Consider the following 115,343-nt stretch of genomic DNA (forward strand, 5'->3'; position numbering starts at 1 on the left):
TCATAGGCGCGACCAAGGGTGCCATGGTGATGACTAAGGTGACGAAAGACATTGCACGGGCAAAGTCTTCACGGTCAAACATGTCACGCACGACAGCTTGGATAATGACCGCCGCTGCCGCGCCAGCAAAACCTTGTGCTGTTCGCACATAAGTCAATGCATCGATGCCGTTTGTGGTCGCACTCACTACCGCCGCTAATCCAAAGAAAAGCACACCCAAAATCAGTACAGGTCTACGGCCAAAACTATCGGCAAGCGGCCCATGAATTAACTGGCCAATCGCAAAACCTGCCGTATAAGCCGTCAACGTAATCTGAACCGCGCCAGGCGCAACACCCAAATCTTTCGCGATGGTTGGCATTGCAGGCAAATACATGTCGATCGCCAAAGGCGTCAAAGCACCAATCGCTCCTAATACAAGAAACAATAGAAAACTGATTTGGGATTGCGGAGCGCTTTGCGCTTTTTCTGTCATTCTTTTACCTCTTGTTGGAGCCCTTTCGTCAATACTTTCAGAGCAAAGTGAACGTAACGGACGGTTCTCATATCGTTGAATCTAGAAGCCAAAGGCCTGCTCTATCAACGTTCGAGAATCATAAGGGCAAATATGTACCAAGGTGTGACCTTGACGAACTCGACATAGAAAAGCGTGTGAAAGCGAAGTGTGTTTATGAGAAATAGACACAATGCAATGGAATTGATTCCACCATTTACTCACCACAGCCGAAGGCTTTGCAATAAGAGTATGCATGGCTCAGCTAAATGCAAAGGCATATCACTCAGATGAGTAAACACACCGGAATTGTCTAGGCACTAATTTTGGTAGGAAAATTAATTTTGAGCCAATTCCTACCAAAAAACTAGTTCCAATTGGGAACTAAAGAATTTCCCATGCCGATAATTAATTCCAAATAGAATCAATTTCTTCCTGCGTGAGGTAGCGATAATCACCAGGTTCTAGTGCCTCATCGAGTTCAATCGAACCAATACGCTCACGATGTAAGTACTCAACTTTATTTCCTAACGCCGCAAACATGCGTTTCACTTGGTGATACTTACCTTCCACAATAGTTAACAATACTTCATTCTCTGCCTCGTTCACGATCTCCAAACGAGCAGGCAATGTTGCTTCTGATTCATTGCGCAAAATGATGCCTTGTTCGAGCTTTTCCGCGTAATCTGGCTGAATCGCATCGACGAGCCAAACACGGTACGTTTTCTCACACTTATGCTTAGGTGAGGTAATACGATGAGACCACTTACCATCATCCGTAATCAATACTAAACCAGTTGTGTCGACATCTAATCGGCCCGCAAAGTGAAGGTTTTCAATTTTAGGCTCATCAAGCAATGCGAATGCAGTTTGGTTGTAGCCATCTTCATGTGAACAAACAAAGTCAGCAGGCTTATACAACATAATGTAACGAGGACCAGGAGCACCAATAACACGGTCTTCCCACATCACTTCCGCACCTTCAGGTACTTTAAATGCACCACTTTTTTGAACCTCACCGTCAACGGTGATGTCTCCACTTTTGATGATCTTTGTTGCCTGTTTGCGTGTTGCACCCAGAGCGTCACACAAATATTTATCTAAACGCATGAATACCTCATTGAATTATACCCAAGTGATCTCTAAATCTCGGTTTAAAGGTCACTTGGGTATAAAAGTCAGGTATTATAGCGTTCCTCGTTCGAATAGTTGAGCAATTTCACATATTTTCATGTACACACTTCGTCCTTATCAAGCCGACTCGGTTAAAGCCGTTATTCATTACTTTCGTAAACACTCGACACCAGCAGTGATCGTGCTGCCAACCGGTGCAGGAAAAAGCTTGGTGATCGCAGAACTTGCTCGCCTTGCTAAAGGACGAGTGTTAGTCCTCGCTCACGTAAAAGAACTGGTCGAGCAAAACCACGCGAAGTATGAAGGTTATGGTTTAAAAGGTTCCATCTTCTCAGCAGGATTGGGACGAAAAGAAACTGACCAGCAAGTCGTGTTTGCTTCGGTTCAATCGGTCGTACGTAACTTAGATTCGTTCAAAAACCAGTTTTCTCTGCTCGTTATTGATGAGTGCCATCGTGTGCCAGATGACAAAAACAGCAGCTACCAAAAAGTTATTACTCACTTACGAGAACTGAACCCTGGCATTAAGGTGCTAGGACTAACTGCAACGCCCTATCGTTTAGGAATGGGTTGGATTTATCAGTATCACACCCGAGGTCAAGTGCGAACCGAAGAGCCTCGATTCTTCCGCGATTGTATTTTCGAACTGCCGATCCGTTATTTGCTCGACGAAAACTTCCTCACTCCAGCCCGCATGATGGATGCGCCCGTTTTGTCTTACGACTTCTCACAGCTGAAGCCCGCTAACACCGGACGCTACAAAGAAGCAGAAATGGACATGGTGATCGATAAAGCCAAACGTGCGACTCCACAAATTGTTGAGCAAATCATGCAATATGCGAAAGAGCGCCAAGGGGTCATGATCTTCGCTGCAACTGTTCGACACGCACAGGAGATCCACAGTTTATTGCCAGAAGGCGAAACTGAAATCGTCATTGGTGATACACCTACGCCGGAGCGCGATGCGATCATCCAAGCGTTCAAGAATCGTCAAATAAAATACTTGGTCAATGTTTCGGTACTGACAACCGGTTTTGATGCGCCGCATGTCGATTTAATCGCGATTTTGCGACCAACAGAGTCAGTCAGTCTGTACCAACAGATAGTAGGACGAGGATTACGCTTATCAGACGGAAAATCAGAATGTTTAGTGCTTGATTACGCAGGCAACAGCTACGATTTATACCAACCTGAAGTCGGTGATCCCAAACCAGACTCTGACAGTGAAATTATCACGATTCCCTGCCCGGCTTGCGGATTCAATAACAACTTCTGGGGTAAATTGGATAGTAACGGTTTCTTGGTTGAACACTTTGGCAGACGTTGCCAAGGTTACTTTGAAGATGAAGACACAGGCGAACGTGAACACTGTGGATACCGTTTTCGTGCCAAATACTGTGGTGAATGTGGTGCCGACAACGATATCGCTGCGCGCATTTGTCATGAGTGTGACGCAACGCTTGTTGATCCAGATAAAAAATTAAAAGAAGCCCTTAATCTGAAAGATGCATTGATATTTGAATGCACAGAAATGGACCTGTCAGTATTCAAGTCCAGTGATGGTAAATCTCAACTCAAGGTGACGTATTCTGGTGAACCATACCAAGGCGAAGGCAATGCGTTAGTTCATGAGTTTTGGTCATTGAGTACCAAAAAACAAAAACAAACGTTTAAAGACCAATTTGTGCGCCCTCACTTGGCAGACAAGCATCGCCCTTTTGAAGAGGCTTCACCGACACGTGTTGTTGCCAATCAACACCGTTTCCGTTTACCTCAGTTTGTTATTGCAAGGAAATCCGGTCGCTTTTGGAAATTGCGAGACAAAATTTTTGAAGACGAGTTGAAATAACGTCCGCAACATTTAGTAAAACTGAACTCGATCATTCACTCTCTGTTCATCTATATCCGATATACTGCGGCTAACGTTCTAGAAAAGGTTTGACTATGTATAAAGCAACGACTTCTCAACATTCTGCGTTACTTTTCGGCCTTATCACGACATTGATGTGTGCACCAAGTTTCGCCAAGCATGACGACTACTATGCCTCACAAAATGGTCACGCCATCGTGCAAGATGTCGAAAAGCCTGGAACACGTATTGAATTCGATGAAGATCAAGATGAGGTCTATCGCGCGGTTCAACAAGGATATATACGACCATTTTCGGACCTTTACGCCGCAGTAGAAAACGACCTATACGGCCGTATCATCAAGGTCGAGCTTGAAGAAGATGATGATGCTTGGGTGTATGAATTGAAAATTCTGTACAACAATAGCGTCCTGAAAGTTGAGTACGACGCCGCTACGCTGGAAATGCTTGAGATCAAAGGTCGCAGCTTTAACAAAGCGTTAAAGCCACAAAACAACTAAACTGGTCTAATGCGTAATCCCGACGCAATGCGTAACTTACTTCGATAACACTCCAAACATAATAAGAATCACCAATATGAAAATACTTGTCGTTGAAGATGATCCTCGTTTAGGCGAGCAAATCATCGAAACATTAGAAAGTACCGGCTGGGTACCAGAATTATCTCAAGATGGCATAGACGCTCTGTATCGCGCGACATCGGAAGAATGGGACGCTATTGTTCTTGATCTAGGACTGCCGAAATTGGATGGCCTTACCGTGCTAAAAGGCATTCGAGATGAAAACATCAATACCCCTGTCGTTATCCTGAGTGCTCGCGATACCCTAACGCAGCGAGTTGAAGGTCTAAACGCAGGTGCAGACGATTACCTAACTAAGCCGTTTGAAATGGTTGAGCTTATCGCTCGTATTCGCGCGCAACTGCGAAGAGCATCAGGTAACGCCTCTCCTGTGATGCAAATTGGCGACTTGAGCTTGGATACGCGCACTTCTAAAGTAATGTGGCAAGGGCAAGCAGTAAGCTTAACGGCGCTGGAGTATAAAGTGGTCGCTTACTTTATGCATAACCCAGAAAAAGTAATTTCTCGCACCGAACTCGTCGAGCACATTTACAAACAAGACTTTGATCGTGACTCCAACACAATCGAAGTTTTTATCGGCCGAATTCGCAAAAAAATCGCGCCAAAGATCATCAAAACTGTCCGAGGGTTGGGATACCAATTAAATGCCGAATAAGAACAGGCTACCGTTGAACGCAATAAAACGACTGAGTATCAAAAGTCGCCTCGTTTTAGCGGCGATCGTTTGGTTGACGGCAATGATCCTCGCAGCTGGTGTGACGATACCGACCCAAGTGTACAACTATATGGTTGACGACACTCGCTCACAGCTGAGCATTTTTATGGATGAAATCGCCGCTCAGTTAGAAGTCGATGAGACTGGGCACCTCTCACTCGCTGCTCTGCTCTCAGACCCTCGATTTAACCGACCTTACAGTGGTTTATATTGGAGTGCCTCTACTGAGACGAGTCTCGAGCGTTCTCGTTCTTTGTGGGACAAAAAAATCGAATACAAAGGTCTGGATAACGATGCTTACGGCGCGAGAGGCGAAAGGCTGATTACCATCGAAAAAGTTCTGTACTTACCAGATTACGATGGGCCTATCCATATCATTATTGGTATTGACGAAGAGCCTATCAAAAGCACCCTGCAAACGCTAATCGGGCAACTCTGGCTTATTTTAGGCTTATTATTCGCAGGGGTTCTTGCCGTCATTTTACTGCAAATTGCATGGTCATTGAGTCCGCTTACAAAGTTACAAAAAGAGTTGGCCGAGCTGAAGTCTGGTAACAAAAAGAGTCTAGAAGAAACCTATCCGAAAGAGATTTCTCCTCTTATCTTCGACCTCAACGCTCTGCTTTTTCATTATCAGGAATTGTTAGAACGAGCTAGGAATCATGCAGGCAATCTTTCACACGCGCTAAAAACCCCCCTTTCTGTCCTAAAAAATGAAGTACAGACGTTAGAACCTGATACGCAATCCCGTCTGCGTACTCCGATCAATCAAATACAAGATCATATCGATTACCATCTGGGCCGTGCTCGCATGGCGGGGTCGATGAATATTTTATCAGTGAAATCGAACCCAGCAGAGCGTGTGGATGCTATCTCAATGGCGTTTGATAAAGTGTATGCGAGCCGAGATATCTCCTTAATTAATGAACTTGATTCAGAGCTGAATGTAGCGGTAGAGCAAACCGATCTCGACGAAATGCTGGGTAACTTGCTTGAAAATGCCTATAAGTGGGCCAACAACATGATTCGTGTGCACTCCTCTCAGGATAAAGACAATATACACATCATCATTGAAGATGACGGACCAGGTATCCCTAAAGAGAAACTGAGTCAAGTAATCAAGAGAGGTGTTAGATTGGATGAAGCAACCCCTGGTTCAGGTCTTGGTCTAAATATAGTCAGTGAAATGGCACACAGTTACCGAGGTCAATTAACACTGGAAGCGAGCGCTTTAGGTGGCTTAAAAGCATCTTTAGTCTTACATCTCAGCCGAACATAAAGCATATAACGCATAAACTTTGTTCTTCGGACCATGATTAGTAAACCGATGAAAATGAAGCCGATGTGAACAAAATCCAAGCAAAGCGTTAAAAGGGATAGCCTTACACCCAGATAAATCATACCTTTTTGTTGATTTGGGTACGATTTGGGTTGCCCATTTATAAGTGGAATGATAGTATCCGCGCTCGCTTGAACAGTTCCTGTTTCAAGCTTTACCACGAACAACAAGGTCGCATTGTTGATTGTGAACATTTGATTTTTACTAATTTGAGAGTAAATACTATGAAATTCGAAGCAGTAGTACGTACTGAACTAGGTAAAGGTGCGAGCCGCCGCCTACGTCACGCTGGCAAATTCCCTGCAGTTGTATACGGCGGTGAAGAAGCAGCAGTAGCTATCGTTCTTAACCACGACGACATCGTAAACCAAATGGACAAGCCTGAATTCTACGAAGGCCTAGTTCTAGTTATCGATGGCAAAGAAGTTAAAGTTAAGCCACAAGACGTTCAACGTCACGCGTTCAAGCCAAAAGTTGAACACATGGACTTCATCCGTATCTAATTCCCTACCAAGGAATTAATCGGATTAAATCCAAACCTTTTGCATTAAAGATAATCGGACTTACCAACCGAGACATCTAAAAAATTTCAAAACCCCGGAGTCTTACCACCTCCGGGGTTTTACTATATGTGGCATATAACAATTGATTTACGAACGGGCAATGTACTTCACTAAAGTGAGATCCGTCAGCGTCATACGGTCAATGATTTCCGCCTCTTCCTCTCCAGTACGCACAAAACCACACTTCTTGTAAAAGTTAAGCCCCTGTTTATTGGTATCCAGTGCTTTCAAGCTTATCTGCATAACGGGCGTAGAGAGTAGACGCGTTTCTAGTTCATCTAACAATGCACTCCCTGCCCCTTGCCCATAATGCAAAGGAGAGACATAGCAACATGTTACCCACGCCGTTTTATCTTCACAGGTGTGGTTAGGTAGTTCGTAACTTAAAAAGCCGACGATTTCCCCTTGTCTCTCAACGACGATCAATTGGGCCAGTTGCTCAGTCATGACTCGCGTCCACATCCTTTCTCGGCGCTCAATCGTAAACTGATCGATGTAGCTCTGTGGCATTAACCCTTTGTATGCTACCTGCCACGAATCAACATGTATCTTGGCGATTTGAGTTGCTTCCTCTCTGACTGCGTTCCTTACTGTGTATCTCATTACTATCCTTTCTTAAAATTCACCACTTACAAATTCTTTCAACCCTACTCTTTAAATCGAAGCTCAAAGCGAGCAGCCACAGATGCAACGCTTTACATTACTCCATTTCATTTTCATTAATTCAATGATAGTGCACATCGTAATATCCGAAGAAAACGCCTCGTTATTTACGTTTCACTTTCGCTCATTAGATTGAATCTATTTGTTTTAACATCCGGGTATCGAAAGCGGGATAAACACGGTAAGGTATCGAATAAGAATAAATAAACGATATCTAAGGCATAAGATTTCTAAACGGTCGCAATTATAGTACAGAGAGAAATACCCTTTCTGGTGGTATTAAACAGAGTAAGCCAAGATCAAACGAGTTTGGGTTTTACAGTGATCATTTTATATACAAAACATTTCCCTCATCATCAGAGCGAAAATTTATAACGATTTGTGTCATAGCTGCTAAGAAAAACATGAACTTGGCAAAATAATCACCAAAATCAGCGCTATACTTCGCAAAAATGCGCATTGATTCACACAAACCACATTCATTCAATTGGCCACTTCACAAAATAACCCCCTCCCTCTAATTTCAATATACTAAAAACTATTTCTGTTTAATTGGAGACGTAGTTTGCAGGCTTATTAATTCATTTCTCCGATAGAAGTATAAATAAGAGATAGATCACTAAAGTTTCACATTAATTCCGTATATTTCACGCCGTAACAATAACAAAATCACAAAGAAAGGATCCCTTATGAAGTTTTCCAAATCTCTTTTGGTAATGGCAGTGGGCGCTGCGCTAGCAGGATGCGGCTCAGACAGCGATAATTCTCCAGTAACCTGCGAGACTGCAGATTCTTGTACTAAGTTCACCGTTCTCCACACTAACGATAACCACGGTCGCTTTTGGCATAACAGCGACGGCGAATATGGCATGGCTGCGCGTCACACTTTAATCGAATCTATTCGCGCAGAAGTCGAAGCAAAAGGCGGTGAAACCATTTTGCTATCTGGCGGTGATATTAATACCGGCGTACCAGAATCAGACATGCAAGATGCGGTTCCAGACTTCGTAGGGATGAACCTACTTGGTTACGATGCAATGGCTGTCGGTAACCACGAATTTGATAACTCACTAGATATTCTCGACATGCAAGCTGAGCTAGCTGACTTCCCTATGCTGGCTGCGAATATCTATAAGAAAGATACCAATGAGCGTTACTTCGACCCTTACAAAGTATTTACTATCAACGGCCTTAAGATCGCTGTTATTGGTCTAACCACCCAGGACACGGCGAAGCTAGTTAATCCAGACAACGTATCAAACATCCACTTCGAAGACCCTCAAGTTGAAATAAAAAAAGTACTTAAGGAAATCGAAGAAAACGAAAAAGTAGACCTAGTATTTGCAACGACGCACATGGGTCACTACCAAGATGGTAATAATGGTAGTGAAGCACCAGGGGACGTGAAGCTCGCTCGTTCTCTTGAAGAGGGACAACTAGACGCTATCATCGGTGGTCACTCACAAAATCCAGTGTGTATGGAGCCAGGTACCAATGAGTATGCTGATTTCAAACCTGGTGATGATTGCGCGCCAGACCAACAAAAAGGCACTTGGATTATGCAAGCGCATGAGTGGGGTAAATATGTGGGTCGTGCGGACTTTGAATATTACGACGGCAAGCTTCACTTAGCGAATTACGCACTGATTCCTGTAAACCTTTTGGACGACAACGATGAAGTGATCGGTGAACGCATTCAACAAGATGCGACGGTAAAAGCGTTACTACTGCCATACCAACAGCAAGGTCAAGAGTTATTAGATGAGAAGATTTCTAATACAACGGGTAAGTTAGAAGGTGATCGTAACGTAGTTCGCTCTCAACAAACTAACCTAGGTCATCTACTGGGCGAGGCATACCGTACTTACAAAACGGTAGGTGCTGACTTTGGTGTGATGAACTCTGGCGGTGTGCGTGATTCAATCCAAGATGGTGATATCACTTACCGTGATGTACTAACCGTTCAGCCATTTGGTAACTTCGTGACTAAAGCAACTATGACAGGTAAAGAAGTTAAAGAATACCTAGATGTGGTTGCGACGAAATCTGCAGGCTCTGGTGCTTACGCTCAACTAGATAACATCACTTTAGATGTAAATTGTGATGCTGGCTCAGTAACCATTACCGACATTAACAATAAAGGCTTCGATCTAGACGCAACGTACACATTCTCTGTAATCAGCTTCAGTGCTGCTGGTGGCGATAACTACCCAATCATCGATGTTCAATCTACCCAGTTAACCGATGCATACGTTTTACGTGAGTTCTTCGTAAATAATCCACAGATCTCTGCGGATAGCTACAACAAGAACTTAGAAAACATCAAGTACTTCAGTAACGGTCAAGCTGTGAAAGGTTGCCCAGCAACTAATAGCTAAAAACACCTTACACTCTGACGTGAAGAGCTTTTAGAAGTTGTTCCGTCAGAGCCTCCCTAAAAACCGAAGCGTSACGCTTCGGTTTTTTTATTTTCGTTAAAGTGCTGAAAATTATCGTCCTTCATAAAGTGTTCAAAAATTATTCATTTGTGTTGTTGACGCCCATGTGCTGGGCTTCTATGTTTGATAAGGTCTTTCGAAAATACAGATTCATCAACTAACTTTTCGCTATGAAGTTTCGTAGCTTAGTGGATGATTCTAGGAAAGATGTGAATGGCGTTACAAACACTGCTCTCAAACAATTTGTCTTTTTGACCTAAAACGAAGGTGATTCGCCGCCAAGCGTTCACCAATGAGCAGCGATCTGGACGTCAATATGTTCAAACTGCTGCCATCGAGTTCAGGAGGTCAAAAATGAAACGAGCCAGCAATAGCTACAGACTTCAAATGATCAAAGAAGTGGTTACCCGTAGAGAGCGCGAAGCTTGCACGGATCCTATGGCGAGATACATTCATCAGCTGATGGATGAACGCCCGACAAGTAAATTAGATGTTGAATTCAATCATCGATTTTCAGGAAGCCACTTTGACGAACATGCTGGGGGATGGGTCAGTGACCGTTGGTCAATGAAGTAGCGCTAATTTAACGAGTTTGCCTTACACGCACCGCATAGTAAGAGCTAATACAGTCCCGGCTCATCATTGATTATTGCCGAGCCGGGATAATTCGAAATTTAAAAGAGATTTTGCTGTGGTGATAATTCTTCTTGAGACTCTTCTGCCTTTCCCTTCCCTGCCAATACCTTTCTTCTATAGCGCTGACGGCATAGCTTAATTACATGCAACTGTTGAGCAGGGGTATAAGTGAGCCAGTTAAATCGCTCTTCTCTTTTACGCATACATCCTTTGCAATACCCTTTCTCGTCAACACTACAAATACCAACGCAAGGGTTTGGGACGGTAAAAAACTCTAGTTGCTCCATGCTCTAACCGTTTTTTGCTCGCTGTGCTGTAATGATATTATAACGACTTCAATATACGCTCCCAACCGTGCTATACATCTTGCACCTCGAAGCCGTTTGAGTATATAAACTGGACTCTGTCACAGTAATACGAAACTATTACCTTATGCTGACAAAAACAGTGTTTTATTACCTATACTTACCACGTTTTCTAAAAACGGAGTCTATAAAATGAAGCTTAGCCTAAAAACGTTAGTTACAGCAATCTCTCTTCCTGTTCTTATGACTGCATGTGCTAGCAACGGTGACAATGTGAAAGAAATTACGGCTCAAGATTTACAGCACCATAATTGGGAGCTGGTTCAGATTGATGGTAAAAACATCGAATTAAAAGAACGTCAGCAAGCGCCTCGCTTAGAAATCGGAGAAAATCTGACTGCAAATGGTAACGCGGGGTGTAACAACTTCTTTGGTCAAGCTGAACTAAAAAACAATCAACTACGCATCGAAAAAATGGGAATGACCATGAAGATGTGTATGGATGACCAAATGAAAATTGAGCAAGCGATGTCTGAAACTCTTACTGAATGGAGTGATATAACGCTAACCAAAGAAGGGCTAATGCTTAAAAATGACGATCACGAACTAACGTTTCAGTTGCGTGATTGGGTAAACTAAGTCCCATTTCATATTCTAAGAGCAGCCATAAGATGGCTGCTTTTTTTATGCCTCCTAATCAATATCAAAGCAGGCTGGATGTCTGTTTCGCACGCTTCGATTAGCAAAATCGTTTAAAACGACAAACTCTTTCCCTCTTTACGCCCTCAACGCCATGTCTACGACGCGGGTTCAGTCTTCCAAATCAACATATCGAAGTTGCTTGAGGACAATAATTTTCAATTACTTGAAAGAATATCGTCAAACAAGCGGTCCGCTCTTGTATACCTAAAACGACACCAGAATTGTTCTTTCTTCGTTTTGCTTCACATTGAGAATAATTCTTTGAATCAATGAGTGATTCCGTTTGGGATTGGCATTGATAATAGAGAGAGATGGATTACTATCCTTGTAACAAAGCGGAGCGACTTGTTTAGACGTCAATAACGCCGGAAACGAGAATAAAAAGACATAACACGGAATAGATATGAAAAAGCTACTCAGTACCGTTGGCATTTTAGCCACCACTTTCGCGACATCTTCTTTTGCCAACTCATCGGTTGCTAGTGAATGGCAAAAAATCGAACAACAAGCCGACGGACAATCCGTCTACTTTCATGCTTGGGGCGGAAGCCAAGAAATTAATCGCTACATCCAGTGGGCGAGTAGAGAGCTAAAATCGCGTTATAACGTGACGCTAAACCACGTTAAAGTCACCGATATTTCTGAGACCACCACTCGACTTATCGCAGAAAAAGCCGCAGGTAAAAACAGCGGTGGCAGTGTTGATATGGTTTGGATCAATGGCGAAAACTTCAAATCAATGAAGGATAACCAATTGCTGTTTGGTCCTTTTATTGAAGGGTTGCCAAGCTGGCAGTACGTTGATAAATCATTGCCAATTGATGTGGATTTTTCAGAGCCGACTGAAGGTCTGGAAGCACCTTGGGGTGTGGGGCAATTAGTGTTTATTCACGATGAGCAAACCCTGCATAACCCTCCTCGATCTTTTGCTGAAATGCTGAGTTACGCAAAAGCGTTTCCAAATCGCCTAACTTACCCTCGCCCACCAGAGTTTCATGGCACAAGCTTTATTAAAGCATTACTCATTGAACTGTCTAACAACGCCCCTGCTCTGCAACAACCAGTTACCGATGACACGTTTGAACAAGTTACTCAACCGCTATGGGCTTACCTAGATGAGTTCCATAAAGTCGCTTGGCGCGGTGGTAAACAGTTTCCAGGCGGTACAGCAGAAACCCTTCAACTACTGGATGATGGTCAGACTGACCTGGCAATTACCTTTAACCCGAACGCGGTTTTCTCTGCGCAGTCGAGCGGTAATCTTGCAGAAAGCACCAAAGCGTATGCGATGGACGCAGGTGCACTCTCAAACATTCACTTCTTAGCGATTCCTTGGAACGCAAATGCCAGTGCTGGTGCGCAAGTTGCGATAAACTTTTTATTGAGCCCTGAAGCACAATCTCGCAAAGGTAACCTTAACATCTGGGGCGATCCTTCAGTGCTAAGCAGCCAATACCTAACAGGTTCGGCTAAACATACTCAACAATTCAAATCTATCGCTGAGCCGCATCCAAGTTGGCAATCTGCCTTAGAAAAAGAATGGTTGAAACGCTACGGGAATTAATAAGAGCCCATGTTAAGAGCGCTATATTTAGTCATTATCGCAGTTTGTATTTTGCCTACCATTCCGGGACTACTCGGAGTGGTGGTCTCTGCGCTCGGTTATGTGCCTCCTATCGGCTTGCACCACTTTTCTTTAGATGGCTTTAACGCTGTTTTTGATTGGGAGGGTGTTTGGACATCCATCGGGCTGACTTTCTACTCTGCCATTTTCAGTAGCTACTTGGCTTGCTTGATCACATTTGCGATTTTGCAAGCATCGTGGGGCAGCAAGTTTTGGCGAAAAATTGAAGTAAGCCTCTCGCCACTTCTTGCCATGCCGCACGTAGCGTTTGCGATTGGCTTTGCGTTCTTGTTTGCCCCAACTGGTATGGGCGTTAGGGTTCTCAACCAACTGTTTGGTTACGATCCCAATGCGCAAACGGTGAATGACTTAGCATTGCTGATTAAAGATCCGCATGCACTCGGTTTGATCATCATGCTTGCGATTAAAGAAGTGCCGTTTTTATTGTTGATGAGTATTCCAATTCTTCAGCAATTGAAAGTCGATAAGATTGAAAAAGTCAGTCACTCAATGGGCTACAGTTCGGCGCAAGCGTGGTGGAAATGCTTGTTCCCACAGTGGATAGCAAAACTGCGCTTTCCAATGCTGGCGGTATTGGCTTACAGCTTGTCGGTTGTCGATGTTGCATTGATTATTGGCCCTACCAACCCACCAACATTTGCGGTTTTAGTGTGGCAGTGGTTTAACGACCCTGATTTATCGCTACTACCAAGAGCTGCCGCAGGCGCGGTAGTGTTGTTTGCGATCGCTAGCCTTGTGATTGGATTTGCACGCTTAATGGAATGGTGTATTACCAAAGGCTTCAAACACTGGCAGTACTCTGGTCGAAACGGGTTTCGTTTACCCGGTAAAACCCTATTTTCACTGATCGCGCTACTTGCACTTCTAATGATTCCACTCATGGTGGTGTGGAGCTTTGCTCAACGCTGGCGCTTTCCAGATTTACTACCGAGCCGCTATAGCCTACGTTTTTGGGAATACGAGTGGCACAGCATTCTTGGCACACTGGAGCAGAGCATGCTGATTGCCGTTATCAGCGCGACCGTCGCTCTAGCCCTTGCCTTGATCGCACATGAGTATCGACTTCGTTATCGCTGGCAGGTGCCCGGTTACATCATCGCCATCCCAATGCTGATTCCTCAGCTATCGGTGCTATTCGGTATGCAAGTAGTGACACTGTATTTTAACAGTAACGCGTATTTCTTTTGGGTATGCTGGGCGCATGTGTTCTTCGCATTCCCATTTATTTACCTCTCGCTAGACGGCCCGTGGCGCAGCTTCGACAATGGGTTAACTCGAGTCGCACTCAGCTTGGGTAAATCACCGATGCAAGCTTGGTTAAAAGTGAAACTGCCAATCCTCCTACCTGCAATTACATTCGCATGGGCGGTCGGTATTAGCGTAAGTCTGGCGCAATACCTACCGACACTGGTGCTAGGGGCTGGGCGCATTAGCACCATCACCACCGAAGCCGTTGCGCTATCCAGTGGTTTTGACCGACGTGTCACCGCGATTTATGCCATTTGGCAAGCACTCTTGCCGTTCTTGTTCTTCTCTTTTGCGATACTACTAAGCCGCTTACACGTGAAGTATCGCCGCTTGTCTATAAAAGGTTTACTACTGAATGAGTCTTTGTCTCGAAAACCTCGCCATCCGTAAAACCAATGGCGACACGCTTTTCTCAGCGTTCAACATGACCGTAGAGAAAGGTGAAATTGTTACTCTGATGGGACCAAGCGGTTGTGGTAAATCCACTTTGTTGGATGCCATTGCTGGACACCTCTCCGCCGAGTTCAACTACTCTGGCTCCATTACGCTTGATAACGAACAGTTGGATGCCCTCCCTGCACATAAGCGGCAGGTTGGTATTCTGTTCCAAGAAGATTTGCTCTTCCCTCACTTAACGGTGTGGGAGAACCTTGCATTCGCGCTACCAAACTCAATCAAAGGTGAGGAGCGTAAAGCACACGCCATGCAAGCACTGAAGAACATTGCATTGACCAAACTTGCCGAATCCTTCCCAGATCAAATCTCCGGAGGACAACGCGCCCGTATCTCATTGACTCGTATGCTGCTGGCAAAGCCGAAAGTTGCGCTACTTGATGAACCCTATAGCAAGTTGGATAAAGACCTGCGTGTACAATTTCGCAATTGGGTGGTCGAACAATTACAGCAAGCGAACATCCCTACTTTGATGGTAACGCACGATGAGGATGATATTCCTAATGGCAGCCGCTGCCTAAATTGGCCGTGGGAGACAAACCATGCTTGATAGCCTGAGTATAAAGCTCATCCGCAAACCGCTGGCCATCAGTGCGACATACCTCGATAAATGTGGCATCACCGCAAATCAGACGACAGTATTTGGTTTTGTGCTTGGCTGTTTTGCCCTACCGGCTTTGATTGCCGAACAGTACTTGTTGGCGTTGCTGTTTATTTTGCTGAACAGAATCTGTGATGGATTAGACGGTGCACTGGCGAGGATTCAAGGCATTACCGATGCCGGAGGCTTTCTCGATATCAGCTTAGATTTTCTGTTCTATTCCCTGATTCCTTTTGGTTTTGTGTTAGCAAACCCAGAACAAAATGCCATTGCAGGGGCATTTTTGATTTTTTCCTTTGTCGGAACGGGAAGCAGCTTTTTGGCTTTTGCCATCATGGCAGGGAAACAAGGCATCGATAATCCGGTGTATAAACACAAATCTCTCTACTACATGAGCGGTTTAACCGAAGGCACGGAAACCATCGGCTGTTTTGTGCTGTTTTGCCTGATGCCGCAGCACTTTTCGGTCATTGCTTACATTTTTGGTGCGGCATGTTGGTTTACCACAGTTACGCGAATTTACTCTGGGTTTCATACGCTAAAAGGCCGTTAACATCGCTCAGAAATGTACGTATTCTTGAGAAAGAACATCACTAAGCGGCTGTTTATTAACGCATCAAAGCACATGCTAAATTGAGGTATATACTCTTTGGATGGAGAGAAATCATTCGGAGGCTATATGAAAAAATACGTCAAGCTAGGTATGCTGCTCATCATGTCTTGTATTGTTATGCTTAGCGGCTGTACCTCACCTAACCCGTACGGAGATGCATACGGCTCTTCAGACACGCGCAAAGTTCAGCAGGTTTACTACGGAAAGATAGAGAAAGTTGAACCAGTAACCATTGATGCCTCTACCCAATCCAACGCCATAGGTACAATCGCTGGTGCCGCCGTGGGTGGTATATTAGGCTCAAAAGTCGGGGGCGGCTCTGGCTCGGATATCGCAGCTATTGGTGGTGGTCTGCTGGGTGGTTATGCCGGCAGTAAAGCCGCTGAAGCAACCGCGAAACGAAATGGTGTGAATCTGACTATTCGCTTAGAGGATGGAAAAATAATCTCTGTCGTTCAAGAAGCAAACCCAAACATGATTTTTCAGCCAGGACAAGCCGTTCAAATCAACATGTCTGGCAATGAAGCAAGGGTTGTTCCTCGCTAATTTGAACGCGGTAACTCCTTTCCATTGGTCTGCTGTTTTGGCTCAAAGAGCTTAATCCGCGCAAGCGTACGTTGCTTACTCATCGGCTTGCGCGACTCTATTTGTATCAAGTTTGATCGTCGTCAATGGAACATCAATCTCCCACACCTTTCGATGTTCAAATGACATCAAGTTGCTAGCATGAGCCCATTCTAGATAACTTTGGGCTTGTTATGACTCCGACTGTTGACCACGTACTCCTTAATATCGCGCTAAACCTCAGCTCTAATCGCTCTCACGAACAGCAATATCAAAACCTCATTGATGGGGTCGCGCAAGTATTCCCATGTGATGCGAGCTGCCTGTTTATCTTCGATGAGGATGGGTTTCTGACTCCTGTCGCGGTAAAAGGCTTATCCAGCTCGGTCTTAGGTCGTCGCTATTTCCCCAAAGCGCATCCACGCTTAGATGCCATTATTCATAGCCGCGAACCGGTGCGTTTCGATGCCGATTGTGCGCTTCCGGATCCTTTTGACGGCACACTATTAACCGAAGACCAGTGCATTGATGTACACGATTGTATGGGTTTTAGCTTGTATGTAGAAGGCCAACTTGTTGGCGCACTAACTATGGATGCCCTAACGGTGGGCGCGTTTGATGACATCGATCCTGTCGCTATCGAAACCTTGGCGGCTTTGACCGCTGCGACATTGCGTAACATTGCTCAATTAAAAGCGCTCAAAGCACAAAACCAAAAGCAGAAAAGCGTCACTCAAACCCTTATCCAACAAGCCCGTTCCCAACATGGCGAAATGGTAGGCTTGAGCCAGCAGATCAACCAGTTACGAAACAACATTGCGACCGTTGCTCAATCGGATTACGCGGTACTTATCACAGGAGAGACCGGTACTGGTAAAGAACTGGTCGCGCACTCGGTGCACGCGCAATCTCATCGTAGCGATAAGCCGATGATTTACGTCAACTGTGCAGCCCTGCCTGAAGGGTTGGCAGAGAGTGAACTGTTTGGTCATGTCAAAGGCGCATTCACTGGAGCCAATAGCCACCGCGCCGGTAAGTTTGAACTGGCAGACGGCGGAACTATCTTCCTCGATGAAGTGGGCGAACTGCCTTTGATTTTACAGGCAAAATTGCTGCGCGTAATTCAGCAAGGCGAGCTGCAACGAGTAGGTAGCGATCAGCATTTGATGGTCAATGTGCGCATCATCGCCGCGACCAATCGACAGCTGGAAAAAGAAGTCGAAGCTGGCGCATTTCGAGCAGACCTTTTCCACCGTTTAAACGTATTCCCAATCCAAGTTCCCCCACTTCGTGCCCGTGACGGTGATATTCCCGTTTTAGCCGGATATCTGTTAGAAAAGGTACGCCAACAATTTAATGCGCCCAATCTGCACGTTCACCCTAAAGTGTTGACTCAACTGGAGTCTTTACCTTGGTACGGAAACGTACGCGAGCTCGAACATACGTTAACTCGCGCGGCTTTACACGCCATTCAACAAGGTGCGAGCACGATCATGCTTAACCATTTCGACACCTCATTGGCTCTCGATGATGTAAAAAACACATCGCATTATCTGCCTAAAGAAAGCCAGCCAATGCGAGAGCTAATAGAAAGCTATCAACGTGATTTAATTGAACATGCTTTGAGCCAAACTGGTGGCGTTTGGGCAAAAGCAGCGGAGTTTTTACAAATGGATCGCGGGAACTTATATCGGATGGGTAAAAAGCTCGGGATCAATAAATAAACAACCACAAGAAGCCGATGTAATTAAGACATCAACTGCGTTGTCTTAATTACATCAACCACTCATCTAAAAACGATAAAATTAAATACAAATCAATAAGATAACAATTGGCACGCATTCTGCTCTCTAGTGGTCAACATCACGACTATTAAAACAATCACTGGAGAACCCAATATGTTCTGTATTCAATGTGAACAGACAATTCAAACCCCTGCTGTTAAAGGTTGTTCTTTTGCACAAGGCATGTGTGGCAAAACTTCTGAAGTATCAGACCTACAAGACGTGTTGGTTTACACATTGCAAGGGGTTTCTTTTTGGGCATCAAAAGCACTTGAATTCAACATCATTAACGATGAAATCAACCAATGGGCACCCAAGGCATTTTTCTCTACATTGACGAACGTTAACTTCGACCCTGAACGTATCCTGGAGTTAACTTCTCAAGCTGCAACGTACAAAGCACTGCTCAAAGAGCAAGTAATGTCTGCTGCGACTTTGTCAAACACCAACCTTACTGACATTCCTGCCGTTGCCAACTTCGAGCTACCAAACAGCGCAGAAGCGATCTTAGCTTTTACTCCTCAAGTCGCGGTTAACCGTGGTAAGGACCAAGTACATGAAGATGTTATTGGCCTACGCCTACTTTGCCTATACGGCCTTAAGGGTGCCGCAGCATACATGGAGCACGCACGCGTTCTTGAGCAAACCAACAACGATATCTATGCCGAATACCATGAAATCATGGCGTGGTTGGGCACCGATCCTGAAGATCTCGGCGAGCTACTTGATTGCTCAATGCGCATTGGCCTGATGAACTACAAAGTGATGGAAATGCTCGACCAAGGCGAAACAACGACCTTCGGCCATCCAGAACCAACCACGGTGAACGTCAAGCCAGTAAAAGGCAAATGTATCCTTGTCTCTGGCCATGATTTGCATGACCTAGAAAAAATCCTGCAACAGACCGAAGGCAAAGGCATTAACGTTTACACCAACGGTGAAATGCTGCCTGCACACGGCTACCCTGAGCTGAAGAAATACTCTCATCTTGTCGGTAACTACGGCAGCGCATGGCAAAACCAGCAGAAAGAATTCGCCAACTTCCCTGGTGCAATCGTAATGACGTCAAACTGCTTGTTGAATCCAAATGTGGGTCAATACGCAGACCGTTTATTCACTCGTAGTATTGTTGGCTGGCCTGGTGTGACTCACATCGAAGGCGATGATTTTAGCCAAGTGATTGAATGTGCTTTAGCGCAAGACGGTTTCCAACACGATGAAATCGAACACCACATCACGGTTGGTTTTGGTCGCAATGCACTGATGAACGCCGCCCCTGCGGTTATCGACCAAGTGAAGCAAGGCAACATCAAACACTTCTTCCTAGTCGGCGGTTGTGATGGTGATAAAGCGGAACGCAGCTACTACACCGATTTTACGGCTGAAGCGCCAGAAGACACGCTAATCCTGACCTTGGCGTGTGGTAAGTTCCGCTTCAACAAGAATACGTTCGGCGATATCAACGGCATCCCTCGCCTATTGGATGTGGGCCAATGTAACGATGCTTACTCTGCAATCCAGCTTGCACTTGCACTGGCGCAAGAGTTTGACTGTGACATCAATGAACTACCACTCACGCTTGTGCTTTCTTGGTTCGAGCAAAAAGCGATCGTTATCTTGCTAACGCTATTTGCATTGGGCGTGAAAGGCATTTACACAGGCCCTACTGCACCGGCATTTCTAACGCCAAACCTAATCGCCATCATCCAAGAGAAGTTCGATATGCGCAGTATTGGCAATGTTCAGGATGATCTAAAAGCCATCCTAGCAGCCTAATAAACCTACTTGTTACGCGCCTCCTTACGTGGAGGCGCTATCTATTTCGAACTAAAAATAGCCACAACCAAAGAGATTGTTATGTTTTTTGAATGGCAAGGTAACCAACCCGTCACGCTCCGTTGCATCGACAAATACTTCGAAACACACGACACCGTCAGCATCAAATTGGCCGAACTAACCGAATCACTTCTGTTTCAGTTTAAGCCAGGCCAGTTTATTAACTTGGGCGTCGAAATTGATGGAAAAATGGAGTTTCGTGCCTATTCAATCAGCTCTATCAATGAAGACGATCACCTTCAACTCACCATCAAACGAGTATCTGGCGGTAAAGTATCGAACTACATCGTTGACTCGCTGCTGCTCGGTGATACCGTTCAAGCATTACCACCAGCAGGCGAATTTAACTGCATCGACCATCCACCCGTGTTACGTGATAGCGAAACAAAAGCCTTGCTTATCAGTGCAGGTTGCGGCGTCACGCCCGTATTTTCGATGGCAAAACACTGGCTGAGCAATCAAGATGAAAACGACAACGATGTGGACATCGCATTTCTTCATATCGCGCGCAGCCCCGAAGAGACGATTTACTACGATCAGCTAGAAACGTTCGACGCTGTGTATCCAAACTTCCATTTAAAGTTGTTGCTGAAAAACCGCGAAGGAACATCGCATCCACAAGGTCGTTTGAATGCCGACTGGCTTAAAGAGCTTGTTCCTGATTTCAAGCAACGCACCGTTTACCTGTGTGGCCCAAGCCAGTTTATGCAAGATGTTCACGGCTATTTGAATGACCTTGGTTTTGACATGACGAACTTCTACCAAGAGAGTTTTACGCCAGCGACTGGCGCAGAAACATCGCTCTCCGAGGAAGTTGTTCGTGTTTCTGTTCCTGACTTTGCTCAAAGCATCGATGCGCAAAAAGGTCAGGTACTGGCCGATGTGCTCGAAGGCGCAGGTTTACCATTAATCGTCGCTTGTCGAAGCGGGATTTGTGGCTCGTGCAAATGCAAGGTTCGTAAAGGCAGCGTCTCTTCCACCAGCCTAGAAACACTAACGCCAGAAGAAATTGAACAAGGCTATGTGCTCGCCTGCTCATCAACCATCGAAGCGGATCTTGAAGTGCAGATCGGTTAATGCTGCTGGTATCGATCTTTTATTGTTTCCCGTCATTCCGACGAGCCTGGGCGAGATCAGGAATCTAATATCAGCGTGTTAGGAATAACTCTCTCTGAGAATAGACTCTGAATCACACTCCTGTCTCGCTATTCAGATTGACAGGGTATCGCGGAAATGCCAGCCGTACTCAAACGGCTGGTATTATAGATAGGTACAACTTTCGTCTCGTCGTCATTACTTCTCGCTAAATAACAGCACTTTCAATGCTGCTTCGCTGTCTACGTCCATAAACTCAGGTGGGTTATCCAGACGCTCACGGAATGTCAACTCTGGCGCTTCTTCTTTCATGCTTTCAATCAAGAAGTCGCTTGTCACAGATGGTGAGTTCACACATGCCATCACTTGACCACCGTCTGCCAACAAATCCGGCAACCGACGTAAAATCTTTTTGTAATCTTTAGTAAGCGCAAAGCTGCCTTTCTGGAATGAAGGCGGATCGATAATGATCAAGTCATACTGACCAGATTTCTTAATCTTACCCCACGATTTAAAGATATCGTGCCCCATAAAGCTTACCTGGTTGATGTTATGACTATTTAGCTTGTGGTTCTCACGACCTTTAGACAACGACGCTTTCGCCATGTCGACGTTAACCACTTTATCTGCGCCACCCGCAATGGCAGCGACAGAAAAGCCACAGGTGTAAGCAAACAAGTTGAGCACGTTTTTATGCTTCGCATTTTCCCGTACCCAATCACGACCGTAGCGCATGTCCAAAAACAGACCGAAATTTTGGTTGCGGCCAATATCCAATTGGTATTTCAAACCGCTTTCTTCAACGACAGGGCGAGCGTCTAATTCACCGACAAGCATTTCTGAAGGCGCACCATCGGCATAACGGTGCTGAAGAACCATAGTGCGACCTTGCTTATCTGCCCACAGTTGTGATTGTGCCACCGCATTGAGGCCGTTTTTCAGCTCAGCGAGAAACGCGTCGTCGACTTCTTTAAACAAGTTGATGATCAACTGACCTTGTAACCAGTCACAGGTAATTTGCTCTAGGCCCTCAAAACGGCGGCCACGACCATGAAACAGTCGACGAATTTCATTCGGAGCTTGCGCGAGCTCGGTTTCTAGATGCTGAAAAAACAGCGGAAGTTGTGATGCTTGCATCGAGTTCTCTTATTAGTTTTCTTTGTGACGATTATTTGATCGTAGGCCAGTTCAGTCCCCAAGGGGAAAGCCAAGTATCCAAACCCTGAGAGACGATTTCACTGTGCCATTTGTTACCAAGCATTTTGTGTTCTCGTGGGTCGCAAACAAAGCGATATTGCTCATCTCGGTATTGGAAGCAAAGTGAAAATGCATGCAGATAACCGCGATCAGCCTCATTGCCTGCATTGTAAATCGGGTCGCCAACAATACCTGAGCCAACCGATTTTAATGCCACGCGGATTTGATGCGTTTTACCAGTGTGTGGCTTACATAAAAATAGGCGCTCTCCGGGCTCTGCCGCAAGAGAGAAAAACTGGGTAACGGCTGGGTTATTTTTGCTGTTGACCAGCTTCCATGATGAACGGCGCGAACGCTCCATATCACCAACGACCAAACCTTGTTTCTTTTTCGGCTTTTTAGAGCCAATCGCCAGATAGAACTTTTCCACTTGGCGGTCAGCGAAGGCTTGCGATAACGCACTGGCCGCTTTGGCGTTGCGTCCGAGGAGCAGAATACCCGATGTCATTTTATCCAAGCGATGGATAAGATAAAGCTGCTCATCACCACTCTGCTTAGCCACTTCTTGCAGCAGCATTGTGTCGCCATCGTCTTTATGAACAGAGACGTTGGGATGCTTATTGATGATCAGAAAATCGGGATGGGTATGTAGAATATCGAACATAAAAAACTGGCTCCACGTTTGGAGCCAGCAGTATACATAAGTTATCGGACAAAGCTATCGAGGCTTGCCCCAAGGCCTGAGCTAGAGCTTTCTAGAGAAAATACCAGCAAGACCAATGATTGCGATACCCAGCAGCATGATTTCACCTTTGCCACTGTCAAAGCCAGACTTAATCCCCATGAAGGCAACAATAGCGATCGCAACAGGAATCAAGTATTTAACTAGGTTGTACCACAATCCAAATAGCGGGAAGGATACTTCGCCGTCATTAGTGATCTCTTTTTCTAGCTCAGCACGGCTTAGGCGCCATCCTGCAAAGATACAAACCAACATACCACCAACCGCTAAGAAGATTTTGTCCGTTAGCAAGTCGAAGATATCAAAGGCACCGGTACCGAACAGCGTTGGCCCCATTCCACCTAACGATAGTGACGCAAAAATACATAATGCCGCCATAACTGCACTTGCAGACAGAACCGCGTTAGAGCGCTTCATGCCTTTCTCATCGATTAGGTAAGACACGACAACTTCCAATAGTGAGACTGAAGAAGTTAATGCAGCCACCGTCAAGCCGATGAAAAATAGCAACGCGAATAGCAACCCAATCACACCGCCCATTTCAGCAAATAGTTGAGGAACGACAACGAATACAAGACCTGGGCCTGCCGCAGGTTCCATACCGAAGGCAAACATAGCTGGGAACATAGCAACGCCAGCAAGAATCGCGACACCTGTATCCATCGCAGTAACCATACCGGTTGTTTGAACTAGGTTCTCTTTCTTCTTCAGGTAAGAACCGTACGTCATCATACAACCCATACCTAAGCTAAGTGAGAAGAACGCCTGCCCTAGTGCAGCAAGAACCACGTTGCTGTCGACTTTAGAAAAGTCCGGCATGAATAAGAACTCAAGGCCAGCCATTGCACCTGGCAGCATCAAGCCTTTAACAGAAACAACGATTAGGATTAAGAACAGAAGCGGCATCAGAACCTTACCGGCTTTCTCAATACCACCCGAAATCCCTTTCATCACAATCATGACGTTAAGGAACAGGTAAACACCCATCCACATTAAAGGTTGAATCGGATCTGAGATGAAACCGCCAAAGCTGTCGCCAATTGCTTCTGGCGCGCTGAGTAGACCACCGCCCACTTTAAAGATGTAGGCCAATGCCCAACCACCAACCACTGGGTAGAAGCCCATGATCAAAAGACCACTGAAGACTCCCATAACGCCAGTGAACGTCCAGCGTCGGTCAGTTGTTTTGAATGCACCTACGGCAGAAAGACCTGTCTTACGACCAATAGCGAACTCTGTCAGCATCACGCTAAAGCCGATAAAAATAACAAAGATAAGGTAGATAGCAACGAATGCACCGCCGCCACTCTCACCCGCTGTGTAAGGGAATTTCCATATATTGCCTAAACCGACAGCGGAACCCGCTGCTGCCATTACGAAGCCTAGTTTAGACCCCCACGTATCACGTGGTGCTGCTGTATTAGTTGTAGCCACGCTTTTTCTCCAAAATTAGTTTGTTGTGTATGCATAGAGATAGGCGTCTAAAAAGTTTATGTAAAAATTATTGTACACTTATAAAATAAGCATTCGACGCACTATGTCTAGAAAGTAAAGCAGCTCCCCTTTAAAATTGGAACCCCAAAAAAGTACATTTATCGCACAAATGTCGAGTTACGCAGGTTAAATGCTGCTTTTTTGTTCAAAAGTTAAAGAATGGCCTTATTTTTCACATTAAAATAACAGAATCAGCTGTTATGAAATTCGTTCCTCATATAAGGTCAATCCCACGTCTAAATGGGAAATCTATTCCCCCAACCCACTTTTATGCTTAATATCCTAGAAGGGCATATTACTCTGAGCGTATATGGACAAGTTTTATCACTTTCTTACTTTAGCTGGCATCGGGCTATATTGGTTACTGGTCGCAGGTGTGACCATTCGTGTCGTTTTAAAGCGCCGTGCAGTGAGCGTGTCTTTAGCTTGGCTAATGATCATTTATATCCTTCCCGTTCTGGGTGTCGCGTGTTATTTCCTCTTCGGTGAACTGAACTTAGGCAGAAAACGGGCCGAACGCGCAAAAGAGATGTTTACACCATTCGAGAAATGGTTCAGTCAGTTGAACGACTGTAACGCGCACAACCCAGAAACAATGGGAAGGCACATCTACCGAATTGATGAACTTTGTAACAACCGCCTTGGTCTTCCCGCATTGAGCGGTAATACATTGTCGCTGCAACAGTCACCTAATGAGATTTTGCATTCCATTATTGAAGACATCGAAAATGCGCAGAGCAGTATTCGAATGGTATTCTACATTTGGCATCCAGGTGGTTTGGCTGACTCTGTCGCTTCTGCACTTATCCAAGCGGCTAAACGCGGCGTAGATGTCAAACTATTGCTCGATTCAGCAGGTAGTCCACGTTTTTTCAGAAGTCCTTGGTATCGAATGATGCAGGATGCTGGAATTGAAGTTATTCAAGCGCTAGAAGTGAAGATGTGGCGTATTTTCTTACGTCGTCTTGATCTTCGCCAACATCGCAAGATCATCGTAATTGATGATGAAATTGCTTATACAGGTTCAATGAACTTGGTTGACCCGGCTTACTTCAAACAAAACAGTGGCGTCGGGCATTGGGTGGACATCATGGTTCGCATTACGGGACCAACGGTAAACGTATTGAGTGCTATCCACTGTTGGGATTGGGAAGTCGAAACTGGCGAACGTCATTTACCGAGACTACCTGAATGTAAGATCGATGAGAGTGAATTCCAACACCCTATTCAGGTTGTGCCTTCTGGCCCTGGTATGCCGGAATATCTGATCTATCAAGTATTAACATTGGCAATCAACCAAGCCAATCGCTCAGTACGAATCACAACGCCATATTTCGTGCCCAATGCAGACTTACTTGAAACGTTAAAGATGACAGCACAACGAGGCATTGATGTTGAACTCATTATTCCACATAAAAATGACTCGATGATGGTGCAATGGGCGTCACGCGCGTTTTATAGTGAGCTTTTGTGTGCAGGAGTCAAAATCTATGAGTTTTATGGTGGTTTGCTGCATACGAAATCCGTCGTAATTGACGACCAATTCTGTTTAGTTGGCACCGTAAACATGGATATGCGCAGCTTGTGGCTAAACTTCGAAGTTACCCTCGCCGTTGATGACGAAGAGTTCACCAAGCAAATGTCTTGGTTACAAGATAGCTATATTAAGCAATCTCACACTGTTGTATTGGAAGAATGGGAGAAAAGAAGCCTATTTTCTCGGTTCTTAGAGCGAGTATTCTATCTCTTCAATCCACTCCTCTAATACCTCAAATACACCCACTAAAAAAACCTCCAGTGCTTCAAACATCTTGCTGGAGGTTTGTTCTACTTACGTTTTTCACCTTAGCGATACGTTCTAAGCCTGCAACTCAACCTTTCAGCTTTGACGCCTTCACTCGATAATCTCGGCTATTATTGGGTGATAGTTGACTTTTCCCTTGCAAACGTTATGTCGTCCATGTTTTAAATAATCAAAATCGTAATATTTAAGACAGGGAACTTTTATGTCAGAGGGCAAAAAAACCAAGCTCATTACCGCTGGCCGCGATAAAAAGTGGACAAACGGTGTTGTAAACCCACCCGTTCAACGCGCTTCAACCGTGGTATTCAACACGGTTGCAGAGAAGAACCAAGCCACCATGAACCGCACCAATAAAACATTATTTTATGGTCGCCGTGGCACCAACACGCACTTCGCTTTTCAAGATGCAATGGTTGAGATTGAAGGTGGAGCAGGTTGTGCTCTTTACCCTTGTGGGACGGCAGCAATTTCAAACGCCATCCTCTCTTTCGTTGAAACTGGCGATCACATTCTAATGGTGGACACTTGTTACGAACCAACTCGTGACTTTTGTAACACCATCATGAAGAAGATGGGCATCGAAACTACCTATTATGACCCAATGATCGGTGAAGGTATCCGAGACTTAATTCAGCCGAATACCAAAGTCCTTTTCCTAGAATCTCCGGGGTCAGTCACAATGGAGGTGCAGGACGTACCAACATTGGCGCGCATTGCTCACGAGCACGATATTATTGTGATGCTTGACAACACATGGGGAGCTGGCGTGAACTTCTCACCATTTGAACATGGTGTCGATATTTCCATTCAAGCCGCCACCAAATACATAGTTGGTCACTCTGATGTAATGTTAGGTACAGCCGTAGCTTCCGAAAAATACTGGCCCCAACTGCGTGAACAAAGCTACTTGATGGGTCAGTGCGTTTCTCCTGACGACGCATACCTAGGCCTTCGTGGTATTCGCACGCTGGATGTTCGCCTAAGACAACACGCAGAAAGTAGCTTGAAAGTCGCCAAGTGGCTAGCTTCTCGTCCGGAAGTTGATCATGTCCGCCACCCAGCATTGGAATCGTGCCCTGGCCATGAGTTTTTCAAACGTGACTTCACTGGTGGAAACGGCTTGTTTTCATTTGTTCTCAAAACGTCTTATCCAAAAGCGACGACGGCTCTGCTTGACGGTATGAAACACTTCAGTATGGGTTATTCTTGGGGCGGGTATGAAAGCCTCATTCTAGCTAACGAACCAAAGAGCTTTAACAGCTTGAGAACCGTAGCGCACCCACACTTTGAGGGCACTTTAGTTCGTATTCATATTGGCTTAGAAGACGTGGATGACTTGATCGCCGATCTAGAGGCTGGTTTTGCACGCTATAACGCGTTAATTTTAGAAAAAGAAGTCTCTCTAAAATAGTAATTGAATCGCCCTGCTTCGCGGGGCGTCTTTATAACTCGCTGACTTAATTAGAATTACCTAACATTCCCACCACCCATTCGTTAATGTTAATCATTTGTGTTGTTTTTCAATTGAGCAGTCACAGAATGAAATAATGCGCCACAAATAGGCTTTCCAAATTTAGAGTTTCTCTCCTACTTTTTATCATTCATAAGAGGTCATACCACAAGGAGGTAGTTTTGAAACTCAAATTCATAGCACTAATGCTTTTTACCTTAATTACCGTCCCAATAACCTCCGTACACGCCGCAACGGGTTATACCCAAACCAAGTATCCGATTGTTCTGGTTCATGGATTATTTGGTTTTGATACCCTCGCAGGCGTAGATTACTTTTTCGGAATACCACATTCCTTAACGAAAGACGGCGCTAAAGTTTATGTAGCGCAGGTATCCGCGACCAACAGCAGCGAAGTTAGAGGGGAGCAACTGCTTGCTCAAGTAGAAACCTTACTAGCAGCAACAGGCGCAGAGAAAGTCAATCTCATTGGTCACAGTCATGGTGGTCCAACAACGCGCTATGTTGCCTCTGTCCGTCCTGACCTAGTCGCATCAGTTACGAGTATCGGTGGCGTTAATAAAGGGTCTAAAGTGGCAGATTTAGTTCGTGGCACCGTATCTGAGGGTTCTGGTAGTGAGCTGCTCGCGGTAAAACTGGCGCAAGGCTTAACCACTCTTATTAATCTTCTATCAGGCGGTTCTGATCTCGACCAAGACCCTTTGGCCTCATTAGCAGCCTTGACCACGGAAGGATCATTGGCGTTTAACCAGCACTACCCAGAGGGAGTGCCTACTAGCGAATGTGGTAATGGCGACTTACTAGCTTCAAATGGCGTTTATTACTACTCATGGACCGGATCATCCACTTTTACAAACGTTTTCGATCCGACTGACGCTGCCATGATGGTACTTGGCTTAGCCTTTGATGGGCCAAATGATGGATTAGTTGGTGCATGCAGCACACATTTAGGCAAAGTCATACGTGATGATTATCAAATGAACCATTTGGATGAAATTAACGGTCTACTCGGTATTCATCATCTTTTTGAAACCGATCCAGTCACGCTTTATCGCCAACATGCAAATCGTCTCAAACTTCAAGGTTTATAAGAGGTCATCACAATGAAGAAAGTCGCTCTCACCACTTTTATCCTGCTCTCGATATTTGGCGTGGGAGCGCTTTCTCTGTTGCAAAGCGACAAACAACAAGAGATAGCCTCTAACCATTCGCAATCTCAGCAAGATATAGCCGCCGATGTCTCTTCCCCAAAAGACTTCTTCGAATATTCTCTTAGCCGGCTGGGCGAAGAAGATCTCGATACGATCAAAGCGGAAGTCAATGATGACACTTTAGCAAAGCAAACACTGAATATTGATGCTCAACTTTTTCAGACCTACCTTTCCTACAAGCAAGCACTCTCTGCATTAGAGCCTTTTGAGCACAACCACCTAACGCTTGAACAGTTAACCATGCTGAATGAAGCAATACTGAACTTACAGCTTCAATACTTTAGCGAGGTCCAGATAGCTCAATTGTTTGACGAAGAAAACCGACTTCGCCAACTTGCATTGGAAAAGCTGACGATTAAAAAACAGGCATCGGATATCGAGAGTCAAACACACCTTCTCAATCAAGCGCTATCAGAACAACCAGATTATATCCGAGAAAGTGAACGCAATAACGCATTAGCGGAGCAACTCGAGCAAGCTTCTCAGCTTGATTCACAAGATAAGTACATCGCCCGTGTTGCACTGGTGGGAGACGCTGGAGCGCAAAGGCTGCAAAAGCTTGATGAGCAAAGAGCATCATTTGAGACTCAACTCGCCACTTACTTAAAACAGCGTCAAGAGATTCTGAATAGGGATTTTCTAGGGCAAGACGAAAAACAGGCAGAAATCATTGCTTTAAGAAAGCAAAGCTTCGATGCCACTCAATGGCGTCGAATCGAAGCTTTGGAACGTATTCATGATAGCCAGAACTAACAACATAAACTTAATAAGCCAAACGTTACTTATTCTGCTTTTTAGGACATCCAACGATATGGTCATCCACCATGCCGACGGCTTGCATGAAAGCATAACAGATGGTTTCACCGACAAACTTGAAGCCTTTCTTTTTTAGGAACTTACTCATGGCTTTGGATTGCTCTGTCGAAGCTGGTACGTCACTCATATGCTGCCATTGATTGACGATTGGTTCGCCGTCCACGAACTGCCACAACGCGTCTGATAAACTTCCGTATTCAGCAATTAACGCTTTGGCCGCTTTGGCATTACTGAAAACCGAGTTAATCTTTCCGCGATGCCTTACAACATCGAAGTTTTCCACGATGTATTCAGCGCGTTCTTCATTTCTTTGTTCCAACGCATCTAGGTCGTAGTTCTCGAACGCTTCTCTATACCCTTCGCGCTTTTTAAGAATGGTAATCCAACTAAGCCCAGCTTGCGCACCTTCCAACGTAATAAATTCAAACAGGGTTTGGTCGTCATATACTGGCACGCCCCACTCGGAATCATGATATTCGCGCTCCAATGTGTGATTCATCGCCCACGCACACGTTTTTTGTTCTGTCATTATTCTTCCTTAAAAAGCGCCTCTAACTGATGAGCTAGAGGCGCGATACTTTTCATCGTTATATCAGTAGCACTAAGCCTGTTTCGGTACTGCCACTTTATGGAATAAACGATACAACACTGGCACGACAATCAGTGTCAGGACTGTCGCAAAGCCCAAACCAAACATAATCGTAACCGCCATTGGTTTGAAGAAAATATCTGGTAATAGTGGGATCATACCAAGGATCGTCGTGATTGCAGCCATACACACAGGACGAACACGGCTTACCGCAGCATCAACGACCGCATCATAAGCCTCTTTACCCGATTTCATTTCTATTTCAATTTGGTCCAGTAATACGATGCCATTTTTGAGCACCATTCCCGATAAGCTTAAGAAGCCGAGCAATGCCATAAAACCAAACGGCGTGTTGAGTGCCAACAAACCAGTGGTGACACCAATTAACGCCAGCGGCACGGTAAGCCAAACAATGAGTGGCTCTTTGATAGAGTTAAATAGGAATACAGTGATCAAGAACATGAACAAGTACCCCATTGGCATGGTAGTAAACAGCGACTCTTGAGCATCACCTGAAGATTCGTATTCACCACCCCACTCTAGTGAATAGCCAGGAGGCATTTGAATCGCTTCGATTTGGGGCTGTAAACGTTTTTGCAACGTCGATGCGGTTTCTTCACCTAGAAGATCAGGGTCTGCCATCACAGTGAGCATACGCTTACGGTTCTTACGTACGATGATAGGATCCTCCCAACGCATGTCGTAACCCATTGTGACTTGTTGAAGTGGGATAAACTCACTCTGTGCTGGACTCCATATTTTCATGCCTTCAATGTTACGAATATCAATGCGTTCATCTTCAGGTAAACGAGCCACGATAGGCATGAGCGTCGTGCCGTCTCGGTAAAGGCCTATCGTCATTCCAGAGAATGACATGGACAAGAAGTCATCGACATCTGATTTTGTAATGCCATAGCGACGTGCCTGACTCTCATTAAACTGAGGTTCAAGAACTTGGGTTCGTTCACGCCAATCATGCCTGATATTTGTTGCCTGAGGGTCGGCGTACATGATGTCCTTGACCTGAGCGGCTATCGTACGAAGGACGGTTGGATCAGAGCCAATAATGCGCGCTTCAATTTTTGCACCACCACCAGGGCCTAACTCAATCTGTTTGAGCTTGTAATTGATTTCTGGGTAGTTAGCTTTTAAATACTCTCGAAACTTCGCCATTAATGGTTTTAACGCTTCGTAATTTTCCATACGAGTGGTTATCTCACCATAAGCCGCATAACTTTTCTCTGGCGCGTACGTTAGCATAAAGCGCTGTAAGCCTTTACCTGCAGTCGTCGTGATATGGTCGACATGCTCTTGCTTAGCTAACCAACTTTCTAGCTCTTTAAGCGTTGTGTTGGTGGCACGAATATCAGTTCCTTCCGGCATCCATACATCTAACTGAAAAATAGGCGTTGTCGACGATGGGAAAAACGCTTGCTTCACAAAGGTGAACCCATAAACACTTGCCGCTAATCCCGCAATCAGCACCACAACGGTAAACCAAGCACGACGCATACAAAACTGAAGAAACTTTTTATAAATAACGAAAATAACCCCGTTATATGGATCATTTTCTTCCCCTTCACCTTGTTTAATCTTCTGGCCTTTAAAGAAGATGTCAGCAAAGAATGGTGTCAACGAGATAGCGGTAAACCAACTCAACATCAATGAGATCAGAAGAACCGTAAACAAAGTGCCACAGTATTCACCCGTCGAGTCTTCAGACAGTCCAATGGGCGCAAATGCAGTTACCGCGATCACAGTTGCCCCAAGTAATGGCCACTTGGTTTGGGTAACAATGTCAGTCGCTGCTTGGAGTCGAGTTCGTCCTTTTTGAGTACCAATCAAAATCCCTTCAACCACGACGATTGCATTGTCCACCAACATACCTAACGCGATAACCAAGGCACCTAATGAAATCCGCTGCAAATCTATCGCGAGATACTTCATGAAAATGAACGTACCCAACACCGTCAGCAGTAAAATTAAACCGATAAGCAGACCTGAACGTAGCCCCATAAAGAACAGAAGTACGATAATGACGATACCGACAGCTTGAGCCAAGCTGACAACAAAACCGCTAACCGATTTATCCACTTCTTTAGGCTGACTGTAAATTTCCGAGATTTCGATACCAACAGGTTGTTGGTACTTTAGCTCTGCAAGGCGATGATCAAACGCTTTTCCGACTTCAACGACATTGACGCCTTCAGCAAAAGAAACACCCACGTTCAGTGCGAGGCTGCCGTTAAAATTAATAATATTATTCGGGACTTCTACATAACCACGTTTTATTTCCGCTACATCTTTCAAGAAGATGAGCCCCTGAGCACCCGACTCAGTAATCAACAAATCGCCTAGCTCATCCACACTCTGGAATTCGCCAGTCGGCTGAATTCTGATGTACTCGTCACCAATTCTGATCGCCCCTGCGTCAGAAACCACGTTTTGCGTCGAGAGAAGATTAAAGACCGTATCGGGAGAAAGTCCTATACTGCTCAGCTTTTTCATCGATACTTCGATGAAAACTTGTTCTTGCTGTTGCCCGGATACCGAAACTTTACTCACGCCATCAACCAGTTCGAGCTCTCGGCGTAAGTAATCGACGTAATCCAGTAGCTCTTTATAGCTATAACCGTCGCCAGTCACCGCTAACAAAATCCCGTAAACATCACCAAAATCATCGATCACTTGAGGTTCATTCACACCCGGAGGCAACGTCCCTTTAAGGTCATTCACTTTACGGCGTAACTCATCCCAGATTTGTGGCAGATCATCAGGGCCATAATTGTTCTTCATCGTGACCGTGATTTGCGATAATCCTCGGCTGGAAATCGAATTCACTTCATCAACATAAGTAAGCTGCTGAATCGCTTTTTCGATCGGATAAGTCACTTCTTCTTCGACTTGTTGCGGCGTCGCACCAGGATAAGAGGTCACCACCATGGCATCTTTGATGGTAAAAGCAGGGTCTTCAAGACGCCCTAACCCAAAGAATGCAGCGATACCACCAATCAAAAAGATCAGTGCGACCATCCAGCTGATGACACGATTTCGGATGAAGTACGCAGCAATACCGGTCACATCATCATCACTTTGAGGCACTGATTTATTAAGATCGCTCATAGACCGGCCTCCTGCGTAGCCATTTCCTGTATCACTTCCACTTTCATGCCATCCCTTAACCGAGAAACACCGGCAATCACAACTTTGTCTTTCAGCATGAGACCATCAAGGATTTGAATGGATGTTTTAGATGCTTTACCTGCTCGAACCTGTCTGCGCGATACCGTATTGTCATCATTCAGTACCCAAACAAATTTGTTTTCCCGCCCCAGCTCGTCACCGTCCGCATTGAAAATGGCTTCAATAGGAACATTAATTCCTAAATTGAGATCCAAGCCAACGTTCTTATCTTTGGAGGTCACCTCAACTGCCATCCCATCTAGGATGTATTCTTCTTCCGGCATAGGAAGCGATAATGTGACGGTAAACGTGCCTGTGGTTGGGTCTGGCTCAGTCGTAAATTCTTTCACGGTCGCGTTGTACTCGTTACCACTAGGGACGCGCACCAATGCTTTTATCGCGGTAAGTCTTTCTTCCGTTGGCGGTTGGTTCACATAGAGCCGGTCTGGAAGTTGAATCAGCACCTCTACTCGCTCCAAACTATGAATATTGACGATATGCTGTCCGACTTGGACATTTTCGAATTGCTCGATATTAACTCGCGAAATGATCCCATCCACAGGCGCTTTTAAGGTAGTAAATGATAAACGGAGTTTCGCTAACTTAAGCTCAGCCAGAGCGATTTGTCGTTGTGCTGCAATTTCATCAAACTGAGACTTAGCTAATAGGCCTTTATCAACCAAAGGACGTGAACGGCGATACTGACTGTCAACAACAGAAAAACGCGCACTCGCATTATCTACATCCAACTCATAGTCCGTAGGGTCCAACGTTGCGATAACATCACCCTTCGTGACTTTATCGCCCTCTTTTACCATGATGCGGCTGACTTCTCCTGCCACTCTGAAACTCAAATGAGAGCGATCCGCTGCATTCGCAACCGCAGGGAAATATAAGTTGTCATCCACCCGATTTCCCGCTAATGAGGTAACTCTTACACGCGGTGTCTCAAGAGCTTTTTCTGGTGCCTTATCGCCACAACCAACTAGAAGAAACGTTGAAAATAATGCCGCTAGAGAGATGATTCCTTTCATATTACAACCCTCTTTCCTTAATCCAGGCTCTTACCTGAATTCCGGGTTCAATTACACTAACACCAGAGATAATGATTTGATCGCCATCGTTAAGCCCAGCTAACACTTGGTTTTTGTCATTCATCTCAATAGCGGCTTTGGACACAATGCCTTGCTCATCAACACGCCAAACGTATGTTTTGCCGTTCTCTTCTAGCAGCGCGGAATTAGGAATTTTTGTTGCACCAGCATTTTTAGATAGGAGGTAAGCATTGCCAGACATGCCCGGTAAAAGGCCTATTTCTGCTGGTCGCTCCATAACCATAGTGACTTTGTAACTACCGGTTTTAGGATCGGCTTCTGTATCGATTTCTTGAAAGGTCAAGTCAAATGACTGCTCGGGGAAAGCGTCAAAGACCATTCTGGCAGAGACATCGCTACCCTGGGTGTAACGATTTAGCAGATAGTCAGGGACTTGGAATATCACCTTAAGCAGTTGGTTGGATTGAATATTCATCACGCCTTCTTTTGCGGCGACATACTCATGGTTTTCTGCTGGAATATACGAAATCGTACCATCATATGGCGCGACAAGTTTGGTATACCTTAAATTTGCCTTTGCTTGATTCCACTGAGCTTTGGCTGAATTGTGATTCGCTTTTGCCTCATCAAAGTCTTGTTCGGACACCACTTGGTCTTTACGTAACTTTTGGTATCGCTTGTACTGCACGTCTGCGAGCGCGAAATTTGCCCGAGCTTGCTGTTCAAGCAGAGAATACTCATCAGGATTTAATGAAGCCAATACATCGCCTTTGCTGACGACTTGACCTTCATTCACCTCAATCGTTTGAAGAAGTCCAGGAACTCGAAACGTCAGTACCGCTTTATCACCAGCTTCCGTCGTGGCAGGAAAGTGTCGTTCAAATTGGGCATTGCCAACAGATACTGTAAATAGCTTTGCGGGGCGGGATTCAGGTTCTGGAACAGGGGGAAGTTCTTTACCACACCCCGACAACACAGCCGAGATGGCGACAGGAATGAGCAATCTTCTCATTACATTCATCCATAAAAATTAAGGGATTATTTTTAAAGTAGATGAATTCTGGGCGAACTTCCAGAGTTGAAAAGATTAATAGTGCTTTAAAATTAGTAATTTGTGACAAAAAAGCAGGCTTTGCACCTGCTTCGTTTAAATCTTCTTTGGATGCGGAGTGTTTAGAGCTTACTGAACTCCCGATTAACCCTATATGTATCAGACGTAACATACGCTTCCATGTTACGGATTTTGCCATCAAGACGGTCAAAATCGCGTTCCAACACACTGAGCAATTGGTCCGGACTTTGTCCTTTCTGCCAAGGCTTACTTTTAAGTGTGTGCTCTTGTTGCGCTCGGATATTTTCAGAATACGTCACTGGTTGCTTTTCTAACATAAACGCCATCGCGACGTATGCTAACAACACCAAAAACGTACCGCCCAACAGAGCTGCAGAAATCACTACAATACGAATCAACCAAACCTCTGCACCAAAGTAGTTGGCAATTCCGGCGCAAACACCGGAGATTTTGCCATTTACTGGGTCACGATACAGCTCTCGATTAGTCATACTTGCGTCTCCATGTTGGTGACTCAGCATCCAAGATGCGCTCCAATGTATCAACTCGGGACTGCATCGCTTCCGCTTTTTCAGATAGTACCTGAAGGCGCTCTAAATCTTGGCTCGACAGTGCACTATCCGTTTTGCGTTTACTGCGATAGTGTAAGAAGAGCCATAGAGGAGCGACAAAGATCAGAAAGACAATTGCTGGTCCTGCAAATAAAAATGTCGACATAAATGGCTCCTTTATTATTTATCTTTCGATGACATCTGTTCTTTCAGTTTTGCCAACTCTTTTTCGATTTCGTCTTGAGCTTGAAGCTCTGCAAACTCTTGCTCTAGCGATTTTGCATTACCAGTTTGTGCGTACAAATCTGCTTCTGCTTCCATTTCATCCACTTTACGCGAGTACTGCTCAAACTTCGCCATCGCTTCATTAGTACGGCTAGTGTGCAGGTGTTTTTGCACATCACGACGGTTAGAGGCGGTTTGGTTACGAATTGCTAGTGCTTGCTGTTTTGCACGCGTTTCTGCAATTTTGCTTTCTAACTTACCGATCTCGCCTGTAAGCTTGTCGATCGTTTCTTCTACTAACGTCTGCTCAGTGTGAAGACCTTTAATCACTTGCTCAAGCTTTTGCTTTTCAATTAACGCTGCACGAGCCAAATCTTCACGCTGTTTTACCAACGCTAGGCTCGCTTTTTGGCTCCATTCGCCAATTTGCTCTTCTAACGTTTCAACTTTACGAGCCAACTCTTTTTTGTCTGCAATCGCTTTAGCCGAGTTAGTACGCACTTCAACAAGTGTGTCTTCCATTTCTTGAATGATAAGACGGATCATTTTTTCAGGATCTTCCGCCTTGTCCAGTAATGCACTGATGTTTGAGTTAACGATATCTGCAAATCGAGAAAAAATACCCATAACGGAACTCCTCTTTTTTCCTATTAAAACTCGACAAGGTGGTGATTGACCTTGCGTCTCCCTGAATACATTACAAGTAGCATGCCAACTTAAAATTACATTTAAAATCAGCAATTTATGCATTTTGTTGTCGTTATGCACTATTATGCTATGATGTTTTTCACCAACTGTTGGTGAAATTCACCAACTCCATATGTAAATCATGGCTTGGCTGTTAAATAAGAAGGACTTTATGAAGCAAAACCTGATTGGTGAATCACCTGCTTTTCTCGCCGTACTAGATAAAGTATCACAACTTGCGCCTATTGAGCGTCCAGTCCTCATTATCGGTGAACGAGGAACGGGTAAAGAACTCATCGCTCAGCGTTTGCATTATTTATCAAGACGTTGGGATAAGCCACTACTATCACTCAACTGTGCGACCTTAAGCGAAGGACTAATAGATTCAGAGCTATTTGGTCATGAATCCGGTTCTTTTACAGGTTCTAAGGGCAAGCATAAAGGGCGTTTCGAACGCGCCGAAGGCGGCACTTTGTTTCTTGACGAATTGGCCACCGCACCACTTTTAGTTCAAGAAAAGCTGTTGCGTGTCATCGAATATGGTGAATATGAACGAGTTGGCGGTCATACCGCTCTCAATGCGGATGTTCGACTTGTTTGTGCAACCAATGCCGACCTACCAAAGTTGGCAGAGCAAGGTGATTTCCGTGCCGACTTACTCGATCGTTTAGCGTTTGATGTCATCATGCTGCCTCCTCTTCGTGAACGAAAAGAAGACATCCTCTCTTTAGCAGAGCACTACGCGATGAAGATGTGTCGTGAACTTCAACTGGAATATTTTGTCGGTTTTACCTCAAAAGCACAGCATTCGCTTCTTGAATATGAATGGCCAGGTAATGTCCGTGAACTAAAAAACGTGATTGAACGTGCTATTTACCAACATGGTCTCAATGCCGATCCAATTGATGAACTGATTTTCAATCCTTTTGAAACAGTTTGGAATAACACGCTTGGTCATAATGCCGAGCAAGCCGAACTGCAGCAAGAAGAGGAAGCACCAAGCAGCGCAGTTCAATTCCCTCTAGACTATAAACAGTGGCAAGAAGAGCAAGACATCCACTTACTCAATCGCGCATTGGAAGAAGCCAAGTTTAATCAACGACAAGCAGCCGAGCTACTTGGTTTGAGCTACCACCAATTACGAGGGATGGTTAGAAAATATGGTTTAGTCGGGCAAAGCTAGCTAGGTCGAAGGTGCTTGATCGGTTAGCGAGCGAGTGACAGCGCTCTAATTTGTATGTCTTTCAAGCATAACACCTTACAGTGTATGGATTTTATGTTTGGAGCGAGTTCACAAAGGTGATAAATTAGCGAGATCATTTTCGCTTGTTAGCTCTGAAAGAGTAAGATCAAATGAAACAAGCAAGATCCAATGAACATTTCATATTATGAATGCTTTTATAAGATTATCGCTGAGCCTTATTGGGATTAGCCTACTGACCGCTTGTGGTGATGAAATTGACCACAATGACATTCGCAAAGCTGGCTTTGTGTTTTGCGGACAAGGTAAGCCAACTACGTTTAACCCTCAGCTTATTGATAGCGGTATTACCGCAGAGGCACTGAGCCCGCAGTTGTACGATACGCTGCTCACGCTCGATCCTAAATCACATCAGCCAGTAGCAAATATCGCTGAGAGTTGGTCTGTGAATGAGTCAGGAACGGAATACACGTTTAAGCTTAAACGTAATGTTCAATTCCAAACCACGTCCTGGTTCACTCCCACTCGCCCATTGAATGCAAAGGATGTGGTATTTAGCTTCAAGCGAATCATTGATGTAGACCATCCTTTTCACCAAGTAGGTGGTGGTTTTTATCCATGGTTTGCAGGGTTAGATTTTCAAAACCTGCTGCAAGACGTGACTGCGATTGACGAGCATACGGTAAGGTTTACCTTATCTCAGCCAAATTTTTCCTTCTTGGCAAATATTGCCACCAGCCATGCTGTCATATTGTCTGCGGAGTACGGACAGCAACTGGCAGCAAAAGATCATAAAGAAGAAATCGACCAACTTCCTATCGGTACCGGCCCATATCAACTAAAAGAGTACCAAGTGAACGACTTGATTCGTTTGGAACGTCACTCTAACTACTGGAAGTCACCCGCGAAAATGGAACAAGTGGTGTTCGATATCTCTCACAGAGGCACTGGTACCTTGGCGAAACTTTTAAGAAACGAGTGTGATGTGCTCTCTTCGCCTATTTCAAGCCAAATACCCGTTATTCAAGAAAATGACAATCTTGAGCTAACTGCTACGCCAGCCAACAACGTATCCTTTATTGCGATCAACACTGAAACGACTGCACTTAGTGATGCTCGCGTCCGCCAAGCACTTAACTTAGCGATTAACCGTCAGAACATTTTAGATTCGGTTTACTACGGAACTGGCTCGCAAGCTTATACATTGCTACCGCCTAATTCATGGGCCTATCAAAAGGACAGCGTAAAAATTCGTTATGACCGTAACTATGCATTAGCACTTCTCCGTGATGCTGGCTATGAAGACGGTCTAGAGCTGACCATGTGGGTACCACTTGAACCACGCGCCTTTAACCCAAGTCCTCGCAAGACCGCGGAGCTAATCCAAGCGAATTTTGCCGATATTGGGGTTGAGTTAACGTTGCTAACCGATGATAGATTCGAACGTGTGGATTTAGAGAACATCAACGACATCGATTTACTTTTAACTGGTTGGATTGGTGATACCGGGGACCCTGACAACTTTTTCCGCCCGTTATTATCTTGTGAGTCTGATCGCGTTGGCCTCAACGTATCGATGTGGTGTAACGATGATTTCGATTTCTTGCTCGATTTGGCATTGGAAACCCAAGAACCGCGTTACCGTCTGAACCTATATCGCCAAGCGCAGAACATTTTAAATCAAGAATTCCCGGTAATTCCTCTGGCACATGGTGTGCAATTCCGTGTTCACGACAAATCACTGACAGGCTTCAAATCAAGCCCTTTCAATGCCCAACCGTTTGATAGAGTTGAGAGAATTCACTGATGTTTTGGTATACCGTTCGACGCTTTAACCTATTTTTCATCACTTTGATGATCCTCACATTAGTGGGCTTTTCTCTGCTGCGCCTTGACCCTCTCTCGCACTGGGCAAACGTTGATTTTTGGTCTGGTTGGCAAACTTACTTAATCAACCTTTCTCAGCTTGATTTTGGCATAAGTAAAAACGGCAACGCGATTTATGACGAGCTCGCCGTCGTATTCCCTGCCACTTTGGAACTGTGCTTTTTTGCCTTTTTGGTGTCCCTTTTGATCGGCATTCCGCTTGGAACCGTGGCTGGGATGAAGCAAGGTAAATGGCTCGACACCAGCATTTCATTCATGTCGATGTCTGGTTATTCCGCTCCAATTTTTTGGGTGGCTTTGTTACTTATCATGGTTTTTTCATTGGAATACCAACTCTTTCCCGTGGCAGGACGGTATGACCTGCTTTACGAAATTGATCATGTAACCGGATTTGCCATTATCGATGCATTCATGGCGAAAGGTGAATACCGCGCTCACGCACTGCAAAGCGTCATTGAGCATATGGTGCTGCCATGTTTAGTGCTCGCTTTGGCTCCAACCACGCAGGTTGTCGGACTAATGCGTTCTTCGGTGGCGGAAGTGATGAGCCAAAACTACATTCGTGCAGCGAGAATCAAAGGTCTCTCTAACCGCGAGATCGTTACTCAACATGTGCTGCGTAATGCGATACCGCCTATCATCCCCAAAGTCGGTGTTCAGCTTTCCAGTATGATTACCTTGGCTATCATCACTGAATCTATTTTTAACTGGCCAGGTATTGGTCGTTGGTTGTTAGATGCATTGGCAAACCAAGATTATGCATCAATCCAAGCTGGCGTGATGGTACTTGCGACTTTGGTTCTCACCGCTAATATTCTCTCTGATTTGATTGGCGCGATGATTAACCCTCTAGTTCGAAAGGAATGGTATGCTAACAAATAACGTTTATCAGGAAGAACGCATTCCAACTCAGTTTGAGCGATTTTGGCGAAGTTACCGCGCCAACGGGCTAGCCATGTTTGGCCTATGGTGCTTGGTATTTATCGTCCTAATTACCATTTTTGCGCCACTGCTTGCGCCGTTTGATGCCCAAGCACAGTCAGGCGAATTGCTTGTGCCGCCATCATGGGCCCCAGCTGGAACGGTTGATTACTTTTTGGGAACCGATGACTTAGGCCGAGACATTCTGTCACGCTTGATCATGGGCTCTCAACTTACATTTGGTGCAGCCGTTGCCATCACTGCGATTGCCGCGGTCGTAGGTTGTTTGATTGGCGTATTAGCAGGTATGACGAAAGGCTTACTGTCGAGTACCCTCAATCACTTGCTCGATACCGTCATGTCGATCCCGTCGCTGTTATTAGCAATCATTTTTGTGGCATTTCTAGGTTTTGGTGGGTTCAATATTTTACTCGCGATCTGCTTGGCTTTGATTCCGCGTTTTATTCGCTCCGTTTATATCGCAGTCCACACCGAAGTTGAAAAAGACTACATAATGGCGGCACGCCTTGATGGCGCTAATGATTTCTACTTACTGTGGAGTTCAATTCTTCCCAACATATTGACGGTTATTGCTGCTGAAATCACGCTCGCGCTGTCTGCTGCGATTTTAGATATTACTGCGCTGGGCTTTCTTGGCTTAGGCGCACAAGCACCAAGTACTGAGTGGGGAGCGATATTAGGTGACTCTGTCGAGTTGATTTATATTGCACCTTGGACCGTAACCCTACCCGGCCTAACCATCATGTTTACCGTTATTACCCTAAACTTAGTAGGTGAAGGTGTACGTCAAGCGCTTAATGCGGGGATCGAATAATGCCGTTGTTAGATATTCGACATTTGACTATTGAGATTGAAACCCCTCAAGGGTTGGTCAAAGCCGTGGACCGAATGAGCCTAACTTTGAATGAAGGCGAAATTCGTGGTCTTGTAGGTGAGTCTGGTTCAGGGAAAAGCTTGGTTGCAAAAGCGATTGTTGGGGTAAGTAAAGATAACTGGCGCATTACCGCAGACCGTATGCGCCTTGGCAATATTGACTTGCTTCAGCTTACGCCAAAAGAACGTCGACGCGTCATTGCGCGTGATATTGCGATGATTTTCCAAGAGCCTTCAACTTGTCTTGACCCTTCAGAAGAAGTGGGACGTCAATTGATTGAGTCCATCCCATCTCGCGCGTTTGAAGGGAAATGGTGGGAGCGATTTAAATGGCGTAAAAAACAGGCCATTGCGCTTTTGCACAAAGTGGGGATTAAAGACCATAAACGCTTAATGGGTAGCTATCCTTATGAACTGACCGATGGTGAGTGTCAAAAAGTCATGATTGCCATGGCGATTGCGACCAAACCTAAATTGCTGATCGCAGATGAACCAACTAACGACTTAGACCCGATTACCCAGTCGCAAATATTGCGTTTATTGAGCCGTATGAACCAGCTCAATAACACGACCATTCTGCTTATCGGTCACGACTTAGCGACCATCACACAATGGGCGGGCCGCATTACGGTAATGTATTGTGGTCAGTCGGTAGAGTCTGCCGATACCAGTAAAATCATTGCGGCACCCAAGCACCCGTATACAGATGCCTTGCTTAAAGCGATGCCAGACTTTAATGATTGGGTACCACACAAGCAAAAACTCCAATCCTTACCGGGCTCGATTCCGCCATTGCAGCATCTGCCAATCGGTTGTCGACTCGGTCCACGTTGTCCGTATGCGCAGAAACAATGTGTTGAAATTCCACACACCAGACGAATTAAGAATCATAAATTTAACTGCCACTTTCCATTGAACACGGAGAAAAAGTCATGAGTGCGTTACTTGAAGTCGATAATTTATCGAAGCAGTTTGTTACGCGCTCCCGACTATTCAAACGTCAGGTTAATGAGGCTGTCAAACCGGTGAGCTTTACGTTAGAGCCGGGGCAGACTATCGGTTTTATTGGCCAAAACGGTTCAGGAAAATCCACTCTTGCCCGCATGCTTGCAGGCGTTGTAGAGCCAAGCTCTGGAGAAATCCGTGTAAATGGCGAACGATTGGAGCACAAAGATTACGCGACACGCTGTAAGCTCATTCGCATGATTTTCCAAGATCCAAACACATCGCTCAACCCGCGTATCCAGATTGGCCGTATTTTGGAAGGCCCATTAAAGCGAAACACCAACATGCCGCCAGATGCACGCATGCAGCGTGTGAAGAACACCCTACTCCGCGTCGGATTGTTGCCTGAACACGCCTATTTTTATCCACAAATGCTAGCGGCAGGTCAAAAACAGCGCGTGTGTTTAGCTCGTGCGCTTATTCTTCAACCTTCCATCATTGTCGCTGACGAGGCGTTAAACGGTTTGGATATGGCAATGCGCTCACAGATCATTAACTTATTCCTCGAGTTGCAAGAAGAGATGGGATTGTCATTTGTGTATGTATCTCAACACATTGGCATTGTTAAGCACATTACTGACAAAGTGATGGTGATGCATGAAGGTGAAGTGGTCGAGTTTGGCGAAACCAACCAGGTATTGACTCATCCCGAACATCCTATTACTCAACGCCTAGTCGAAAGCCACTTCTATAAGGCGCCAAGCCACCAAACAAAATAGCCTATCAAAGATGTCATCGTGCAAATGTAAAGAAGCCTGCGTTAAMGCAGGCTTCTTTATTAAATGGACACGAATCGAAAAATTAGCGGCGGCTCGCTTGTTTGCGCAGTTCGAAATCAAACTCATCAGGAAACAAAACCACCCCTTCTTCATTTTGATTTGGGAATACAACAACAGATAATTCGTCATCTTCTAGACCAGATGTCCAACGACTGTGCCACTTGTTTAGAGAGATCGCTTCTGGCTCGCAATCTTCCCAATCACCATTCGCCCATTGCAAAGCAAACTCTTCGTTTGGCCATACTGGTACACAATCATCATCTTCTGTATTTAACATGACACAGCCATGTTCATCTTTCAGAATCCAAACTTTACGATTCGCCACAATCTCTTTTACGCAGTACTTTAAACGTTGCTCTTCGTTGTAACGATTGATGGTATCCATCTGCTCTTGGGTCAGTTGCTCAGACATATTCGTCTCCTATTTCCCATAGAAAAATGCCCGCAGCTAGGCGGGCATTTAAAGTATATGCTAGAAAATTAAGCTAGCTCAGTTTGAAGCCAAGGCCAACCTTGCTTCTTACGGCTTAGCGTGTTTTCCATCATTAGCATGCCGTCTTTTTCGTGCTTAACAAGCTTCTCAGCCCACTCACCTTTGTATAGAAGACGAGTTTGAGCAGTCGTGATGTCTGTTAGCATTACAGCCGCAAATGCAAGGTTGTCTTTTTCGCAACGCGCTTCTAGATCCGCTTCTAGTGCTTCGATCATACCGTCAACTTGCTCTAGTGTTGCAAGCTCAACCTGACCTACTACTACGTCACGACCGTTGAATGGGTAACCTTTAAGGTCTTTCTCAACAAGCTCAGCCGCAGATAGACCTTCGATGTTTGTCTTAGCAATTAGAAGATCTTTAGTGAATGCATCAACATCTTGTACGTCTGCGATTACCGCTAGCTCAGCAACGGCATCTTTGTCTTTTTGTGTACAAGTTGGAGAAGCGAAGCCTACTGTGTCAGATAGAATTGCTGACATCATTAGCTTAGCGATTTGTGGAGTAATCGCGTGACCTTCAATCTTGAACATGTTGAATAGAACAGTGTTGGTACAACCAACAGGCCAGATCCATGCTTCCATTGGGTTTACTGTCATCACGTCACCTAGGCGGTGGTGGTCAACAATACCCGCAATTTCAGCTTCTGCGATATCGTCTGGTGCTTGTGCTAGATCTGAGTAATCTACTAGCCAAACGGTCTCACCCGCAACTGATGTGCGAAGCTCAGGAACTTCAGCGCCAGCAACTTCTAGGATGTGCTGAGTTTCACGGTTGATTTCGCCTTGGCGAATTGGCATAGCTTCAACGCCACGCGCTTTTAGAAGTTCAGTTGCAACGAGTGCACTACAAATACTGTCACTGTCTGGGTTCTTATGACCTACAACTAGAATCATGTTTCTTCCTATTCAAGTCAATTTTATACGCCGCCTAATACAGTTAATTAGGGCGTGTTTGCTCACAAAGGCCGATACTTTACCTGATTTCAGAGAGTTTGACACGAAGAAAAGTTCACAATGCTATTGCGAATAAATCTCATTTACATATAATGATAATTATTCCTATTTGCATTTGAGTAAACGATGAACGCGACCCAATTTTTACACTCTGCACAACAGTTGTTTCAGCCTACTCAGTTTCGTTTAGCTTATAAGCGATTGCTGATCCCTATCGTCATGCTCATTTTGCTAGGCAATGAAAATACACGTGACGTTGCCGTACAGACGCTATCCGACTCATTCTGGGCGGTGTCATGCTATGTTGCTGCCACATTGGCAATTTATCATTATCTTTCAAACTTTATGTCGAAAACCAATCGAATTACCGAGCTCTACCATCGCTCGCGTAATCATCAGGTTTTCTTTGCTTCTTTATTGGGTGCTTTGCCTGGCTGTGGTGGCGCTATTGTTGTGACAACGCAATTTATTAGTGGCCGAGTGGGATTTGGTGCGATTGTCGCGGTACTTACTTCAACAATGGGTGACGCTGCCTTTTTACTTCTTGCCGCCAAACCAAGTGTTGGATTAGGCGTGGTTGGATTAGGCATAATCGTGGGTACTCTTTCAGGGTTGGTCGTTAATGCTTTTCATGCTGATAACTTTCTGCGCCCAGAACCAAAAGAAGCGCCTCAGACACATGCTTGTTGCCAACACCAGACAGACCGTCACACGCCACTTGAACAACGTGCAATCAATCTACAAGGCGCGTTTTGGAAATGGCTTATTGTGCCTGCCAGCGTCGTTGCTGTGTTAATGTCTTTCCAAATCGATATTAATCAGCTGTTGTCTTTGCAGGCCAATACCATTGAATGGCTGGGCGCTATCTTCGCGGTGATCACAATGTCGTTGTGGGCGATGACAAAAGAGCTCGGCGATTATCAGTCAACGGTCTCTGAAGATGAAAAAATTGTGGACTCACACCCGATTCAAAAAGCAGCCCAAGATACGAATTTCGTCAGTGCTTGGGTGATCGTGGCGTTTCTGGCGTTTGAACTGACAACCTATTTTTCTGGAATCAATCTCGTAGAAACCTTTTCTCATTGGGGGATATGGATGCCATTAGCTGGCTTAGCCATTGGTATGCTACCTGGTTGTGGTCCGCAAATTTTAGTCACCAGCTTGTACATCTCTGGTGCAGCGCCACTTTCGGCGCAGCTGGCAAATGCGATTTCCAATGATGGTGACGCCCTATTCCCCGCCATTGCAATGGCACCGAAAGCCGCTTTGGTCGCGACTATTTATTCGTCCATTCCTGCTTTTATCGTTGGATACGGGTATTACTTTTTATTCGAGTTCTGACGCTCAGGACGTCAAAACGAAAAAGGAGCCACAGTAGGCTCCTTTCTTGTTTTTATAATCGAACGATTTGGTTCACGTTATGCCGTGACGATCGCTTTCGCATTTAACCCTTTATCAACGCTCACCATTAATAACTGACAAGGTTCTTGGTTTAGCTTTTCTCCTGTCCAGTAATCATACCAATCCATCGGTTGATCAGACGTCAGCGTAAATTCCATCGCCCCGTAGCTGGCATAGTTAAACAAGCAGTGAAGGTCATTCTTCGTCGTTAGTTTTAAAAACGCATGATTTAAACTCAAAGCCGTGAACTTTGCTGGCTCTTGGTTACGTTGTTGACGTAGCATGAGCTTAGCCAATGTCTTCTTTGCAAATGGCGTAATCTCAGGGAGCGGATCGCCAGACAGCAGCAAACCACCACACGCCAATAACACCGTGCGATGAAATTCATACTCTTCTCTGGATGCGGCTTGATTAGCTAATGACGTGAATGTCGCGCAATCCGGGTCAATTTGCCACAGTTTTCGATGCTGCCAACTACGGTAAAAGGTTTCTTTGGCTATCTGCTCGAAACGACGACTATGGCGTTCTACGTCATCAGAAACACGCATTGCATCCACAAGCCCTAGAGATGGCCACATTGGCGCGTTGCAACCTAAAAGCCACGCCTCACCAGCGCCTTTAGCAATCGCTTCCATTCCTAAGCGATACGCCTCAACGCCGGTAATACCAGACTGTTTACGCACACCTTTCAAAGTGCCCCAATAGTTCGCGTCTAGCTTGAACAATTCAACGCCCCACTCTTGTCTCATGACAGAGACTACATTCGTCAGATGGTCTTGTACTTCTGGGTTTGAGGTATCGAGTATGTACCAAGGCGTGCAGCGCCAACCACCGTATGTGACATCTTCTGCTTTAAGTAAGCTTCCATCTTTGTGACGAACAAACCACTCTGGGTGTTGTTTGAAGATCTCCGACTCAGGTTGAGCAATAAAGGGCGCCATCCAAATCGCCGGCTTTTTGCCTTTTGCACGGATACTATGAATGAGCTCTTTCACACCACCAGAAAACTTATCCGATGGGGTTAACCAATCGCCCATAAAGGCTTGATAGCCATCATCCAGAAGTACCCACTCTAGGTCTTCAAGCTTATCTTGCATGCAATCAACGTTCTGCATGATGTTTTGCTCTGTCACGTCTGCGTAGTAGGCATACCACGAACACCAACCGACAGGCGCATCTTGTGTCACACCTTGGCGAACAGGATGATGCTCTGCAATCATCTCTCCATAGATTTGATAAAGCTCAGACAGAGATTGGCCGCAGAGTACCGCCACGGATTCAAGTTGATTACTTTCCCAATCCGCCACTTGAGTAAACTCACCATCAATCGCGGCAGATAAAACCCAGTGTCCATCACGCAGTACAACATCAAAATAGCCCGCAAAGCGATGACATGATGTGAAGCCAAACAAGGTATAGCCAGCCGAGCCTTCCACCACTAAATAGTTGTAGTAACGTTTAGGGGCATCTTTGGGATAGATTCGATAAGAAGGGTTGTTGTCTGGACAGCGACCAATATCAACGGGATGGCTAACCGTTCCCGCTGTTTGCGCCAGCATTTGGAAGCCATCGCCAATCACGTTGGCCTCGTGCTCGTACAAAAACGGCATCTCGAACAACACTTCACGGTCGGTAAACGTTTTATTGTGAAGCCCAGCAAAAGAAAAATGTAATTGATTACCCTCAACTTCAACTTGGAAGTCGTTGTTATTCACAGTGATCTCAATGTGATTTGCCAATTGAATGCTCTGAGCCATAAAGAGTCTACTCACTTAATTATTATTGTTTAGCTTGGTTCATTATCCCCTGCTTGTCCCACCCAATTCGTTATCAACGTCACGAATCCTACTGTCGTTTAGCGTCACAAATTTATTATTGAGATAACGCTCACTGAAATTTTGGTTAAAAAAAATACCAGCCCGAAGGCTGGTATTTCGATTGATGTGAATTGCATTAATTAAGCAACTTCGATTGGACCACCGAATGAAGTCACTGGCGGTACTTTGCCGGTGAACTTCTCGAAGTCTACGATACATGTGTTCGCAGAAGTCGCCTGCGCAAGTTCAGAAGAGCCAATGTCTTGCGTTAGCGTGTTAGGGTCACCGTAAGTACAGATTGCGCCCTCTTTCTCGTTTAGAGGACCGTACCATGCACCTTCTTCGATACGAATAACGCCACGTGGGTAGCTGTCAGTAAGAACAGCACCAGCTAATAGCTGACCACGACCGTTGAATACGCGCACTAAGTCACCGTCTTTGATGCCTTTCGCTTTCGCATCCGCTGGGTTGATGTAAACAGGCTCACGACCTTGCACCGCGTAAGTTGCACGGAACTCTTCAGATTCACACATCTGAGAGTGCAGACGCTTGTCTGGGTGACAAGACTGCAACCAGAATGGGTATTTATCTGAACCAGGGCCACCGTGTGAACGCTCTGATTTTTCGAACCACATTGGGTGCTCTTGACAGTGTTCGTAACCGTAACGGCCGATCTTACGTGATGTAATCTCGATGAAGCCAGACGGTGTACCTAGAGGGTTAAGCTCAGGGTCTTTACGGAAGTCCGCGTGACGAACCCAAGGTTTACCTTCACCGAAGTCTAGTACGCTCTTCTCCCAGAACTCATTGAATTCTGGCATTTCGAACTTACCTTCGTTCGCTTTCTTACAATCGTTGTATAGGCTTTCGATCCACTCCATCTCGCTCATACCACGAGTGTATTCTTCGCGGCGACCAAAACGCTGAGTTAGTTCACTCATGATTTGGAAGTCAGGCTTAGATTGGAACAATGGATCAACGAGACGATGCATCGCGATCAGACCTTTGTTCGAGTATGAACCGTACACGTCGATATCGTTACGTTCCCATTGCGTACACGCAGGTAGAACGATGTCAGAGAAACGACATGTTGCAGTCCACGCAAACTCGATCGTTACAACCGTTTGAAGTTTGCGGAACGCTTTCTTCATGCGGTTACGATCTTGATGGTGGTGCCATGGGTTACAACCCGAGATAACCATCATCTTGAAGTCTGGCAGTTTCACTTTACCGCCGTTGTAGTTTATCTCTTTGCCTGGCTCAAGCAGACAGTCGATCCAACGTGCAACTGGGATAGTACGGCTGTAACCGTTAAAGTCGTTGTTGTCCCACTTCGGCTTCATACCTTGGTCAAGGTTACGAGGGAAGCCACCAGGGCCCGCGAAACCAGTAGAAGGCACACCGATACTTGAGTAGTGGTGACCGTAAGAGATACCACCGCCAGGTAGACCGATTTGACCAACCATTGCAGCAACCACAGCCGCCGCCCAGTATGGTTGCTCACCGTGCTCTTGACGCTGGATACACCAACCCATCAGGATCTGTGTACGGCCACTGACTAGCATACGTGCGAACTCGCGAATCTTGTCCGCTTTCACGCCACAGATAGCCGCAGCCCACTCTGGTGTTTTCTCTACTTTGTCTTTTGTCTTACCTTGAACGTATTGAATAAACTCTTCAAAGCCTAGACAGTAAGTATCAATGAACTTCTTATCGTACAAGTCTTCGTTGTACAGCACGTGCGCCACAGCAAGCATGAACGCTACGTCTGTCAGCGGGTTGATGTACAAGTGATCGTTCTCTAAGTAGCGCTGAGTCTTGTTCTTCACTGGGTCTACGGACAGAACGTTGATCTCACCTTTCGCAACTTTTTCTTTTAGCTGTGCTAGGTACTTGAATGATTCATGCGTTTCACAGTTCCAACCTACTTGAAGGTTTTTCACTGGGTCGTTAGCCCAAAGAACGATGTTGTCAGAGTTCTCTAGGATTTCAGACCAAGACGTACCTTGTGCGTAAACTTCGGTTGAACCAAGTACGTAAGGCATGATGGTTTGACCTGCACCCGTCGAGTAGTCACCTACTTTAGTGATGAAGTTGCCGTGCATACCTACTGCACGTTGCATGTGCGCGGTACAGTTGTTGAATGAACCTGTTTGGTTCCAACCCGTTTGACCTGCGTGTAGCGCCCATGGACCGTAGTCTTTTTGAATACGTTCTAGTTCGCGGTAGAACAAATCTAGCGCTTCATCCCAAGTCACGCGGATGAAACGGTTGTTACCGCGAGTATCCGCGCTGTATTTATGTTTCTTCAACCAATCTAGACGAACCATTGGGTAACGCACACGTGAAGGGCTGTAGATAATACCCTTGATGCCGTTCAACATTTCTGTTGGGTTTTTGTCTAGCTCTAGCGGTTTGATCTCTTGAACTTTACCCGCGTAGATGTGGGCGCGGAACGCGCCCCAGTGAGAACCTGTTACTTTCCAAGTACCTGTCGTCTCAACCGCATTGGCAGAGGCGGACGCCAATAAGCTAGGACCAATAACTGACGCTGCACTTGTGGTTGCTACACCTTTAAGAAAACTTCTTCGTGTAATAGCCATTTAAATTACTCCAATCCGACGCTTATTAGTGGTGACCTTCAGCATAATCTGAAGAGTGTTTCTGTAGATACTTCAAGATCAGGGCTTCACTGTCTGTATCTAGGTTAACGAACGCCAACATACCGTCGAACATACCTGGCCAGGTGTTCGCATCGAAGTGCGCTTCCGCAGGTTGAGTGTGACATACAGAACAATTGGTCTTGTACGCTTCACGAGATTTTTCCCAAACAGGATTGATGTCGTTCAGCATAGACTCTTTCTTAATCCATACTTTCGCCGCGACTTTTTCCCAAGGAAGGCCTGTTAGCTCATCCACTTTTTTCTCGCCAGTCGTCACAATGTTGCTGTCTGTTGCTGCTTCTTTCATCAGAGACGCAGTCGCAATGTTCTTACCGAAGTCTTCTTGAATTACGCGACCGAAGCCTTTCGCTTTACGCCAGCCGTCGATTTCGATTTCAACGAACTCGCCTTTGTCTTCAAGAACTTTAACGGTCGATGCAGGATTAAGAAGACCGGCTTCTTTAGTGCCTTGTGCATCAAAGTAAATTGGTAGGTGACGAACACTCACTAGTTGCTGACCTACAGAGTAATCTGTATTTGAAGTCATACCTTCTAGGTCACCCACGATACCGCCGATGCTGTCCATACCTGCTGGCAGGTTATGCGCGATACCTTTATGACAGTCAACACAGCTTTGATCTTTCTCTGCTGCTTGCTTCATTTGGATACGAGCGGTTGGAGACATTTGCTCGAAATCCATCGATTCGTAGTTGTGACAGTTCTTACACTCTAAAGATTTGTTTGCCGAGAAACGATCCCATTCGTGTTTCGCAAGTTCGATACGACGCTCTTCGAACACACCAGGTTCATCGTAGTTGCCAAATACCTGTGCAAATACCTCTTTAGATGCCTGCATTTTACGAGCAATTTTGTCTGTCCAGTTATGAGGAACGTGACAGTCAGGGCAAGTAGCACGAACACCTGAATGGTTTTTCCAGTGAACCGTTTCTTGCAGCTCAACGTACACGTTGTCACGCATTGTGTGACAACTAATACAGAATTCTTCTGTGTTGGTTGCTTCTAGAGCGGTGTTAAAGCCACCCCAAAAGATAACACCAGCAATGAAGCCGCCCATAGTCAGCACACCTAGGCTGATATGTACAGCTGGGCGCGTCATGGTACGCCACAGTTTAATGATTAATGATTTCATTATTTGCTCTCTTAAAATCTTTTCAAAAGTGTGGTTATGAGCTCACAGGCTTACATGCCGTGCGCGCCTGGAGGTCCAAAGAAGAACACTTGCAACATCCAAACGATGAACCCGTAACCGCCGACAAAAGCCACACTCAGAATTGGGAAGAGAACAACTGCAATGAAGAGGAACGACTTCCACTCCAGGGAGCGTTTTTCACCACTCTCAATTTTATTAACATCACTCATACATTTGCCTATTTTGTATCTAGTGTTATTGAAAAGCCCGCGTAACCAAGCTTAAGTTTTTTACAATCTCTAATGGAAAATGTTAGACCATACTAATAGTAAGGTTCAATCAAATAAGAGCTCTCAGGCCTTGTAATTCAACACTTTTTTGAGCTCATCCAGAGATGTGATTGATTGATGTTATTTATTAAAAAACATGAACAGATGTGACAAAATAAGTCTTTTAACCAATTGTTAAAATGACAACATTTACCAAACATAAGTTACATTTGGATAGTAATTAACGGGTCATAAATTGGCTTAAAAACCCGTCAAAAGATAATCAATTGTGAATAAAATGATGCGAAATAATGACAAGAATAGCGCTAAAGGTTTACGTTGAGAACATCAAAAAATGCACATTGATGTTCATATAAAGGAGGAGCTTAGTTACAATTATTCGCGGATTTTCGAGGAGCGATTATGGATAGCGTGGTGGATATAAGTTGGACCAAACTGGCATTGTTTGGTCTGATTTTGTTGGTTCCCTTCTTTATTAATGCCCGCTACAAAATTAGGGATTGCGAAAGACACAATAATTAGTGTTATTCGTATGACACTTCAGCTCATATTGATTGGCGTGTATTTAGAATATCTTTTTCAATTAAACAGCTTACTTGTCAATATACTTTGGCTTGCCATCATGTTACTGATTGGCGCAAGCTCAATTGCAGGAAAAGCTCGCCTGCCTAAAAAGCCACTTATGCTTCCTCTTCTTACAGGCTTAACCTGTGGTCTAATTCCACTTCTTATAGCGATTACCGCAGGCCTAGTGCAGCCATCCCCTATTTACAACGCCCAGTACATGATCCCACTTGCGGGCATGCTATTGGGTAACAGCTTAAGTAGTAACATCATCGCACTGCAGAATTTATTTACGGCTTTTGAACAGAGACAATCAGAATACGAGGCTGCTATCTCACTTGGTGCCTCTCCTCGTTATGCATCATTCCCCTTCATTCAAGAGGCCCTTAGAAAGTCACTTGCTCCAACTTTAGCCTCTATGGCCACTACAGGGCTGGTTACCTTGCCAGGCATGATGACTGGTCAAATTCTAGGTGGCGCAAGCCCGATGGTTGCAATTAAATATCAGTTGGTGATTATGCTGGCTATTTTCGTCATGTTGAGTACCTCCGTCGCTATTACGCTGGAGATGACACTGAGCTGGGTACAAACGAAAGAAGGCCGGATCAAAATAAAAATCCAACAACCAGAACCTACCAAAACTCATAGATAGTTTAAGCGTGTGAACAAAGCCAGTGAAAGGGCTTGTATTATCAAGTCAAACGCACTTTTAACTGAATAACTCATTCATTCTTTCAACATTCATCAAGACGCTTTCTGGAGAAAAGTCAGACAGAATTCTCTCGAGTATAAGCCTCTAATTTTATGAAATTTTCTTTGCAAGTTTAGATACGCACGGCCTTTGAGACAGGTTATCCACAGAAAATGTGGATAAACACCCTAAACCCATACGCAACCAGAAACATAGCAACATAAGTGATCAATCTAATCGTCATGCTTTGATCACTTGCCTGACATATTCTAATTTTAGAGTAAAGATAGTGACCACAAACTTGGAGAGACGTACATGGATGTCTTAATGATCAAAGAAAATTACGATGAACTCCTATCCGATGCACCTCTGGACTGGCTCGTTCAAGAACCAAAGGAAGTGACTTCTCATTGGCTCCCAACCGATTTTGGCATCAATGAAGAGCTGATTTAACTCACTCGATTTGTGTGAAACTTATCGACACGAATAAAAGAAAGGCGAACCATTTGGCTCGCCTTTCTTTTATTCTTTTAGATTTATCGTAAATGCTTGTCTTCATCACGTAGATAAATCATCCAATACCACATACCAACGAATACACCGCCACCAATGATGTTCCCTATCGTTACAGGGATAAGGTTATTTACGATGAACCCCATCATGTTTAAGTCCGCATAGTTTGCAATATCCGCCCCTGTCATTTGCCAAAATGCTTCCGGTGCAAAATATTTGATTCCAATCGCCATGGGTACTTGGAACATGTTCGCAATACAGTGCTCGAAACCTGCCGACACGAACATAGCTACTGGCAGAATCATGACCGCTATTTTGTCAGTTAATGTACGTCCACTAAACGTCATCCAAACAGCAATACACACCAGCACGTTACACATGATGCCAAGCGCAACAGCAGCAAAGAAACCATGGTGCAATTTGTGTTGAGAGATCGCCATCGCGTTGAGGCCAACTTGGCCGTGATCAAACATATACTGCTTGGTGACCAACATGCATGCTACCAACAAAAGAGCACCAACCATGTTGCCGAAATAAACCACAAACCAGTTTTTGATGAGCGCTTGCCACGAGATCTTTCCACTCGCTCGCGCTACCAATGTTAATACTGAGCTAGTGAAAAGCTCACCACCTGTAACGACAACAAGAATCAAACCAAGGCTGAAGGCTAGGCCACCGATTAGCCTGGTAATACCCCATGGAAGGTCGCCTGCACCTGTTGTCACCGTGGTGTAAAAGATGAACGCAATACCAATATGAAGTCCGGCAGAAATTGCCAATAAAAAAGATTTGATCGGTGCTTTAGTTGCTTTACCTACCCCCACTTCAGCCGCGCGTTCCGCAGCCTGAGGCGGTAATAGTGAGTCAAACTGATTGAAGTTCATTGTGGTGTAACATTTAGAAACAATTAAAGAGGCGCGGATAATCGCTCCATTTTCCTACTTTTTCAAGCGCTATTTGACATGTTTACTAAAAATGTTGTTATCGAGAGATCAACCGATAAAGGTCAACTATCATTCGCAATCGTAACAATCATTGATACTTAACAAGTATTCTGCCTTTCGAACAAAGATCCTGCGTTATATCAGCCTGATAGCGCCATACTTAACACTTCTTATCGTTTAATGTTGCTCAACTCTTCTTTTCAGACTAGCTTGGTAAAAAAAGCGTAAAGGAATCATTTATGAAATATTCAGCTGAACATATCGCCGAATTGAACCTACTTCTTCAGTTCGACTTAAGTAGTGCTGCAACTGGTATTAAAGTTCATACAGACGCGTCAGAAGAAATGCAGGCAGCCGTTGCTCGTCTATACGAGAAGCAACTTTGTACACAGCCTGATGGTGGTTATTTAACAGATGAAGGTATTGAAGTCGCAGAGCATGCGGATAAGATTTTAAGAGTCCTTTCTGTGTAATTTGAACAAAAACGCCACCGAATTCGGTGGCGTTTTTTATTGGTCCCTGCATTTTGTTCCTGCCGAAACCTGCGGTGCTAATCGTTTTTTCATTTTGCTAAATGGCTGAACCTTGTCGTACAACCAATTAAAGCCCGTGGCATAAAATAGGAAGAACACTAGGAAGCCAGCTTCCAACACCAGAGCTTGAAGAAGCGTAATTTCTAAGAACCAAGCAATGACGGCTATAGAGATAAAGATCAACCCTCCCTCGAATCCAATTGTATGCCCAAAACGCATCGCTAAACTTCGCTCAGTTCGATTGCTGCCAAACCACTTATCAAAGTACAAGTTGTAGATGTAATTCCACACGACGGTATACATGCTCAACCCAATCCCAACCAACGCGAGATCACTCGATCCCTTTCCGGTGATCAATGAAGCCGCTGGCACAATGATCGCGAGTGCGATTAACTCAAAAAGTACTGCATGAAAAATTCGTTCGTTACGAGTCATATTTCTCTGTCCAAATAGTTCTACTCAATGCTTAGAATTTTATCTATTATTCAGATAACAAAAAGTTAGATACCATCGGCAAAAGCGATATGTTTACCATCGAACAACTGCAAGCTTTCATTGCTACATCAGAAACCGGATCATTTTCAGGCGCGGCAAGAAAACTGGGGCGAGCTCAATCCGTAGTCAGCCAACACATCATAAATATGGAGGTCGACTGTGGTGTTGATCTATTTGATCGCTCTGGTCGATATCCGAAATTAACCGAGAGTGGCCTCGCGCTCATACCTTATGCACAAGCGGCAATCAGCCAACTAGACCGATTGAACAACAGAGCATCACAGCTTTTTTCAACACCAACGAATAAATTGGTTTTAGCCATTGATGAAGGGATTCCTCTGACTCGCTTGCCCGACGTGCTAAAAAATTTAGAGCAACGCTTTCCACATTTGCAAGTTGAATGCTTAACAGCTTCAAGTCCGGATATCATTGAATTGGTCAAATCGGAGCGCGCCACTACTGGGATTATTTTGAGTGACTTACAAATGCCGAGACATATCGATTTCACTAATCTTGGTAACATTGCGTTCGATGTCTATGTCTCTTCAACGCACGCTCTAGCACAGCAACGCGTCACTCACATTGATCAACTCAAACAACATCGTCAACTGGTCATACGCTCCAAAAACGCAGAGCCATGTGGTCTCAATCAAGCATTCAGCCCGGATATCTGGTACGCTGATAACTACTATATTTTGTTGGAATTAGCGAATAAAGGGTTTGGTTGGTGCTTTCTTCCGGAGCATTTAGTCGCGTATTCACCGAACACACTGAAAAGAGTTGGGGATGATTTCACAAAGCTGGCTTGGCAAGTCAATGTTGACCTTATTCAACATCAGAAATGGCATTCAGATCCCCTCCATCAACAAGCCAAAGCAGAGCTGCTCAATCTATTCGAGCAGACATAAATAAGTAAGTAGGAAGACCCAAATGGCAAATACATTGATCGTAGGTGCAGGCTGGCTCGGAACTCCGCTAGCAGAAACTTTGATGAAAGACGGACACCACGTTGTCGTTACTCGTCGTAACCAAGCTCGGTTAAACGAGTTACCCGCTTCATTAACTCACTCCGCATTATTCGATTTTAATCAACTTAACGCGGCGAAACGGCTAGATGAGTTGCTTAAGCAACATCAAATTACTCACGTTGTCGGTGCTTTTCCCCCTGGTTTTCGTAAAGGACGCGGACAAGAATACGCCCAACAATGGCAAATGCTCGCAAACGCAGCAAAGCAAAACAACGTTGAAAAGCTCGTTATGATTAGCTCTACAACGGTGTATCCCAACCTAGCTTCAGATATGGAAGAAGCAGATGCGTCGCTCTCTTTAGCAGCCGACAGCCCTTATTTCTCTGACAATGCACGTATTATGCTGCAAGCCGAGCAGCATGTTATCGATTCTAATATTAGCTTCGTCATTATGCGTTGTAGCGGGCTAATTGGGCCAGATAGGCACCCTTCTCGCTTTGCAATGAGACTAAAACAAGTCAGTCGTAAAGCGCCTGCTAATATGCTTCATCAAGATGATGCGGTATCGGCGGTCAAATTTGCTTTAGATAATTTAAGTAACCAAGTTATTAACGTGACCACACCGCATACCGTCAGCAAGGCGGAGTTCTACCAAGCCGCTATAAATAAGAGCGAAAGTGAGATACCTCTTCCACCAGTCACAGAACAAACGGATAAGCGCATTCTCGCAGACAAGCTACTCTCACTTGGCTATCAATTTCATTTCAACTCAACTTTGGACGCGCTATGAAACTCTATCGACACATAGAAACACTTTGGGATTACATGCAACTCAAACATGAGCTGAAACCCGCAGACTGTTTGTTTGTGATGTGCAGTAACGATGTGCGTGTAGCAGAGCATGCAGCAAATCTGTACCACCAAAAGTTAGCGACTTTGATTGTATTTTCAGGGGGAGAAGGTCGTTTTACCGATGGACTGTTTGAAAAAAGCGAAGCGGAAACTTTTGCCGAAATTGCCAAGATGTCAGGTGTGCCCAGTGAAGCAATTTTGCTCGAAACTGAATCCACCAACAGTGGAGAAAACGTTCGCTTTACTGAGCAGCGATTGAAAGAAGAAGGAAAACATTGCTCATCGTTTATTCTGGTGCAAAAACCATTTATGGAACGCAGAGCTATAGCGACATTTGAAAAACAGTGGCAGTCACCCTACTCCCAGCTCCAGGTAAGCTCTACGGCTCATCCGTTTTTTGAATATATTAATGAAGACATGCCACTAATGATGGTGCTAGAAGCACTAATGGAAGATTTCTCTCGTGTAAAAAGCTATCCAGAGAAAGGATTTCAAACCGAGCAAAACATCCCTCCGCAGGTAGAATTATCTTATCAGTTTTTGCTAGAGAGATTTGGTTTTGACTTAGTCTAAGCCCTTTCTAGCAGACAACAAAAAGCCACCGATTACGGTGGCTTTTCTGTATTAATACGGATTATTTACCGAGTGCTTCTTTGTAATGCTGACGGCACACGGAGACATATTTGTCGTTACCGCCGATCGCAACTTGATCGCCCTCTTTAATCGCCACGCCATGTTCATCGGTACGAATAACCATATTCGCTTTGCGACCGCAGTGGCAGATCGTTTTGAGCTCAACCAACTTGTCTGCCCAAGATAACAGGTACTTACTGCCTTCAAAAAGTTCGCCTAGAAAATCGGTGCGAAGGCCATAACACAATACTGGAATATGCAGTTTATCAACAACTTCAGTAAGTTGGTAAACCTGCTCTTTCGACAAGAACTGACACTCATCAACAAGAATACAGTGACGTTTCTCAACCTCATTCAGAGCTGCGATCTCTTGATATAAATTGGTATCCTGACGAAACAAGTGTGCGTCAGATTGAAGACCAATACGAGAGCTCACTTTACCAACACCAAAGCGATCATCTAGTGCAGCCGTAAAAATAACTGGCGTCATGCCGCGTTCTTGATAGTTGAAAGAGGATTGAAGAAGCGTTGTTGATTTACCCGCATTCATTGCTGAGTAATAGAAATACATCTGAGCCACAGAGCATTACCTAAAGTTAAAGTTTTAATTTATGGAAATGGAAAATAAAAGGGCTGAATTATCAGCCCTTTAAAATTGAAAATTCAATTACTTACGACGCCACGTTGTGCCTTCTGGACCATCTTCCAGAACAATGCCCATTTCGGTTAGCTTGTCACGAGCCATATCTGCATTCGCCCAATCTTTCGCAGCGCGAGAGTCGTTACGCAGCTTGATAAGAGCTTCGATTTCAGCCACTTCATCATCGTTACCTGCATCACCTTTTAGGAAGGCTTCTGGATCTTGGTGAAGAATACCGATCACACCTGCTAGTTCACGCATAAGCGCACCTAGCTCGCTCGCTTTCTCTAGGTTTTCTGTTTTCAGACGGTTAACTTCGCGCGCCATGTCGAACAGAACTGAGTACGCTTCTGGCGTATTGAAGTCATCGTTCATCGCTGCTGTAAAGCGAGATACATACTCTTCACCACCAGCAGGAGCAGCATTTAGATCCAAACCACGTAGAGAAGTGTATAGACGCTCAAGCGAAGCGCGTGCTTGGTTTAGGTTCTCTTCGCTGTAGTTTAACTGGCTACGGTAGTGACCAGACATAAGGAAGTAACGAACCGTTTCTGCATCGTAGTGACCAAGTACGTCACGGATAGTAAAGAAGTTGCCTAGAGACTTAGACATCTTCTCGCGATCTACCATCACCATGCCACTGTGCATCCAAGTATTTACGTACTTAGTGTCGTGTGCACAGCATGATTGCGCGATTTCGTTTTCGTGGTGTGGGAACTGAAGATCAGAGCCGCCACCGTGAATATCAAAGTGATCACCTAGGATTGAAGAGTTCATAGCAGAACATTCAATGTGCCAGCCTGGACGACCAGGGCCCCATGGTGATTCCCACGTAGGTTCACCTGGTTTAGACATCTTCCAAAGAACGAAGTCTAGTGGGCTGCGTTTGGCTGTTTCGACATCAACGCGCGCGCCCGCTTGCAGCTGATCCAAATCTTGTTTAGACAGTTTGCCGTATTCGTCAAACTTGCGAACCTCAAACATTACATCGCCATTGTCCGCAACATAAGCAAAACCGCGTTCAATCAGTTTTTGAACAAGTTCGATGATTTCTGGAATAAACTGGGTTGCACGAGGCTCAATATCAGGACGCTTCATGTTTAATGCGTCGAAGTCTGCGTGCATTTCACCGATCAAGCGCTCAGTCAGTGAGTCACAAGACTCGCCATTTTCAGCCGCACGTTTAATGATCTTATCATCGATGTCTGTGATGTTGCGTACAAACGTTAGATCGTAACCTAGGTAACGAAGGTAACGTGATACCACGTCAAAGGAGACAAAAGTGCGACCGTGACCGATGTGACAGAGATCGTAGATGGTAACTCCACAGACATACATGCCGACTTTGCCAGCTGTAATTGGTTTGAATTCCTCTTTCTGTCTTGTGAGTGTGTTATATATCTTTAACATGATCTCTATCTATGATTGTGAATGAATAAAAGAAGGTCGAGTATATCAACTCCGACCTGGTTAGGTAATAGCAATTAACCGATAAAACGATAATCGGCTAAACTTCAAGCACAAAACGAAGAATTTCCTCTTCCTGAGTTTTTAATGCACTAGAACTTAGGCTAGAATCTCGGGCTCAACACAACACAGTAAAGGAAAGTAGCATGATCACCCTTCACACTAATTTTGGTGACATCAAGATTCAACTAAACGAAGAGAAAGCGCCAGAGACTAGCGCAAACTTCCTTCAGTACTGCCGCGATGGCTTTTACGACAACACTCTTTTCCACCGTGTTATTGACGGTTTCATGATCCAAGGTGGTGGCATGGAACCTGGTCTACGTGAAAAAGCATCACGTGCACCTATCAAGAACGAAGCAAACAACGGCCTAAGCAACAAAGTGGGTACACTTGCTATGGCACGTACTATGGAACCGCATTCAGCAAGCTCTCAATTCTTTATCAACGTAAACAACAACACATTCCTAGATTTCCGTAGCGAAAGCCTAGATGGTTGGGGTTACTGTGTATTCGGTGAAGTTGTAGAAGGCATGGACATCGTAAATAAGATCAAAGGCGTTAGCACTGGTTCTTACGGCATGCACCAAGACGTACCTCTAGAGGACGTAGTAATCACTGGTACAACAATTGAAGAATAATTCGTAAGAATTATTTCTAAGAGATAAGTTAATGGGGAGGCATCGCTTCCCCTTATTTCTATGACAACATTATTTATTTCCGATCTTCACCTCACCCCATCGCGTCCGGATATTACGGAATGTTTTGTGACGTTCATGCGAACAGAAGCAACGAAAGCCGATGCACTTTATGTATTAGGCGATCTGTTCGAGTTTTGGGTTGGAGACGATGACAAAACTCCTTTTGCCAATCAAATCCGTACAGAGTTCCAGCAACTAACAAAGACTGGCGTTCCTGTTTATTTCATTCAGGGCAATCGCGACTTCCTATTGGGAAAACGCTTCTGTAAAGAGACAGGCATTACATTATTAGATGAAGTTAGCCTCATAGACCTTTATGGTACTAAAGCAGTTATTCTCCACGGTGACACCCTGTGTACTGACGACATTGATTATCAAAAATTCCGTAAGACTGTTCATCAACCTTGGTTGCAATGGCTGTTTAATCACATTCCTTGGTTTATTAAGAAGAAAATTGTCTCAAAAGTTCAATCCGATATTCGTGATGATAAAATGAGCAAGCCTTTAGACATCATGGACGTCAATCAAAATGAAGTCGAGAAAGTGATGTCTCAGAATTGCGTCAACTTAATGATTCATGGTCACACTCATCGCCCGAATACACATTTTTTTGACGTCGATGGCGTTAAAAAGACCCGGATAGTTTTAGGGGATTGGTATACGCAAGGCTCAGTTTTACAAGTAAATTCTGATGGCTTTGACCTACAAACGAGACCATTCATACAGAATTTGCGTTAAGCATGTAGAGCGTGTAGAAGATTCACGCTCAAGTCGTAGATATTTTGTAAAAAATCGCTATTATCATAATACTAAGTTAAACAGAACGAAGTACCTAATTGAAGTATTCTTACGTAGCTCGCCAACCGATTCTGGATAGAGAAAAACGAACCATAGGTTACGAACTTCTCTTTCGAGACGGTCCTAAAAATACCTTCCCTGAAGTAGAACCAGAGCTGGCTACTAGTCGACTGCTATCCGACCATTTTTTGTCGACGCATTACAACACATTAGGGAACAAACTTGGCTTTGTTAACTTTCCGCATCAAAGCTTGGTGAATCTAGTCCCAACTCTGTTTCCCAAAGAGTCTCTCGTCATTGAAGTCCTTGAAGATTGTGAACCGACAGAAGAGCTGCTAGAAGCCATCAAGCACCTTCATGAGTGCGGATACAAAATTGCTTTAGATGATTTTGTGCCGACGAAGGCTTGGAAACGTTTTCTTCCATACGTTTCCATGATCAAGTTTGACATTCGACTCGTACCGATCAAGAAAGCCGCTATTTTTATTCAGGCATTAAGCCCATTTAAAATCGACTTTCTTGCTGAAAAAGTTGAGACCTATGAAGAATTTGAGCAAGCTTTAGAAGCCGGCTTTAACTATTTTCAAGGATATTTTTTCAGCAAGCCTGAGATGATCCAGAAAAAACGGTTGAACCCCGCGTTTCTTACCGTCATACAGCTGTGTAAAGAGATTGCAGATAAGCCCATCGACTTCAATGAGGTTGAACGTCTGTTTTCTATTGATGTGACGCTGTCATACAAGTTGCTTACTTACGTAAATTCAGGATATACATTAACGACTAAGATCAAATCGTTCAGACAGGCACTTATTTATCTGGGTGAAGAGCGACTACGACGCTTTATTTCCTTAGTTGCCATTGCGTCCGTTCAAGAAGATAAACCAGATTCTCTTTACTCCTTGGCGATTCAGCGTGCAAGAATGTGTGAACTGTTACTTAGTCAAATGAACACTAGGTATGACCCTGGGCAGGCTTTTTTGACAGGCATGTTTTCTTTACTCGGATCTTTGCTCGATCAACCGCTCTCGGATGTCATTGAAGATATCCCCGTTGACGAAGATATAAAACTCGCATTAACCAGTCGAAAAGGCGTACTTGGCCACTTACTTTCAATGACGATCGCCTACGAACAAGCAGACTGGGAATTAGCTGAGCGGTATTGCACCGTTCTTAAATTAACCGAGCCTCAATTAGCAGACGCTTTTAATCAATCTACCGAGTGGGCTCAAGAACTGCTGTCTCAAACGCCCTAAACCGCTATAATGCCTCACCTCCAGCCTCGCAATTGTGAGGTTGTTTGTTTTTACCGCTTAATTAATCGAGATTTCATTTTATGGCTTCTTCTTGTCCTTGCGGCTCTAACCGCACCTACCAACAGTGTTGTGAAATTGCCCACAATAACCATGCTGACGTTACCACTCCGGAGCAGTTAATGCGCTCTCGTTACAGTGCGCATGTGTTAGGTCTAGTAGATTACGTGGTGAACACGTACCACCCAAGCTGTAATGCAGAAGAACAACGAGAAGGCATTGCCCAATCTATCGACAGCGATTGGTGCAAACTTGAAGTATTAAAAACAGAAACTGGCAGTAATGACAATGAAGGCTTTGTCGAGTTTAGCGCTTATTTTGATGAAGACGGCAAACGCTACTGTATGACAGAACGTTCTCGCTTCGTAAAAGAAAATGGGCTTTGGTACTACATTGACGGCACATTTCCTGAAGAAGAGCCAGAACAGGATCCACGATTGAGCCAGCCAGTTAGTAGCCTAAAGCTAGGTCGTAACGATCCGTGTATCTGCGGAAGCGGTAAGAAGTTTAAGAAGTGTTGTGGGTAAAGGCATCCACGCTTAGCTTATTGAGCTCGCTTTAATGAGATTCCTGATCTCACCTAAGCTAGTCGGAATAACGTGAATATGTACTTTCGTTTGAAATAGATAACGCGACTTCAAATACCATTAGAAAATATACCGTCATTCTGAACAGCGAGGGACGAGCGTGATTCAGAATCTAATCGCCACCAGCACTGTTGCCGGTTTTTACCCCCGAATCAAGAACACTAAATTAAAAAAAGCCCCTAGACTTGAGAGCATAGGGGCTTTCACTTATCTATAAGCAAGTTTACTTATGACGCTCTTTCAACTTGTTCACTACGTCATTCATCGATAAGCCTTGGTCTTGAAGCAATACCATTAAGTGGTAAATCAAGTCTGCTGATTCACACACTAACTCCGCCTTATCGCCCGACGTCGCCGCAAGCGCGACTTCAACGCCTTCTTCGCCCACTTTTTGCGAAATACGCTTGGTGCCACGGGCATAAAGACTGGCAGTATAAGAGGAATCTGGGTCGGCACTCTTGCGGGCAGCCAGTAGCTGCTCAAGTTGATGAAGCCACACCATTTGTGACTCCTCTTGAGGGTCCACATCCCAGCAAGTTGTATTACCCAAGTGGCACGTAGGACCAATGGGATTCACCTTAACCAGTAGCGTATCGTTGTCGCAATCTAGCTGCATGTTCACTAGTTGCAATACGTTGCCAGAGGTTTCACCTTTCGTCCAAAGACGCTGCTTGGTACGAGAGAAAAACGTCACTTGACCTGTTTCGCCCGTTTTTGCCAACGCATCTTGGTTCATGTAACCCATCATCAGCACTTGGCTTGATTGAAAATCTTGTACGATGGCAGGTACCAGACCATCCACCTTTTCCCAGTTGATTCGCTCAGCTAGCGAACTTACTTCGGCGGCTTTTACACTCATAGTCGTACCTCAATGCCTTGTTGTTTCAAATACTGCTTTAATTCACCAATGTTGATGACTTGTTTGTGGAATACCGATGCGGCAAGCGCGCCATCCACATTGGCTTTTTGGTAGGCTTCTGCGAAGTGCTCCATGGCACCTGCACCACCCGATGCAATCAATGGCACGTTACACACTTCACGCACCATATTCAGTTGTTCGATGTCGTATCCGTTACGCACACCGTCTTGGTTCATCATGTTAAGTACGATTTCACCAGCGCCGCGTTTTTGTACTTCTTGCACCCAATCACGCGTTTCCCATTGGGTCGCTTTGGTGCGTTCTTCATCACCAGTAAACTGGTAAACCTGATACTTGCCCGTCTCTTTGTCGTAGTATGAATCGATACCAACGACGATACATTGCACACCAAACTTATCAGCAAGGTCAGTAATCAACTGAGGGTTCGCCAAGGCAGGAGAGTTAATAGATACCTTATCTGCACCAAACTCAAGAATGCGCGCTGCGTCCTCTGCTGATTTAATGCCACCAGCGACACAGAACGGAATATCAATCACTTCTGCAACGCGAGCGACCCAACTTTTATCAACGACACGCCCATCACTTGAAGCGGTAATATCGTAGAACACAAGCTCGTCAGCGCCTTCTTCAGCATAACGCTGCGCCAGAGGAACGATGTCACCAATGATTTCGTGGTTGCGGAACTGAACGCCCTTCACCACTTGTCCATCACGAACATCAAGACATGGAATTATTCGCTTTGCCAGCATGCAAATGCCTCCTCTGCTGTGAACTTACCATCTAACAGCGCACGACCAACAATCACGCCAGCCACACCACTGCCTTTTAGTGCTTCGATATCTGCTAATGAGCCAATGCCGCCTGAAGATTGAAACTGCACTTGTGGGTACTGTTTACATAGGTCGACGTAAAGCTCAACGTTTGAGCCCTCTAGCGTACCGTCACGAGAAATGTCCGTGCAAAGCACATGCTGTAGACCTACCGTCAGATAATCGTTGATCAGAGCTTCGATAGTCACGCCTGAATCTTCTTGCCAGCCAGAAATGGCAACTTTGCGCGTGCCGTCTTGATCGATGTTGATGTCTAGCGCGAGAACGATTTTCTCTGCGCCGTATTTTTCCATCCAACCTTTCACAAGCTCTGGTTGTTTTACTGCTGTAGAACCAACTACAACACGTTGAGAACCGGCTTCTAGCAGATCAATCACGTCTTGCTCTGTACGCACACCACCACCGATTTGGATGTTCGCTGGTGTGCTTGCTAGTAGCTTTGCAATCAAATCTAGCTGGCGTGCTGTCGTGTCTTTCGCGCCAGTTAAATCCACCAAGTGCAGCCAGTTAGCACCCGCTTGGTGGTACAAATTGAACTGCTCTGCTGGGTCGACTTTGTACTCGGTTACTTGGCCGTAATCACCTTGATAAAGGCGAACCACCTGTCCTTCAATTAAATCAAGAGCTGGAATAATCACACTAAATCCCTTTTATAATTCTAAGAAGTTTTGAATAAGCTTCGCGCCCGCTTTTGAAGAACGCTCTGGGTGGAATTGCACACCATAATAGTTACCGCTTTGAACCGCAGCAGTGAATGGATTTCCGTAATCACATTCAGCAATGGTGTAGTCTCCAACTGGCATCGCAAAGCTGTGCACAAAATAGAAGTACTCACCCTCTTCAATGCCTTTGAACAACGGATTGCCTGCTTTTGCAGAAACGGTATTCCAACCCATATGCGGCAGCGGCAAGTCTCCAGTTTGTAGCAGCTTCACTTCGCCATCACAAAGTCCGAGACATTCAACTAACTCGTCGGCTTTCTGGCCTTTTTCTTGAGACACTTTGCCCAACAGCTGCATGCCTAAACAGATACCTAATAGCGGCTTTTCTACCTGTTTTACCAAGCTGATAAGGTCACGCTCTTCTAGGTTTTTCATCGCTTCGCTGGCGGTTCCCACTCCCGGTAGGAATAACTTATCTGCCGACAATACAACTTGTGGATCTTTTGAAATCGTTACGTCATAGCCTAGGCGTTCAATGGCAAACTTCACCGAAGAAACGTTGGCACAGCCAGTATCGATAATGACAACTTTCTGTTCTGTCACTGTTTTTCTCCTTGCTAACGTTAGCCTTAAAGTACGCCTTTACTACTCGGTAGCTCAGTGCCTTCTACTTTGATTGCTTGGCGCAGAGTACGACCAAACGCTTTAAATAGGCTCTCAATGATGTGGTGATCATTGTCGCCCGTAGAAGAAAGGTGCAGTGTACACGCTAGTGTGTCAGTTAAAGAACGGAAGAAGTGAACTACCATCTCTGTTGAAAGGTCCCCCACTTGCTCACGACTAAACTGCGCGTCGAACTTAAGGTAAGGACGACCAGATAGATCTAGTGCACATTGTGCCAAGCACTCATCCATTGGCAGGCTAAAGCCAAAGCGACCAATACCACGTTTGTCACCCAGTGCTTCTTTCAATGCTTGACCCAACGCAAGAGCGGTATCTTCGACCGTGTGGTGATCATCAATGTGTAGATCACCTTCTACTTTGCACACCATCTGGAATCCACCGTGCGTCGCAATTTGATCCAACATGTGGTCGAAGAAACCAAGACCCGTTGAGATATCGTTACCGCCTTGCTCATCAAGATTAACCGCAACTTTGATGTCCGTTTCTTTCGTGGTACGAATAACTTCAGCAACACGAGCTTTCACCGTCAGATCTTTCAGGATCTGTTTCCAACCCATGGTTTCTGGGTTGTATTGAATACCACGAATTGCCATGTTTTCTGCAAGTTGAAGATCGGTTTGACGATCGCCAATCACGACAGAGTTTTGGAAATCAACTTTGCCACCTTGAAGGTACTCTTTCACCATGCCTAGCTTAGGCTTACGGCAAGAGCAGTTATCTTCTTCAAAGTGAGGACAAATCAACACGTCATCGAACTTCACACCTTGAGACTCGAAGATCTCCATCATCATGTTGTGCGGTGCATCAAAATCAGCTTGTGGGTAGCTGTCAGTACCCAAACCATCTTGGTTAGTGACCATCACTAGACGGTATCCAGCATCCTGCAACGACAACAGGCTTGGGATAACAAATGGCTCTAGTTTTAGCTTATCTAAACGGTCAACTTGGAAATCAATCGGTGGCTCAACAATCAGCGTGCCATCTCGGTCGATAAATAGGATTTTTTGTTGCTTGCTCACTCGAACTTCCTTATTACTAATCTTGTTTCGTTCTCGGCATAAACCGAGAACGTTGAGAATTCTATTTATGAATAGTAGTTTCTAATGAAACCCATTGTCTTTTCACACTCGTCGCGGTTACCAACACTGATACGCACGCAGTTCTCAATTGGCGAGTTACGCAGGATAATGCCCGTATCCCAAGCGGCTTTGAAAAGAGCATCGCCATCTGGGAATTTCACCAATAAGTAGTTACCCCACCCTTCAAAAACCTCCAGACCCGGAATCATCGACAAACCAACTTGTAAGTAAGCTCGGTTCGCGTTCAAATCGAGAACTTGGAACTTCGCTCGCGCTAGGCCTGCTTCAGAGAGCGCTTGAGTAGCAATTTCAGCAACTGGAACCGGTACTGGATATGGTGCGATCACTTTAAGAAGGACGTTAATCAGTTCTTCGTTTGCTAGCGTAAATCCACAACGAAGACCAGCAAGCGCGAAAGCTTTCGACAGAGTACGCAGAATCGCTAGATTTGGATATTCTGCCAATAAATCTACTGTTGACGCTTCTGGACAAAAATCGATGTACGCTTCGTCCATGACCACGATTGCGCGGTCTTTTGTCATCTCAAGCAGAGAGACAATATCGTCACGCTTAACTAAGTTACCCGTTGGGTTGTTTGGCGAGCATACGAAAACCAGTTTCACGTTATCTAGATTCGCTTCGATACCTGCGAGGTCTAGTTGCCAATCTGACGTTAGCGGCACCGTTTTGCGCTCTACACCGATGGTTTCTGCACTGATGGCGTACATACCGTAAGTCGGTGGGCAGTATAAAATCGTGTCTTCACCCGGTTCACAAAAAGCACGAATCAATAACTCAATACCTTCGTCTGCGCCGCGAGAAGTCAGCGTTTGTTCTGGCTTCACTCCAGCATACGCGGCGTAAGCAGAAATCAGTTCTTTCGGCTGGCATTCGCTGTAACGATTAAGACGAGCAAAGTCTGTTTTGTATTCATTGTTGAATGGCGATTCGTTGGCGTTCAGCCATACGTCACCTGTTCCACCAATTCGGCGAGCCGAAAGATAAGGTGTTAGTTGTTGGACTTGTTTACGCGCTAGCTTTTCCATCTCTTTACTCTCTTATTCTTACTTACTTGCTAATTTTTCTACACGGATAGTAACAGCACGTTTGTGGGCGTCCAGACCTTCTGCTTCAGCCATGGTGACAACCGTTGGCGCAAGATTTTTAAGACCGTCAGCTGAAAGCTCTTGAACCGTCATTCGTTTAGAAAAATCAGCCAAACCTAAGCTTGAATATGTCCGTGTGTAACCGTAAGTAGGAAGAACGTGGTTAGTGCCCGATGCGTAATCACCTGCAGATTCAGGCGACCAATCCCCAAGGAAGATCGAACCTGCGTTGTCTAATAGAGGCAGAAGCTCGCGTGGGTTCTTAGTCTGAACAATTAAGTGCTCAGGACCATAATAATTAGAAATAGAGATCGCTTGGGTGATCGATTCAGCAATAATGATTAAACTCGATGCGAGCGCTTTTTCTGCAATCTCTGAACGAGACAACTCTTTCAATTGACGACGAACGGCATCTGTCACCTGATCTGCAATAATGGCTGATGGCGTCACAAGTACAACTTGAGAGTCAGGTCCATGCTCTGCCTGACTTAGAAGGTCCGCCGCAATAAAATCTGGGTCCGCTGTTTCATCCGCAACCACAAGAACTTCCGAAGGACCCGCTGGCATATCAATCGCTGCGCCACGGAAATCATTGCTCACCTGACGCTTTGCTTCCGTCACGTAAGCGTTACCCGGGCCAAAAATCTTATCAACTTTTGATACGGTCTCTGTACCATATGCCATTGCAGCAACAGCTTGACCACCACCGACGTTGTACACTTCATCAATGCCACACAATTTTGCTACGTAAAGGATCTCGTCAGCGATTGGAGGCGGAGAGCAAAGCACAACTTTACGACAGCCAGCAATTTTCGCAGGCACGCCAAGCATCAAAACCGTCGATGGCAATGGCGCGCTACCACCAGGAATGTACAAACCCACTTTTTGAATTGGACGTGTTACTTGTTCACAAAGCACACCCGGTTGAGTTTCGACTTTAATTGGCTGTGGCTTTTGCGCTTTGTGGAATTTAGAAATATTGGCATAAGCTTGCTCTAATGCGTTTTTCATTGATTCAGACAAGCGCTCTGAAGCGGCTTTAATTTCCTGAGAAGAAACACGAATGGACTCAGGTTTAACGCGATCAAACTTTTCTGTCAGCTCGTTGAGAGCAGAGTCGCCTTCATTTCTAACTTTAGCGATAACCTCAGACACTGCTGCAGTGATATTTGCACCTTCTGCAATAGCAGGACGTTCTAAGATCGAATCTTGCTGCTCTTCACTTAAAGATTGCCAAACGACTGTTCTCATGATGTTTACTCCATCATTTTTTCAATTGGTAGCACTAGGATTGAGCTAGCACCTAACTCTTTTAGCTGTTCCATGGTTTCCCAGAACAGGTTTTCAGAACTCACTAAGTGAACAGCCATTTTCTGCTTATCTGCAGAAAGAGGAAGAACCGTAGGATCCTCAGCACCAGGAAGTAGTGCTTTGATTTGATCGAGCTTTTCAGCTGGCGCGTGAAGCATGATGTACTTAGACTCTTTCGCTTGTTGTACGCCTTGCATGCGAGTCAGTAGTTTTTCAATCAGTGCTGTTTTGTCTGCATCAAACTCACCGATACGTTGAATCAGCGTCGCTTTAGATTTAAAGATCACTTCCGCTTCTTTTAAGCCATTCGCTTCTAACGTTGCGCCAGTCGATACCAAATCAGCAATAGCGTCAGCTAGACCTGCGCGAGGTGCAACTTCTACAGAGCCAGTTAGCATACATGTGGAGAATGGAACGCCTGCTTCATCCATGTAAGCTTTTAGGAGTTGAGGGTAAGTTGTGGCAATACGCTTACCAGCTAAGTCTTGTGGACCGTTGTACTCTTCATCCTTGTCGATAGCGATAGACAAGCGACAACCGCCAAAATCCAGTCGACGAAGTTGAACAAACTCACATGGCTCACCCAAAGCTTTGCGATCAAGACGAACTTCTTCTAGTTCGTTTTCTCCGATGAAACCAAGGTCAACCACGCCATCCATGATCAAGCCAGGGATGTCATCGTCACGAACCAAAAGCAAATCAATTGGCATGTTCTCCGAGTGAACCACTAAACGCTCACCCATTACATTAAATTTTACGCCGCACTGTTTTAGCAGAGCTTGGCTCTCTTTGCTAAGGCGACCTTTTTTCTGAATTGCGATTCTTAAGCGTTGTGTTTGCATTGCTTTTTCCCTGTGCAAGATGTTGATATCTAAGTAATTTTTGAATTAATAAAACTAAAAAACCCTCGAGAGATTGGAGTCTCCCGAGGGTTTAAAATCTGCTTTTACTTTGATTTCACCTCCGGGAGTTTCCTGCCTCCCGGGTATGCGTGCATCGCCCGAAAGACTAGATTGGGTGATGATGGTGATGAATGTTCATTGCAAAATTACGCATACTTATTTAAGGCTCTATTGAGTTGCTTCGTTAGTAACCACACTAACCAAGGATTCTATATTTTTCAATACTGAATTTAGCATTTTCTAACTATTTTTTATAGTTACTTGATTTTAAAGGATTTAAATTTAATTTCAGTTGAGTATATGGGTAGAAATTAGGTTTCTATTCAACCCTATTCTTAAAGAAAAAGAAGAATAGTATGAATTTTCATCAAAACAACTATTTAGATCTCACCGCCCTTAGTAATTGACATCATTCTCAATAAAGAGACATCCACTCACGTTTGAGACGACTCATTCAAAACTATTATTTGAGTGGGGCAAAAAATAGTGATTAACCATGAAACTGCGTAACGGTAGTAACAAACAAGCTGTGGATTTCAGCGATACAACACTATACCCATTAATCGGCAATAGTGCATGTATCCAAGAACTTCGCACGGCAATCCAAAAGTACGCTCAATGTGATGCTGAAGTACTCATTCAGGGTGAAACAGGGGTGGGCAAAGGTCTCTGTGCTCGTCTTATTCATCAGTTGTCGAACAGACACTCGGCACCTTTTGTTGAAGTTAACTGCGGCGCAATTCCAAGTGGTCTTATTGCGTCCGAACTTTTCGGTCACGAAAAAGGAGCATTTACAGGAGCGATTTCAGATCGTATCGGTTTTATTCAAAAAGCACATAAAGGTACCCTATTCCTAGATGAGATTGGTGATATGCCGCCGGATCTACAAATCCACCTTCTGCACTTTTTAGAGAGTAAGCAAATCCATAAAGTCGGCGCTGATAAATTCATTGACGTGGACTGTAGAGTCATTGCTGCGAGCCACGTGGATTTGAAAAATGAGGTTGTACAAGGCGGATTCCGTGAAGATTTATTCTATCGGCTTAATATCTTGCCATTAACTATTCCTCCACTGAGAAAGCGTGGGAAAGATATCCTTATGTTATCAGAACACTTCTTGACCGATTTGTCTCATGGTCAGGTACAAAAAATGTCGGATAAAGTGAAAGCCAAGCTCCTCAAACATCGTTGGCCAGGTAACGTAAGAGAACTGCGAAATGTAATCCAACGAGCGATTGTCATGTGTGAAGATCACACGCTTCTCGTCGCCGACTTGGGCCTTGATAATAATGAAAGGCAATTACTCCCTTCAGTGGACCAAATTGATCTCGACTACCTACTGCAAGCTATCGAAGAAAATAAGCACAATATGAGTGCGGCTGCACGTCATCTTGGTATTTCAAGAACAACGCTTTATCGTCTAATAAAGAAATACAACTTAAATGTTTAGTTGCTGTACAGGTGTAACGTGACACTGTGTAACAGACAACTCATCATATATCATTTACTTAGCCCCTCATCAGAAATCTCTTGATATTACTACTTTTAAAATCAACAACTTAAACCGGGCACAGTCTTTGCTTAGAGCTAAGAAGAAGTCGGTTGATAGATTTTCTATCGCAGCACAGAAAGGAGTGCTCAGAACACAAACAGCTCGCTTTTAACACGAAACGATTATCCCCAAAAACGCGATTGCCCCCCTCACCTAAATCGCGTTAAAAAAAAGCTCCGCTAAATTTAGCGGAGCTTCCTCTTTATTAAAAACACTGAGCTGTACTAGACATTTTGACACGATGCCATTTTAGACTTCGACAACCAAGAAAGTGCTCCACATACAATAATAAATGTGATTGATGCAGCGATGAATGAGAATGCAATTGACGCAGTCATCCCCAAAGTAATGAAGCCAACACAGGAAACTAGCGCCACGGACAATGCATAAGGCAACTGGGTCGATACGTGATCAATATGATTACAACGTGCACCAGTCGACGACAGAATAGTGGTATCGGAGATAGGTGAACAATGGTCACCAAAAACGGCACCGGCTAAAACTGCACTTAGCATTGGGAGCATTAGCGCAAGATCGGTTGCACCAGCCATATCACCCGCGATTGGAAGCATAATGCCGAACGTACCCCAAGAAGTACCGGTTGAAAATGCCATTAGACCAGACAACAAGAATAGGATAACCGGTAGCCAATGTGGATTGATATTGCCCTGCGCCATTGTAGAAAGGTAAGAACCCGTCTTCATGTCACCGATAACCGAACCGATAGTCCAAGCAAATACTAGGATTAGAATCGCTCCAAACATAGACTTAGCACCAATCCAAAGTGTGCGTGCAATTTCACCCATTGGAAGACCTTGCTTCACAACAGTAAATAATGCGACAGCTAAGCCAAGCAAGCTACCGTAGATTAGTGATGTGCCTACATCTGTATTTTCAAACGCACCTAGAAGCGCAAACTCTTTGCCGTCAGCAGCCAATGCTTGGCCACCCGTGTAAAGCATAGAAGCGATAGTCGCAATAATCAGCGTCACGATAGGAAGTACCAAGTCTGACACTTTACCCTTTTCGCTTTCACGGATATCTAGCTCTTCGTTTAGATCATGCGCTTCTTGCGAGTCGTTTTCTTTGTCTTTATCAAAGCCGCGGCCTTGAGATGCAGAGATTTCATGCTCACGCATCTTACCGATATCGAGGCCAAACCACGCCACAGCAAACACCATAAGCAGTGCAAAAACTGCGTAGAAGTTCATTGGAATAAGACGAACGTACGCGCCAAGAGCCGAATACTCAGTGATCCCATGTGAGACTAAGATACCGCCGATAATCGTAATAATGTAAGCACCCCAGCTAGAAGCAGGCATGATCACACACATTGGTGCAGCAGTTGAGTCTAGAATGTATGCAAGCTTCGCGCGAGACACATAAAAACGATCGGTTACTGGACGAGAAATGGCACCAACAGCAAGACTGTTAAAGTAATCGTCGACAAAAATGAATACGCCTAAAAAGGCAGCAAGAAGTTTGGAGCCGCGTTTACTCTTCACTCGAGATTGTGCCCATTCGGCAAATGCACGAGTACCACCAGATAGCGTTAATAATGCAGTTGTCATACCTAATAAGATTAGGAAACCAACAATGCTCATGTTCCAAGTGTTAATTCCGCCATCTTCAATAAAGACAGAAGAAACTTGAGAACTCACGTAACTAACGGTATCACCGATAGACCAGCTATTAAGTAGAACCGCACCCAGCACGATACCTACACCTAAGGAAACTAATACACGTCGAGTCAGAATCGCCAAAGTCAAAGCGACAATAGGTGGCAATAATGAAACAGGAGAACTAGAAAAATCTATTAAATTCATGATCTTCAAAAACCAAAGTTTGGCTAGAGATCTACTGCAGACAAGTCACGTAGCATACGATACGTGCTCATGTTGAACTTAGCGACAGGGAAGCGAACACTCCACCCAACCCTACAGTAGCGCTCCATAGTTTAATGTGAATATATACTATGGCAGTGTTGTTCCTTTCAGATACAACCCCAGCAAGTAACTTTGATGAGTTACTTACTTCGGCAATCTTCGCCTTCCACTATTATTCATTGGCATCACCCCAATAATAGCTACTCTTCGAGACCGCGCCTCTACGGCAACAACAAACAATTAACCACTAACTGTACAAATTAACAACAAATTGTCTGCAATATTGCATCAGGTAGCAGCCATTGTACTTATGATGAGAGTCAATGCAACACATCAAACTAAATTAAACAAATAAATAATGACTGAGATAATTTATAAACCTTGTCTACTTCAAGTTAGTTTTGTGCAACTGAAATCACATCAATTTTGTTATTTATGAAACATTATTACTACCTTAAAAATATCATGGTTTATCTTGTATCAATAAATTAAGGATATATGACACTCCATCAAAGATGGACGCTTCATATTTTTAAGTAATAACTCAACTTTTTTTATAAAAACCAAGCTGGCTCTATCTCTATACAATAACGAGTGTTGATTTCAATTCTCATCTAATAAGATTTATTTCGAGTGTAATAATATTTATTGCTTTTAAAAAATAGCTAAATTTAAACAAAATCTTGATTTAGTATTTGCACATAAGGAAAAGATAAAGTTAAATATAAGGACTCTTTGTTTATTTATAGATTGGCATTATTTAATCGTAACGATAAAAAGTGCCCAACACATTAACCTTTTAATAGGAATCGTTATGTCAGAGCTGACTAAAACCCTTCTAAATATCCGTAGCCTTCGTGCATTTTCTCGTGAGCTGACTCTAGAACAATTGGAAGAAGCTCTAGATAAACTAACTACTGTTGTAGAAGAGCGTCGTGAAGCAGAAGAAGCAGAACGTGCAGCACAAGCTGAGCAAGAAGCTAAGCTAGCAGAGATCGCAGAGAAAATTGCTCAAGACGGTATTGACGTAGAAGCGCTTATTACTGCGCTATCTGGCGAAACTAAGACGAAAGGCAAAGCGAAGCGTGCACCTCGTCCAGCTAAATACAAATACACAGACTCAAACGGTAATGAGAAGACTTGGACAGGCCAAGGTCGTACACCTTCTGCAATTCAAGAGCAACTTGATGCAGGTAAATCTCTGGATGATTTCCTGATCTAAATCCGCGCTATTTTTAAAAGGCTCCCAATGGGAGCCTTTTTTATTTGGTTCATTACAAATAAAAAAGGCGCATTTTTTAATGCGCCTTTTACTTTAGTTATAGAATGGTTAATTAAACTACTGTGTATTAACGTTCCCAGTATGCTTCTTCTAGGCTATCTTCTCGCTCAGGAAGCCCACGTGACAAACGTGGAGAATGTTGCACGAGAACTTCGTAGCTCGCGCGGTTTGCGTATTTACATACTTGAGAAAAAGAAGAGTAAGTTAAATATTCGTTACTGTGCTTGCTTGAATTAGGCACATTTTCTTTATGGTATTTGTTTGCCGCCATATCATGAAGAACAGCAGATAACGCAGCATCACCTGCACCATTGGTATTCTTGATTTTTTCTGGACCACCCATATATGGCGAGATATGTGAGTACACTTTTATTGGTGTTTCACATGTATCTTTTTTCGCCGGACGACTAAATTCATAGCGATTAAATTCAGCGATTGAGCCCGGAAGTAATGGCAAAGAAGTTTCGCGCTTCGCGCTATCTTCCGTATAACCCGCCATAAATAGGCCTACAGGCCCCGCGGTGCACAATACTAGATCTGCCCACTCCAGTGTTTTATCAGATGCAGCAAGTGGGTCTGACTCACCCGTCAGAGCTTCTGCTTCATCTTCATTCATCGCAACGACTGAAACGTTATCTCGAATGAATTCTTGCCAATATTTCGGGTCATCTTGAATAACGAACTTCGTCCCAAGAGTCAGAACAACAGGTACATCATTCTTTTTCGCGTACTCAATCGCTTTCATTGTTGCTTCAGGCATTGGGTCGCCTTCTTTACAACGTACTAAATATGACGTTAGTACAAGCGCCGATGCATTTTTAAAGATTTTTTCTGGAATGCTATCAGGATGCAGTTGGTTCATTTGCCCTTCACTGATCGCAAAAGTACGTTCACCATCTTCAGTGATAAGAGCGAAACAACGACCGATAGCGCCATCAACACCTTGTAGATAGTTCAAGTCCATGCGGCTTGATGTATTGCAAAGGTAACGGTAGCCATAGCTGCCAATTTTGATATCCTGGCTCATCACTCCAAGCAGCGTAGAGCGATCATCTGCTAGCACAGAGTAGTTGTGTAGCGTGTTACCAATTGTGCCACCCGCATACTCATTGGTAATTAAGTTCTCTTCTTTAAGTTGCTGGTACAACTCTTCTGCTCTTTCGTCATCAATAACCAAAGAGTGACCTTTACTCAGACCGTACTTTTCAATCACATCAGTTGTAACTTTAGCTTCAATATCAACCAAAGTTTGGTCAATACCAATGATGTGAGTGCGCGTCATCTTCTTGCTTTCTTGTGCTTGGCTCACCAGCGGGTCACGAGCATGAACAGGAAAATAGTGCTTCGATTTGCGTTGTCCAGGAAATTTCATATTGTCAGTCTGAGTAAGGGGATGAAAAGGAGAACGGATTCTATACCGCTAATAATAAAGCGGCAATAAAAGCAATTATAGCAAACGTTTGCTAGCCACTTTTTTCTTCTAGACTCCTTATTCACCTTCCATAAAACTTAGATCTGGCAGTTGCTCAAGGTGCTCGCAGTAACGCTTTAGGTTGAACTCACCTTCATTTTTCATCACATCGAAAATTTCAATCGACATGGCACATGCCATCATTGCAACCGCTTCTTCTCTAGGTGTCCCTGTCATCATTAAGCGCATTAGCGTCTCTTTAACTTTTAATGGATTGCCGTCCTCAAGTTGGTTTTCAACAATTTCAATCAACTCGGCTTCTTGCATAAACTGGTTTTCTTCGGTCATTTGGACTTTCCTCTTGGATTTTTGCCAACTATGCCATATATACCTCTTCTATACTTGCGAAATTGCCCGTTCGAATTTCTGTTGAAGAAAAATGCAGCGAAACGAATTGTGATTTCGATCTCGGATCTGTCACCGGTCTGTGGATTCTGATAGAATCTGCATCCCGTTTATTTAAGTGGTGTTTAGTAATGTCTGATAACAGCCAAAAGAAAGTCATCGTCGGTATGTCCGGCGGCGTTGATTCATCTGTTTCTGCGTATCTTCTCAAGCAACAAGGCTACCAAGTAGAAGGCCTGTTCATGAAGAACTGGGAAGAAGATGACAACGAAGAATATTGTACAGCAGCAGAAGATCTTGCTGATGCTCAGGCAGTATGTGACAAGCTAGGCATTCATCTACACACCATCAACTTTGCTGCCGAATACTGGGATAACGTATTTGAGTACTTCCTTGCTGAATACAAAGCCGGTCGTACTCCAAACCCAGACATCCTTTGTAACAAAGAAATCAAGTTCAAAGCATTCCTTGAATTCGCTGATGAAGTGCTTGAGGCAGACTACATTGCCATGGGTCATTATGTGCGTCGTTCTTTCCCTGAAAACGGCGAAAAGCCACAAATGCTGCGTGGCCTAGATAGCAACAAAGACCAAAGCTACTTCTTGTACACACTAAGCCACGAACAAGTTGCTCGTAGCCTATTCCCTGTGGGTGATTTGGAAAAACCAGAAGTTCGCCGTATCGCGGAAGAACAAGGTCTAATCACAGCGAAGAAGAAAGATTCAACAGGCATCTGTTTCATCGGTGAACGTAAATTTACTGAGTTCCTAGGCCGTTACCTTCCTGCTCAGCCAGGCAACATCGAAACGCCAGAAGGCGAAGTTATCGGTCAGCACCAAGGTTTGATGTACCACACACTAGGTCAGCGTAAAGGTCTACACATCGGTGGCCGTAAAGGCGGCGGTGGTAACGAAGAGCCGTGGTTTGTTGGTGAAAAAGACCTAGAGCGTAACGTGCTAATCGCAGTCCAAGGTAAAGACCACCCGATGCTAAAATCAGAAGGTCTACTTGCGTCACAACTTCACTGGGTAGATCGTGAGCCAATTCGCGATGTTATGAAGTGCACAGTGAAAACTCGTTACCGTCAGGAAGATATTCCTTGTACAATCATCCCGATCGATGATGAAAACATTAAAGTGATCTTTGATGAACCACAAATTGCAGTGACGCCTGGTCAATCAGCAGTGTTTTATAAAGATGACGTATGTCTAGGTGGCGGCATCATCGAGCAACGCATTAAATATTCTCAAGCTTAGGAGTCGTTACGTGGCGAATACACTTTATGACCGTACTATCGCTTTCGCTGGTATTTGCCAAGCTGTCGCTTTGGTTCAACAAGTTGCGAGAAACGGGCATTGTGATCAAGATGCTTTTGAAACATCAATCAACGCTATTTTGAACACAAACCCTGCTAACACCGTTGGCGTATTCGGTCGCGAAGCCGATCTAAAGCTCGGTCTGGAGTGTCTGGTTAAAGGGATTGATAGCACCCCATCAGGCAGTGAGATCACTCGTTACATCATTAGCTTAATGGCGCTAGAGCGTAAGTTAAGCGCTCGCAACGATGCCATGTCCCAGCTTGGTGACCGTATCCAAATGGCCAAACGTCAGTCAGAGCATTTTGAGCTGCTAGATGATCAAATGATCAGCAATTTAGCAAGCATCTACTTGGATGTTGTTAGCCCTATTGGACCACGCATTCAAGTAACAGGCACGCCTTCTGTACTGCAACAAACGGCAAGCCAACACAAAGTCCGTGCTCTACTGCTATCTGGTATTCGTAGTGCTGTTCTGTGGCGCCAAGTAGGCGGTAAACGTCGTCATCTAATTTTTGGCCGAAAGAAAATGGTCGAACAGGCTCAAATCCTGTTAGCCAGAATGTAGAATACTCTGCTAGCTCGCGTTTATCGCGAGCTACTTTTTTTCGAATAAAACAAATCCCGCGCAAACGTTTGCGCAATATTCGTGACAATTGCCACAGTTATTGGTATAACGCTCACGAAATTTAGAAACCCAATTCAGGAGAACATCATGGAACTGTCAGCATTGACTGCTGTTTCACCAGTAGACGGCCGTTACGGAAGTAAGACGATTGCGTTACGCGAAATTTTCAGCGAGTACGGTCTACTAAAATACCGTACTATCGTAGAAATTCGTTGGCTACAGAAGCTAGCGGCTACTGCTGAAATTGCAGAAGTGCCAGCATTCAGCGCAGAAGCTAACCAATTCCTAGACGACCTTGCTGCTAACTTCTCTGAAGAAGATGCACGCCGTATTAAAGAAATCGAGCGTACAACTAACCACGACGTTAAAGCGGTTGAGTACTTCTTAAAAGAGAAAGTAGCAGACGTTCCTGAACTGCACGCTGTTAATGAGTTCTTCCACTTTGCATGTACTTCTGAAGACATCAATAACACCTCTCATGCGTTAATGCTAAAAGAAGCACGTGAGCAAGTGATTCTTCCAGAAATCCGTAACCTAATTGACGCTATCAAAGCACTCGCAGTTGAATACCGCGACATTCCTCTTCTATCTCGTACACACGGCCAGCCTGCTTCTCCATCTACAATGGGTAAAGAAATGGCAAACGTGGCGTACCGTATGGAGCGTCAATTCAAGCAAATCGAAAACGTTGAGATCCTAGCGAAAATCAACGGTGCAGTAGGTAACTACAACGCACACCTTTCTGCTTACCCAGAGCTAGATTGGCACAAGTTCTCTGAAGAATTCATTACAGAGTCTCTAGGCGTAACTTGGAACCCTTACACAACACAAATCGAGCCGCATGATTACATCGCTGAGCTGTTCGACGCTATCGCTCGTTTCAACACTATCCTGATTGACTTCGATCGTGACGTTTGGGGTTACATTGCATTAGGCCACTTCAAGCAAAAAACCATTGCTGGTGAGATCGGTTCTTCAACAATGCCGCACAAAGTTAACCCAATCGACTTTGAAAACTCTGAAGGTAACCTAGGTCTTGCGAACGCAGTATTCGGCCACCTAGCACAAAAGCTGCCTATCTCTCGTTGGCAACGTGACCTAACTGATTCAACGGTTCTACGTAACCTTGGTGTTGGTGTTGGCTACGCAATCATCGCTTACACTTCTACGCTAAAAGGTATCAGCAAGCTAGAAGTAAACCGTGAAGCGCTTCTTGCTGAACTAGATAAAAACTGGGAAGTACTCGCTGAGCCAGTACAAACAGTAATGCGTCGCTACGGTATCGAAAAGCCATACGAGAAGCTAAAAGAGCTAACTCGTGGTAAGCGTGTAGACGGCGAAGCAATGCGCAACTTCATTGACGGTCTTGAGCTCCCTGAGCACGAGAAAGCACGTCTAAAAGAGATGACGCCAGCGAACTACATTGGTCAAGCGGTTGAGCTGACAGATAAGCTGTAATCACACCTTGATTATCTGCAATTGAAAAGGTTGACGTGAAAGCGTCAACCTTTTTAGTTAGGAAGAAATAATTTCGGTTATTTGGTAGTAATGCAAGAGGATAAATCCCTCAACTATTATGGCTGTTTTTGGAAGAATAAGGTTATTGTCCCGACCTCTATACCAAACTTTTTAATTTTGGTGAGGTTGAAAACATGCTTCTCGTCCTGACGATAAAGCCAATCATCAAAAGCGACCGTTACTGTTGAGTCATCCATTTGCAACTCAAAGTCATACCGCCACTGCAACGCATTGCCTTGCTCAGCCCCTGTTGCTACACCAATAATATCCTCTGCTTTACCTTCATAGCGTCCATCTTCTAATTTGGTAATAACCCAAATTCGCTGGTCAACCTCTCCATCATCAAACACAAAGTCTTCCACCAGCGTCAACGTGTTACCTTCCACAGTACCCACTATGTCGACTTCAAAACGACGAGTTTGTTGTTCAGTGTAATCTTGGACCATCCCCCACGCCTTTGTATCGCCCTCAAAATAGCCGAATAAATCAAAAGTCGGTGTAGAAGATTGATAATTATCGATATCTGCTGAGCATGCTGAAAGTAAGGCCGCAGCGGCCAAGGCGACTGATTTTAAAATTAGTTTAAGCACTATCTAACCTGCCCTATTAATTGTTTTCGAAGTTTCGGGAACTCTGTATTAGGTGACAACCATATAGACAAAAACGCATCGTTCATTCGCTCATCTTGAACGAAGCCGACTGTCTTGATTTGTGCAATGCCAGCTTGTCGGTAAAGAAGCTGACCAGTTTTACCATCGGTTAAGTAAGTAAGCTCATCGCCTTTTTTTATATCAGGGAACATACGGTTTAGTTCACTGATCCAACTTTTTCGATATGGTTCAGTAAAACCAAGTTTTGCCCATTGCTCATCAGTTACATCAAGCAACTGCTGCTTGCTGATGTCTCTTTGATAGTTAATCTCCAATGCCAGAGGGTGTGGTGATACATCGCCATTTACAATGAACTTTCCATCAGGTGCGCTTAGTCGAGACTGATATATATCGAAGATGAACCATGTGAATTGTGCCTCACCGACGGTTTTCCACCCCTTCCAACTCGACATCTTATCTGCGTTTTCACTGTTTCCAACTGGCTGAGCTTGTAGAGCAAAGGAGCCCATAACTACTAGAGAAGCAACTACCTTAATCAGCCTCTGGGTTAAATCTCTCTTCAAGCTTTTCATATCCGTATACCTTGAGTATTAAAAGCGTCATGGCAAACCATTCAGCAAATAGAATGACCAACGTAACGCTGGTATTAAATCCATATTCAACGACTTGGAGCTTGTAACCGGCGTAGTAACTGACGGTTCCTCCAACGCCACCTATAATTGATACGTAGATTTTTGGGAAACGGTACAAAACAGGCTTGAGCTGATAGGCATACCAAGAGAACAGAACCCAAAGGCACAACAACCAAATGGGTAACCATTGTGTTGGAAAGACAAAAACAGAAAACTGTTGATTGAGCGTATCGAGCACTACACCCGCCAAAACGATACTCGCGATGTGCTTCAAGGCAGAAGCGTCCGTCCTCCAACAATAGACAAGAGTAATAAATGTTAAGATCAGTGTTAGCCACTGCCATTGATAGGTCCCAAGCACTGCAGAGAACCAACAGAGCTGGAACCATGTAGAGGCAATCAGCAACTTCATAACGGTTTAAGGTCGCTGGAATGTCATGTGAACGGCACTGATACTTCGAGCTAAAAACCCACCTTCACAATAACTAAGGTAGTAGCGCCACATGCGGACAAAGCGGTCGTCATAACCGAGAGAGCGTACGTGATCTTCAGCTTGATTAAATCTAGAGTGCCACTCGCTCAAGGTTTTCGCATAGTCCAGACCAATATCAAATAAGTCTCTCACCACCAAGTCACTGTATTTGGTCGCAGCTTGAGTTAAAGATGTAACCGAAGGTAAGAACCCACCTGGAAAGATGTATTTCTGGATAAAGTCAACGTTGTTACTGTAGTAATCATAACGCTGGTCAGCGATAGTGATGGCTTGAATTGCCATTAAACCACCCGGCTTGAGTAATGATTGGCATTGCTTGATGTAGGAAGGCAAAAATTGTTTTCCAACCGCTTCGATCATTTCTATCGAGACTAACTTATCGTAGTGACCCGAAAGGTCTCGATAGTCTTGTTTTAATAGAGTGATCTTGTCGCCCAAATTTCGCTCTCTAATTTTTTGTTCAGCGTAAGCATGCTGCTCTTCAGAAATCGTCGTTGTCGTTACATGACAACCATATTGCTCTGCCATGTAAATGGCCATAGCCCCCCACCCTGTACCGATCTCAATCACTCGATCGGATGGTTGAAGCTCAAGTTGCTGGCACAAACGATCCATTTTGTTGATTTGCGCTTGTTCCAAAGTGTCGTTGTGTTGCGCATATAAGGCCGATGAGTACAGCATGTTGTCGTCTAAAAATGACTCGTACAAATTGTTGCCCAAGTCGTAATGCGCATGAATGTTTTTACGAGAGTTCTCTTGAGAATTGCGGTTGGTCCAATGACTGAACTTGTACAGTATTTTAGTCAGCCAACTTCCTTTCTCTTCAAGTTTATCTAGCGCGCGCATATTGAGAGCCATAAGTTTCATTAACGAGGTTAGATCCGGGCTGTCCCACCAACCATCCATATAAGCCTCACCCGCTGCAATGCTGCCACCTTGCAAGATTCGCGAGTAAAAGCCAGGATGCTTTACCTCAATCGTCGCCACAACAGGCTGACCGCTGTATTCACCGTTGGGCGCATTAAAGCGCTCGCTTCTTTCTTTCGTTTCCGTCTTAAAGCTTTCAATAACAGTTAAGCAGCCGATTTCCATTTTTTGCAGACATTGAAAAATAACTCCGCGAGCCGCCTTTTGTGTTGTCGTCAATTTGCGCGGCAATGTCATAGAACTGGTATTTAACATGCAGAATTCTCCTTGTGCTTTTTATTTTTTTTGTCTGTTTTTTTAGTGTCGGCTTCTATTTCGTCGTGTGTTGAATATTTAGGATGAGAATAAAAAGGCGCGCCTTTCACCCAAAGTTTTAATGCGTGCCAATAAATACCAACCATTACTTTTACCGTCTGTATTGGCGTAACGATCAAACACTTCAATAGGCTTTTGCTCGAAAACACTTGAGCTTTCATTGTCATCGTCGCATCAAAGTGCTTTTCGCTTGTGTGGCATTCAAGATGAATCCTTAACTTGTCCGTCAGTGGTTTAATCTTCCAATGATACTGTTGGTCAATTGGATTAAACGGAGAAACATGAAAGGCTTTCTCTTGTTCCCATCCAAAGTTTTCATCGTTTTGCTCAGCAGCGACTGCGTAGTAATGACGCTCGTTCCAAGGTGTATTGCTGACTTCAGCTAAGAGGTATTTCCATTCCCCTTCTTTGTTATAAACGTAGTAGAAATTCACCGGACTAAAATAAAGTCCTAAATAGCGCAAATGACAAACAGCGATGACTTTGCCGGTACAACGAACACCTGTTAACTCTTCAATTTTGTCGTGTACGGCCACCTTTAAACAGCCCTCACCAACATAGTCACTGCGTTTAAAGCGTGCCCAATGCCACCAACGAGAGCCAAATCCCCAAACTTTTTCCTCTAGTTTTTTTAGCTCATCGACGTCAATAGCTGGCATAAACAATGAGTAGTTCAATTCATGTTTTATCGGCGTGAACCTGCGATGTCGAACGTTGCCAACAAACAACTGGCTGTTCATTTGGCTATCCATATCACGCAGCACCTTTTTCTAAGTTGACAGCCGTTTGAACGCGATATTTCTCTTCAAGCCCTTTCACTACGTCCAACGCACTGCGAACGCCATCCTCATGGAAACCGTTGTACCAATAAGCGCCGCAGAACCAAGTATTGTTCAGCCCTTGCACCTCTTCTTTACGTTGCTGTGCAGCGATAGAGTCGGTGGAGAAAACTGGATGGTGATAGGTAAACGTCCGTAATACTTTGCTCGGTTCGATCTGCTCAGTGCTATTTAGCGTGACACAGAATGTGTGCTCAGATTGAACATGTTGGAGAATATTCATGTTGTAAGTAAGCGAAGGGAGACGTTGCTGTTCGTCTTCACTGCCCTCCAGTAGGTAGTTCCACGAAGCCCACGCCGCTTTACGCTTTGGAAGTACACTCGTATCAGTGTGAAGCACCACTTCATTCGCTTGATAAGCCATATTACCCAGCACCTCTTGCTCGACTGGGCTAATGTCACCTAACATGTTCATCGCTTGATCACTGTGACAAGCAAAGATGACATCATCAAACCAGTGCATTTCACCGTTAACTTTTAAACCCACACCATTCTCACTACGGAGCACTTTTTCTACCGGACTATTGAGTCGAATTTTATCGATAAAACCTTGAGTCAAAGGTGGAATGTACTCACGAGAGCCACCTTTAATTACATACCATTGCGGTCTGTTAGTGACATCAAGCAATCCGTGATTTAAGAAAAAGCGAAGGAAAAACATCAGCGGAAATGCGCGCATGTCTGCTAAAGTCGAAGACCAAATTGCAGCGCCCATCGGCAAAATGTAGTTATCTGAAAAGAAAGTACTGAAGTTGTGCTCATCAAGAAACTCACCTAGCGTCTGAGAATGACTCGATGGTTTGCTAGCGACGCTTTTGGCAAGTTTGTTGAAACGAAGGATCTCGAAGATAAAACGATAGAACTTAGGATTTACCCAATTGCGCTTTTGTGCAAATAATGTCGACACGGTGTGACCGTTATATTCCAAACCATTGCCGTCGTTTCTTACACTGAAGCTCATCTGGGTTGGCAATCCTTCGACACCAATCTCGTTCATCATTTTGATGAAATTAGGATAAGTGCGATCGTTGTAAACGATAAAGCCCGTATCAATCGCATATTCTTTACCATCGAGTTTTACATCCACCGTCGCGGTGTGCCCGCCAATGTAATCGTTAGCTTCAAATACGGTGACATCGTGCTCTTTATGTAGATAGTAACCACACGTAAGGCCAGAAATTCCGGTCCCCACAATCGCTATCTTCTTTCTTCCTGCTGTTTTCATTTTTATTCCTTCTTATGACACGAGTTTAGCAGTTAGGCGAGCTTGCCAACTGTATGGAAGTAACGAGATAAAACGTAAAATACTGGTAAACCTCGCGGGGAAATAGATGTGAGTCTTGTTGGCAGCCAACTGTTTTCTGATAGAGTTCGAGGCTTGCTGCGTAGAAATAATCATCGGCATTTCGAAGTCATTTTTGTCAGTTAACGGGGTTTCAACAAAGCCTGGGAACACGGTCACCACTTGAATGCCCTTCTTCTTCAAATCAACAGCTAATGTGCGAGCAAAGTAGCTCACAGCGGCCTTAGAAGCGCCGTAGGCTTCAGCCCTTGGCAACGCGACTTCTGAAGCAATAGAACCCACAATAACGATGCGATGCCCTTTATCTAAGTGTGGTTGGCAACCTTCTACGCAGTTGGCAACACCAACGACGTTTACATTCATCACACGCGCCATGAGTTTCGCGTCAACCACACCGTTGTCCATATACTCACAATCCCCTGCATTAAAAACCCAGGTACTCGGCGTGAAAGGCAAACTGGACAGCGCCTGCTGAGTTTGTTCATGGTTTGTTACGTCAAACTGCAATGTATGGATATTAGAAGAAGCAGCCCCCAATTCAGCAAGAACGTCTTTGTTTCGCCCACAAGCAATAACGCTCCAATCAGAGTTCGCGTAATCTAAAGCCAGTTGCTTCCCTATTCCGGAGGTAGCGCCAGTGATTAAGATAGTATTGTTCATTGCCCTAACCTCTGCTTGATGGTTTTTACGACTGAGCCAAGTAAAGGTAAGTTTTCGTAAAGCATTTCTCCGAGATCAAAGTAATCTCGGTGATAAATAACTTGGCCTTCGCTGAACTTAAGATGCGACACACCATTAACGAGAATAGGTGCACCTTTTTGAAGTTTGGGATGCTGAAGATCCATGGTCCACGTTAGGAAACCAGTATCTCCGATTTGTTGATGTTCGTGGATAACAAAGTCACAGCTTATGACGTTGGCATATAATGATGTGAAGTAATCTGAAAGTGCAGGCCACCCCTCTAAACGATGAGCAGCATCTTCAAAGACGACATCTTGGTGATATACGTCTTTAAGCAGATGTAAGTTCGCTTTATTCAGCTTTTGATAGATATTGCCAACAGACTGTATGTCCATGTGTTTACTCCTACATGCCCATCAAGTTGTACAAAATTATTATATGTACAAGATAGTTCATTCTTTAAAAGTTGTACAAAAATAATTTTGTAYAACTTTGTTTCTGTAGGTAGATACGTGATGGATCTCGCAAGCGATCAATCGATCAAAAAAAAAGCTTGGTCAAAACCAAGCCTTTTCAGGAAATTAACGATTACTTTCGTGTGCGCTGTCAGTTTTTTACAACTAGTATTGCTGACTACGTAACGCTGCAATACGTTTATCTAGCGGAGGGTGGCTCATCAGTAGCTCAGTCAATGACTGCTTGCCATTGATACCGAACGCCATCATTGTGCCATCAAGTTGAGATTCGTGACTCATCTTCAAACGTTCCAATGCCGCGATCATTTTCTCTTTACCAACTAAGTGAGCAGCACCTGCGTCGGCATGGAATTCGCGATGACGGCTGTACCACATGGTAATAAAGCTTGCCAAGAAACCAAACACTAGCTCAAGCACCATAGATACACCGAAGTAAACCATCATGTTTGTACCTTGACCTTCTTCATCATCGTTCGATGCCACAATATTGGCGATAAAACGGGATAGGAAGATAACAAACGTGTTCACAACGCCTTGCATCAATGTCATCGTGACCATGTCACCATTTGCAATATGACTCACTTCGTGGGCCAGTACCGCTTCTGCTTCATCACGAGTCATATTGTGTAAAAGGCCAGTGGAAACCGCGACAAGAGAGTCATCTCGCTTTGCCCCCGTCGCGAATGCATTGATATCTGGTGAGTCATAAATAGCCACCGTTGGCATACCAATACCCGCTTGCTGAGCTTGACGACCCACAGTTTCGACTAACCAATGCTCAGTTTCGTTACGCGGACTTTCAATGACCATACCGCCAACCGAGCGCAGTGCCATGCCCTTTGACATCATCAACGAAATAAGTGCACCACCAAAACCAAATATGGCGGCCATAACTAGCAAACCAGAAAGACTGCCAGGTTGCATTCCAGTGGTAGCGTAAACAATATTCAGAACAACACTAAGTACTAGCACGACAGCTAGGTTAGTTGCTAGGAATAACATAATTCGCTTCATTACTTTTCTCCGAGGAAGCTTATCGTTTTTTTAAAACGGATTGTTATAAGGAACAGGTGGTAATCGCTGTAAAAGCCAATTCCGCTAAGTTTCATGCTCCGTGCGTTATAGATATAGTCTATCCGCGATAAAAACAAGGTTAAGCAATAAATTGCAACATTTGTTTTCGAGACTGAAAGATTATGTTCAAGCGATTTCTAGGCACGTTCTGATAAAAGCCATTACTCCATTCATATTCATTCCTTTCCGTAATGAAAAGTACTTTGAATCGCACCTCATCTATCAATGGATGACCTTGATGTTAAATCTATCACCTCTAGGCAACTTAGCTAGAAATATTTTACTAGACCAAAAACAGTATGTTAGCCCCGCTATAGACTTTGGTCTTATTGTGCGGCGACATGGACATGCTAGATTCAAATGAGATGAACAAAACAGAGCCACTCTAAGTACATTAAAAAGGTACATTAGGTAAGCTCAAAACTTCCATGTATTGAGGGAAAAACCATGGTAGAAACTAACGACTATCAAATGGCTATTGATTTACTACGTTGTCATCTAGGCATCTCAGAGGATGAGGCGAAGCAACAACTTGGTATTTCAACCGATCATCATATGTCTCAGCGTGTTGCAGAAACTCAGCAAGCATTGATGGGGCTTAGCCAAGATAAGTAATCTGATGTTATAGATTACACCAATAAAAAAGGGCTGCATTACGCAGCCCTTTGGTTTTTAGTATTTTAAACACAATCAGTCAGTATTTAGCAAAGGCTCGACATTAATGTACTTGCCTAGCTCTTTGCGCTTAGCACTTGGAATGTATGGGATTTCGCCAAGCTTAGGCGCACCGATACGCGCTTCAAGCATCTCGATAATATCAGCATAGTGCTCGGTGCCAGGGTTAACTCGGTTTGCCACCCAACCAACAAGATTCAAGCCATCCGCTTTAATACTCTCAGCCGTGAGTAAAGCATGGCTCAAACAACCTAATTTAATACCAACCACCAAGACCACGGGTAACTGCTCTGCTTGTACCCAAGTAGATAAACAGTCGGTATCTGACACAGGCACACGCCAACCACCAGCGCCCTCAACGAGAACGACATCAGCTTGCTGCTTGTGTTGAGCCAGCTTTTCACTGAGGAGTTCGTATTTTATTTCGACATGTTCATGTTTTGCCGCGATGTGAGGAGAAGCTGGCAATTCTAAAGCGTATGGATTCACATCATCATAAGCGACATCAAGTGTCGCGGCCGCTTGTAAATGTAAGGCGTCAGAGTTACGCCATCCAGCTTCAGTCTTATCACTCCCTGCTGCCACTGGTTTATAACCAATAGTGTTTAGTCCTTTTGCTGCCAACGCTTGCAAAATGGCTTTAGACGCTACCGTTTTTCCTACATCAGTATCCGTACCAGCAATAAAAAAAGCATCAATCATAGATGTATTACTCCAAAACAAACCTGATAACTTGCAGGTAGAAGACCTTGATCATTTTTAAACGCTTGGTACTCATGCTCAACTTGCAGCAAAGTCTCTCGACTGGTTAAACCATGTGAGCGCCCGCTTACGTGATTTGCACCTATACCTTTGAGGTCACGCATAACTGAAAATGCTGAGTCGTACCAAACTGTGATGGTGGTCAAGTCTAGTTGATGGTTGTCACATCGAGATTGCGCTAACGCAATTTTTACCTGATTGAGCGATAGAAAGTTATTGACGTGTTGATATGCATCAATTTTTTTCCATGATGCTCGCAACTCGCACAGTGACCCTTCAGCTAGTGTAGAAAAAGCCGCCTTCCCATTAGCTTTTAGTACACGACGAACTTCTCTCAGGGGATAACTTAAATCGGCACACCATTGCAAAGCCAAGCTAGAGAATACGTAGTCGAAGCTTGTATCGTCGAAAGGCAAGTTTTCTGCGTCGGCTAGCACATAATTCATTCGTTCATGGCCACAGCGCACCATAGCTTTGCTTAACATCTCTTGAGAGATGTCCACACAAAACACTTCAGCGCCACGCTCTTGAAGAAGTTGAGAAAAATAGCCCGTACCACATCCTAAATCCAAAACACGTTGATGAGTTAAGTCATTCGGAAGTTTGTCTAGTAAGCGATGGCCGACATCACGCTGGAAAGCGGCATGTTTGTCGTATGTGTCAGCCGCCTTACTAAAGGAAGCGGCGATCGCTTGTTTATTAGGCAGTAAGCAATCCAACTTCATTTGCTCTGCATTATCCATTACTGCGTTCCTAATGCTTGCTTCAATGCCATTGAAAGCGTTTTAACTTGTTCGTTAGTGTGATTAGCAGTGAGTGTGATTCGCAGACGAGACGTCCCTTTCGGAACTGTTGGAGGACGAATAGCAGTAACCCAAATACCGTTTTGGCGACAAGCACCTGCTACTCGCAAAGCCAAATCAGATTCACCAATCACAAACGGCTTAATCGAAGTTTGAGTCTCAACAAAGCCCTCAACGTCGCTGAGGCTATCTCGATACACTTCACTTAACTCTGTGAGCTTTTCACGTCGCCAAGACTGCTCTTGAACCATCGAGACAGCATGCGTGAGCGCATAGGCTTGTGCCGGAGGCATCGCCGTGGAATACACATGGTGACGAGCAAACTGAGTTAAAAAGTCCCCCGTTGTGTGGTCACATAAAATAGCCGCGCCAGACATACCAAACGCTTTGCCGAAAGTCACGATCAGTATCTCAGGTTTAACCTTTGCTAACTCGCAAGAACCGCCACCGGATTGACCGAGAACGCCAATACCATGAGCGTCGTCTACAGCTAGCCAAGCATCATGATTACCGGTGACGTCAGCTATATCAGCAAGTGGTGCACAATCCCCGTCCATACTAAACACCCCTTCAGTCACGACTAAGTGATTGTCTTCGCTATTCAGCAGCGACTTTAGGTGCTCGATGTCATTGTGCTTGAAGCGCTTCATCTTAGCTGGTGACAACGCCCCCGCTTCCATCAACGAGGCATGGTTCAAACGGTCTTGAATGAGTACGTCTGATTTTTCTAACAAGGTGAACAACAAGGCTTGATTAGCACTGAATCCAGAACCAAACAGAATTGCTCTGTCGTAACTCAGCCATTCTGTTAGTGCCGCTTCTAAATTGCTGTGCGCGGCACTAAAACCTGTGACCATTGGAGATGCACCACTGCCACTGCCGTATACACTCAAGCCTTGCTGCCAAGCACGAACGAGCGCTTGGTCATTGGCCAAGCCTAAATAATCATTACTTGAGAAGTTGATGTAGCGTCTGCCTTCGTATTCCAAAATCGATTGGTTGCCGGAAAACACCACATTCATCGAACGATTCAGCCCCTGCGCTTTACGATCGGCAAGGGCGGACTCGATACGAGATTTAAACGCTGGCATCGTAGAAAAGGTCGTCTTTTGTCGGACGAGCAGCAACGCGCTCTACGACGCGATCCAGCAACTCGTTTTCTTCGATTTCATCAGGTTTTTGAGACACCTCTTTGCTGTTAATGCCGAGCTTGTCGAACAGCATCATGTCTTTGTCTTCAGAAGGGTTTGGCGTGGTCAGAAGTTTGCAACCATAGAAGACGGAGTTTGCACCCGCCATAAAACACAGCGCTTGCATTTGTTCGTTCATGTTTTCACGACCAGCCGATAAACGGACTGCGGATTGGGGCATCATAATTCGTGCTATTGCAATCAGACGAATAAAGTCGAACGGCTCAACGTCGTCCACTTCTTCCAATGGTGTACCCTTCACCTTAACCAGCATGTTGATTGGCACACTTTCAGGATGTACTGGCAAATTAGCCAGTTCAACCAACAAACCTGCTCGGTCGTTAGCACTTTCACCCATGCCGATGATGCCACCGGAACAGATCTTCATGCCAGCATCACGAACGTGAGACAAAGTGTCTAAACGGTCTTGGTAAGTACGTGTGGTAATGATGTTGCCGTAAAACTCAGGTGAGGTATCTAGGTTGTGGTTGTAGTAATCCAGACCAGCAGTTGCCAATTGCTTTGCTTGATCTGGCGTCAGCATGCCTAATGTCATACACGTTTCTAAACCCATGCCCTTCACGCCTTTGATCATGTCGGTCAAATGCGGCATGTCACGCTCTTTCGGGTTTTTCCATGCTGCACCCATACAGAATCGAGTAGAACCAGCATTTTTGGCTTTTTGCGCAGCATCGAGTACGCGTTCTACTTCCATCAAACGCTCTTTCTCGATGTCTGTGGTGTAACGAGCACTCTGAGGACAGTACTTACAATCTTCTGGACAAGCACCTGTCTTAATCGACAGAAGCGTGCTTACTTGAACATGGTTGGTTTGTTGATATTGACGATGTACAAGCTGCGCTTCGAATAGGAGATCCATGAATGGTTTTTCCATGAGATCGCGCACTTCAGCATGCGTCCAGTTATGACGAACTTCCACGTGTATTCCTTTAGTCACTTTTGTTGTTGTGTTGACAGTCTACTGAGTCTCGATAAACTGTCAACACAACACAAAACAACAAAGTTTACACCTGTTTATTTTTTAATCTTAATTATTATTGGAATCGCACATGGATCTCGCCTTCGACCGCCAGCATATCTGGCATCCTTACACTTCGACATTAACACCTCTGACCTGCTACCCAGTAGAATCAGCAAGTGGTGTTCACATTAAATTGGAAGACGGTACTGAGCTTGTCGATGGCATGTCTTCTTGGTGGTCGACAATCCACGGCTATAATCATCCGCACTTAAATCAAGCGGCTCACCAGCAAATCGATCAGGTCTCTCATGTGATGTTTGGCGGGATTACCCATCAGCCAGCAATCAATTTGTGTAAGAAGTTGCTGTCCTTAGCACCAAGTAATCTTGAACATGTATTCCTTGCCGATTCAGGCTCCGTTTCCGTAGAAGTCAGCTTAAAAATGGCACTGCAATATTGGCATGCAAAAGGCGAACGCCGACCGAAGTTTCTTACTTTGCGACACGGTTATCACGGCGACACTTTTGCGGCTATGTCGGTTACCGATCCTGATAACTCAATGCACTCTCTCTACAAAGGCTTTTTGCCTGAGCATATCTTTGCGGAGTCACCAACTTGTGGCTTTTGGGATGAGTGGAAATCTGAAGATCTTGCTGACTTTGAGCACAAGATTGAAACACATCATCAAGAACTCGCTGCGGTGATCCTAGAGCCTATCGTTCAAGGCGCAGGTGGCATGCGTATCTATCATCCAGAATTTCTCAAAGGCGTGCGTAGGCTTTGCGACAAATACGGCTTGTTATTGATTGCAGATGAAATCGCAACCGGATTTGGGCGTACCGGTAAACTGTTTGCTTGCGAACACGCAGATATCCAGCCAGACATTTTGTGTGTCGGGAAAGCACTCACTGGCGGCTACATGACCCTCTCTGCGACCCTGGCGAGCAAACACGTTGCGGATACTGTTTGTGGTGGTGATGCTGGGTGTTTTATGCACGGTCCAACCTTTATGGGGAATCCACTCGCTTGTGCTGTAGCTACTGCAAGTTTGGAATTGATCGAGCAAGGTGATTGGAAGCAACAAACCCAACAAATTGAAACGCTGTTTTCTGAGTTACTACCAAAACTTGAAGAATACGACTTGGTGAAAAACACCCGTTGGTTGGGTGCTATTGGCGTAGTGGAGACGCATCGCCCTGTGAATATGGAAACCATCCAAGCCTTGTTTGTTGAACACGGAGTGTGGATTCGTCCATTTGGCAAACTGATTTATATGATGCCGCCGTTCATCAGCAAGCCGGAAGATATTGAGAAGCTAGTTAACGCGATTGATGCAGCGTTGCAACGTAAAGATTGCTTCGCTTCATAGTCCAATTCAACACGAAAACGGTTTGAGTATGAGACTCAAACCATCTCTTTATTTATTAGAACAGTAAAGCTATCGAAGTTGACTGTCTTTACTCGCTCGTCGATTGAATAATACTTGGCGTTGAGATGCCAATTCAATTGTTGACTGGCATTCGATACACAAACGAACGCCTTTCATTGCAAGACGACGCGCTTCCGGAATCTCATCACCACACTCATCGCAGTAATGGGCGCTCTCACCCTCTGTGATACTGCCACGAACACGAGAAATCTCGTCGTCTATTGTGTTTTGAATTTGTTGGCTGACGCTATCGTCGTTTGCCCACCCTACGGCCATAAGCCCTCCTCGTTACTTGAATGAGAAAATCTACTTACCGTGGTAAGGTGGATGATTATGTCGATTACAAATAACAAGATAATTAGGGTAAATTCGAAAACACTATTACGTTTTGGTAATAATTATTCTGTAATCGATTATTCGGCACTCTCATGAAAAAGCAATGCAAGGTCACTCATACTCCCTTCCTCGCATTCAAAATACTGCGTTTGCTCAGGCTCTCTCAAAGTAACACTGAGTACCTTCTCTACCTCATCAAACTCCTCGCTAAAGTACTCACTGACCAATATAACGCGCTCACCAATACTAAATGCCAGTGACTTCTCATCTACCAACGCTCGATGATAATGTTCAACACGATAATCTTGAGGTTTTATCCGCTGTAAAACAGAGCTTTGATTCTCAATGGACTCATTAAAGATAATCCCACCTTTGCCTTGCTCTATAAAAATACTAAAGTTCATAGTTTGGTTCACTGAGCATTCAAAGACTTTTCTGGGCGAGGTGTTAGCAACAGCAAACGTGCTCATCATCGCAACACTTAAACCCAAAGTGACCGCCAATCGTTTCATTACCATTCAGCCAACACTGTAAATAGCGCTTGTTCAGACATACGGGTTAATACATATCCGTGTGAAGATGAATACGAGCCACTGAGTACACTATTCTCTTTCTCAATAACGATATCCTCGATGCCGTCAGCGTTGTAATCACCTTTTGCGGTAACGGTAATAACCTGAAAGCCATCAGTCGAATCGTAATACTCTGCTCTGACTTCACTGATGACCTGAGTTCTTTGGATATGGTCTGCTTCATCCCACGTTGATAGTGTCTTTGCTTTCTCTGCACTTTCGTCAGAAATAACAAAAGCAAGTGCACTTGGAGCGAAATTAGGAAAGGTATCGTCTAACTTAAAGTCTGATATAAATGAACGCTTAGAGGCAGCTAACTTTGCCATCTCACTCCATGTTTGGCACTGAGTTAAATATGCTTTAAACGCGCCGTATTCATAGGCTTTTGCCGCAGTAAAGCCCGTAGAGTTTGCCGTAGCTAAGTCTTGGCAATTAGATACTAGTTTTTCTTCATCAGATGCACGTTTCAATTCAAGTTCATAGCCCCAATCGAGTGAGTTACGAAGTTGCATATTTTCTTTGGAAGGTTGCGCTATTTCGCGCGCGAAAAAGCGATCGGTTCGCTCACTATCTAAGTATTGAGGCTGAATAAGTTCACTTGCGATAACACTCTTACTAACGAGCAAAGTAAGCGCAAAAATAATAAGCAATGAAAGATGATTTACTGGCATAACGTTTAACAACAAGGGCAAATGATGCCATTAGCTTGTCACGTGAAAAAACCGTTTAGAAAAATATCATTTGTCTCGTACTGCCAGATTCTGGGCGAGCTCTTCACTATTGCGTGTGCTAATTACATAACAACGTATTTTCACTCGACGCAAATAACAAAAAACCCAGCACTGAAGCTGGGTTTTGGTGTTCTAGTGGTTAATGAATTAACCGATGTGCGTTGCGCCACCCATGTACTTCTGAAGTACTGCAGGGATTGCAATACGGCCATCTGCTTCTTGGTTGTTTTCTAGGATAGCAACCATGGTGCGACCAACTGCTAGACCAGAACCGTTTAGCGTGTGTACAAGCTCAGGTTTCTTCTCGCCTTTACGACGGAAACGCGCTTGCATACGACGAGCTTGGAAGTCCCACATGTTAGAACATGAAGAGATTTCACGGTAAGTTTCTTGAGCAGGAACCCAAACTTCTAGGTCGTAAGTTTTACGAGCGCCGAAGCCCATGTCACCTGTACAAAGAACCACTTTACGGTAAGGAAGCTCTAGAAGTTGTAGAACTTTCTCAGCGTGACCTGTTAGCTCTTCTAGCGCATTCATTGAATCTTCTGGCTTCGTGATTTGTACTAGCTCAACTTTGTCGAACTGGTGCATACGAATCAAACCACGAGTATCACGACCGTATGAACCCGCTTCTGAACGGAAACACGGCGTGTGAGCTGTCATCTTGATTGGTAGATCCGCTTCGTCAGAAATCGTGTCACGAACTAGGTTTGTTACAGGTACTTCTGCCGTAGGTATTAGAGACAGTTTACGTGGCTCTTCGTCGTTTACTTTTTCCGCTAGAGGCTCTGTGTGGAAAAGGTCTTTACCGAACTTAGGAAGCTGGCCAGTACCGAATAGGCTGTCAGAGTTTACTAGGTAAGGTACGTACATTTCAGTGTAGCCATGTTCTTCTGTGTGAAGATCTAGCATGAACTGAGCGATTGCACGGTGTAGACGAGCAAATTGGCCTTTCATCACGATGAAACGTGCGCCAGTGATCTTAACTGCACTTGCAAAGTCTAGACCGCCACCCATTTCACCTAAGTCAACATGGTCTTTTAGTTCGAAGTCGTAAGTCTTAGGCTCACCCCAACGAGAGATTTCGACGTTGTCGTTTTCATCTTTACCATCTGGCACTTCATCAGCAGGGATGTTTGGTACAGAAAGCGTGAATTCGTCTAGTTGAGCCATTACTTGCTCAAGTTCAACTTTCTTCGCATCAAGATCGCTACCTAGAGTACCGATTTGTTTCTTGATCTCTTCTGCGCCTTCTTTGTCGCCAGCTGCCATTTTTTGGCCGATTTGCTTGGAGATGGAGTTACGCGTGGATTGTAAATTTTCTACTTCTACTTGAATGGACTTACGTTGTTCTTCAAGTTTACGAATAGTCTCTACGTCTAGCTTAAAGCCACGACGCGCCAGTTTAGCAGCTGTTTCATCCAGCTCTGTACGAAGTAATTTAGAATCCAGCATTGTTAATCCTATGCTTTTTGTTGTGAAATCACGCGCACTTTCCAAGCGTACGCGTTAAAAAAATTTACTGAACAAATGTATCCAAAAACGCCTACTTTTCATAGCGCTTTTGTTGGCTATTTGCGTCTAATTTAGCCAAGTAATCTAACTTTTCGCCGATTTTGGTTTCTAGACCGCGATTTGTTGGCTGATAATACTTACGATCCGCCATTTCTGGTGGCAAATATTGCTCACCCGCTGCATAAGCACCCGGCTCGTCGTGAGCATATCGATATTCTACGCCATAGCCCATGTCTTTCATCAGACTGGTGGGTGCATTACGCAAGTGATGCGGCACTTCATATTCAGGCAAGTTATGTGCGTCAGTGAGCGCTTGTTTCCAAGCAACATAAACGGCATTACTCTTTGGAGCGCACGCGAGATAAACAATTGCTTGAGCAATCGCACGCTCACCTTCTGCTGGACCAACGCGTGTAAAACAGTCCCACGCGGAGAGTGCAACTTGCATGGCTCTAGGGTCCGCATTGCCGACATCTTCCGATGCTATCGCAAGTAATCGACGGGCAATGTAAAGTGGATCACAACCTGCAGCTATCATACGAGCAGCCCAATACAAAGCGGCATCTGGGTTTGATCCACGAATAGATTTGTGAACCGCAGAGATTAAGTCGTACCAGATATCACCTTTGTTATCAAAGCGAGAGACCTTTTCTCCCGCCACTTCCGCAAGCAACTTAAGCGTGATTTCTTTTTCACCTTGCGCATTGTCTTCTGCCATATCGTATAGCAGCTCAAGGTAGTTAAGAGACATGCGAGCATCACCGTTCACTAGCTCTGCTAAGCGATCTAGAACGTTGTCGGCGAAATTTGCTGGTGTATTACCCAAGCCGCGCTCTTTGTCGTTAATCGCTTGATCAAGCGCCAGCGATATTTCGCTCTGGTCAAGAGAAGTCAACTTGTAAACGCGAGCACGCGAGAGTAATGCGTTGTTTAACTCAAACGAAGGGTTCTCTGTGGTCGCACCGATAAACGTAACCGTACCGTCTTCAATATGCGGTAAAAACGCATCTTGCTGCGATTTGTTAAAGCGATGCACCTCATCCACGAATAAGATAGTGCGGCGACCTGCCATTTTGTTCTCACGCGCTTTGTCGATCGCAGCCCGGATCTCTTTAACGCCAGACGTCACCGCAGATACACGCTCAACTTCGGCGTTGGCATAGTTTGCTGCCACTTCCGCTAATGTCGTTTTACCTGTGCCAGGTGGTCCCCACAAAATCATCGAGTGAATGTGTCCGGCCTCTAGCGCTCGGCGTAGGGGTTTACCCGGACCTAAAATATGCTGCTGTCCAATATACTGTTCGATAGTTTGTGGTCTCATACGAGCAGCAAGGGGACGAAAATCTTCGTCCCCTGAGAAATCTAACGTGTAATTACTCACTAACAATTAATTCCTTTGGTCATCCACTTCCACGCCATCTGGAATTGTGAATGTAAATCTGTCTACCTTTGGTTTACCAAGCTTAACATTACTAAAAGTAAACAGCCCTTTCTGACCATCTTGCTCAATGACGTTAAAGCCTTTCACTACGCCTTTTGCATCAATATTAATCTGGAATTGGCCTTGAGTAGAGTCAATTGCCGTTGGAATGAGCGTAAACTCATTACCTTTCTGAGAAATCTTATAGTTATCCCAATCGCTTGCTCTATTGCGAGTTAACAGCACAAATGGTGTTTGCTCGGTCGCTTGCTCTTGCCAGTAAATGCTTACTTGTTCAATGAATGGGCTGTAATACCACAACGTCTTACCGTCAGATACTAAAAGGTTTTCATCAGGGAAAGTCGTACTCCAACGGAACAAACTTGGACGAGCGATTTCAACCGTGCCCTCACCTTCCATTACCGTTTCACCTTCAGGGCTGATCACTTGCTGGGAGAAATCGGCACTGAAACCTTCGTTCATTGCGAGACGTTTATTGAGTTCATCTTTGGGAGATGCTGCATTCGCAGCTGAGAAGAAAGAAACGCTTAAAACTAGCGCTGAGAAAAATTTCGCTGAAAATCGTTTTTTCATTCAGATACCTATCAGAGGGTCAAAGACCTAAAGTTACTCACCTCTGTTGGACTGAGGTGAGTAACACAAGTTCATTAATCTTTTGGTGGCGCAGGAGCCAAAACTTCGCGGTTACCGTTGTGACCCGGTGCACTCACGATACCTTGTGCTTCGAGTTGCTCAACAATACGGGCGGCACGGTTGTAACCGATCTTAAATCGGCGCTGAACACCGGAAACCGAACCTCGACGTGATTGAACCACGTGCTCAACGACTTGATCGAAGAGTGGGTCTACATCTTCATCCGCTTCCATTTGCTCGCCTGGCAATAAGCTTTCTGGACTTTGATCTCCACTGATGATCTCTTCAATGTAGTTCGGTTTACCACGCGCTTTCCAGTTGTTTACAACAGCGTGAACATCATCATCTGATGCAAATGCACCGTGGACACGAGTTGTATGACTTGAGCCCGGCGGTAGATACAACATATCACCCATACCAAGCAGTGATTCTGCACCACCTTGGTCTAGAATCGTACGGGAGTCTGTTTTAGTCGATACCGTAAACGCAACACGAGTTGGAATATTCGCTTTAATCAGACCAGTGATAACATCCACCGATGGACGCTGAGTCGCAAGAATTAAATGAATACCTGCCGCACGCGCCTTTTGTGCCAAGCGTGCAATCAGTTCTTCTACCTTCTTACCCACCACCATCATCAGGTCAGCAAATTCATCGACAACAACAACGATGTAAGGCAGTTTTTCTAACAATGGCGGTTCCGTATCCATACTGTCGCCTTCTTGCCAGAATGGATCATGAATTGGGTGACCTGCTTCTGCTGCCATCTTCAACTTCTCGTTAAAGCCTTTCACATTACGAACGCCCAATGCCGACATCAATTTATAACGACGTTCCATCTCACCCACACACCAACGTAGAGCGTTTGATGCGTCTTTCATATCAGTCACAACTTCAGAAAGAAGATGAGGGATACCTTCGTAAATAGAAAGCTCTAGCATTTTCGGGTCAATCATGATGAAGCGTACATCTTCTGGGCCAGCTTTATACAGCATGCTCAAAATCATCACGTTCACACCCACCGACTTACCAGAACCGGTTGTACCTGCTACTAGCACGTGAGGCATCTTCGCGAGATCAGCCACAACAGCTTCGCCCGCAATGTCTTGACCTAACACAACCGTTGTTGGTGACGTTGCTTGCTCAAACTGAGGACTACTGATTACATCAGATAAATAGACCGTCTGACGACTCATGTTTGGCAGTTCCAAACCGATGTAAGGCTTGCCAGGAATTACTTCTACAACACGTACAGCCATTGCAGACAATGCACGCGCTAAGTCAGTTGAAAGACCAGAAATACGGCTTACCTTTACCCCCGGCGCCAAATCAAGCTCGAAGCGAGTGATCACTGGACCAGGATAAATCCCCACCACGTCGGCTTTGATTTTGTAGTCCGCTAGCTTGCTCTCAACCAATCGAGCGACCTGCTCTAGCGCATCACGGTCGATAAAGTTTTCGCGTTTTTCTGGATGGTAAAGCAACTCGAGCGTTGGAAGTGGCTCTTCCGGAACAGGCAGGTTTTCTTCTTTCTGTACCAAAAATGGGTTCTGTGTCGCTGCTACTTTGGCTTGCGCACTAGAAACCATGTCTTGGAATGCCGCTACATCTTCGTCGCCGTCTTGAACCTCTTCAACCTCCGCTTTTTGAAGTGCAGGTTCAAATGTTGTTGAAGGTGTTGCCACTTGCTGATGAGGTGTTGTTGGAGCTGGCTGTACTTGTTGTACAGACTGTGACTCCACTTCGTCTTCATCGTCTAACACGTCAAAATCAGAGATCGTAGGTTCAATGTGTTGACTCGATTCTGTTTGCTCCGTGATGCTATCTAGCGCAGCGGAATCAATTACAGGCTCTTCATGCACAGGATGCTCAATACTTGGCTGCTGTACTTGCTCTGCTTCAAATTGTTCGTACTCCGCATAATCTGGTTCAACACTGATCGGTTCTTCTGTAGCTGTATGTTGCTCTACATAGGAAGAGTAAGTGTCTGCAAATGATGGGGCTGCCTGTTCTTCAGTTCCCCAGTCATCTGCTTGTTGCGCTGCAGCTTCAAGCTCTTCTATCGTGACATTCAGCTGCTTGGTACGCTCCAGAAGCGGATCAACGTTATCAGTATTCACCGCATGGACAGGTTGCGTTTGGTGCTCAGGTTGAGCATAAACTGGCGCAGCATTAACCGTAGCCTTGTGTTGTGGCGGCGTCGGTTCCACCATCATTTGTTCCGCTGGCTTCTCAGGTTTAGCTTGAGGCATATAAATAGGATATTCATGCGCAGGCGCCGATTCTTTCGGCTCATCGACATCGAACGCCGTTAAATGAGGAAGCGGCTCATCATCAATGTCATGGTCTACGTTATGTCTAGGCTTAGAGACTTTATCTTCCACGAACTCATCTAGCTGAGGTTCTAAAACTTCTTGCTCAGAGCCTCTTATCTTATTTGCAAGCGCCGCAATTAGCGCTAATGCACGATCTCCAAGCCACTCAACGATGTTAAGCCATGAGATGCCAGTAAAGAGAGTAAAACCCGCTCCCCATAAGAACAGCAGTACCAATGTCGTGCCAAGTACATTCAATGTAGGTAAAGCTAGGCTAGACAACACATCTCCGACGACACCACCGGACGAGAAATACCAAATATCATCAAAATTAATATCGGCTAGACCACAGCTAGTCATTATAAGGACGACAAGGCCGAGTAACCTCGTACCCCATAACATGAAATCAATTGGCTCATCTTCTCCTCGTTTACGGCAAATCACCCATGCAGCCGCAGCTAGCAAGAAAGGGATTGGATAAGCGAGAGAGCCAAATGTGAAGAATAGTGTGTCCGCAAGCCAAGCGCCGAAAAGGCCACCAGCATTGTCGATCTCCCCTCCCCATGCGGTTTGGGACCAAGAAGGATCGGCCGGACTGAAGGTAAATAGTGCAACCGCAAGCAATACCGAGCTAAGAACGCCAACGATAAAGCAGCACTCTTTTAAGCGTTGGAAGCCATTTAAGCGTGAAGACTGGGGCTCTTCACTGGTTTTGATAATGGTTTCGACTTTCTTTGCGTTCTCTTTGAACATAAATCAACTTGAATATGGAAATGAAATAGGAAATTGCAAAACATTCCGAGCGGCATCAAGCCGCTCGGTAAATTGATTTAACCATATCAAAGAGAAAAACCCAATTACTCTCTGGCGAAAGCGGAAGCATATACCGCTTTCTTTGCAAGAAATTAACGAGTTTTGATCACAAGCTGGTTAGATTGTTTCACTTCTTCCATTACAACGTATGTGCGAGTGTCATTTACGCCAGGTAGACGTAGTAACGTATCGCCCAATAGTCGGCGGTAAGCACCCATATCTGATACACGGGTTTTAAGAAGATAGTCAAAGTCACCTGATACAAGATGACACTCTTGTATGTCGTCTAGCTTTTGAACAGCTGAGTTAAACTGCTCAAATACATCCGGCGCACCACGGTTTAATGTAATCTCAACGAATACTAATAGTGACGCATCCAGGAACTGCGGATTCAATAATGCAGTGTATCCTGTGATGTAACCCTGACGCTCTAAGCGACGTACACGCTCCAAACATGGCGTTGGAGAAAGTCCCACACGTTTTGAAAGCTCAACGTTTGAAATACGACCGTCTTTCTGCAGTTCATTAAGAATGTTGCGGTCGATACGGTCTAGTTCCTTGGACGGCTTTTTATAGTTGTCTGCCATTTTTTATTCCACCTTATTACTTCCTTGCAAAAAAATATACTACAACTTTTTAATATTTGGTGCCAAATTTTACAAATCTATAACTATACTAGTTATTAATTCGACAATAACACCCTACAAACAGTTAATACAACCATTATAGAAAGAGGATACAGGATGATCATTGGCGTACCTAAGGAAATCAAGAACCACGAATATCGTGTTGGTATGATCCCAGCAAGCGTGAGAGAACTCATCTCACATGGTCACCAAGTTTTAGTTGAGACCAATGCAGGTGCCGGCATTGGTTTTTCAGACGATGATTACATCGCTGTCGGCGCATCCATTCTCCCTCATGCTGCAGACGTATTCGCGCAAGCAGACATGATTGTAAAAGTAAAAGAACCCCAAGCAGTAGAGAGAGCAATGCTCCGCGAAGGGCAAATTTTATTTACTTATTTACACCTAGCACCAGATTTTCCACAAACTGATGAGCTAATCAAGAGCAAAGCTGTCTGTATAGCCTATGAGACTGTAACAGATAATATGGGTCGTTTGCCACTGTTAGCACCAATGTCAGAAGTGGCAGGTCGTATGTCTATCCAAGCTGGTGCCCAAACTCTAGAAAAATCACACGGGGGTCGTGGTTTACTTCTAGGTGGCGTTCCTGGTGTTGAGCCAGCGAAAGTCGTCATCGTTGGTGGTGGTGTTGTTGGTGCAAACGCAGCTCGTATGGCTGTTGGCCTTCGCGCTGACGTAACCATTCTAGACCGTAACGTAGATACACTTCGTAAGCTTGACGAAGAATTCCAAGGTCGCGCTAAAGTGGTTTATTCTACTGAAGACGCTATCGAGAAGCATGTTCTAGAAGCTGACCTTGTTATCGGTGCCGTTCTAATTCCTGGAGCAGCAGCACCTAAGCTGGTAACAAAAGAGCACATTGCTAAGATGAAACCTGGTGCGGCAGTGGTTGACGTGGCTATTGACCAAGGTGGCTGTTTCGAGACATCTCACGCAACAACCCACGCAGATCCAACTTACATCGTGGATGAAGTGGTTCACTACTGCGTAGCAAATATGCCTGGTGCGGTTGCACGTACTTCAACTTTCGCATTGAACAATGCAACACTCCCTTACATTGTGAAACTCGCAAACAAAGGCTACCGTGAGGCACTTCTAGAAGACAAAGGCTTCCTTGAAGGTCTAAACGTTATTCACGGAAAAGTAACATGTAAAGAAGTAGCAGAAAGCTTTGACTTGGAATACGTTGAACCAACTCAAGCTATCGCTATGTTCAATTAATGACAAAATAAAACACAATTTGTCACGTTTTGTTTACAAAAGCCCACGCATAAGTGGGCTTTTTCATATAGAGCGTTTAGCTATAAAAAATAACTAATTCTTATATGAGCAAATTAAAATATTTCTAGGTGTAACTGATTTAGGGCAAAACTCTGACAATCTAACACGATAACCACGTTCTTCAAGATAAAGTGCTTTGTCCAATGCGAGCCAGATCTCCAATGGACGTTGAAAAACCAGTTGCACTAAGCTCATTCTCTCCATTTGCCAAAAGCGTTGTTCGCTTAACTTTTCAAAATGATCGAAATCGATTTCTTGAGAAAGAACGATACCTTTCTGCTCCGCCGCCCAGCGACACAAAGATTCAAAGCCTTCACTTAATTGCGACTTACGAATACTGGGGACAGGTTGATATTCTGCCATGCCTAACACTCGTCGAGTAATCAAATCGAAGCCAAGACGAAACACCATTTCCTGCTGACGATGGCGACGTACACGCTCCCCCCCTGTCACCGTTTGCTGTAACGGGATACGCAGTTCTTGCTTAGACAATGAGAGAGAAGAAACCCTCCCCGGTTTCGACATCGGCTGGTATTGTTCCGACTGAATCAAGTGATAACAACAAGGTGAGATGGTCATCGCAGCAATCCCATTCTCACTGCCGTACTGCATTAGACGAACATGGAGATCACCACACGCATGCAGTGCCACCGCGTGTTGCGTTGGCTTGAATACCGCTTTTGCTTTGCCATCGAACGCGTCACCTTGAATAAACGCCATTTTCCAATGGTGTTCATTCGCAGCTTGTTGCCCCGAATCACACAGTACTTGTTGATATTCGAAACTGGTCACAGGCTGATCGGTTTGTGTTGCCAGGATTCGTCCTAAATAACCTTTCCCTGCACACCACTCTAACCATTCTTCGCCACAGTGTTGTTGAATTGCAGCTTCACCCATCGAGCTGATTTGCTCCAGCTTACGTCCGGGAATGCCGTTGTCTAAACCACGAGCGAGTGCCAAACCATTTAAGGTTAAAGACTCTAAACGCGTGTGATAAGCGAGTTGTTCGAGTTGAGGCACGAACGCGCTTATCGCTTTTAAGGCGAGTTCAGGTTCCGCTTTATACTCTTCGATTTGAGAGGGAGAAAGAGACACTAACCACTGGCACAACTGAGGGTGTTGCTCTTGCCAAGGTAATGAGGTGTGGATGCTACTTTTAAATGGTTCAAACCGCCATAGCGATTCGTTTTCCAATAAGCAGTCATTAATAAATTGAAATTGCGTTTTCATAACTCCCCCTACAACGAGCGCATTGTAGAGGGAATCGAAACATCAATGAAGTGTTATCTCACCGGGAGCTCGATGTCTTTAAACATCTCTTCGATTTCTGCATTAGATTTCAACGAAATCGCCTGCTCTACCACTGGGCGAGTTAAATGAGGAGCAAAGCGTTCCATAAAATCGAACATGTATGAGCGCAGGAATGTGCCGCGACGGAAGCCAATACTTGTCGTACTAGCCCCAAATAAATGGCTCGCATCTATTGCGGCTAAATCGCTGTCCTGCTCTTCATCCACAGCCATGCTAGCAATTACGCCGACACCAATACCCATGCGAACATACGTTTTAATAACATCCGCATCAGTTGCAGTGAATACTACTCTCGGGGTTAAACCTTCACGATTAAATGCGGTATCTAACTCTGAACGGCCCGTAAAACCAAACACATAAGTGACCAATGGATAAGCGGCAAGATCGCTGATCGTTACTTTGTCTTTCTTCGCTAATGGATGATCTTTGGGCACGACAATTGAACGGTTCCAATGATAACAAGGCAGCATGATGGCATCTTGATATAAGTGAAGCGCTTCTGTCGCAATCGCAAAGTTCGCCGTACCTTTGGCAATCGCCTCAGACATTTGTGACGGCGTACCTTGATGCATGTGTAATGACACTTTTGGGTAGCGAGAAGTGAAACCTTTGATGACATCCGGCAAAGCATAACGCGCTTGCGTATGTGTCGTAGTGATATTCAGTGTCCCCATTTCTGGGTGGGTGTGCTCCCCTGCTACAGCTTTGATACTTTCTACACGAGCCAGAATCTCTTGGGAAATACGTACAATTTCTTCACCAGCAGGTGTCACCTGTGTTAAGTGCTTACCGCTACGTTCAAAAATCTGAATGCCTAACTCATCTTCCAGCAACCGAACCTGCTTACTGATACCTGGCTGAGAGGTATACAAGCTTTCTGCCGTCGCGGATACATTCAGATTATGGTTTACAACCTCAACAATATACTTCAGCTGCTGCAGTTTCATCGTAATCCCTTACTTGTTCATGAGATAATTTATTGGCCACTCGGACGAGCGATATAATAATTAGTTATAACGCGTTCAAATCGAAATGAACAGTAATTTCTAACTTATACCTCAATCACATACTGATAATCCTCAACATAGAAACAATATGCACAAAGTTGAGCCAATAAATGACTGAAGTTCTATGATGTGACTTCTATCAGTAGCTAAAACGTGGGAGAGACAAAATAATCAAACAAATAGGGTGCCGAGTAAGATAAGATTCATGTATTCTTTAACGCTAGCCGTAGAAAAGTAAAGCAGACGCAAAGATATGAATATTGGTTTAATAATCGCTTTGGTAGCCATCCTACTGGTGTTGATCCTAGGCTATAACATTATGTTGCAGTATAAGGTCAAGGTAGAGACTGCGAAAAGACAGGAGTCCGCACGCTATGTTGCCTTGATTGATGGCACTGAAGAGTTGATTGGTCATGCGCACCATATCCCTTTTAGCAAGGAGCTGTTGCTATGTCTAAACAATCGTATTCTTGACGCGCTAGAAAGCATGCATGAGCTTGACCCGAAGAATAAGCAGCTTGCTCAACGTATCGAAAACATGAAGCAACAGATTGAGCAACTGAAAGAGAATGGTCCCACTGGCGAGAGTACCACGTTCAAAATGCCGAGCAGTGATAAACAAGCCATCGTCATGCTTAAGTTGGTGAAACGCCTCCGCGATACTATCCGTAACGAACACAATAAAGGCCGTATCGACACCCAGACTTACGTCGCTGAAAATGCGCGTTTAGAAACGATGCAGATTCGTATCAACATCGAAAACGTCATTAAAAGAGCAAACGACTCAATCGCTCGAGGTCAACCTGGTACAGCACTTCAACTGCTACGCAAAGGTATCGATGCATTGAGTACAAAGAGCGATCCCTACTCTATTCAAGCGAAACAGAAGCTTGAAGACATGTTGGGCGACCTAGATAAAAAACGCCAAGATAAAAGTGATGCTGAAATGCAGCAGATCGCCGATAAAGAGCGCGACAATGACATGGAAGCACTCTTCGGCGAGAAGAAAAAGTGGTAACATTCACTTAAGGTCAATAAAGGCTGCAATCGCAGCCTTTTTTCTATCCGTAAGATAGCGGATATGCCCAATTAGAATGTGAAGTACTAAAACTAAAATGATGAATCTAGACGCCTATCAAGATCTTCTTGCTCCCATTAACCAATTTCTGCAATGCAGCACACCTGATGAATGGGTAGAGGAAGCAAAGAAACCAGAAAACCTTCAAACCATTTTATTAGACCACCTACTGTGTGAGCTAAAAGCTGGCCAATCTGCGATGTTTTTAATTCGTAAGTATGCCGTTGACCAATCCAGTTCACATGCTCTGCTTGACTGGTTTAAACCCTATGAAGACTTTGCTTATCGCAATGTAGGCTCACTAGAAACTTTAAAAGGTAAGAGCAATATTTCCAAAGCGATCATGGCTAAGTCAAACTCACCGTACAGCCAAGATTTGATCGATAAAATGGTGCTTTTGATTAAAGAGGAGTTACACCACTTTTATCAAGTTTTAGAGATCATGGAAAGTCGTGGAATTGAGTATAAAAATATTCCAGCAAGTCGCTATGCTAAAGGGCTCATTTCGCATATGAAGACTCATGAACCGGAAACGCTGATCGATAAACTCATCATTGGTGCCTACATAGAAGCCCGATCTTGTGAGCGTTTTGCCAAACTAGCACCACATATGGATGACGATATCGCAAAATTCTACGTTTCTTTACTGCGCTCAGAAGCACGCCACTATCAAGATTATCTTGTATTGGCAGAGCAAATCGCGGGCAAAGACATCAGCGAACGCATAGCCTATTTTGGCCGAGTTGAGGCGGATTTAATTTCTACGCCAGATACAGATTTTAAGTTCCATAGTGGTATTCCAGCCTAGCGAGCATATTCTCCCAAGATTGAGCATGCTCTGAACTTATTTATATAGACAGAGAATAAATAAGCCGGACATTTCGTCCGGCTTATTTTTTGTAGCAATGAGGTTAGGAATAAAGCTGAAACACAACAACTAGAGCTGGAATGAACCCATTCGAGTTTTCAAGTTGTGCGCTAGGCTACTGATCTGCTGGCAAGCTACAGCCGTTTGCGAAGCTCCCTCAGCCATCTCTGTTGAGGCACTATTAATATGCTCCACACTGCGATTCAGCTCTTCGGATACTGAATTCTGCTCGCTGCACGCCGTTGCGATTTGTGTGCTCATTTGCGCTATGTTATCGACAGAATGTTCAATTTCTTTTATCTGGCTATCAGCGTCATTGACTTGCTCAACACACTGAGAAATGCCCTCCTGACAATCACGGCTTGAATGCCCTATTTTGCTGCTGCTCTCTTGTAGTTGATTAACAATTTCCACAATTTGTGAAGTGGAGTCTTGAGTGCGTTGCGCCAGAGAACGAACCTCATCTGCCACAACAGCAAACCCACGTCCTTGTTCACCGGCCCGAGCGGCTTCAATTGCGGCGTTCAGTGCTAACAAGTTTGTTTGCTCCGCAATCCCGCGGATCACATCTACGACCACATTGATATTGTTTGAGCTCGATTCAAGCTCACGTGCCAGTTCATCTGACTCTTGGATCGTATGTGATACACGCTCAATTACTGCGATAGTTTGTTGTAACGTCGCCGTTCCTTGTTTAGCCACTTCCGTTGCCGAGTAAGCAGAGGTCGCGCCAACTTCAGTATTTTGTGCCACTTCACTTACAGCAGCTTGCATTTCTGTCATCGCAGAAGCCACCGAGCTAAGTTCAATTTGTTGATTTTGCATACCAGAAGCGGTCTGAGAAGAAATAGCACTCACTTCCTCTACTGCTGCCGTTAGCTGAATCGTTGAGTCATTAATCTCAGAAACCAGCGAATGTAAGTTTGTTTGCATACCGACAAGCTCTTTGAGCAGCGTTCCTAACTCGTCTTTGCTCAATTCGCTTTCGTCGATTTGATTATTCAATTGACCCTTGGCGATTTTGGAAGCGAATTCCAATGCTCGATCAACAGGCCCGCAAATGACTCGAGAAAGCAACATGGCAGACATTACCATGACCAATGCGACGACAAGCGCACCAACAGCAGCGCTGTATTGTGTAAATGCCGCTTCATTTTGTACTTCTTCGCCAATCAAATTCACCAACTCATCGTTCAACGCGAGGGTATCATCCAAGCTGCTCAACGCTTTTGAGTAAGTATCGAAACTCGATAAAATCACATCATTTGCACTTTCAGCATCACCTTGGCTTAGCAGTGCGTTGTAAGTCTTCGTTTCTTTGATGTATTGATTCCAGGTTTCTTTAAAAACGTTAAAAGACTGCGTTTCACGCTGATTAAGGTCGAGCTTTTCGTATTCTGCAATACCAGCCTGCACATCAGAACGCCATTGGTCGAGGCCTTTTAACCACTCACCAATTTTGGGATGATTTGCGTTTGGCAATAAAGAGAACTCATCTTTGCGCACTTTAGTAATATCAACTTGGATACCTTTCAAAATCGCAACAGAAGGTAAGCTTTTATCTGTTAGCACTGAGATGTCTTTATTCAGTGTTAACAAACCTTGTACCAACATTACTGACACTAAACCAAACACGGCAAAAACGGTTAAATAACTAACCGATATTTTCTTTACGACACTTAAGTCTTTAATACGCATGCACTTTCTCCCTGCAGCCTTTCCAAACCTCTCACTTAAGTGAAAGCTTAACCTCTAAAACACACTGTTTTTTGCGCTCGATATCATTGATCGCTCTTATATACATCGGCCTGAGAGATCAAATCTTGACCAGTAATTGATATTTTTATCACGTGCTATTTTAGAGATAGGCTCGCATGCTCCGTATTGTGTCTACATTTTTTTATGAGCGCTTCCCGGCGCAACTCTAAGATCTCATCGATGAGTTTTTCTTTAGCGTTGATGCCAAAGTGCTGGGCATAATTTTTGACTTTTTCAATCTCATTAGGCTGCAAGCGGTATACCTCTTTCTTTAAACGAGCTTCTGCTTCGCTTCTAATCAAACCTTGGTCTTGTAGTAATTTAATGATGGTTTCATCGATTGGATTTACTGCTCTAGCCATGGTGCTCCATCTATCAATTTAAGTTCTAGCCATGTGGCTGGATGAATGACGCCGCACAACTTATAGAGCGAAGATGACAACTTGATTGCAGTGAGTACGATTCGTTAACCATCGCTATTATTTACAGCCGCTTAAGCAGCCAGTAACTCTCTACCCCGACTCCGCACCATTGAATAAAGATCACATTCTGATAACAATTTTCAGTACTGGCTTCGATGTCATCCATATTTAACGTGCAAGTAATATTTATAAACAAGAATGATTGCTCTAGTTCAAATGATGGAAAAATAAGATGAAATTATCGCAGTGGGGTCTTTTATTAAGTGGCTTGGTGGCATTGCCAAGCATTGCAGATACAGATGTTTATCTAACCAATAACTCTGATCAGCCTTTAACTATTCAAGTAAAGCACGAAGGCAGTGATTTACTTCAATACGGAGAAGAGTGGCAGCAACATGTACAAGTACTTGGTCCGTGGGAAACCAAACCTGTATTGAGCTTCAATCGTTGGGAAGGCGTGAAATCAAACCAAACTTACCGTTTTGAAACTGTGGTTTCTAGCCCTAAAGGTGAAAGCATAACACTCAATCAGGTCATGGAAGGTCATTGGTATAATTCAACCATTGAATATGGCTTATCGGCGGCCGATGTCGATTTATCTCTTAAAGATGATCGTAATATTCATCGTGCCAACACTAACGCTTTTGGCATCCGAGAAACCGAACTGGCATTTAAGTCAGACAGTACCGCTCGATACGACGATCTTTATTACACGATCACGCCAAGCAAAGTAAATGAATCTGTCGATAACGAAGAACAAAACCTTAAGTTGATGACATACAACATCTGGGCTCTTACGGCTATTGCCTCGCACATCGGTGATCGTTACGAACTGATTCCTCAACACGTCAAAGGTTATGATGTATTAGCGCTGCAAGAAGTGTTTGCAAGCGGTCGTGAAGCATTCCTACGTGAGTTAGCTAAGGAATATCCGTACCAAACTAAAATGTTAGATAAAGAAGGCGTTAATATTCATGATGGTGGGGTGATCATTGTCAGTCGCTATCCTATCGTGAATGAAGCGCAATATGTCTTCCCCGACTGCTCTGGCACAGACTGCTTTGCCGACAAAGGCGTGAATTATGCGGAAATTATTAAAGGTGGTCAGGCTTACCATGTATTTGCTACCCATACCGCATCTTTCGATACAGACACCGCTCGCGAGTATCGTCAGCGCCAGTTCAAACAAATCCGCGCACTCGCTAAATCTCTCAACATTCCTTCAAGCGAAACTGTGGTATACAGCGGCGACTTTAACGTAAACAAAAGAAAGTTCCCTGGTGACTACCAACAAATGATCGCTAACTTAAGCGCCATCGAACCTCAGTATTCTGGATACACGGAGTCAACCTTTGATCCCCGCATCAATAACTTCGCAGGTGAAGCGTTATCAGGCGGCGAAAACGTGGAATACCTTGACTATGTTATGGTGAGTAGTGAATACGGGGTGAAATCATTCAATGACAACCGTGTAGACGTGCCGCGTACAACCGCAGAGAGTTTATGGAAACACTACAATCTTTCTGACCATTTCCCAGTTAGCGCAACAATCAAGCCATGAAGAAAATCGCGTTGATAATCATGTCCGCCATTATGGCGGGCATGATGTTTTTAACTTTCAGTCAAGATGGGCAGCAAGAAGCGGCCGTGTCCGCTTCTGCTCCAAAGGCAAAAAATAAGAACGGCCCTAGTACATCACTAAAAACAAGCAATATCGCTCCCAGTGCAGATGCTTCACCACAGACCGCAGAGCTCCCTTCTGCGACTCAAATAACGACTGAGAGACTAACTCTGCTCAAAGGGAGAGAACTCGTCGCAGAGCTTGAGTCATTTTGGCATGAGTGCATGTCGAACCGCGACTGTGAGGAACAGTTAGCCTTGCTCGAGCCTTATTTATCTTCAGCACGATTTCAACTTTTGGCGAGCTACCATCAACTCAACAGTCAATGGCAAGAAAGTGTGGGTAATTTGTTGTTTGATGAGCAACAACCACTAGCCTCACGTATTGCACAACTGAAAGCCGAGGCGAGAGGCATTTGGGGAGAGTTGGCTGATGTTATTTTCGCGGATGAGTTCGCCCTATACGATTTCAATTTAGAGGCCCAACAGCTCAACACGCAAAGTCCAGAAAGCTTTTTGCAAGCTTTCGAGCAACTCATCATAGACTGGCAAGAAAATGCAGAGGCTATCGGGCTTACAAACGACCAAGCAAAATATGAGCGTGCAGTCGCCCTGATACCCAATAGCATGAGCTTTCCAGATCGCCAAACTATCATCGCTGAGCTGCAAAGAACTTACTTAACGAAGGACGAAAGCGAAGAGATTCACGCTCGTCAGCAACAAATTACCGAGCAAAAAGAGCAAGCCAGAGATTACCAACAAGCATTGCAACAACTTGAGTCCAGACTCAGAAAAGAAAGAACCACAAGCCATTCGAATTTGTCAGAACCGGAATGGCAAAGCTATTACCAACAAGAAGTAGCGGATTTTCGTCGCGAATTTTTTTCTTCTTAACAATCAGCTTTGACTGACTGGGAGCTAAAAAAAGGCACGTTGCTAATAAGCCGTCGTGCCTTATGTTCAACTCTCTACTTTTAATTCAGAACAAATTCAAACCAAATACATCTTTCACATCAAATAGCACTTGTTCAGTTTTCTCACGAGAACGCTGACTACCTTGTTTTAAAATATCAATCAGCTGTGCTTTATCATTCAAATACATAGTGCGCTTTTCTCGAATAGGTCGAAGCATCTCTTGTAGGCATTCTTCTAACACTTTCTTGGTCAAACCATCACCTAACCCACCTCGTCGATAATGCTCTTTTAGCTGTTCGACGTAATCTTTATCAGGGTGAAAGGCATCGAGGTAGGTAAATACAATATTACCTTCGACTTGGCCAGGGTCCTCAATTTTCAGATGATTGGGATCGGTATACATAGATTTCACTGCCACAGAAATCTCCTTTTCAGAAGCTCCTAGGTTGATTGCGTTCCCCATGCTTTTAGACATCTTATTTTTACCGTCGGTACTCGGCAACCGAGGGGCATCACTAAGTAATGGACGGCATTCTCTAAGAACCTCTTTTCCACCCAGGTGGTTTATTTTTCTTACGATTTCATTAGTTTGCTCCAACATCGGCAGTTGGTCATCACCTACCGGAACCAACGTCGCGTGAAACCCCGTAATATCGGCAGCTTGAGAAATTGGATACGTTAAAAAGCCAGCAGGAATAGAGCGTTCAAAGCCTTTACTCTGTATCTCATTTTTAACCGTGGGATTACGCTCTAAACGCGCAATAGAGACAAGATTGCTGTAATACATCGTTAACTCAGCTAACGCTGGTATTTGAGATTGCAACGTGATCGTGGTTTGTGTGGGGTCGATACCAACGGCCAAATAATCCGCAACGACATTGAGAATATTGGAGGATACCTTTGATGGATTG

Annotated in this window: 109 protein-coding genes, 1 pseudogene, 1 riboswitch and 1 other annotated feature (2 of these 112 cut by a window edge); of the genes and pseudogenes, 49 read left to right on the forward strand and 61 right to left on the reverse strand. The window is 44.6% G+C overall.

The genetic code is table 11. The features are described from left to right. Both R2S67_RS06960 and rsuA read right to left on the reverse strand, forming a co-directional pair. Positions 1–475, reverse strand: the 5' portion of a protein-coding gene (locus tag R2S67_RS06960) for a Bcr/CflA family multidrug efflux MFS transporter (RefSeq protein ID WP_005393240.1). It extends 728 nt beyond the left edge of the window; only the first 475 of its 1,203 coding nucleotides appear in the window; it begins with the start codon at positions 473–475; its stop codon lies beyond the left edge, outside the window. 426 nt (positions 476–901) lie between these two features. Continuing rightward, positions 902–1,603, reverse strand: a complete 702-nt coding sequence (rsuA, locus tag R2S67_RS06965; RefSeq protein WP_033905117.1) for a 16S rRNA pseudouridine(516) synthase RsuA — start codon at positions 1,601–1,603, stop codon at positions 902–904. Positions 1,604–1,724: 121 nt separating this feature from the next. Here rsuA and R2S67_RS06970 point away from each other — a divergent pair, with 121 nt between their 5' ends. From R2S67_RS06970 to rplY, 5 genes are all read left to right on the forward strand, one after another. Continuing rightward, the gene (locus R2S67_RS06970) at positions 1,725–3,476 is read left to right on the forward strand and encodes a DEAD/DEAH box helicase (RefSeq protein ID WP_021707635.1); all 1,752 of its coding nucleotides are present in this window, start codon (positions 1,725–1,727) and stop codon (positions 3,474–3,476) included. A 95-nt stretch (positions 3,477–3,571) separates the two neighbouring features. Beyond that, complete coding sequence (locus tag R2S67_RS06975) at positions 3,572–3,997, forward strand: PepSY domain-containing protein (protein ID WP_012841930.1); 426 nt, start codon at positions 3,572–3,574, stop codon at positions 3,995–3,997. 76 nt (positions 3,998–4,073) lie between these two features. Beyond that, on the forward strand, positions 4,074–4,733 hold the full coding sequence (locus R2S67_RS06980; RefSeq protein WP_005378073.1) for a response regulator transcription factor: 660 nt from the start codon (positions 4,074–4,076) through the stop codon (positions 4,731–4,733). Further along, entirely contained in the window at positions 4,723–6,072 is a 1,350-nt protein-coding gene (locus tag R2S67_RS06985; protein WP_317342951.1) for an ATP-binding protein, read from the forward strand. The genes R2S67_RS06980 and R2S67_RS06985 overlap by 11 nt, the downstream gene beginning before the upstream one ends. A 284-nt stretch (positions 6,073–6,356) precedes the next feature. Beyond that, on the forward strand, positions 6,357–6,635 hold the full coding sequence (rplY, locus tag R2S67_RS06990) for a 50S ribosomal protein L25 (protein WP_005393245.1): 279 nt from the start codon (positions 6,357–6,359) through the stop codon (positions 6,633–6,635). Between the two features lie 147 nt (positions 6,636–6,782). On the opposite strand, the gene R2S67_RS06995 is transcribed toward rplY, so the two are convergent. Beyond that, positions 6,783–7,298, reverse strand: a complete 516-nt coding sequence (locus tag R2S67_RS06995) for a GNAT family N-acetyltransferase (RefSeq protein ID WP_031780335.1) — start codon at positions 7,296–7,298, stop codon at positions 6,783–6,785. Positions 7,299–8,047: 749 nt separating this feature from the next. On the opposite strand from R2S67_RS06995, the gene ushA reads away from it, so the two are divergent. Together ushA and R2S67_RS07005 are read left to right on the forward strand one after the other, a co-directional pair. Next, on the forward strand, positions 8,048–9,736 hold the full coding sequence (gene ushA, locus R2S67_RS07000) for a bifunctional UDP-sugar hydrolase/5'-nucleotidase UshA (RefSeq protein ID WP_041852973.1): 1,689 nt from the start codon (positions 8,048–8,050) through the stop codon (positions 9,734–9,736). A 414-nt stretch (positions 9,737–10,150) separates the two neighbouring features. Further along, positions 10,151–10,372, forward strand: coding sequence for a hypothetical protein (locus R2S67_RS07005; RefSeq protein ID WP_005393249.1), 222 nt, complete (start codon positions 10,151–10,153; stop codon positions 10,370–10,372). A gap of 98 nt (positions 10,373–10,470) precedes the next feature. On the opposite strand, the gene R2S67_RS07010 is transcribed toward R2S67_RS07005, so the two are convergent. After that, positions 10,471–10,719 (reverse strand): DUF1289 domain-containing protein, encoded by a 249-nt coding sequence (locus tag R2S67_RS07010; protein ID WP_048626242.1) that lies wholly within the window; start codon positions 10,717–10,719, stop codon positions 10,471–10,473. 210 nt (positions 10,720–10,929) lie between these two features. On the opposite strand from R2S67_RS07010, the gene R2S67_RS07015 reads away from it, so the two are divergent. From R2S67_RS07015 to R2S67_RS07055, 9 genes are all read left to right on the forward strand, one after another. Beyond that, the gene (locus R2S67_RS07015; RefSeq protein ID WP_005393252.1) at positions 10,930–11,376 is read left to right on the forward strand and encodes an META domain-containing protein; all 447 of its coding nucleotides are present in this window, start codon (positions 10,930–10,932) and stop codon (positions 11,374–11,376) included. A 466-nt stretch (positions 11,377–11,842) separates the two neighbouring features. Continuing rightward, on the forward strand, positions 11,843–13,003 hold the full coding sequence (locus tag R2S67_RS07020; protein ID WP_317342956.1) for an ABC transporter substrate-binding protein: 1,161 nt from the start codon (positions 11,843–11,845) through the stop codon (positions 13,001–13,003). 9 nt (positions 13,004–13,012) lie between these two features. Then, complete coding sequence (locus R2S67_RS07025; RefSeq protein WP_317342957.1) at positions 13,013–14,722, forward strand: ABC transporter permease; 1,710 nt, start codon at positions 13,013–13,015, stop codon at positions 14,720–14,722. Next, positions 14,688–15,335: an ATP-binding cassette domain-containing protein gene (locus R2S67_RS07030; RefSeq protein ID WP_243327166.1), complete on the forward strand. Its 648-nt coding sequence runs from the start codon at positions 14,688–14,690 to the stop codon at positions 15,333–15,335. The genes R2S67_RS07025 and R2S67_RS07030 overlap by 35 nt, the downstream gene beginning before the upstream one ends. Then, positions 15,328–15,939, forward strand: coding sequence for a CDP-alcohol phosphatidyltransferase family protein (locus tag R2S67_RS07035; RefSeq protein ID WP_317342959.1), 612 nt, complete (start codon positions 15,328–15,330; stop codon positions 15,937–15,939). The genes R2S67_RS07030 and R2S67_RS07035 overlap by 8 nt, the downstream gene beginning before the upstream one ends. A gap of 126 nt (positions 15,940–16,065) precedes the next feature. Beyond that, the gene (locus R2S67_RS07040) at positions 16,066–16,545 is read left to right on the forward strand and encodes a glycine zipper 2TM domain-containing protein (protein WP_114322470.1); all 480 of its coding nucleotides are present in this window, start codon (positions 16,066–16,068) and stop codon (positions 16,543–16,545) included. Between the two features lie 212 nt (positions 16,546–16,757). Then, positions 16,758–18,287: a nitric oxide reductase transcriptional regulator NorR gene (norR, locus tag R2S67_RS07045; protein ID WP_258624671.1), complete on the forward strand. Its 1,530-nt coding sequence runs from the start codon at positions 16,758–16,760 to the stop codon at positions 18,285–18,287. A 174-nt stretch (positions 18,288–18,461) separates the two neighbouring features. Next, positions 18,462–20,123, forward strand: coding sequence for a hydroxylamine reductase (gene hcp / locus R2S67_RS07050; RefSeq protein WP_317342961.1), 1,662 nt, complete (start codon positions 18,462–18,464; stop codon positions 20,121–20,123). A gap of 81 nt (positions 20,124–20,204) precedes the next feature. After that, positions 20,205–21,260, forward strand: a complete 1,056-nt coding sequence (locus tag R2S67_RS07055; RefSeq protein ID WP_317342962.1) for a hybrid-cluster NAD(P)-dependent oxidoreductase — start codon at positions 20,205–20,207, stop codon at positions 21,258–21,260. 216 nt (positions 21,261–21,476) lie between these two features. On the opposite strand, the gene R2S67_RS07060 is transcribed toward R2S67_RS07055, so the two are convergent. From R2S67_RS07060 to R2S67_RS07070, 3 genes are all read right to left on the reverse strand, one after another. After that, a complete protein-coding gene (locus R2S67_RS07060; RefSeq protein ID WP_317342964.1) occupies positions 21,477–22,415 on the reverse strand; it encodes a class I SAM-dependent methyltransferase in 939 nt (312 codons plus the stop codon). A 31-nt stretch (positions 22,416–22,446) separates the two neighbouring features. Further along, positions 22,447–23,139 carry a TIGR01621 family pseudouridine synthase gene (locus tag R2S67_RS07065; RefSeq protein WP_226421794.1) on the reverse strand — a complete coding sequence of 231 codons (693 nt, stop codon included), beginning with the start codon at positions 23,137–23,139 and terminating at the stop codon, positions 22,447–22,449. 81 nt (positions 23,140–23,220) lie between these two features. Beyond that, positions 23,221–24,591, reverse strand: coding sequence for a sodium-dependent transporter (locus R2S67_RS07070; protein ID WP_043884644.1), 1,371 nt, complete (start codon positions 24,589–24,591; stop codon positions 23,221–23,223). A gap of 430 nt (positions 24,592–25,021) precedes the next feature. On the opposite strand from R2S67_RS07070, the gene cls reads away from it, so the two are divergent. The 4 genes from cls (at position 25,022) to R2S67_RS07090 (ending at position 29,950) form a co-directional block, all read left to right on the forward strand. Beyond that, positions 25,022–26,476 carry a cardiolipin synthase gene (cls, locus tag R2S67_RS07075; protein WP_005393277.1) on the forward strand — a complete coding sequence of 485 codons (1,455 nt, stop codon included), beginning with the start codon at positions 25,022–25,024 and terminating at the stop codon, positions 26,474–26,476. Positions 26,477–26,717: 241 nt separating this feature from the next. Beyond that, complete coding sequence (locus tag R2S67_RS07080; RefSeq protein WP_256898941.1) at positions 26,718–27,926, forward strand: cystathionine beta-lyase; 1,209 nt, start codon at positions 26,718–26,720, stop codon at positions 27,924–27,926. Positions 27,927–28,171: 245 nt separating this feature from the next. Continuing rightward, positions 28,172–29,077 (forward strand): esterase/lipase family protein, encoded by a 906-nt coding sequence (locus R2S67_RS07085; protein WP_257082602.1) that lies wholly within the window; start codon positions 28,172–28,174, stop codon positions 29,075–29,077. A gap of 12 nt (positions 29,078–29,089) precedes the next feature. Then, positions 29,090–29,950 (forward strand): lipase secretion chaperone, encoded by an 861-nt coding sequence (locus R2S67_RS07090; protein WP_317342966.1) that lies wholly within the window; start codon positions 29,090–29,092, stop codon positions 29,948–29,950. A 25-nt stretch (positions 29,951–29,975) separates the two neighbouring features. Here the strand turns inward: R2S67_RS07090 and R2S67_RS07095 are convergent, their stop codons facing one another. The 7 genes from R2S67_RS07095 to pspA form a co-directional block, all read right to left on the reverse strand. Next, a complete protein-coding gene (locus tag R2S67_RS07095) occupies positions 29,976–30,542 on the reverse strand; it encodes a DNA-3-methyladenine glycosylase I (protein ID WP_317342968.1) in 567 nt (188 codons plus the stop codon). Between the two features lie 72 nt (positions 30,543–30,614). Next, positions 30,615–33,725 (reverse strand): efflux RND transporter permease subunit VmeI, encoded by a 3,111-nt coding sequence (gene vmeI / locus R2S67_RS07100; RefSeq protein ID WP_317342970.1) that lies wholly within the window; start codon positions 33,723–33,725, stop codon positions 30,615–30,617. After that, the gene (locus tag R2S67_RS07105) at positions 33,722–34,819 is read right to left on the reverse strand and encodes an efflux RND transporter periplasmic adaptor subunit (protein WP_074191125.1); all 1,098 of its coding nucleotides are present in this window, start codon (positions 34,817–34,819) and stop codon (positions 33,722–33,724) included. Before R2S67_RS07105 ends, vmeI begins: the two co-directional genes overlap by 4 nt. Before the next feature lies 1 nt (position 34,820). Beyond that, complete coding sequence (locus R2S67_RS07110; protein ID WP_203346459.1) at positions 34,821–35,852, reverse strand: efflux RND transporter periplasmic adaptor subunit; 1,032 nt, start codon at positions 35,850–35,852, stop codon at positions 34,821–34,823. Positions 35,853–36,013: 161 nt separating this feature from the next. Then, a complete protein-coding gene (pspC, locus tag R2S67_RS07115) occupies positions 36,014–36,403 on the reverse strand; it encodes an envelope stress response membrane protein PspC (RefSeq protein WP_012841944.1) in 390 nt (129 codons plus the stop codon). Then, a complete protein-coding gene (gene pspB, locus R2S67_RS07120; protein ID WP_046874790.1) occupies positions 36,396–36,629 on the reverse strand; it encodes an envelope stress response membrane protein PspB in 234 nt (77 codons plus the stop codon). The genes pspC and pspB overlap by 8 nt, the downstream gene beginning before the upstream one ends. 14 nt (positions 36,630–36,643) lie before the next feature. Further along, positions 36,644–37,315, reverse strand: coding sequence for a phage shock protein PspA (gene pspA, locus R2S67_RS07125; protein ID WP_005393294.1), 672 nt, complete (start codon positions 37,313–37,315; stop codon positions 36,644–36,646). 232 nt (positions 37,316–37,547) lie between these two features. On the opposite strand from pspA, the gene pspF reads away from it, so the two are divergent. The 6 genes from pspF to R2S67_RS07155 all read left to right on the forward strand — a co-directional run bounded on the left by pspF (position 37,548) and on the right by R2S67_RS07155 (position 44,002). Then, positions 37,548–38,558 carry a phage shock protein operon transcriptional activator gene (gene pspF, locus R2S67_RS07130; protein WP_048626229.1) on the forward strand — a complete coding sequence of 337 codons (1,011 nt, stop codon included), beginning with the start codon at positions 37,548–37,550 and terminating at the stop codon, positions 38,556–38,558. A gap of 205 nt (positions 38,559–38,763) precedes the next feature. Next, a complete protein-coding gene (gene sapA, locus R2S67_RS07135; protein WP_005393298.1) occupies positions 38,764–40,383 on the forward strand; it encodes an ABC transporter substrate-binding protein SapA in 1,620 nt (539 codons plus the stop codon). Further along, a complete protein-coding gene (locus R2S67_RS07140) occupies positions 40,383–41,345 on the forward strand; it encodes an ABC transporter permease (protein WP_046874787.1) in 963 nt (320 codons plus the stop codon). Before sapA ends, R2S67_RS07140 begins: the two co-directional genes overlap by 1 nt. Then, a complete protein-coding gene (locus R2S67_RS07145) occupies positions 41,332–42,219 on the forward strand; it encodes an ABC transporter permease subunit (RefSeq protein WP_005378123.1) in 888 nt (295 codons plus the stop codon). Before R2S67_RS07140 ends, R2S67_RS07145 begins: the two co-directional genes overlap by 14 nt. Then, complete coding sequence (locus R2S67_RS07150) at positions 42,219–43,214, forward strand: oligopeptide/dipeptide ABC transporter ATP-binding protein (protein WP_005378126.1); 996 nt, start codon at positions 42,219–42,221, stop codon at positions 43,212–43,214. Before R2S67_RS07145 ends, R2S67_RS07150 begins: the two co-directional genes overlap by 1 nt. Then, positions 43,211–44,002 (forward strand): ATP-binding cassette domain-containing protein, encoded by a 792-nt coding sequence (locus R2S67_RS07155; protein WP_005393308.1) that lies wholly within the window; start codon positions 43,211–43,213, stop codon positions 44,000–44,002. Before R2S67_RS07150 ends, R2S67_RS07155 begins: the two co-directional genes overlap by 4 nt. Positions 44,003–44,084: 82 nt before the next feature. Here the strand turns inward: R2S67_RS07155 and R2S67_RS07160 are convergent, their stop codons facing one another. Both R2S67_RS07160 and R2S67_RS07165 read right to left on the reverse strand, forming a co-directional pair. Beyond that, positions 44,085–44,474, reverse strand: a complete 390-nt coding sequence (locus R2S67_RS07160) for a DUF2750 domain-containing protein (RefSeq protein WP_012841946.1) — start codon at positions 44,472–44,474, stop codon at positions 44,085–44,087. Positions 44,475–44,542: 68 nt separating this feature from the next. Continuing rightward, positions 44,543–45,448 (reverse strand): manganese-dependent inorganic pyrophosphatase, encoded by a 906-nt coding sequence (locus tag R2S67_RS07165; protein ID WP_005393312.1) that lies wholly within the window; start codon positions 45,446–45,448, stop codon positions 44,543–44,545. Between the two features lie 186 nt (positions 45,449–45,634). Here R2S67_RS07165 and R2S67_RS07170 point away from each other — a divergent pair, with 186 nt between their 5' ends. Then, the gene (locus R2S67_RS07170; RefSeq protein ID WP_237308454.1) at positions 45,635–46,849 is read left to right on the forward strand and encodes a putative manganese transporter; all 1,215 of its coding nucleotides are present in this window, start codon (positions 45,635–45,637) and stop codon (positions 46,847–46,849) included. Positions 46,850–46,926: 77 nt separating this feature from the next. Here R2S67_RS07170 and R2S67_RS07175 read toward each other — a convergent pair whose 3' ends face one another. From R2S67_RS07175 to torE, 4 genes are all read right to left on the reverse strand, one after another. Further along, positions 46,927–48,666 (reverse strand): glycoside hydrolase family 36 protein, encoded by a 1,740-nt coding sequence (locus R2S67_RS07175; protein WP_317342979.1) that lies wholly within the window; start codon positions 48,664–48,666, stop codon positions 46,927–46,929. A 200-nt stretch (positions 48,667–48,866) separates the two neighbouring features. Beyond that, entirely contained in the window at positions 48,867–51,329 is a 2,463-nt protein-coding gene (torA, locus tag R2S67_RS07180; protein WP_041156583.1) for a trimethylamine-N-oxide reductase TorA, read from the reverse strand. Positions 51,330–51,354: 25 nt separating this feature from the next. Next, positions 51,355–52,539 carry a pentaheme c-type cytochrome TorC gene (torC, locus tag R2S67_RS07185; RefSeq protein ID WP_006742852.1) on the reverse strand — a complete coding sequence of 395 codons (1,185 nt, stop codon included), beginning with the start codon at positions 52,537–52,539 and terminating at the stop codon, positions 51,355–51,357. A 50-nt stretch (positions 52,540–52,589) separates the two neighbouring features. Continuing rightward, on the reverse strand, positions 52,590–52,769 hold the full coding sequence (gene torE / locus R2S67_RS07190; protein ID WP_005378141.1) for a trimethylamine N-oxide reductase system protein TorE: 180 nt from the start codon (positions 52,767–52,769) through the stop codon (positions 52,590–52,592). Between the two features lie 462 nt (positions 52,770–53,231). Between torE and R2S67_RS07195 the strand changes: the two are divergent. Together R2S67_RS07195 and R2S67_RS07200 are read left to right on the forward strand one after the other, a co-directional pair. After that, a pseudogene (locus R2S67_RS07195) lies at positions 53,232–54,045 on the forward strand (ABC transporter permease). Between the two features lie 366 nt (positions 54,046–54,411). Continuing rightward, positions 54,412–54,537: a hypothetical protein gene (locus R2S67_RS07200; RefSeq protein ID WP_254903806.1), complete on the forward strand. Its 126-nt coding sequence runs from the start codon at positions 54,412–54,414 to the stop codon at positions 54,535–54,537. An 83-nt stretch (positions 54,538–54,620) separates the two neighbouring features. Here R2S67_RS07200 and focA read toward each other — a convergent pair whose 3' ends face one another. Continuing rightward, positions 54,621–55,481, reverse strand: coding sequence for a formate transporter FocA (focA, locus tag R2S67_RS07205; RefSeq protein ID WP_005393324.1), 861 nt, complete (start codon positions 55,479–55,481; stop codon positions 54,621–54,623). Between the two features lie 299 nt (positions 55,482–55,780). Between focA and R2S67_RS07210 the strand changes: the two genes are divergently transcribed. Then, entirely contained in the window at positions 55,781–56,014 is a 234-nt protein-coding gene (locus R2S67_RS07210) for a TIGR02647 family protein (RefSeq protein WP_005378148.1), read from the forward strand. 36 nt (positions 56,015–56,050) lie between these two features. On the opposite strand, the gene R2S67_RS07215 is transcribed toward R2S67_RS07210, so the two are convergent. After that, positions 56,051–56,509, reverse strand: a complete 459-nt coding sequence (locus tag R2S67_RS07215) for a PACE efflux transporter (protein ID WP_317342984.1) — start codon at positions 56,507–56,509, stop codon at positions 56,051–56,053. An 89-nt stretch (positions 56,510–56,598) separates the two neighbouring features. Between R2S67_RS07215 and R2S67_RS07220 the strand changes: the two genes are divergently transcribed. From R2S67_RS07220 to R2S67_RS07230, 3 genes are read left to right on the forward strand one after another with little or no spacing between them, the layout of a single operon-like run. After that, positions 56,599–57,477 (forward strand): LysR family transcriptional regulator, encoded by an 879-nt coding sequence (locus tag R2S67_RS07220; RefSeq protein WP_005390908.1) that lies wholly within the window; start codon positions 56,599–56,601, stop codon positions 57,475–57,477. Positions 57,478–57,499: 22 nt separating this feature from the next. Beyond that, positions 57,500–58,327, forward strand: a complete 828-nt coding sequence (locus R2S67_RS07225; RefSeq protein ID WP_161445668.1) for an NAD-dependent epimerase/dehydratase family protein — start codon at positions 57,500–57,502, stop codon at positions 58,325–58,327. Continuing rightward, entirely contained in the window at positions 58,324–58,962 is a 639-nt protein-coding gene (locus tag R2S67_RS07230) for a YdcF family protein (RefSeq protein ID WP_301571424.1), read from the forward strand. Before R2S67_RS07225 ends, R2S67_RS07230 begins: the two co-directional genes overlap by 4 nt. 61 nt (positions 58,963–59,023) lie before the next feature. On the opposite strand, the gene R2S67_RS07235 is transcribed toward R2S67_RS07230, so the two are convergent. Together R2S67_RS07235 and cysS are read right to left on the reverse strand one after the other, a co-directional pair. Beyond that, a complete protein-coding gene (locus R2S67_RS07235) occupies positions 59,024–59,602 on the reverse strand; it encodes a thymidine kinase (RefSeq protein WP_005378154.1) in 579 nt (192 codons plus the stop codon). An 87-nt stretch (positions 59,603–59,689) separates the two neighbouring features. Beyond that, on the reverse strand, positions 59,690–61,072 hold the full coding sequence (gene cysS / locus R2S67_RS07240) for a cysteine--tRNA ligase (RefSeq protein ID WP_317342986.1): 1,383 nt from the start codon (positions 61,070–61,072) through the stop codon (positions 59,690–59,692). A gap of 203 nt (positions 61,073–61,275) precedes the next feature. Between cysS and R2S67_RS07245 the strand changes: the two genes are divergently transcribed. From R2S67_RS07245 to R2S67_RS07260, 4 genes are all read left to right on the forward strand, one after another. Beyond that, the gene (locus tag R2S67_RS07245) at positions 61,276–61,770 is read left to right on the forward strand and encodes a peptidylprolyl isomerase (RefSeq protein WP_005390900.1); all 495 of its coding nucleotides are present in this window, start codon (positions 61,276–61,278) and stop codon (positions 61,768–61,770) included. Positions 61,771–61,830: 60 nt separating this feature from the next. Further along, positions 61,831–62,568, forward strand: coding sequence for a UDP-2,3-diacylglucosamine diphosphatase (lpxH, locus tag R2S67_RS07250; RefSeq protein WP_006743038.1), 738 nt, complete (start codon positions 61,831–61,833; stop codon positions 62,566–62,568). A gap of 98 nt (positions 62,569–62,666) precedes the next feature. Next, on the forward strand, positions 62,667–63,881 hold the full coding sequence (locus R2S67_RS07255; protein WP_005378158.1) for an EAL and HDOD domain-containing protein: 1,215 nt from the start codon (positions 62,667–62,669) through the stop codon (positions 63,879–63,881). A gap of 80 nt (positions 63,882–63,961) precedes the next feature. Then, complete coding sequence (locus R2S67_RS07260; protein ID WP_317342988.1) at positions 63,962–64,465, forward strand: YchJ family protein; 504 nt, start codon at positions 63,962–63,964, stop codon at positions 64,463–64,465. A gap of 283 nt (positions 64,466–64,748) precedes the next feature. Here R2S67_RS07260 and hisIE read toward each other — a convergent pair whose 3' ends face one another. The 8 genes from hisIE to hisG form a co-directional block, all read right to left on the reverse strand. After that, positions 64,749–65,384, reverse strand: coding sequence for a bifunctional phosphoribosyl-AMP cyclohydrolase/phosphoribosyl-ATP diphosphatase HisIE (gene hisIE / locus R2S67_RS07265; RefSeq protein WP_005533681.1), 636 nt, complete (start codon positions 65,382–65,384; stop codon positions 64,749–64,751). Continuing rightward, positions 65,381–66,154 carry an imidazole glycerol phosphate synthase subunit HisF gene (hisF, locus tag R2S67_RS07270; RefSeq protein WP_004749837.1) on the reverse strand — a complete coding sequence of 258 codons (774 nt, stop codon included), beginning with the start codon at positions 66,152–66,154 and terminating at the stop codon, positions 65,381–65,383. The genes hisIE and hisF overlap by 4 nt, the downstream gene beginning before the upstream one ends. Then, positions 66,136–66,873: a 1-(5-phosphoribosyl)-5-[(5-phosphoribosylamino)methylideneamino]imidazole-4-carboxamide isomerase gene (hisA, locus tag R2S67_RS07275; RefSeq protein ID WP_317342995.1), complete on the reverse strand. Its 738-nt coding sequence runs from the start codon at positions 66,871–66,873 to the stop codon at positions 66,136–66,138. Before hisA ends, hisF begins: the two co-directional genes overlap by 19 nt. A 12-nt stretch (positions 66,874–66,885) precedes the next feature. After that, positions 66,886–67,500: an imidazole glycerol phosphate synthase subunit HisH gene (hisH, locus tag R2S67_RS07280; protein ID WP_006743042.1), complete on the reverse strand. Its 615-nt coding sequence runs from the start codon at positions 67,498–67,500 to the stop codon at positions 66,886–66,888. Between the two features lie 26 nt (positions 67,501–67,526). Further along, complete coding sequence (gene hisB, locus R2S67_RS07285) at positions 67,527–68,600, reverse strand: bifunctional histidinol-phosphatase/imidazoleglycerol-phosphate dehydratase HisB (protein ID WP_317342997.1); 1,074 nt, start codon at positions 68,598–68,600, stop codon at positions 67,527–67,529. A gap of 65 nt (positions 68,601–68,665) precedes the next feature. Further along, positions 68,666–69,706 carry a histidinol-phosphate transaminase gene (gene hisC / locus R2S67_RS07290; protein WP_317343000.1) on the reverse strand — a complete coding sequence of 347 codons (1,041 nt, stop codon included), beginning with the start codon at positions 69,704–69,706 and terminating at the stop codon, positions 68,666–68,668. Positions 69,707–69,724: 18 nt separating this feature from the next. Further along, positions 69,725–71,017, reverse strand: a complete 1,293-nt coding sequence (gene hisD, locus R2S67_RS07295; protein ID WP_317343001.1) for a histidinol dehydrogenase — start codon at positions 71,015–71,017, stop codon at positions 69,725–69,727. Between the two features lie 5 nt (positions 71,018–71,022). Beyond that, positions 71,023–71,919, reverse strand: coding sequence for an ATP phosphoribosyltransferase (hisG, locus tag R2S67_RS07300; RefSeq protein WP_005390869.1), 897 nt, complete (start codon positions 71,917–71,919; stop codon positions 71,023–71,025). Positions 71,920–71,972: 53 nt separating this feature from the next. Next, positions 71,973–72,110 (reverse strand) — a sequence feature (His leader region). Positions 72,111–72,475: 365 nt separating this feature from the next. On the opposite strand from hisG, the gene R2S67_RS07305 reads away from it, so the two are divergent. Further along, positions 72,476–73,429 (forward strand): sigma-54 interaction domain-containing protein, encoded by a 954-nt coding sequence (locus R2S67_RS07305; protein WP_005390867.1) that lies wholly within the window; start codon positions 72,476–72,478, stop codon positions 73,427–73,429. A gap of 326 nt (positions 73,430–73,755) precedes the next feature. Here R2S67_RS07305 and tet(35) read toward each other — a convergent pair whose 3' ends face one another. Beyond that, positions 73,756–75,357 carry a tetracycline efflux Na+/H+ antiporter family transporter Tet(35) gene (tet(35), locus tag R2S67_RS07310; protein ID WP_005390865.1) on the reverse strand — a complete coding sequence of 534 codons (1,602 nt, stop codon included), beginning with the start codon at positions 75,355–75,357 and terminating at the stop codon, positions 73,756–73,758. Positions 75,358–75,466: 109 nt separating this feature from the next. After that, positions 75,467–75,649: riboswitch (Lysine riboswitch) on the reverse strand. 582 nt (positions 75,650–76,231) lie between these two features. On the opposite strand from tet(35), the gene R2S67_RS07315 reads away from it, so the two are divergent. Continuing rightward, positions 76,232–76,639 carry an H-NS family nucleoid-associated regulatory protein gene (locus tag R2S67_RS07315; RefSeq protein WP_005390863.1) on the forward strand — a complete coding sequence of 136 codons (408 nt, stop codon included), beginning with the start codon at positions 76,232–76,234 and terminating at the stop codon, positions 76,637–76,639. Positions 76,640–76,766: 127 nt separating this feature from the next. On the opposite strand, the gene R2S67_RS07320 is transcribed toward R2S67_RS07315, so the two are convergent. Both R2S67_RS07320 and R2S67_RS07325 read right to left on the reverse strand, forming a co-directional pair. Further along, positions 76,767–78,071 carry an inosine/guanosine kinase gene (locus tag R2S67_RS07320; protein ID WP_005390861.1) on the reverse strand — a complete coding sequence of 435 codons (1,305 nt, stop codon included), beginning with the start codon at positions 78,069–78,071 and terminating at the stop codon, positions 76,767–76,769. A 117-nt stretch (positions 78,072–78,188) separates the two neighbouring features. Next, positions 78,189–78,458, reverse strand: coding sequence for a hypothetical protein (locus tag R2S67_RS07325; protein WP_005390859.1), 270 nt, complete (start codon positions 78,456–78,458; stop codon positions 78,189–78,191). A gap of 188 nt (positions 78,459–78,646) precedes the next feature. Between R2S67_RS07325 and mnmA the strand changes: the two genes are divergently transcribed. The 3 genes from mnmA (at position 78,647) to purB (ending at position 81,917) form a co-directional block, all read left to right on the forward strand. After that, positions 78,647–79,771, forward strand: a complete 1,125-nt coding sequence (gene mnmA / locus R2S67_RS07330; RefSeq protein WP_317343004.1) for a tRNA 2-thiouridine(34) synthase MnmA — start codon at positions 78,647–78,649, stop codon at positions 79,769–79,771. A gap of 10 nt (positions 79,772–79,781) precedes the next feature. Further along, positions 79,782–80,399 carry a high frequency lysogenization protein HflD gene (hflD, locus tag R2S67_RS07335; protein WP_046874772.1) on the forward strand — a complete coding sequence of 206 codons (618 nt, stop codon included), beginning with the start codon at positions 79,782–79,784 and terminating at the stop codon, positions 80,397–80,399. 147 nt (positions 80,400–80,546) lie between these two features. Then, complete coding sequence (purB, locus tag R2S67_RS07340) at positions 80,547–81,917, forward strand: adenylosuccinate lyase (protein WP_005390853.1); 1,371 nt, start codon at positions 80,547–80,549, stop codon at positions 81,915–81,917. Positions 81,918–82,033: 116 nt separating this feature from the next. On the opposite strand, the gene R2S67_RS07345 is transcribed toward purB, so the two are convergent. The 9 genes from R2S67_RS07345 to htpX form a co-directional block, all read right to left on the reverse strand. Further along, the gene (locus R2S67_RS07345; RefSeq protein WP_374043052.1) at positions 82,034–82,567 is read right to left on the reverse strand and encodes a DUF3833 domain-containing protein; all 534 of its coding nucleotides are present in this window, start codon (positions 82,565–82,567) and stop codon (positions 82,034–82,036) included. Further along, complete coding sequence (locus R2S67_RS07350) at positions 82,567–83,160, reverse strand: hypothetical protein (RefSeq protein WP_317343007.1); 594 nt, start codon at positions 83,158–83,160, stop codon at positions 82,567–82,569. The genes R2S67_RS07345 and R2S67_RS07350 overlap by 1 nt, the downstream gene beginning before the upstream one ends. Further along, entirely contained in the window at positions 83,120–83,632 is a 513-nt protein-coding gene (locus R2S67_RS07355; RefSeq protein ID WP_317343009.1) for a DUF2878 domain-containing protein, read from the reverse strand. Before R2S67_RS07355 ends, R2S67_RS07350 begins: the two co-directional genes overlap by 41 nt. Before the next feature lie 6 nt (positions 83,633–83,638). Beyond that, complete coding sequence (locus tag R2S67_RS07360; protein WP_317343011.1) at positions 83,639–84,895, reverse strand: cyclopropane-fatty-acyl-phospholipid synthase family protein; 1,257 nt, start codon at positions 84,893–84,895, stop codon at positions 83,639–83,641. Continuing rightward, positions 84,889–85,707, reverse strand: coding sequence for a DUF1365 domain-containing protein (locus R2S67_RS07365; protein WP_046874767.1), 819 nt, complete (start codon positions 85,705–85,707; stop codon positions 84,889–84,891). The genes R2S67_RS07360 and R2S67_RS07365 overlap by 7 nt, the downstream gene beginning before the upstream one ends. Position 85,708: 1 nt before the next feature. Beyond that, a complete protein-coding gene (locus R2S67_RS07370; RefSeq protein ID WP_124008706.1) occupies positions 85,709–87,019 on the reverse strand; it encodes an NAD(P)/FAD-dependent oxidoreductase in 1,311 nt (436 codons plus the stop codon). A 12-nt stretch (positions 87,020–87,031) separates the two neighbouring features. Further along, on the reverse strand, positions 87,032–87,757 hold the full coding sequence (locus tag R2S67_RS07375) for an SDR family oxidoreductase (protein WP_046874765.1): 726 nt from the start codon (positions 87,755–87,757) through the stop codon (positions 87,032–87,034). Beyond that, entirely contained in the window at positions 87,754–88,173 is a 420-nt protein-coding gene (locus R2S67_RS07380; RefSeq protein ID WP_225461546.1) for a nuclear transport factor 2 family protein, read from the reverse strand. The genes R2S67_RS07375 and R2S67_RS07380 overlap by 4 nt, the downstream gene beginning before the upstream one ends. Positions 88,174–88,398: 225 nt before the next feature. Continuing rightward, the gene (gene htpX / locus R2S67_RS07385) at positions 88,399–89,268 is read right to left on the reverse strand and encodes a protease HtpX (RefSeq protein ID WP_005390832.1); all 870 of its coding nucleotides are present in this window, start codon (positions 89,266–89,268) and stop codon (positions 88,399–88,401) included. A 507-nt stretch (positions 89,269–89,775) separates the two neighbouring features. Between htpX and R2S67_RS07390 the strand changes: the two genes are divergently transcribed. After that, the gene (locus R2S67_RS07390; RefSeq protein ID WP_005378215.1) at positions 89,776–89,943 is read left to right on the forward strand and encodes a hypothetical protein; all 168 of its coding nucleotides are present in this window, start codon (positions 89,776–89,778) and stop codon (positions 89,941–89,943) included. Positions 89,944–90,018: 75 nt separating this feature from the next. On the opposite strand, the gene bioD is transcribed toward R2S67_RS07390, so the two are convergent. The 4 genes from bioD to bioB are packed head-to-tail and all read right to left on the reverse strand — an operon-like array spanning position 90,019 to position 93,698. Further along, positions 90,019–90,705 (reverse strand): dethiobiotin synthase, encoded by a 687-nt coding sequence (gene bioD, locus R2S67_RS07395; RefSeq protein WP_005390831.1) that lies wholly within the window; start codon positions 90,703–90,705, stop codon positions 90,019–90,021. Continuing rightward, a complete protein-coding gene (gene bioC, locus R2S67_RS07400) occupies positions 90,702–91,508 on the reverse strand; it encodes a malonyl-ACP O-methyltransferase BioC (RefSeq protein ID WP_152812426.1) in 807 nt (268 codons plus the stop codon). The genes bioD and bioC overlap by 4 nt, the downstream gene beginning before the upstream one ends. Further along, on the reverse strand, positions 91,508–92,659 hold the full coding sequence (bioF, locus tag R2S67_RS07405) for an 8-amino-7-oxononanoate synthase (RefSeq protein ID WP_317343013.1): 1,152 nt from the start codon (positions 92,657–92,659) through the stop codon (positions 91,508–91,510). Before bioF ends, bioC begins: the two co-directional genes overlap by 1 nt. Next, a complete protein-coding gene (gene bioB / locus R2S67_RS07410) occupies positions 92,646–93,698 on the reverse strand; it encodes a biotin synthase BioB (protein ID WP_317343014.1) in 1,053 nt (350 codons plus the stop codon). The genes bioF and bioB overlap by 14 nt, the downstream gene beginning before the upstream one ends. Positions 93,699–93,828: 130 nt before the next feature. Here bioB and bioA point away from each other — a divergent pair, with 130 nt between their 5' ends. Next, positions 93,829–95,109: an adenosylmethionine--8-amino-7-oxononanoate transaminase gene (gene bioA / locus R2S67_RS07415; protein WP_104969264.1), complete on the forward strand. Its 1,281-nt coding sequence runs from the start codon at positions 93,829–93,831 to the stop codon at positions 95,107–95,109. 69 nt (positions 95,110–95,178) lie between these two features. Here the strand turns inward: bioA and R2S67_RS07420 are convergent, their stop codons facing one another. The 8 genes from R2S67_RS07420 to lrp all read right to left on the reverse strand — a co-directional run bounded on the left by R2S67_RS07420 (position 95,179) and on the right by lrp (position 104,112). Then, positions 95,179–95,445: a DksA/TraR family C4-type zinc finger protein gene (locus tag R2S67_RS07420; RefSeq protein ID WP_167426729.1), complete on the reverse strand. Its 267-nt coding sequence runs from the start codon at positions 95,443–95,445 to the stop codon at positions 95,179–95,181. A gap of 137 nt (positions 95,446–95,582) precedes the next feature. After that, positions 95,583–96,023, reverse strand: a complete 441-nt coding sequence (locus tag R2S67_RS07425) for a hypothetical protein (protein ID WP_317343015.1) — start codon at positions 96,021–96,023, stop codon at positions 95,583–95,585. Then, positions 96,017–96,748 carry an ATPase gene (locus R2S67_RS07430; RefSeq protein WP_237311856.1) on the reverse strand — a complete coding sequence of 244 codons (732 nt, stop codon included), beginning with the start codon at positions 96,746–96,748 and terminating at the stop codon, positions 96,017–96,019. Before R2S67_RS07430 ends, R2S67_RS07425 begins: the two co-directional genes overlap by 7 nt. A 207-nt stretch (positions 96,749–96,955) precedes the next feature. Then, positions 96,956–98,263 (reverse strand): serine--tRNA ligase, encoded by a 1,308-nt coding sequence (serS, locus tag R2S67_RS07435; protein WP_053807197.1) that lies wholly within the window; start codon positions 98,261–98,263, stop codon positions 96,956–96,958. 91 nt (positions 98,264–98,354) lie between these two features. Next, positions 98,355–99,710: a replication-associated recombination protein A gene (locus R2S67_RS07440; protein WP_317343016.1), complete on the reverse strand. Its 1,356-nt coding sequence runs from the start codon at positions 99,708–99,710 to the stop codon at positions 98,355–98,357. Then, entirely contained in the window at positions 99,711–100,337 is a 627-nt protein-coding gene (gene lolA, locus R2S67_RS07445; RefSeq protein ID WP_046874759.1) for an outer membrane lipoprotein chaperone LolA, read from the reverse strand. A 74-nt stretch (positions 100,338–100,411) separates the two neighbouring features. After that, positions 100,412–103,465: a DNA translocase FtsK 4TM domain-containing protein gene (locus tag R2S67_RS07450; RefSeq protein WP_317343017.1), complete on the reverse strand. Its 3,054-nt coding sequence runs from the start codon at positions 103,463–103,465 to the stop codon at positions 100,412–100,414. A gap of 152 nt (positions 103,466–103,617) precedes the next feature. After that, on the reverse strand, positions 103,618–104,112 hold the full coding sequence (gene lrp, locus R2S67_RS07455) for a leucine-responsive transcriptional regulator Lrp (protein WP_005378234.1): 495 nt from the start codon (positions 104,110–104,112) through the stop codon (positions 103,618–103,620). Between the two features lie 156 nt (positions 104,113–104,268). Between lrp and ald the strand changes: the two genes are divergently transcribed. After that, the gene (gene ald, locus R2S67_RS07460) at positions 104,269–105,393 is read left to right on the forward strand and encodes an alanine dehydrogenase (RefSeq protein ID WP_005378241.1); all 1,125 of its coding nucleotides are present in this window, start codon (positions 104,269–104,271) and stop codon (positions 105,391–105,393) included. Positions 105,394–105,486: 93 nt separating this feature from the next. Here ald and R2S67_RS07465 read toward each other — a convergent pair whose 3' ends face one another. Together R2S67_RS07465 and cysB are read right to left on the reverse strand one after the other, a co-directional pair. Further along, positions 105,487–106,683, reverse strand: coding sequence for a methyltransferase (locus tag R2S67_RS07465; protein ID WP_317343018.1), 1,197 nt, complete (start codon positions 106,681–106,683; stop codon positions 105,487–105,489). 53 nt (positions 106,684–106,736) lie between these two features. Continuing rightward, positions 106,737–107,711 carry an HTH-type transcriptional regulator CysB gene (cysB, locus tag R2S67_RS07470; RefSeq protein ID WP_317343019.1) on the reverse strand — a complete coding sequence of 325 codons (975 nt, stop codon included), beginning with the start codon at positions 107,709–107,711 and terminating at the stop codon, positions 106,737–106,739. Positions 107,712–108,024: 313 nt separating this feature from the next. Between cysB and R2S67_RS07475 the strand changes: the two genes are divergently transcribed. Together R2S67_RS07475 and miaE are read left to right on the forward strand one after the other, a co-directional pair. Beyond that, positions 108,025–108,789, forward strand: coding sequence for a hypothetical protein (locus R2S67_RS07475; protein ID WP_006742886.1), 765 nt, complete (start codon positions 108,025–108,027; stop codon positions 108,787–108,789). Positions 108,790–108,886: 97 nt separating this feature from the next. Then, positions 108,887–109,657, forward strand: a complete 771-nt coding sequence (gene miaE, locus R2S67_RS07480; protein ID WP_104974277.1) for a tRNA isopentenyl-2-thiomethyl-A-37 hydroxylase MiaE — start codon at positions 108,887–108,889, stop codon at positions 109,655–109,657. Positions 109,658–109,786: 129 nt separating this feature from the next. Here the strand turns inward: miaE and R2S67_RS07485 are convergent, their stop codons facing one another. Together R2S67_RS07485 and R2S67_RS07490 are read right to left on the reverse strand one after the other, a co-directional pair. Continuing rightward, entirely contained in the window at positions 109,787–111,415 is a 1,629-nt protein-coding gene (locus R2S67_RS07485) for a methyl-accepting chemotaxis protein (protein WP_005390805.1), read from the reverse strand. A 155-nt stretch (positions 111,416–111,570) separates the two neighbouring features. Further along, positions 111,571–111,837 (reverse strand): hypothetical protein, encoded by a 267-nt coding sequence (locus tag R2S67_RS07490; protein WP_012841963.1) that lies wholly within the window; start codon positions 111,835–111,837, stop codon positions 111,571–111,573. A 292-nt stretch (positions 111,838–112,129) separates the two neighbouring features. On the opposite strand from R2S67_RS07490, the gene R2S67_RS07495 reads away from it, so the two are divergent. Together R2S67_RS07495 and R2S67_RS07500 are read left to right on the forward strand one after the other, a co-directional pair. After that, positions 112,130–113,458 (forward strand): sphingomyelin phosphodiesterase, encoded by a 1,329-nt coding sequence (locus tag R2S67_RS07495; protein WP_301578217.1) that lies wholly within the window; start codon positions 112,130–112,132, stop codon positions 113,456–113,458. Continuing rightward, complete coding sequence (locus tag R2S67_RS07500; RefSeq protein ID WP_317343020.1) at positions 113,455–114,411, forward strand: ATP-dependent dsDNA exonuclease; 957 nt, start codon at positions 113,455–113,457, stop codon at positions 114,409–114,411. Before R2S67_RS07495 ends, R2S67_RS07500 begins: the two co-directional genes overlap by 4 nt. An 85-nt stretch (positions 114,412–114,496) precedes the next feature. Here R2S67_RS07500 and trpS read toward each other — a convergent pair whose 3' ends face one another. Next, on the reverse strand, positions 114,497–115,343 hold the 3' portion of the coding sequence (gene trpS / locus R2S67_RS07505; protein ID WP_317343021.1) for a tryptophan--tRNA ligase. Its footprint extends 176 nt past the window's final position; only the last 847 of its 1,023 coding nucleotides appear in the window; the start codon falls outside the window, past its right edge; it ends in the stop codon at positions 114,497–114,499.

Origin of the sequence: Vibrio sp. T13N, from assembly GCF_032970445.1 — a bacterium.
Lineage (GTDB): Bacteria > Pseudomonadota > Gammaproteobacteria > Enterobacterales > Vibrionaceae > Vibrio > Vibrio diabolicus.

Bases quoted from the DNA above. Each gene is read 5' to 3' on its own strand.
- rsuA (WP_033905117.1), bottom strand. From the start codon at position 1,603: ATGCGTTTAGATAAATATTTGTGTGACGCTCTGGGTGCAACACGCAAA.
- R2S67_RS06970 (WP_021707635.1), top strand. From the start codon at position 1,725: ATGTACACACTTCGTCCTTATCAAGCCGACTCGGTTAAAGCCGTTATT.
- R2S67_RS06975 (WP_012841930.1), top strand. From the start codon at position 3,572: ATGTATAAAGCAACGACTTCTCAACATTCTGCGTTACTTTTCGGCCTT.
- R2S67_RS06980 (WP_005378073.1), top strand. From the start codon at position 4,074: ATGAAAATACTTGTCGTTGAAGATGATCCTCGTTTAGGCGAGCAAATC.
- R2S67_RS06985 (WP_317342951.1), top strand. From the start codon at position 4,723: ATGCCGAATAAGAACAGGCTACCGTTGAACGCAATAAAACGACTGAGT.
- rplY (WP_005393245.1), top strand. From the start codon at position 6,357: ATGAAATTCGAAGCAGTAGTACGTACTGAACTAGGTAAAGGTGCGAGC.
- R2S67_RS06995 (WP_031780335.1), bottom strand. From the start codon at position 7,298: ATGAGATACACAGTAAGGAACGCAGTCAGAGAGGAAGCAACTCAAATC.
- ushA (WP_041852973.1), top strand. From the start codon at position 8,048: ATGAAGTTTTCCAAATCTCTTTTGGTAATGGCAGTGGGCGCTGCGCTA.
- R2S67_RS07005 (WP_005393249.1), top strand. From the start codon at position 10,151: ATGAAACGAGCCAGCAATAGCTACAGACTTCAAATGATCAAAGAAGTG.
- R2S67_RS07010 (WP_048626242.1), bottom strand. From the start codon at position 10,719: ATGGAGCAACTAGAGTTTTTTACCGTCCCAAACCCTTGCGTTGGTATT.
- R2S67_RS07015 (WP_005393252.1), top strand. From the start codon at position 10,930: ATGAAGCTTAGCCTAAAAACGTTAGTTACAGCAATCTCTCTTCCTGTT.
- R2S67_RS07020 (WP_317342956.1), top strand. From the start codon at position 11,843: ATGAAAAAGCTACTCAGTACCGTTGGCATTTTAGCCACCACTTTCGCG.
- R2S67_RS07025 (WP_317342957.1), top strand. From the start codon at position 13,013: ATGTTAAGAGCGCTATATTTAGTCATTATCGCAGTTTGTATTTTGCCT.
- R2S67_RS07030 (WP_243327166.1), top strand. From the start codon at position 14,688: ATGAGTCTTTGTCTCGAAAACCTCGCCATCCGTAAAACCAATGGCGAC.
- R2S67_RS07035 (WP_317342959.1), top strand. From the start codon at position 15,328: ATGCTTGATAGCCTGAGTATAAAGCTCATCCGCAAACCGCTGGCCATC.
- R2S67_RS07040 (WP_114322470.1), top strand. From the start codon at position 16,066: ATGAAAAAATACGTCAAGCTAGGTATGCTGCTCATCATGTCTTGTATT.
- norR (WP_258624671.1), top strand. From the start codon at position 16,758: ATGACTCCGACTGTTGACCACGTACTCCTTAATATCGCGCTAAACCTC.
- hcp (WP_317342961.1), top strand. From the start codon at position 18,462: ATGTTCTGTATTCAATGTGAACAGACAATTCAAACCCCTGCTGTTAAA.
- R2S67_RS07055 (WP_317342962.1), top strand. From the start codon at position 20,205: ATGTTTTTTGAATGGCAAGGTAACCAACCCGTCACGCTCCGTTGCATC.
- R2S67_RS07060 (WP_317342964.1), bottom strand. From the start codon at position 22,415: ATGCAAGCATCACAACTTCCGCTGTTTTTTCAGCATCTAGAAACCGAG.
- R2S67_RS07065 (WP_226421794.1), bottom strand. From the start codon at position 23,139: ATGTTCGATATTCTACATACCCATCCCGATTTTCTGATCATCAATAAG.
- R2S67_RS07070 (WP_043884644.1), bottom strand. From the start codon at position 24,591: ATGGCAGCAGCGGGTTCCGCTGTCGGTTTAGGCAATATATGGAAATTC.
- cls (WP_005393277.1), top strand. From the start codon at position 25,022: ATGGACAAGTTTTATCACTTTCTTACTTTAGCTGGCATCGGGCTATAT.
- R2S67_RS07080 (WP_256898941.1), top strand. From the start codon at position 26,718: ATGTCAGAGGGCAAAAAAACCAAGCTCATTACCGCTGGCCGCGATAAA.
- R2S67_RS07085 (WP_257082602.1), top strand. From the start codon at position 28,172: ATGCTTTTTACCTTAATTACCGTCCCAATAACCTCCGTACACGCCGCA.
- R2S67_RS07090 (WP_317342966.1), top strand. From the start codon at position 29,090: ATGAAGAAAGTCGCTCTCACCACTTTTATCCTGCTCTCGATATTTGGC.
- R2S67_RS07095 (WP_317342968.1), bottom strand. From the start codon at position 30,542: ATGACAGAACAAAAAACGTGTGCGTGGGCGATGAATCACACATTGGAG.
- vmeI (WP_317342970.1), bottom strand. From the start codon at position 33,725: ATGAGCGATCTTAATAAATCAGTGCCTCAAAGTGATGATGATGTGACC.
- R2S67_RS07105 (WP_074191125.1), bottom strand. From the start codon at position 34,819: ATGAAAGGAATCATCTCTCTAGCGGCATTATTTTCAACGTTTCTTCTA.
- R2S67_RS07110 (WP_203346459.1), bottom strand. From the start codon at position 35,852: ATGAGAAGATTGCTCATTCCTGTCGCCATCTCGGCTGTGTTGTCGGGG.
- pspC (WP_012841944.1), bottom strand. From the start codon at position 36,403: ATGACTAATCGAGAGCTGTATCGTGACCCAGTAAATGGCAAAATCTCC.
- pspB (WP_046874790.1), bottom strand. From the start codon at position 36,629: ATGTCGACATTTTTATTTGCAGGACCAGCAATTGTCTTTCTGATCTTT.
- pspA (WP_005393294.1), bottom strand. From the start codon at position 37,315: ATGGGTATTTTTTCTCGATTTGCAGATATCGTTAACTCAAACATCAGT.
- pspF (WP_048626229.1), top strand. From the start codon at position 37,548: ATGAAGCAAAACCTGATTGGTGAATCACCTGCTTTTCTCGCCGTACTA.
- sapA (WP_005393298.1), top strand. From the start codon at position 38,764: ATGAATGCTTTTATAAGATTATCGCTGAGCCTTATTGGGATTAGCCTA.
- R2S67_RS07140 (WP_046874787.1), top strand. From the start codon at position 40,383: ATGTTTTGGTATACCGTTCGACGCTTTAACCTATTTTTCATCACTTTG.
- R2S67_RS07145 (WP_005378123.1), top strand. From the start codon at position 41,332: ATGCTAACAAATAACGTTTATCAGGAAGAACGCATTCCAACTCAGTTT.
- R2S67_RS07150 (WP_005378126.1), top strand. From the start codon at position 42,219: ATGCCGTTGTTAGATATTCGACATTTGACTATTGAGATTGAAACCCCT.
- R2S67_RS07155 (WP_005393308.1), top strand. From the start codon at position 43,211: ATGAGTGCGTTACTTGAAGTCGATAATTTATCGAAGCAGTTTGTTACG.
- R2S67_RS07160 (WP_012841946.1), bottom strand. From the start codon at position 44,474: ATGTCTGAGCAACTGACCCAAGAGCAGATGGATACCATCAATCGTTAC.
- R2S67_RS07165 (WP_005393312.1), bottom strand. From the start codon at position 45,448: ATGATTCTAGTTGTAGGTCATAAGAACCCAGACAGTGACAGTATTTGT.
- R2S67_RS07170 (WP_237308454.1), top strand. From the start codon at position 45,635: ATGAACGCGACCCAATTTTTACACTCTGCACAACAGTTGTTTCAGCCT.
- R2S67_RS07175 (WP_317342979.1), bottom strand. From the start codon at position 48,666: ATGGCTCAGAGCATTCAATTGGCAAATCACATTGAGATCACTGTGAAT.
- torA (WP_041156583.1), bottom strand. From the start codon at position 51,329: ATGGCTATTACACGAAGAAGTTTTCTTAAAGGTGTAGCAACCACAAGT.
- torC (WP_006742852.1), bottom strand. From the start codon at position 52,539: ATGAAATCATTAATCATTAAACTGTGGCGTACCATGACGCGCCCAGCT.
- torE (WP_005378141.1), bottom strand. From the start codon at position 52,769: ATGAGTGATGTTAATAAAATTGAGAGTGGTGAAAAACGCTCCCTGGAG.
- R2S67_RS07200 (WP_254903806.1), top strand. From the start codon at position 54,412: ATGATCAAAGAAAATTACGATGAACTCCTATCCGATGCACCTCTGGAC.
- focA (WP_005393324.1), bottom strand. From the start codon at position 55,481: ATGAACTTCAATCAGTTTGACTCACTATTACCGCCTCAGGCTGCGGAA.
- R2S67_RS07210 (WP_005378148.1), top strand. From the start codon at position 55,781: ATGAAATATTCAGCTGAACATATCGCCGAATTGAACCTACTTCTTCAG.
- R2S67_RS07215 (WP_317342984.1), bottom strand. From the start codon at position 56,509: ATGACTCGTAACGAACGAATTTTTCATGCAGTACTTTTTGAGTTAATC.
- R2S67_RS07220 (WP_005390908.1), top strand. From the start codon at position 56,599: ATGTTTACCATCGAACAACTGCAAGCTTTCATTGCTACATCAGAAACC.
- R2S67_RS07225 (WP_161445668.1), top strand. From the start codon at position 57,500: ATGGCAAATACATTGATCGTAGGTGCAGGCTGGCTCGGAACTCCGCTA.
- R2S67_RS07230 (WP_301571424.1), top strand. From the start codon at position 58,324: ATGAAACTCTATCGACACATAGAAACACTTTGGGATTACATGCAACTC.
- cysS (WP_317342986.1), bottom strand. From the start codon at position 61,072: ATGTTAAAGATATATAACACACTCACAAGACAGAAAGAGGAATTCAAA.
- R2S67_RS07245 (WP_005390900.1), top strand. From the start codon at position 61,276: ATGATCACCCTTCACACTAATTTTGGTGACATCAAGATTCAACTAAAC.
- lpxH (WP_006743038.1), top strand. From the start codon at position 61,831: ATGACAACATTATTTATTTCCGATCTTCACCTCACCCCATCGCGTCCG.
- R2S67_RS07260 (WP_317342988.1), top strand. From the start codon at position 63,962: ATGGCTTCTTCTTGTCCTTGCGGCTCTAACCGCACCTACCAACAGTGT.
- hisIE (WP_005533681.1), bottom strand. From the start codon at position 65,384: ATGAGTGTAAAAGCCGCCGAAGTAAGTTCGCTAGCTGAGCGAATCAAC.
- hisF (WP_004749837.1), bottom strand. From the start codon at position 66,154: ATGCTGGCAAAGCGAATAATTCCATGTCTTGATGTTCGTGATGGACAA.
- hisC (WP_317343000.1), bottom strand. From the start codon at position 69,706: ATGGAAAAGCTAGCGCGTAAACAAGTCCAACAACTAACACCTTATCTT.
- hisD (WP_317343001.1), bottom strand. From the start codon at position 71,017: ATGAGAACAGTCGTTTGGCAATCTTTAAGTGAAGAGCAGCAAGATTCG.
- hisG (WP_005390869.1), bottom strand. From the start codon at position 71,919: ATGCAAACACAACGCTTAAGAATCGCAATTCAGAAAAAAGGTCGCCTT.
- R2S67_RS07305 (WP_005390867.1), top strand. From the start codon at position 72,476: ATGAAACTGCGTAACGGTAGTAACAAACAAGCTGTGGATTTCAGCGAT.
- R2S67_RS07315 (WP_005390863.1), top strand. From the start codon at position 76,232: ATGTCAGAGCTGACTAAAACCCTTCTAAATATCCGTAGCCTTCGTGCA.
- R2S67_RS07320 (WP_005390861.1), bottom strand. From the start codon at position 78,071: ATGAAATTTCCTGGACAACGCAAATCGAAGCACTATTTTCCTGTTCAT.
- R2S67_RS07325 (WP_005390859.1), bottom strand. From the start codon at position 78,458: ATGACCGAAGAAAACCAGTTTATGCAAGAAGCCGAGTTGATTGAAATT.
- mnmA (WP_317343004.1), top strand. From the start codon at position 78,647: ATGTCTGATAACAGCCAAAAGAAAGTCATCGTCGGTATGTCCGGCGGC.
- purB (WP_005390853.1), top strand. From the start codon at position 80,547: ATGGAACTGTCAGCATTGACTGCTGTTTCACCAGTAGACGGCCGTTAC.
- R2S67_RS07350 (WP_317343007.1), bottom strand. From the start codon at position 83,160: ATGAAAAGCTTGAAGAGAGATTTAACCCAGAGGCTGATTAAGGTAGTT.
- R2S67_RS07355 (WP_317343009.1), bottom strand. From the start codon at position 83,632: ATGAAGTTGCTGATTGCCTCTACATGGTTCCAGCTCTGTTGGTTCTCT.
- R2S67_RS07360 (WP_317343011.1), bottom strand. From the start codon at position 84,895: ATGTTAAATACCAGTTCTATGACATTGCCGCGCAAATTGACGACAACA.
- R2S67_RS07365 (WP_046874767.1), bottom strand. From the start codon at position 85,707: ATGGATAGCCAAATGAACAGCCAGTTGTTTGTTGGCAACGTTCGACAT.
- R2S67_RS07370 (WP_124008706.1), bottom strand. From the start codon at position 87,019: ATGAAAACAGCAGGAAGAAAGAAGATAGCGATTGTGGGGACCGGAATT.
- R2S67_RS07375 (WP_046874765.1), bottom strand. From the start codon at position 87,757: ATGAACAATACTATCTTAATCACTGGCGCTACCTCCGGAATAGGGAAG.
- R2S67_RS07380 (WP_225461546.1), bottom strand. From the start codon at position 88,173: ATGGACATACAGTCTGTTGGCAATATCTATCAAAAGCTGAATAAAGCG.
- htpX (WP_005390832.1), bottom strand. From the start codon at position 89,268: ATGAAGCGAATTATGTTATTCCTAGCAACTAACCTAGCTGTCGTGCTA.
- R2S67_RS07390 (WP_005378215.1), top strand. From the start codon at position 89,776: ATGGTAGAAACTAACGACTATCAAATGGCTATTGATTTACTACGTTGT.
- bioD (WP_005390831.1), bottom strand. From the start codon at position 90,705: ATGATTGATGCTTTTTTTATTGCTGGTACGGATACTGATGTAGGAAAA.
- bioC (WP_152812426.1), bottom strand. From the start codon at position 91,508: ATGGATAATGCAGAGCAAATGAAGTTGGATTGCTTACTGCCTAATAAA.
- bioF (WP_317343013.1), bottom strand. From the start codon at position 92,659: ATGCCAGCGTTTAAATCTCGTATCGAGTCCGCCCTTGCCGATCGTAAA.
- bioA (WP_104969264.1), top strand. From the start codon at position 93,829: ATGGATCTCGCCTTCGACCGCCAGCATATCTGGCATCCTTACACTTCG.
- R2S67_RS07420 (WP_167426729.1), bottom strand. From the start codon at position 95,445: ATGGCCGTAGGGTGGGCAAACGACGATAGCGTCAGCCAACAAATTCAA.
- R2S67_RS07425 (WP_317343015.1), bottom strand. From the start codon at position 96,023: ATGGTAATGAAACGATTGGCGGTCACTTTGGGTTTAAGTGTTGCGATG.
- R2S67_RS07430 (WP_237311856.1), bottom strand. From the start codon at position 96,748: ATGCCAGTAAATCATCTTTCATTGCTTATTATTTTTGCGCTTACTTTG.
- serS (WP_053807197.1), bottom strand. From the start codon at position 98,263: ATGCTGGATTCTAAATTACTTCGTACAGAGCTGGATGAAACAGCTGCT.
- lolA (WP_046874759.1), bottom strand. From the start codon at position 100,337: ATGAAAAAACGATTTTCAGCGAAATTTTTCTCAGCGCTAGTTTTAAGC.
- R2S67_RS07450 (WP_317343017.1), bottom strand. From the start codon at position 103,465: ATGTTCAAAGAGAACGCAAAGAAAGTCGAAACCATTATCAAAACCAGT.
- lrp (WP_005378234.1), bottom strand. From the start codon at position 104,112: ATGGCAGACAACTATAAAAAGCCGTCCAAGGAACTAGACCGTATCGAC.
- ald (WP_005378241.1), top strand. From the start codon at position 104,269: ATGATCATTGGCGTACCTAAGGAAATCAAGAACCACGAATATCGTGTT.
- R2S67_RS07465 (WP_317343018.1), bottom strand. From the start codon at position 106,683: ATGAAAACGCAATTTCAATTTATTAATGACTGCTTATTGGAAAACGAA.
- cysB (WP_317343019.1), bottom strand. From the start codon at position 107,711: ATGAAACTGCAGCAGCTGAAGTATATTGTTGAGGTTGTAAACCATAAT.
- R2S67_RS07475 (WP_006742886.1), top strand. From the start codon at position 108,025: ATGAATATTGGTTTAATAATCGCTTTGGTAGCCATCCTACTGGTGTTG.
- miaE (WP_104974277.1), top strand. From the start codon at position 108,887: ATGATGAATCTAGACGCCTATCAAGATCTTCTTGCTCCCATTAACCAA.
- R2S67_RS07485 (WP_005390805.1), bottom strand. From the start codon at position 111,415: ATGCGTATTAAAGACTTAAGTGTCGTAAAGAAAATATCGGTTAGTTAT.
- R2S67_RS07490 (WP_012841963.1), bottom strand. From the start codon at position 111,837: ATGGCTAGAGCAGTAAATCCAATCGATGAAACCATCATTAAATTACTA.
- R2S67_RS07495 (WP_301578217.1), top strand. From the start codon at position 112,130: ATGAAATTATCGCAGTGGGGTCTTTTATTAAGTGGCTTGGTGGCATTG.
- R2S67_RS07500 (WP_317343020.1), top strand. From the start codon at position 113,455: ATGAAGAAAATCGCGTTGATAATCATGTCCGCCATTATGGCGGGCATG.